This window comes from Streptomyces sp. NPDC107550 (genome assembly GCF_055639095.1).
In genome coordinates, this window is sequence record NZ_JBVKBC010000006.1 from 1 (window position 1) to 112,947 (window position 112,947).

A 112,947-nucleotide genomic window follows, 5' to 3' on the forward strand; every position below is an offset into this window, starting at 1 on the left:
CAAACTGCCCCCAGCTGCAACCGGATTGCTACGACAACCCGGTGGTGAAGGTCTCTCACCTCACTCGATTCCATGGCGCCTCGTGGCGCACCCACCCGCTACGACAAGACCGCCGAGTCATACACCGCCGCCATCACCCTGGCCTCACTCCTCATGTGGACATGACACTTTGACGACAGACCCTAGCCGTGACCCGCGCCCGGGGGGAGGGCAGGCAGTCCAGGTCCAGCCCGCGCGTTTTCGTCCTCGCCTCGCGTCGTGGCTGATCGCGCAGTTCCCCGCGCCCCTGGGTAAGTGGGCCGGCCCGTGCGTTCTCGTCCTCGCCTCGCGTCGTGGCTGAGCGCGCAGTTCCCCGCGCCCCTGGAGAGGCGACTACGTCGCACCCTCCCCCTGGGGGTAGCCGGGAGGGGCGACCTGCGTCGCAGCCCCGGGGGAAGCGGGAGGGGCGACTTCGTCGCCGCTTCCTCCCCTGGGGAGCTGGGGCGAAGCCCCGCTTCCCAAAGGGGAAGCTGCACGAAGTGCATGCTTCAGGGGCGCGGGGAACTGCGCGACCAGCCACCCACCGGCCCGCAGATGACCACGCACAGGTCCGCCCCGACAGGGGCGCGGGGAACTGCGCGAGACGCCCCACCGGCCGAAAGGTGAACGACAACCCCAGGGGGCAACCCCCTTCAGGGGCGCGGGGAACTGCGCAAGACTGCAACGGGCCCGCACCCGAAACCCCAGGCCCACAAAAATCACCCGCCAACCCGCGGAGACGACATGCGCACAATCCTCCTCACCGGCGCCGCCGGCACCCTAGGCACCTACATGCGCGAACTGCTCCCCCCGTACGGCTACGACCTCCGCCTCCTGGACCTGCACCCCGTGCCGAACGCGCCGCAGGCGATCGTCGCGGACCTCTCCGACAAGCAGGCGCTACGCGCGGCCGTCGAGGGCGTCGACGCGGTGCTGCACCTGGCCGGGATCTCCCTGGAGTCGACGTTCGAGAAGATCCTGGCCGCGAACATCGTGGGCCTGCACCACCTGTACGAGGCGGTCCGCGCGGAAGGCGACCGGCGCGGCACCCGGGCCCCCCGAATCGTGTTCGCCTCCTCCAACCACGCCGTCGGCTTCACCCCCCGCCCGCGCCCGGAGGCCGGCGACCCGCTGATCCCGGTCACCACCCCGCACCGCCCGGACACGTTCTACGGGCTGTCGAAGGCGTTCGGCGAGGACCTCGCGCAGTTGTACTGGGACAAGCACGGCGTGGAGACGGTCTCGGTGCGGATCGGCGCGTGCCGCCCGGACCCGACCGACGTCCGCATGATGTCGGTGTGGCTGAGCCCCGAGGACGGCGCCCGCCTCTTCCACGCGGCGCTCGGCGCCGAGGACGTCGGACACACCGTGGTCTACGGCTCGTCCGCCAACACCCGTCTGTGGTGGGACCTTTCGAGCGCCCGCGCCCTCGGCTACGAACCCCGCGACGACTCCGAGGTGTTCGCCGAGAAGCTGCTCGCCGAGCACGGCCCGCTCACCGACGACGCCCCGGCCCACAACCACTTGGGCGGCGAGTTCGTCGACGATCCGCCGATCTGGCCGTACTGACCGACCCGGCCTTTGGCAGTCAGTCCTTGACGCGGTGCAGTTGGACCTCGCGGTTGACGAAGAGGTGCACGAAGCCACAGCGCCAGCAGATGAGGCCGGTGGCGGTCTCGTCGGCCCAGGCCAAGTTGAAGAACTCCCCGCCGGTGCTGTTGAGCTTCACTCCGCGCTCACGGAAGCGGTCGCTCTTGCAGAACTGACAGGTGATCCAGACGTCGCCCAGCGATGCCTTGACGGGCTTGGCCATGATGTACCCCCTTTGGTGGTGCGCTGGGACGATCATGACCGAGCGCGGGCACGCCGGACAAGGCAGTTGAGCAAGGCCAGAGCCTTCCGGCGCACGCACACGCGTACTCGTGCACGCGCAAGCGCACGCGTCAGCGGGCGGGAGCCGCCGGTCCCGCCTGATGGTCCGTGGCGGTCGGCCGCAGGGCTCCGGGGCGGGCGCGGGTGGCTCGCGGCCGCCGCACGGGCAGTACGGGCCGTGCCGCGCGCCCCGCGCTCTCGCCGGAGCGGGCCTGCTCACCCGCGGCTCGCCGCCCGGACGACGACCCGGCACCCTCCGCGCCCTCGGCCTGCTCGGCGGCCTCGGCACGCATCGCGACCGCCCACTGCGCGATCAGCCGCTCGTACTCGCCGCGCTGCTCGTCGGTGAGCCATCCGCCGGAGCGCAGCATGAGGCAGCGGATCTGCTCGTTGAGCTGCTGAGCGGTCCGTCCCGGGCCGGGCGAATATGTGGCGGACATATGGAGGACCGTAGCCGCCCGAGTGAAGGCGGGGCCAGATCATTTCTGGACGCATCCGTTCCGAACCGTGCCCGAGCGCGCTTCCCGGCCCGTCCGCCAAGGCCCGAGCACGGAGGCGGCCCACGCCCCGAAAGGCGCCCACCGAGGCCCCTTTGACACCGATGTCATCCAGCCACGAGGCCGTACGGAAACCCTTCCCAGACCCCCGAGGGCCAGCCGGACGAACCGGACCAGCCGGCCCAGCGGGGCGGAGCCAGACGGGAGGGCCGCTACAGCGCTTGGGCGCCGGGCTTGACCATCCCCCGTACCGTGCGGGACTTCACGAACTCGCCGATCGCCGTCATCTCCCACTCCCCGGAGAACTGCCGGATCAGCTTCGCCATCATCACGCCCGTCTGCGGCTCCGCGTTCGTCAGGTCGAAGCGGACCAGCTCCTCCCCGCTGGCCGCGTCGAGCAGGCGGCAGTACGCCTTGGCGACCTCGGTGAACTTCTGGCCGGTGAACGAGTTCACCGTGAAGATCAGGCCCGTGACCTCCTGCGGGAGCCGGCCGAGGTCCACGACGATGACCTCGTCGTCGCCCGCGCCCTCACCCGTGAGGTTGTCCCCGGAGTGCTTGATCGCGCCGCCGACGATGGACAGCTTGCCGAAGTAGCAGCTGTCGATGTGGTTGCGCTGCGGCCCGTACGCGATGACCGACGCGTCGAGGTCGATGTCCTTGCCCCGGTACGCGGGCTCCCAGCCGAGGCCCATCTTGACCTGGCTCAGCAGCGGCTTGCCGCCCTTGACCAGGGACACCGTCTGGTTCTTCTGGAGGGAGACGCGGCCCTTGTCGAGGTTGATCTTCCCGGCGCCCGGCGCGGGCACGGACGCGGGCGCGGCGGGCGCGGGCTGCTGCGGCGCGGCACCCGGCGGCGGGGGCGGCGCGATCCGCGGGTCGACCGGCGGCGTGGTAGGCGCCGGCATCGCGGCGGGCGGCGCGGGAGCCGCGGCGGGCGCGGGGGCGGGCGTCGGCGCGGGTGCCGGCGGCTCCTCCACGCTGACGCCGAAGTCCGTGGCGATGCCCGCCAGCCCGTTCGCATACCCCTGGCCCACCGCGCGCGCCTTCCACGCGCCGTTCCTCAGGTAGACCTCCATGACCACGAGTGCCGTCTCGGCGCCGAGGCGGGGCGGGGTGAAGGTGGCGAGGGCGGCCCCGCTGTCCGCGTCGCGGATCGTGGCCGTCGGCTCGATGCCCTGGAACGTCTGGCCCGCCGCGTCCGGGCTCGCCGTGACGACGATCTTCTCGATGCCCTGCGGGACGGCGGCCGTGTCGACGGTGATCGCGTCGGGGTTCGTGCCGCCGCCCGACGTGTAGCTGACGCCGGGGCCGGAGGGCTGGTTGTAGAAGATGAAGTCGTCGTCCGAGCGCACCTTGCCGTCGGCGGTGAGCAGCAGGCCCGACACGTCGAGCCGCACCGGGGCCGTGACGTCCACCGTCACGCGCCGCGCCGCGAGCGGGATGTTCGAACCAGGGGTCATAGCTGTCATGCCAGTGGTAACGACCGGCTCCGCTTTGCCGTTCCCTTACCCAAGAAGTTTCTCCCGGCGCTCCCCCGGACGGCCGCCCCCTCCCCCGGACGGCCGCTACCCTGCACCGGTCAACCGCCCCCGGCCGACCGCTCTCGCGCACCCATTCGAACGACAGGCGAACGCCCCGCACGAACGGGGTGCGGGACGGCGCGCGTCACCGAGACCGCCCTTCCGGTTTGCGAGAGTTCCGGGCGTGCACCAGGACAAACACCCCCACTTCGCCGCCCCGCCCGACGACCCGACCACCGCCGAGGGCGTCAGCGACGCCGGTGACCTCGGCTACGCCAAGTCCCTGCGACCCCGTCACATCAGCATGATCGCCATCGGCGGCGCGATCGGCACGGGCCTGTTCCTCGGCGCGGGCGGCAATCTGGCGAAGGCCGGGCCCGCGCTCGCCGTCGCGTACGCCGTCTGCGGCCTGTTCGCCTTCTTCGTCGTACGGGCGCTCGGGGAACTGGTCGTGCACCGCCCGTCTTCGGGCTCTTTCGTCAGCTACGCGCGCGAGTTCCTCGGCGAGCGCGGCGCGTTCGTCGCGGGCTGGATGTACGTCCTGAACTGGTCGAGCGCCGGCATGGCCGACATCACGGCGGTCGCGCTGTACGTGCACTACTGGTCGATGTTCACGTCCGTCCCGCAATGGGTGCTCGCGGCGATCGCCCTGTCGATCGTGCTGACGGTGAACCTGATCTCCGTGAAGGCGTTCGGCGAGATGGAGTTCTGGTTCGCCCTGGTCAAGGTCGCCGCGCTCGTGCTGTTCCTGCTGATCGGCGTCTTCTTCCTGGTCACCGGCCGCCCGGTGGACGGCGCCGAGCCCGGTCTCGGCCTGATCAGCGACCATGGCGGCTTCTTCCCGCTGGGCGTGCTGCCCGTCGTCCTCATCACGCAGACCGTCGTCTTCGCGTACGCGGCCGTGGAGATGGTCGGTGTGACGGCGGGCGAGACGGCCGACCCGGACCGGGTCGTGCCGAGGGCCGTCAACTCCATCATGTGGCGCGTCGCCGTCTTCTACGTCGGCTCGGTCGTGATGTTGACGCTGCTGCTGCCGTGGACCTCGTACTCGGCGACACAGAGCCCGTTCGTGACGGTCCTGTCGAAGATCGGGGTGCCGTCGGCGGGCGGCATCATGAACCTCGTCGTGCTGACCGCGGCCATGTCGTCGCTGAACTCCGGCCTCTACACGACGGGCCGCATCCTGCGCTCCATGGCGATGGCCGGGTCGGCGCCCTCGTTCACCGCGCGGATGAGCCGCAGCCACGTACCGTACGGCGGCATCCTGCTGGTGGCGACCGCCGCGCTGTTCGGGGTCGCGCTCAACGCGTGGCTGCCCGAGGACGCGTTCGCCATCGTCACGAACATCTCCTCGCTCGGCGTGATCTCCACCTGGTGCATGATCATGCTCTGCCACCTGGTGTTCGTACGACGCGCGCGTGAGGGCGTCGTCCACCGGCCCGCGTTCCGGCTGTGGGCCTCGCCGTGGATCGAACTCACCACGATCGGCTTCCTGTTCGGGGTGATCGTGATGATGTGGTTCGACAAGGACGGCGCGGGCCGCAAGACGGTCCTCATGCTCGTCCCCATCGCGCTCTGTCTGACGGGCGGCTGGTACGCGGTACGGCGGCGGGTCCACCGGATCGCCGCGGAGAACGAGGCGCCGCCGGTGGACCCGCTGCTGTGATGCTGCTCAGCGCTGCTTCTGGCGCTTCCAGGGGCCGGTGATGGCGAGCATGATGCCGGGCGTCTGGATGTTGGCGTACAGCGTGCGCCCGTCCGGCGAGAACGTGACACCGGTGAACTCGCTGTACGCGGGCTCCTGTTCGGTGCCCTCGTTCAGCTCGTTGCGGGCGATCGGGTACGTACGGCCCTGCTCGGTCGCGCCGAACAGGTGCTGCACGCCGTCCCCGTCCTCGGCGATGACCAGCCCGCCGTACGGCGAGACGGTGATGTTGTCCGGGCCGTCGAACGCGCCGTCCTCCGCCGGGTCCGGGTTCACCCCGAGCAGCACCTTCAGGGTGAGGGTGCGGCGCTTCGGGTCGTAGAACCAGACCTGCCCGTCGTGCTGCACGGGGCTCTCCGCGCGCGCGTACGAGGCGACGATGTACGCGCCCCCGTCGCCCCACCACATGCCCTCCAGCTTGCGGGCGCGGGTGATCTCGCCGTCCTTGAACTGCTTGCGCACAGAGGTCGTACGGGCGTCACGGTCGGGCACGTCCACCCAGTCGACGCCGTACGTCGTACCGGTCTTCGTGGCGCGCGAGAGGTCGTCGACGAACCGGCCGCCGGAGTCGAAGCACTTGAACGCCTGGAGCGTGCCCGCGTCGTCGGCGAGCGTGCGCAGCCGGCCGCGGCCGTGCTCGAAGCCCTTCGGGGGCGTCCAGCGGTACAGCAGGCCGTTGGGGCCCGAGGCGTCCTCGGTCAGATAGGCGTGGCCGCGCTTGGGGTCGATGACGACGGCCTCGTGCGCGTAGCGGCCGAACGCCTTGACCGGCTTGGGGGCGCGGTTCGCGCGGCGGTCGTGCGGGTCGACCTCGAAGACGTAGCCGTGGTCCTTCGTGAAGCCGTTCTTGCCGGCCTTGTCCTCGGTCTCCTCGCAGGTCAGCCAGGTGCCCCAGGGGGTGGCGCCGCCCGCGCAGTTGGTGGCCGTGCCGGCGATGCCGACCCACTCGGCGACCTCGCCGCCGCGGCGGACCTCGACGACGGTGCAGCCGCCGGCCGCCGCCGGGTCGTAGACGAGGCCCTCGGTGAGCGGCACCGGGTGCGGCCACTTGTCGCGGGCGCCGGCCAGCTCGTGGTTGTTGACGAGGAGCGTGGTGCCGCGCGAGCCCTCGAAGGTGGCGGTGCCGTCGTGGTTGGACGGGGTGAACTCCCCGCTCTCCAGCTTCGTCCTGCCGCTGTACGTGACGATCTTGTACGTGAAGCCTGCGGGCAGGGCGAGGATTCCGTCCGGGTCGGGCAGGAGGGGGCCGTAGCCGAAGCCCGGCTGCTTCCCTCTGCCCTCCCCCTGGGCCTCTTCGTGGGCCTCTTCCTCCGTCGCGGCGAGGGCGCCCGGGGCGGTGGCGAGGGCGCCTACGGAGCCGGCGAGGGCCACGCCTGCGCCTGCGGCGGCGGTGCGGGTGAAGTCCCTGCGGGTGAGCGGCATGTGTCTGTCTCCTGCGGGGTGTCCCTGTCGGGAGGGCGGGGCGGGGGGTGACGCCCACCACACTGCCGCCCCATCTTGAACACCCCCTGAACTCCAGCGGTCCCTTTCCCCCCGACGTCCCCCACGCCCCTAGCCAGGTGGGTGGCTCCGCCCGGTGGACATCCTCGACTTTCGTCGTGGCTGATCGCGCAGTTCCCCGCGCCCCTGGAGGGGCGACTGCGTCGCCGCCTCCCCCCTGGGGAGCTGGGGCGGAGCCCCGCTTCCCTCCGGGGGAAGCTGCACGAAGTGCATGCTTCAGGGGCGCGGGGAACTGCGTGAGAAGCCCCACCCACCCGCAGAAAACAACGCACGGTCGTGCCCCGAAGGGGCGCGGGGAACTGCGCGACCAGCCACCCACCGGGCCGCAGGTGAACCACGACCTACTGCGCACCCCCTGCTGCAAGCAGCCTCCGCCGGAGGACTCCCCAGGGGCGCGGGGAACTGCGCGAGAAGCCCCCACCCACCCGCAGGTGAACGACGACCCCAGGGGACCCGCACCCCAACAACCCCGCGTCAAAAGATCCCGCTAATCGGCGCGAGCCGTCCGCGCTTTGAACGCCGCCTTACGAGCCTCCTTGGCCACCTTCTTGTCAGGGTGCAACCTCCCCATCGCCTCCAGCACATCCGCAGTCGCAGGATGCTCAACCCGCCACGCCGCCGAGAAGAACCCACTGTGCTGCGCCGCGAGCCCCTCCACCAGCGCCTGCAACTCCTCGGAGTTCCCCTCAAGGGAGAGCTGCGCCGCGACCGTGTCGACGGTGAGCCAGAAGACGAGGTCCTCCGAGGGCACCGGCACGTCGGAGGCCCCGTGCTCGGCGAGCCACACCCGCGCAAGACCGCCCAGCTCCGCGTCGTCCAGCACCTCCCGCAACGCCGGCTCCGCCTCCCCGCCCACGAGGGACAGCGCCTGCTGACACCGCAGCCGCCGCAGAGGCGCCCCCATGTCGCTCCCCCGCGCCGCCGCCAGCAACTCCCGCGCCGCCGCCAGCGGTTCCCGGCGCGCGAGCCACCGTTCGATCTCCTCCTGCGCGGCGGCCTGCGGGTACGAGGACGTGCCGTCGAGCAGTTCCGCCGCCCCGCGCTCCGCGAGGTCCCCGACGGCCGGCGCGTCGACCCCGGCGTCCCGCATCCGCGCCCGCACCCCGTACAGCCCGAGCGGGGTGAGCCGTACCATCCCGTACCGCGAGACGTCGGACTCGTCGATGGGCTCGGCGGCCGCGGCCTCCTCGGAGTCGAGGTCGGCCATCAGCGCCTCGTCCACGGGCTGGAACTCCACGAGCCCGACCGGGTCGAGCAGCCGGAACTGGTCGTCCAGCCGCATCATCGCGTCGGAGACCTGCTCCAGGATGTCGTCGGTGGGCTCACCCATGTCGTCCGGCACGATCATCGACGCGGCGAGCGCGGGCAGCGGCACGGGCCCCTCGCCGGCCCCGCCCTCGGCGACGGTCAGCAGGTACAGATTGCCGAGGACGCCCTCCAGGAACTCGGCCTCCGCCTCGGGGTCCCAGTCGAGCTGCGAGAAGTCGATCTCGCCGCCCTCCTCCATCGCGTCGACGAGGTCGTCGAGGTCGGGCACGCTCGCGTCGGCCAGCACCGTGTCGAGCGCCGTGAGCCACAGCCCGAGCACGTCGGCGGGCCCGCCGGAGGCGAGCGTGGCCAGCTCCGCGCCCGCGGTGACGGTGCCCTTCTCCTCGTCGACCACGTCCACCAGGCCGGTGTCGACGGCGACCCGCCACGCCTCGCTCGCGTAGGCGGCGCCGTCCGCGTCGTCCGTGAGCCCCAGTTCGGCTGCGGCGGCGGGCAGTTGCTCCTCGGCCAGCTCGCCCCCGGCGCCGACGCGGGTGTCGGGCCCGGCCCAGCGGGCGAGCTTGACCGCGCGGGACAGGAGGGGCGTGGCGAGGGCGTCCCGCGCCAGCTCCGCTTCGGCGGGCAGCCGTACCGGCGGCAGGGGGGAGCTGTCTGACATCGGCTGGTTCTCCTCAAGGACGTACGGTGCGACCGCTCAGCCTAGACGGATTTGCACCCTTGCCGCCGGGTTCATGTACCGGTCAGCCACCGCTCGCCGTGCGGACATCCGCGAAACCTTGACAACTCCCCCGCGCAGGAAAGAGATTGACGCGCGTAGAAAACGACGAGGGAGTGCGTCACGCGGAGCCACCCGGCCCCGCCGCGCCCGCCCCCGCCGCCACCGTCATCACCGTCGTCGTCACCGTCAGGTCGTCGCCGTACGCGACACCGCCGCACCGCATGTACGTACCGGCCCACGCACCCGCGCGGACCGCACGTACGCCACCGCTCCACCCTCGTCCCGGCGCTCGCCACCCGCACGTCCCCGGAGGGAACCCTTGCCGAGTCAGCCCGCCCCCGCCCGCCGCTCCCCGCGCTCCCGTTCGCGCCTGGCCGCTGTCGCCGTCGCCGGCGCGTGCGGCGCCGCCTGCGCCCTCGTGGCGACCGGCACCGCGCACGCGGCCCCCGTCGCCATCCACGACATCCAGGGCGCCACGCGCATATCCCCGCTCGCCGGCCGGCAGGTCGCCGATGTCACGGGCATCGTCACCGGCGTCCGCACGTACGGCTCGTCGAAGGGGTTCTGGTTCCAGGACCCGACGCCGGACGCCGACCCGGCGACCAGTGAGGGCGTCTTCGTCTTCACGTCCTCCACACCCACGGTGAAGACCGGCGACGCGGTCACCGTCTCCGGCACGGTCACCGAGTACGTGCCCGGCGGCGCCTCCTCCGGCAACCAGTCGCTGACCGAGATCACCAAGCCGAAGGTCACGGTCGTCTCGTCCGGCAACCCGGTGCCCGTCACCACGATCACCGCGAAGTCGGTGCCGTCCGCGTACACGCCCCAGGGCGACCCGGCGGCCGGCGGCTCGATCAACGGCCTGCCGCTCCAGCCCCGCACGTACGCCCTGGACTACTGGGAGTCCCTGGAGGGCCAGAACGTACGGATCGGCCCGTCCCGCGTCGTGACCGCGACCGACACGCACGCCGAACTGTGGGTCACGGTCAAGCCGAACGAGCACTCCACCCAGCGCGGCGGCACCCGCTACGGCTCGTACGACTCCCAGAACGGCGGCCGGCTCCAGATCCAGTCGCTCGGCGCGGTCGCCGACTTCCCGACCGCCGACGTCGGCGACGCGCTGACCGGCACCACCGAGGGCCCGCTCGACTTCAACCAGTACGGCGGCTACACGCTGGTCGCCCGCGACCTCGGCACGCTGGAGCCCTCGGGCCTGGGACGCGAGTACACGCGTAAGCAGAAGTCGGCCGAGCTGGCCGTGGCCACGTACAACGTGGAGAACCTGGACCCGGGCGACACGACGTTCGGCGCGCACGCGGCGGCCATCGTCGACAACCTCCAGTCGCCCGACATCGTGTCCCTGGAGGAGATCCAGGACAACAACGGCGCGAAGGACGACGGCACGGTCGCCGCCGACGCGACGGTGAACAAGCTGATCGACGCGATCGCGACGGCGGGCGGCCCGCGCTACGACTGGCGGTCCATCGACCCGGCCAACGACCAGGACGGCGGCGAGCCCGGCGGCAACATCCGGCAGGTGTTCCTGTTCAACCCCGAGCGCGTCTCCTTCACCGACCGCGCGAGCGGCGACGCCACGACCCCGGTCGGCGTCACCGAGGAGCGCGGGCAGGCGGCGCTCACCGCGTCGCCGGGCCGGATCGACCCGGCGAACACGGCGTGGAAGTCCAGCCGCAAGCCGCTGGCCGGGGAGTTCACCTTCCGCGGCAAGCGCGTCTTCGTCATCGCCAACCACTTCGCGTCCAAGGGCGGCGACCAGCCGCTGACCGCGCAGTTCCAGCCGCCGGTGCGCAGCTCGGAGACCCAGCGGCACGCGCAGGCGACGGCGGTCAACTCCTTCGTGAAGGACCTGCTGAAGGTCCAGAAGGACGCGGACGTCGTCACGCTCGGCGACATCAACGACTTCGAGTTCTCCGGCACCGCGCAGCGCCTGGAGGACGGGGGCGTGCTGTGGTCGGCGATCAAGTCGCTGCCCAAGAGCGAGCGTTACACGTATGACTACCAGGGCAACAGCCAGGTCCTCGACCAGATCCTGATCAGCCCGTCGCTGCGCAAGGGCGCGTTCCAGTACGACAGCGTGCACATCAACAGCGAGTTCCACGACCAGATCAGCGACCACGACCCGCAGGTGCTGCGCGTCCGCCCGTGACGCTCTGTTCCGTACGAGTCTGAGAGTCCCCGGGGCGCGCCAGTCCGTGCACCCCGGGGGCTCGGGCGTCAGGCGGGGGTGTCGCCGGGGCGGCTGCTCTCGGCGGTCGCGCTCTCCTGGTGGCGCGCCGGGGCGGCGGGGTGCGGGGGCTCGGCGAGCAGCAGCGCGTACTGGTCGGCGACGACGGCCTCGGCGACCGTGACCGCGCGCTCCCCCGCGAGGCGCAGTCCGGCCTGCGAGTACGGGGGCGGAGCAGGGTGCTTGCGCCGCCACCAGGCGGCTCCCGCCGCGTAGAGCCCACTCGCGCTCATCACCGCGGGCAGGGCCAGCGCCCACACCACGTCTCGCACCACGAACACCTCACGAACCTGCCTGGACTTTCTGAGCAGTTCATCGGATTCACGACGTGCAACCTGAAGAGGGCATCTCGGCCAAATATCACGGAGAACGTCCGAAATACATACTCATACGCCCGTACGATTCAGCGTTCCTCCGCTCTATCTCGTAGCAGAATTAAGTAGAGCTTCACGGTGGGGCGGCCGACACTGACGGCATGAACGCGAAGCGACCCGCTCCTTTCGGCCGCGCCCTCTGCGCGATGCTCACGCCCTTCACCGATTCCGGCGCCCTCGATCTCGCCGCCGCGCAGAAGCACGCGGACCGCTTGGTGAGCGAGGGCTGCGAGGGGCTCGTCCTGTCCGGCACGACGGGTGAGTCGCCGACCACCACCGACACCGAGAAGGCGGACCTCGTACGGGCCGTGCGCGAGGCCGTCGACGGGCGCGCCGCCCTCGTCGCCGGCGTCGGGACGGCCGACACCCGGCACACGGTCGCCCTCGCGCGCGAAGCGGAACGCGCGGGAGCGGACGGCCTGCTGGCCACTCCCCCGTACTACAGCCGGCCGCCGCAGGACGCGGTGGCGGCGCATCTGCGGGCGCTCGCGGACGCGACGGACCTGCCGGTCATGGTCTACGACATCCCGGCCCGCACCGGCACGCGCGTCGAGCCCGCGACCCTCGTCGCGCTCGCCGAGCACCCCCGGATCGTGGCCGTGAAGGACTGCGCGTACGACCTGCTCGGCACCCAACAGGTCATGGCCGCGACCGACTTGGCGTTCTACACGGGCTGCGACGAGTACGTCCTCGCGCACTACGCGCTCGGCGGCGCGGGCTACGTCTCGACGGTCGCCAACGCCGTCCCGGCCGCCTTCCGCGCGATCCTCGACGCCTACGACCGCGGCGACACGGCAGGCGCCGCCGCCCTCCAGCGCCGCACGATCCCGCTGACGGCGCTCACCATGAACGCGGGCCTGCCCGGCGCCGTCACCCTCAAGTCCCTGCTCACCGCCCTAGGTCTGCCCGGCGGCGGCCCGCTCCGCCCCCCACTCCTGCCCGCACCCCCCGCCACCACCACACCCCTGCTCACGGCATACGAGGCCCTGACCACGGCCCCTTGACGCCCGCCACGGGAAGCGCTCCGCTGAGCGCCGGCCCGGGACACGCGTGAGCGCCCTCCCCCGCCGCCAGAGGCAAGGGAGGGCGCTCGCGGGCTGTCGGTCAGTTGTGGGTGTGGAGGACCTCATTCAGGCCGCCCCAGACCGCGTTGTTCGGGCGGGCCTCGACCGTGCCGGTGACCGAGTTGCGGCGGAAGAGGATGTTCGAGGCGCCGGAGAGGTCGCGGGCCTTGACGATCTCGCCGTCGGGCATGGTGACGCGGGTGCCGGCCGTGACGTACAGGCCCGCCTCGACGACGCACTCGTCGCCCAGCGCGATGCCGACGCCGGCCTCCGCGCCGATCAGGCAGCGCTCGCCGATGGAGATGATGACGTTGCCGCCGCCGGAGAGCGTGCCCATGGTGGAGGCGCCGCCGCCGATGTCCGAGCCGTCGCCGACGACGACGCCCGCGGAGATACGGCCCTCGACCATCGACGTGCCGAGCGTGCCCGCATTGAAGTTGACGAAGCCCTCGTGCATGACCGTGGTGCCCTCGGCGAGGTGCGCGCCGAGGCGGACGCGGTCGGCGTCGGCGATACGCACGCCCTTGGGGGCGACGTAGTCCGTCATGCGCGGGAACTTGTCGATGGACGTCACCTGGAGGTGCAGGCCCTCCGCGCGCGCGTTGAGGCGGACCTTCTCGACGTCGTCCACGGCGACAGGGCCGAGGGAGGTCCAGGCGACGTTGGCGAGGAAGCCGAACATGCCGTCCAGGTTCTGGCCGTGCGGCTTGACCAGGCGGTGCGAGAGCAGGTGCAGGCGCAGGTAGACGTCGTGCGCGTCGAGCGGCTTGTCGTCGAGCGAGGAGATGACCGTGCGCACGGCCACGACCTCGACACCGCGCCGGGCGTCGGGCCCGATCGCCTTCGCGGCGCCCTCGCCGAGCTGCGCGACGGCCTGCTCGGCGGTGAGCCGCTCGGAGCCGGCGGGGCCGGGCTCGTCGACGAGTTCGGGGGCGGGGAACCAGGTGTCGAGGACGGTGCCGTCGGCCGTGACGGTGGCGAGGCCCGCGGCGACGGCGCCGGTGGTGCGCGTAGCAGTCGTGTCGGTCATGGGGGCCAACTTAATCGGCCCGCCCCCGCCGAGGCGAACCGGCGGGGGCGCCGTCTCAATCACCGGTCGCCACCCCCACCCGTACACCCTGATCAGCGCGGAACGTCCCCAGTGCCCCCCCGCCATGACGCCGCACGTCCCCCTACGCACGCGTGGTGCTACGGGATGAGGCGGCTCAGCATTTCGCGGGTGTAGGGCTCGTCGTAGGCGCCGTCCGTCAGCAGGACCTGGAGGGAGATGCCGTCCATGAGGGCGACGAGGGCCCGCGCGGTGACGGGGTCCGTGCGGGCGGCAAGGGCCTCGGCCAGTTCCTGGCACCACTCGGCGGCGACCGGCCGCAACGCCGGCCTGCGCAGCGCCGCGAGATACAGCTCGTACTCCAGTTCCACCCCGACGCGCTCCCCGGCGAGCCACTCCCCGAGCAGCCCCGCGAGTTCGCCCGCGAGGTCGGCGCCGGGGTCCTGGAAGGCGCCGCGCGCGGCGACGACCTTGGCGAACCCCTCGTTGGCCTGGCGCAGCGCGGCGACCATCAGCTCGTCCAGCGTCTTGAAGTGGTACGTGGTCGAACCGAGCGGCACATCGGCCTCGGCGGCGGCGCTGCGGTGGCTGAGGCCCGCGAGGCCCTTGGCGCCGACGACACGGATCGCGGCGTCGATGAGCCGCTGGCGGCGCTCGGGGTCGTACCGGCGTCCCATCAGTGCGCGCCGCCCATGTTGAGCAGGACGACCCCGCCGATGACCAGCACGATCCCGGCGAGCTTGGCGGCGCTCAGGCCCTCGCCGAGGAACAGCGCGCCGATCGCCGCGATGACGGCCGTGCCGGCGCCCGCCCAGATCGCGTACGCGGTGCCCATCTGCACGGTCTTGAGGGTCTGGGCGAGCAGCGCGAACGCCACGACGTAGCCGAGGAGCGTCACGAGGGAGGGGCCGAGGCGGCTGAACCCCTCGCTGTACTTCATGGCGGTGGTGGCGGCCACCTCGGCGGCGATGGCTCCCGCCAGCAGCACATATCCCATGTGTACGAGTGTACCTATCGATGCGTACGCCCGTACACAGCGCGCCGCCCCCGCACAGGCCGTCAGTCGAGGAGCGTCTTCTTCGGGCGCAGGACACAGAACTCGTTGCCCTCGGGGTCCGCGAGGACGACCCAGGTCACGTCGGGGCCCTGGCCCACGTCGACGCGGCGGGCGCCGAGCGCGATGATCCGCTCGACCTCGGCGTCGCGGTCGTCGGGGCTGAGGTCGATGTGCAGCCGGTTCAGGCCGGACTTCTCCTCGGGGACGGGCACGAAGCACAGGCCGGGCAGCGTCTGGGCGTCGCGCCCGATGGTGACCTCCTGCTCGTCCTCGTAGATCACCTGCCAGTCGAGGACCTCGCACCAGAAGGCGGACAGGGCGCGGACATCGCGCGCGTTGACGACGGTCGTGTACCAGGAAGACGGCATGGCACCAGTGTGGGCGCGGGCCCGTCCGCCCGCAGCCCGTTTCCCCGCCCTGGCCAGGGCCAGGGCCAGGGCCACGCGAGACAGCCCGCACCCGCCGGAACGAAACGCCCCGCGCACGCGAAACGCGGAACGCCCCCGCACACACGAATCGCCCCGCGCACGCGGAACGGCCCCGCCCCCTGAAGGGCGAGGCCGTTGACGTACGGCGCGGCGGTGCCGGACGCGGAAAAGCGATGTCAGACGTTGAAGCCGAGCGCGCGCAGCTGCTCGCGGCCCTCGCCCGTGATCTTGTCCGGGCCCCACGGCGGCATCCAGACCCAGTTGATCCGCAGCTCGTTGACGATGCCGTCGGTCGCGGACTTCGCCTGGTCCTCGATGACGTCGGTCAGCGGGCAGGCCGCGGACGTCAGCGTCATGTCGATCGTGGCGATGTTGGCGTCGTCGATGTGGATGCCGTAGATCAGGCCCAGGTTGACGACGTCGATGCCCAGCTCGGGGTCGACGACGTCGTACAGGGCCTCGCGGACCTCCTCCTCGGAGGCAGGCTTCATCTCAACAGCGTTCTCGGTCATGCGGTCTCCGCCTCCTCCGCCCGAGGCGGAGCATCTGATGTATGCAGCGCCTGAGCCGTCGCGTCTTTCCACGCCATCCAGCTCAGCAGCGCGCACTTGACTCGGGCCGGGTACTTGGAGACCCCGGCGAACGCGACGGCGTCCTCCAGCAGGTCCTCCATCGCGTCGTCCGGCTCGATCTGCCCCTTGGACTGCATCAGCTCCAGGAAGGTCTCCTGGATCTTGCGCGCCTGGGACAGCTCCTTGCCCACGAGAAGGTCGTTGAGCACGGAGGCGGAGGCCTGGCTGATGGAACAGCCCTGGCCCTCGTAGCTCACGTCCTCGATCTTCTCGCCGTCGTACTTCACCCGCAGCGTGATCTCGTCACCGCACGTCGGGTTGACGTGGTGCACCTCGGCGTCGCCGTCGCGCAGACCGCGCCCGTGCGGGTGCTTGTAGTGGTCCAGGATGACTTCCTGGTACATCGAATCCAGCTTCATCAGCGTCCCGTCCTGCCCGGCTGCCCGGCTACCCGAAGAAGTTCCGTACGTGCTCCAGGCCCTCGGCCAGCGCGTCGATCTCGCCGGGGGTGGAGTACAGATAGAACGACGCTCGCGTGGTCGCGGGAATTCCGTAGCGCAGGCACACCGGCCGTGCGCAGTGGTGGCCGACGCGTACGGCGATGCCCTGCTCGTCGAGGACCTGGCCCACGTCGTGCGGGTGGATGTCGCCGAGCGTGAAGGAGATCGCCGCGCCCCGGTCCTCGGCCGTCGCCGGGCCGATGATGCGCAGGTCCGGGACTTCCTGGAGCTTCTTCACGGCGTACTCGGTGAGCACCTGCTCGTGCCGGTGGATGTTCTCCATGCCGAGCGCGTTCAGGTAGTCGATCGCCGCGCCGAGGCCGATGGCCTGCGAGATGGGCGGGGTGCCCGCCTCGAACTTGTGCGGCGCCGGGGCGTACGTCGAGGAGTGCATCGACACGGTCTCGATCATCTCGCCGCCGCCGAGGAACGGGGGCAGGTCCTCCAGGAGTTCCTGCCGGCCCCACAGCACGCCGATGCCGGTCGGACCGCACATCTTGTGGCCGGTGAAGGCGACGAAGTCGGCCTGCAGCGCCTGCACGTCCAGCGGCATGTGCGGGGCGGCCTGCGAGGCGTCGATCAGGACCAGGGCGCCGACCTCCTGGGCGCGGCGCACGATGGCCTCGACCGGGTTGTGGGTGCCCAGGATGTTCGACACGAGCACGAAGGAGACGATCTTCGTCTTCTCCGTGATGACCTCGTCGATGTTGCTCAGGTCGAGGCGGCCGTCGTCGGTGAGGCCGAACCACTTCAGCTTCGCGCCGGTGCGCTGCGAGAGCAGCTGCCACGGAACGATGTTGGAGTGGTGCTCCATCTCCGTGATGACGATCTCGGTCTCGTGATCGACCTTGTACGGCTCGTCGGCCCAGCCGAGCATGTTGGCGACGAGGTTGAGCGACTCCGAGGCGTTCTTCGTGAAGATCACCTCGTCGCGGCTCGGCGCGTTGATGAACGCGGCGACCTTGTCGCGCGCGCCCTCGTACAGCGCCGTGGCCTCCTCGGCCAGCACGTGCACGCCGCGGTGGACGTTGGCGTTGTGCTGCTCGTAGTACTCGTTCAGGACGTCGAGGACCTGGCGGGGCGTCTGGGAGGTCGCCGCGTTGTCCAGGTACACGAGCTTCTTGCCGTCATGGAGCACCCGGTCGAGGATCGGGAAGTCCTTGCGGATCGCCTCGGTGTCGAGGAGGCCCGGCAGCTGATGCGTCACGCAGATACGCCACCCTTCACGTACTTGTCGTAGCCCTCGGCCTCCAACTGGTCGGCCAGCTCGGCGCCGCCCGACTCGACGATCTTGCCGCCGGCGAAGACGTGCACGAAGTCGGGCTTGATGTAGCGCAGGATGCGCGTGTAGTGCGTGATCAGCAGCGTGCCGACCTCGCCGCCCTCGCGGACGCGGTTGACGCCCTCGGAGACGATGCGCAGGGCGTCGACGTCGAGGCCGGAGTCGGTCTCGTCGAGGATGGCGACCTTCGGCTTGAGCAGTTCGAGCTGGAGGATCTCGTGGCGCTTCTTCTCACCGCCGGAGAAGCCCTCGTTGACGTTGCGCTCGGCGAAGGAGGGGTCCATGGAGAGCTTCTCCATGGCCTCCTTGACCTCCTTGACCCAGGTGCGCAGCTTGGGGGCCTCGCCGCGCACGGCGGTGGCCGAGGTGCGCAGGAAGTTGGAGACGGAGACACCGGGGACCTCGACCGGGTACTGCATGGCGAGGAAGAGGCCGGCGCGGGCGCGCTCGTCGACGGACATCTCCAGGACGTCCTCGCCGTCGAGGGTGACGGTGCCGCCGGTGATCGTGTACTTGGGGTGACCCGCGAGGGAGTAGGCGAGCGTCGACTTGCCGGAGCCGTTGGGGCCCATGATGGCGTGCGTCTCGCCCTGCTTCACGGTCAGGTCGACACCCTTGAGGATCTCCTTCGTGGCGTTGTCGGCCTCGACGGTGACGTGCAGGTCTCGGATTTCAAGCGTTGCCATGGGTGCCTCAGGACTCCTGGGTGAGGGAGACGAGCACGTCGTCCCCTTCGATCTGTACGGGGTATACGGGGACGGGGCGCGTCGCGGGAAGGCCGGACGGCTTGCCGGTGCGGAGGTCGAACGCGGAGCCGTGGAGCCAGCACTCGATCTGGCAGTCCTCGACCTCGCCCTCGGAGAGGGAGACGTTCGCGTGCGAGCAGATGTCGTTGATCGCGAACACCTCGCCCTCGGTGCGGACGACCGAGACCGGCGTGCCGTCGAGTTCCACCCGCTTCGGGGTGTCCTCCTCCAGCTCGCTCAGGCCGCAGGCGCGTACGAAGGCCATCAGACGGAGGCCTCCAGCTCGGTCTCGATGCGGTCGAGGAGGCGCTCCTCGATGTCCGGCACGCCGATCTGCTGGACCAGCTCGGCGAAGAAGCCGCGGACGACGAGGCGGCGGGCCTCGGTCTGCGGGATGCCGCGGGCCATCAGGTAGAACAGCTGCTCGTCGTCGAAGCGGCCGGTCGCCGAGGCGTGGCCGGCGCCGACGATCTCGCCGGTCTCGATCTCCAGGTTGGGCACGGAGTCGACGCGGGCGCCGTCGGTGAGGACGAGGTTGCGGTTCATCTCGTACGTGTCCGTGCCCTCGGCGGCGGCCTCGATGAGGACGTCGCCGATCCACACGGCGTGCGCGTCGTCGCCCTGGAGCGCGCCCTTGTAGACGACGTTGGACTTGCAGTGCGGGGCGTTGTGGTCGACCAGGAGGCGGTGCTCCTGGTGCTGGCCCGCGTCGGTGAAGTAGAGGCCGAACAGCTCGGCCTCGCCGCCACTGGCCGCGTACCGCACGCGCGGGTGCAGGCGTACGACGTCGCCGCCGAAGGTGACGACGACGGACTTGAAGGAGGCGTCGCGGCCGAGGAGCGCGTCGTGCTGGGCGACGTGGACGGCCTTGTCGTCCCAGTCCTGCACGGACACGACGGTCAGCTTCGCGCCGTCGCCGATCAGGTACTCGACGTTGGCGGCGAGCACGGCGTCACCGGTGTGGTCGATGACGACGACGGCCTCGGCGAAGGCGCCCAGCTCGATGACCTGGTGGCCGAAGCGGGTGCCGCCCTCCCCGTGCACGGAGATGCGGATCGGCTCGGTCAGGACCGTGTCCTTGGGCACCGAGACGACGGACGCCTGCTCGAACGCGGAGAACGCCTGGGCGGCGACACGGTCGACGGGCTTGCCGGCCTTGCCGACGCGCGCGTCGTCGCGGTCCACGGTCTCGACGGTGACGCCGGCGGGGGCGTCCACGTCGACCTTGACGCCGGTGCCGCCGGCGACGGCGGTGCCGTCGTGCAGGCCGCGCAGCCGCTCCAGCGGCGTGAACCGCCACTCCTCCTCGCGGCCGTGCGGGACGGGGAAGTCCTGCACGTCGTAGGAGGGGGGCGCGCTCATCCGGGTGGCGACGGTCGACTCGGCGGCGACCGCGATGGAGCCCGCGGTCGTGGAGCCCGCAGAGAGATTCTGAGCCTCAGCCATGGCTGTCGTAGTGCTCGCTTTCGTTACGTGAGGGGCGTGACGGTCAGGGCGGTCGGTACTAGCCGACCGCGCCTTCCATCTGCAGCTCGATCAGCCGGTTGAGTTCGAGCGCGTACTCCATGGGGAGCTCCTTGGCGATCGGCTCGACGAAGCCGCGCACGATCATCGCCATGGCCTCGTCCTCGGACAGGCCGCGGCTCATGAGGTAGAAGAGCTGGTCCTCGGAGACCTTGGAGACGGTCGCCTCGTGGCCCATGGACACGTCGTCCTCGCGGACGTCCACGTACGGGTACGTGTCGGAGCGCGAGATGGTGTCGACGAGGAGCGCGTCGCACAGCACGTTCGACTTGGAGCCGGGGGCGCCCTCGCCGATCTCGATGAGGCCGCGGTAGGAGGTGCGGCCGCCGCCGCGCGCGACGGACTTCGAGACGATGTTCGACGACGTGTTCGGCGCCATGTGGACCATCTTCGCGCCGGCGTCCTGGTGCTGGCCCTCGCCCGCGAAGGCGATCGACAGCGTCTCGCCCTTGGCGTGCTCGCCCATCAGGTAGACGGCCGGGTACTTCATGGTGACCTTGGAGCCGATGTTGCCGTCGACCCACTCCATGGTCGCGCCCTCGTAGGCCACGGCACGCTTGGTGACGAGGTTGTAGACGTTGTTCGACCAGTTCTGGATCGTCGTGTAGCGGCAGCGGGCGCCCTTCTTCACGATGATCTCGACGACGGCGGAGTGCAGCGAGTCCGACTTGTAGATCGGCGCGGTGCAGCCCTCGACGTAGTGGACGTAGGCGTCCTCGTCGACGATGATCAGCGTCCGCTCGAACTGGCCCATGTTCTCCGTGTTGATACGGAAGTAGGCCTGGAGCGGGATCTCGACGTGCACGCCCTTCGGCACGTAGATGAAGGAGCCGCCGGACCACACGGCCGTGTTCAGCGCGGCGAACTTGTTGTCGCCGGCCGGGATGACCGTGCCGAAGTACTCCTTGAAGAGCTCCGGGTGCTCCTTGAGGGCGGTGTCGGTGTCGAGGAAGATGACGCCCTGCTCCTCCAGGTCCTCGCGGATCTGGTGGTAGACGACCTCGGACTCGTACTGGGCCGCGACACCGGCGACGAGGCGCTGCTTCTCCGCCTCGGGGATGCCGAGCTTGTCGTACGTGTTCTTGATGTCCTCGGGCAGGTCCTCCCAGGACTCCGCCTGCTTCTCCGTGGAGCGCACGAAGTACTTGATGTTGTCGAAGTCGATGCCCGACAGGTCCGAGCCCCAGTTCGGCATGGGCTTCTTGTCGAACAGCTTGAGGCCCTTGAGGCGGAGCTTGGTCATCCACTCCGGCTCGGACTTCTTGGCGGAGATGTCCTTGACGACGTCTTCGTTGATGCCGCGCTTGGCAGAGGCGCCGGCCTCGTCGGAGTCCGCCCAGCCGTATTCGTACTTGCCCAGGCCCTCGAGCTCAGGATGGGCAGTCTCCTCGATGGGGAGAGTCATGCGGGGTTCCTCCCGGCCGTGCTTGCAGATGCGTGTGCGGTGTGGTTCTCGGTGGCGCTCTTGGGTGCGTTCTTGGGAATGAACGTCGTGCAGACGCCGTCGCCGTGGGCGATGGTGGCCAGTCGCTGCACATGGGTGCCGAGCAGTCGGGAGAACATCTCCGTCTCCGCCTCGCAGAGCTGTGGGAACTGCTCCGCCACATGGGCGACCGGACAGTGGTGCTGGCAGAGCTGCTCACCCTGGTGCGGGAGGGGCGCGCTGCGCGCCGTAGCAGCGTACCCGTCGGCGCTGAGCGCCTTGGCGAGTGCCTGGGCGCGCTCCTCGGGGCCTGCGGCCTCGATCGCGGCCCGGTAGGGGGCGGCCTGCGCGGCGATGCGGGCGCGGGCGAACGCGACCAGCGCCTCGTCGCCGCCGGCGTGCTCCTGGATCCAGCGCAGCGCCTCGGCGGCCAGCTTGTCGTAGGACTGGTCGAAGGCGTCCCGGCCGCAGTCGGTCAGCGCGAACACCTTCGCGGGGCGCCCGCGCGTGCGCGCGCCGTAGACGCGCTGCTCGCGGGCGGCCACGACGTCGTCCGCGACGAGCGCGTCGAGGTGGCGGCGGACCGCCGCCTGGGTGAGTCCGAGGCGCGTGGCCAGATCGGCGACCGTGGACGGGCCGTGGTCCAGGATGGATCGTGCGACCCGGTTGCGCGTGGAGCGCTCTCCGGTCGCAAGCTCCTCCTGCGGGGCGCCCGTGGGTGCCTCCTGAGCCTCGCCGACGTTTTTCACAACGCCATTGTTGCGTAATTCCTCAGAGCCTGACAAGCGCGGCGGTGATCACCCCCGGGTGCACTGCGTCACTTAGGCGAACCTAACTCCAAGGGCCGTCTGACCTGCGGGAACGATCTTTGATCGATCAGAAGGGCGGCCGGGAGCGGCCGCGTCGCAGGTCAGCGGGCATACCGGCGCGGAACCGGCTGAGATCCGGCTCAGAGGTCCTCCTCGCGCTCCGGGCGCCCCATGAACCAGTACGAGCCCGCGACCAGCAGTCCGCCCCCGACGATGTTCCCCGGCACGGTGTAGGCCAGATTGCGCAACAGGTCCCCGAGACTCGCCATGTCGTCGAGCATGGCGAGCGAGAACAGCGCCATGTTCGCCACGCAGTGCTCGAAGCCGACGGCCACGAAGACCAGCACCGGGATCCACAGCACGAAGATCTTCGCGCCGTCACCCTTGGCCCGGTAGAACATCCAGATCCCGAGGCAGACCAGCAGATTGCACAGCACCGCCCGCCAGAACAGCTGCCCGCCGTCCAGGGCCTGCTTGCCGTGCACCATCTCGGCGAGCATCGCGCGGGCGGACGGCGTGTCGGTGACGCCGGACGCGTGGACCATGGCGCCGAAGAGATAGGCGCCGGCGAAGTTGCCGACGAGGGAGAGCCCCCAGCTGCCCGCGAGGTCCTTGGCGCCGGTGCGGCCGGTCAGCGCGCCGATCAGCATGACCATGACGTTGCTGGTGAACAGCTGCGCCCCGGCGAACATCACGATCGTCAGCGCGATCGGGAAGACCAGCCCTTCGAGCAGTTTCGTCGCCGCGGACCCGGCCTCGACGAACGGCGAGAGCGCGACCAGCAGCAGCACCTCCCCGATGCCGATGTAGGCGCCCGCGAGCACGGCGGAGACGAAGTAGCGCGGAGTGTGCCGCAGATCGTGCGCCTTGTGGGCCGCCTGCGCCGATGTTGCCTCTACGTTCTCCGCGATGCTGGTCACAGATCGACGCTAGGCCCGTCCGCGGCCCCGCCCGGCCGGAAAAGGTCACCAGTACGCGGGACCTGGCACCCGGCGCCGTGGGACCTGTGGCCCGCTCCTAGACTTGGCGACCATGCGAACCGAGCCCGTCGTCCACCTCACCGGCCTGGTGAAGCGGTACGGAACCAAGACCGCGGTCGACGGTCTCGACCTCACGGCGAACCCCGGCATCACGGCCGTCCTCGGCCCCAACGGCGCCGGCAAGACCACCACGATCGAGACCTGCGAGGGCTACCGCAGGCCGGACGCCGGCACGGTCCGCGTCCTCGGCCTCGACCCCGTACGGCAGGCCGCCGCGCTGCGCCCGCGCGTCGGCGTGATGCTCCAGTCCGGCGGCGTCTACTCCGGCGCCCGCGCCGACGAGATGCTGCGCCACGTCGCCAAGCTGCACGCCCACCCGCTCGACGTGGACGCCCTCATCGAACGGCTCGGTCTCGGCTCGTGCGGCCGCACGAGCTACCGGCGCCTGTCCGGCGGCCAGCAGCAGCGCCTCGCGCTCGCCATGGCCGTCGTCGGCCGCCCCGAGCTGGTCTTCCTGGACGAGCCGACCGCGGGCCTCGACCCGCAGGCCCGCCGCGCCACCTGGGACCTCGTACGGGACCTGCGGGCGGACGGCGTCTCGGTCATCCTGACGACGCACCACATGGACGAGGCCGAGGAACTCTCCGACGACGTGGCCATCGTCGACGCGGGCAAGGTCATCGCCCAGGGCTCCCCCGAGCAGTTGTGCCGCGGCGGCGCCGAGAACACCCTGCGCTTCACCGGCCGCCCCGGGCTCGACGTGGCGTCACTGCTCAAGGCGCTGCCCGCCGACAGCGCCGCCGCCGAACTCAGCCCCGGCTCCTACCGCGTCACCGGGAAGGTCGATCCGCAGCTCCTCGCCACGGTGACCTCCTGGTGCGCCCAGCACGGGGTGATGCCCGACAAGCTCTCCGTCGAGCGGCACACCCTCGAAGACGTCTTCCTCGAACTGACCGGCAAGGAGCTGCGCGGATGAGCGCCGGCACGTACGCACCGAACCCGGGGGCGGCCCCGCTGCCCCGGATGATCGCCGCGCAGGCCGTCCTGGAGACCAAGATGCTGCTGCGCAACGGTGAGCAGTTGCTCCTCACGGTCGTCATCCCGACGCTGCTCCTGGTGCTGTTCTCGTCGGTCGACATCGTCGACACCGGCACCGGCAAGGCCGTCGACTTCCTCGCGCCCGGCATCCTGGCGCTCGCGGTGATGTCCACGGCGTTCACCGGGCAGGCCATCGCCACCGGCTTCGAGCGCCGCTACGGCGTGCTGAAGCGGCTCGCCGCCTCGCCGCTGCCACGCTGGGGCCTGATGACCGCGAAGACCCTGTCGGTGCTGGTCACCGAGGTGCTCCAGGTGATCCTGCTGACGGTCATCGCGTTCGCGCTCGGCTGGTCCCCGCACGGCAACCCGCTCGCCGTGCTGCTCCTGCTCGTCCTCGGCACCGCCGCCTTCTCCGGGCTCGGCCTGCTGATGGCGGGCACCCTGAAGGCGGAGGCGACGCTGGCCGCCGCCAATCTCGTCTTCCTGCTGCTGCTGGTGGGCGGCGGGGTCATCGTGCCGCTCGACAAGTTCCCCGGCGCCGCGCAGTCGGTGCTCGGCCTGCTGCCCATCTCGGCGCTCTCCGACGGGCTGCGGGACGTGCTCCAGCACGGCGCGTCGATGCCCTGGGGCGACCTCGGCGTCCTCACGGTGTGGGCGGTCGTGGGGCTGGCCGCCGCCGGGCGGTTCTTCCGCTGGGAGTGAGGTCGGCGGAGCCGCCTCCGGCGGGGCGTTCGAGGGCGTAACGCTCGTCACAGTCAGCCCCCTTACGTCCCCCTCGTGAAGCGGTGCACAAGCGGAGTCCTACGATGGGCCCGTGCCAAACGTGACCCGCGCCGACGCCGTCCAGGCGGTACGCAACCCGCTCGCCTTCATCGCCGCTCGCTGGACCCCCGCTCAGCGGACCGTCCAGCGCGCGGCCATGTCCGCCGTGATCATGACGGTGATCATCGTCGTCACCGGCGGCGCCGTGCGCCTCACCGGGTCCGGGCTCGGCTGCCCGACCTGGCCCAAGTGCACCGACCAGTCGCTCACCGCCACCAGCGAGATGGGCTTCCACGGCGCCATCGAGTTCGGCAACCGCATGCTCACGTACGTGCTGTGCGCCGCCGTCGGCTGGGCCATCATCGCGGCGCGCTCGCAGAAGCCGTGGCGGCGCACGCTCACCCGGCTCGGCTGGGCGCAGTTCTGGATCGTCATGGGCAACGCGGTGCTCGGCGGCATCGTCGTCCTCGTGGGCCTGAACCCCTACACGGTCGCCGCCCACTTCGTGCTGACGACGGCCCTGCTGACGGTGGCCCTGGTGATGTGGCAGCGCACCCGCGAGGGCGACGGCGAGCCGCGCCCGCTGGTCGGCGCGGCCGTCAAGCAGCTGGTGTGGTTCCTGGTGGCCGCGGCGGCGCTGCTCATCGCGGTCGGCACGGTCGTGACCGGCGCGGGCCCGCACGCGGGCGACTCCAGCAAGGTCGACCGGATGCACCTGGACTGGGAGACCGTCAGCAAGCTGCACGCGGTCCTCGCCTGGGTCGTGGTGACGCTGACGTTCGCCCTGTGGTTCGTCCTCAAGGCCGTCGACGCCCCCAAGGGCCCGCTGCACCGCACCCGCGAGCTGTTCGTGATCCTGCTCGCGCAGGGTGTCATCGGGTACGTGCAGTACTTCCTGGACCTTCCCGAACTCCTCGTCGGCCTGCACATGCTGGGCTCGGCGCTGGTGTGGATCGGCGTCATGCGCGTGCTGTTCGCCTTGCGCGAGCGCCCCGACGCGGCCGTCGCGGTGCCGGGCCCTGCGGCGGAGCCGGTCGCGTCGTCCGCCTGAGCACGCGGGCCTGAGACACGCGGGCCGGCCCGGGCCCGGCGGGCGTGAGCGCTTCGGGCGCCCTCACCCCGGGCACTCGGGGCCGGCGAGCCCGTAGACCCGGCGTGCCGTCCCCTCGGCCATCATCGCGGCGACACGCTGGGCGTCGGACAGGGACCACGCGCCCTCGGCGACCCAGCCGCCGAGCACCCGCCCCAGCGCCTCCCGGAACAGCCGCGCGCCCACGACGTGCAGCTCGGGCAGGCCGTGCGCGCCGGTGGAGAACAGCAGCTTGCCGAAGGGCGCGAGTTCCAGGATCTCGGCGAGGACCGCGGCGGCCCGGGCGCCGGTGCGGGCGAGCGCCGGGCCGAGATCGGCGTACACATGCGGGAACAGGGCCGCGAGATGCGCCGCGTGCCGGTGGTACGGGTAGCCGTGCAGCAGGATCAGGTCGGTGCCGAGGCCCGCGGTGGCCCGCGCGAAGTCGGTGAGCTGGACGGGGTCGGCGCCGGTGGTGCGCAGCGCGGGCTCGCCGAGGCCCGCGTGGAGCTGGAGCGGGCGCCCGGAGGCGACGGCGGCCCACAGCACGTGCCGCAGCAGTACGGGGTCGGTGAGCGGCCCGCCGACCGCGCGCGCCGCCAGCCAGCGGCCCGCCGCGCCGCGCACCTCCCCGGGGCCCGGCGGCTCGGGCGCGAGCGCGAGGCCGTGGCGTACGCCCGCGACGGACGTGAAGGCGACGGCGGTGGAGGCCGCCGCGTGGACGGACTCGGCGAGGTTGGCGAGGAAGGACTCGACGGTCCCCGAGGTGTCGGCGATCTGCTCGGCGAGCGGTTCGAGCCGGACGATCTCGTGCGCCTCGGCGTCCCCGTCGCGGGCCATGTCCTCGGGGCCGGTGAGGTCGCCGGGCAGCCCGGTGTCGACGAGGTACGTGGTGATGCCGCTGCCGCGCAGCAGTCTGCGGGCGGCTTCCAGCGGGCCGAGTTCGCGGCGCCGGGCGAGGTAGCGGGCGGGCGCGCAGTGGGGTTCGAGGCCGAGCAGGGGCGGGCACCAGCGGCGCACGGCGAACCCGGTCTGGGTGTCGAAGAACGTGGTGCCGGGCGCGGGCGGGCCCTCGCCGCGCCCGAGGTGGGCCTCGAAGGTGCCGAGGCCCAGTTCCGCGCGGAGCACCCCGTGGCAGTGCTGGTCCACGAGGGACGGCGTTTCGATCATCCGGGCTTCCCGTCGACGGACCGTGCGTGCGCGGGCGGCCTCGACGGCCCGTCCGCGCTCCTACGGTCCTAACGGGTGAACCGGCGCCGGGTGTCGCGCGGGGGCTCCGCCCGGCACCGGCTCGTACACGTGCCCGAACCCGGGGGTGGAGGTCAGCCGCCGATCTGGATGCCGGCCATGCGCTTCCACTCGTACGGGCCGGTCTCGACCTTGGCCGCGAAGTCGCCGTCGAAGTCCTCGTGGACGGTGATGCCGGCCTTCTCGACGGCCTTCTGCGCGACCTCGTAGGTGGCGGCGACGAGGTCGCCCCAGCCGCCGTCCGCGCCGACGAGCACGATGCGCGTGCCGTGCTCCCCGATGTACGCGAGCTGCCCCTCGGCGCCGCCGTGCGCCTTGGCGAACGTGCCGATCTCCTTGGCCAGCTTGGCCGCCCGGCGCTCGTCCTTCGCCGCCCGTGCGGGCGCCTCAACCGCTTGAGTCTCTGCCATAGGCAGGATGCTACCGGCGAGTAGCCGAACAAGCGACGGGTGGGGTGCGTGGCCTGGGCCACGCACCCCACCCGTCGGGACGTCAGCGCGCGATCAGCGCAGGAAGGGGTCCACCGCGACCGCCACGAACAGCAGCGACACATAGGTGATGGACCAGTGGAACAGCCGCATCTCCTTGAGCTTGGCGCCCGTGACCTCGGCCTTCGCGCGGTTCTGGAGGCCGTGGGCCTCCCACAGCCAGAAGCCGCCCGCGAGCAGCGCGACCACCGTGTAGAACCAGCCGGTGTAGCCGAGCGGCGTCAGCAGCAGCGAGACCGCGACCATCACCCAGCTGTAGATGACGATCTGCTTGGCGACGACCTTGTTGGAGGCGATGACCGGCAGCATCGGCACGCCCACGCGCGCGTAGTCCTCCTTGACCTTCATGGACAGCGGCCAGTAGTGCGGCGGCGTCCAGAAGAACATCACGAGGAAGAGGATGACCGGCGCCCACGACATCGAGTTCGTCACCGAGGACCAGCCGATGAGGACCGGCAGACAGCCCGCGATGCCGCCCCAGACGATGTTCTGCGAGGTGCGGCGCTTGAGGATCATCGTGTAGACGATCACGTAGAACAGCAGCGCGCCCAGCGACAGCCAGGCCGACAGCCAGTTGACCGCGAAGCCGAACAGGAGCGTGGAGATCACGGCGAGCGAGATGCCGAAGACCAGGCACTCGCGGGGGCTCACCATGCCGGTGACCAGGGGGCGCTGCGACGTACGGTCCATGAGGGCGTCGATGTCGCGGTCGTACCACATGTTGAGCGCGTTGGCGCCGCCCGCGGACAGGTAGCCGCCGACGCAGGTGACGAGCACCAGCCACAGGTCGGGTACACCCTGCTGGGCCAGGAACATCACCGGAACGGTGGTGATCAGCAGCAGTTCGATGATCCGCGGCTTGGTCAGCGCCACGAACGCCTTGACGCGGGCCCCGGGCGAGCGCCGGTCCTGGCCGCTGTTCGCCTCCGGCTCCCCCAGCGACCGAACGGCCTGGGTGGGACCCCCACCCGATGGACGGGATTCGACGGCCGTCACGCACACCCCTGACAGAGACTCCAGCGAGCCCCCGGTACGGACTACTTGATGTGAAGTCCCGGTAAAAGCTCGCGCGTACCACGCCACTGTAGACGTTGCCTATACCCAGCCCTTCGCGGGGGTGGGGTCGTGTTGGGAGCGGTGCGGCGAACGACGTGACCAGGGGCGCGCGGGGCCCTCGCACAGGGGTCGCGGATGAGCCGCGAGAACCCCGGATGAGCACCCGGATGAGCGGTCTTCGCATCACCTGTCGAGCCGCCCGGATCCGCGTCAGGAGGCGGATCCGCCAGAGTCCCGGCAGTCTGGAATGACTCGAAAAAATGCACGTCCCAGGACGGGTAGGCTCGACAACGGCCGGTGAGACCGACATCACCGGCATTCGACATGTGGAGAGGAGCCCTGACTCAGGGTGAGCACCAAGCCGACCACCACAGACCTCGAGTGGACCGAAGTGGACCAGCGGGCCGTTGACACCGCACGCGTCCTGGCCGCCGACGCCGTACAGAAGGTCGGCAACGGCCATCCCGGTACGGCGATGAGCCTGGCCCCCGCCGCGTACACCCTCTTCCAGAAGGTGATGCGCCATGACCCGGCCGACGCCGACTGGGTCGGACGGGACCGCTTCGTCCTGTCCGCGGGCCACTCGTCCCTGACCCTCTACATCCAGCTCTACCTGGCCGGCTTCGGCCTGGAGCTGGACGACCTCAAGGCGTTCCGCACCTGGGGCTCGAAGACGCCGGGCCACCCGGAGTACGGGCACACCACGGGCGTCGAGACGACGACGGGCCCGCTCGGGCAGGGCGTCGCCAACGCCGTGGGCATGGCGATGGCCGCCCGCTACGAGCGCGGCCTGTTCGACCCCGACGCCGCCTTGGGCACCTCCCCCTTCGACCACTTCGTGTACGCCATCGCCGGCGACGGCTGCCTCCAGGAGGGCATCTCCGCCGAGGCGTCCTCCCTCGCCGGCCACCAGCAGCTCGGCAACCTGATCCTGCTGTGGGACGACAACCACATCTCGATCGAGGGCGACACCGAGACCGCCGTCTCCGAGGACACGGTCAAGCGGTACGAGGCGTACGGCTGGCACGTGCAGCGCGTCGAGCCCAAGGCCGACGGCGACCTCGACCACGAGGCGATCTACGCGGCCATCCAGGCGGCCAAGAAGGTCACGGACAAGCCGTCCTTCATCGCCATGCGCTCGATCATCGCCTGGCCCGCCCCGAACGCGCAGAACACCGAGGCCGCGCACGGCTCGGCGCTCGGCGACGAGGAGGTCGCGGCCACCAAGCGCGTCCTCGGCTTCGACCCGGAGAAGTCCTTCGACGTCTCCGACGAGGTCATCTCCCACACCCGCGAGGCCCTGGACCGGGGCGCGCAGGCGAAGGCCGAGTGGGAGAAGTCGTTCCAGGAGTGGCGCACCGCCAACCCGGAGCGCGCCGCCGCCTTCGACCGGATCAACGCGGGCGAGCTGCCCGAGGGCTGGGAGGAGAAGCTCCCCGTCTTCGAGACCGGCAAGGGCGTCGCCACGCGCGCCGCGTCCGGGAAGGTGCTCCAGGCGCTCGGCGCGGTCATCCCCGAGCTGTGGGGCGGCTCCGCCGACCTCGCCGGGTCGAACAACACGACGATCGACAAGACGTCGTCGTTCCTGCCGGCGGGCAACCCGCTGCCCGAGGCCGACCCGTACGGGCGAACGATCCACTTCGGCATCCGCGAGCACTCGATGGCCGCCGAGATGAACGGGATCGCGCTGCACGGCCACACCCGTATCTACGGCGGCACGTTCCTCGTCTTCTCCGACTACATGCGCAACGCGGTACGCCTGTCCGCGCTGATGCACCTGCCGGTGACGTACGTGTGGACGCACGACTCGGTCGGTCTCGGCGAGGACGGCCCCACCCACCAGCCGGTCGAGCACCTCGCCTCGCTGCGTGCGATCCCCGGCCTGAACGTCGTGCGCCCGGCCGACGCCAACGAGACGGCCATCGCCTGGCGCGAGATCCTGCGCCGCGGCAAGAAGGAGTACGGCGCCTCCAAGCCGCACGGCCTGGTGCTGACCCGGCAGGGCGTGCCGACGTACGACCCGAACGAGGACACCGTCAAGGGCGGTTACGTGCTCGTCGAGGCGTCCAAGGCGACGCCGGACCTCATCCTGATCGCCACCGGTTCCGAGGTGCAGCTCGCCGTCGAGGCGCGCGAGACGCTGGAGGCGGAGGGTGTCGCCACGCGCGTGGTGTCGATGCCGTCGGTCGAGTGGTTCGAGGAGCAGGACCAGGGGTACCGGGACAGCGTCCTGCCGCCCTCGGTGAAGGCGCGGGTGGCGGTCGAGGCCGGCATCGGGCTCACCTGGCACCGGTTCGTCGGGGACGCGGGCCGGATCGTCTCGCTGGAGCACTTCGGTGCCTCGGCGGACGGCAAGGTCCTCTTCCGCGAGTTCGGTTTCACCGCCGAGAACGTCGTGGCCAAGGCGCGGGAATCCCTCGCCGCCGCCCAGCGCTGACGCCCGTATACGACACGTAGGAGATGCAATTTCCATGACAGACGCACTCAAGCGCCTCTCCGAGGAGGGCGTCGCGATCTGGCTGGACGACCTGTCGCGCAAGCGGATCACGTCCGGCAACCTCGCGGAACTGATCGACCAGCAGCACGTCGTGGGTGTCACCACCAACCCGTCGATCTTCCAGAAGGCGATCTCCCAGGGCGACGGTTACGACCAGCAGCTCTCCGACCTCGCCGCCCGCAAGGTCACCGTCGAAGAGGCCATCCGCATGATCACGACGGCGGACGTCCGGGACGCCGCCGACATCCTGCGCCCGGTCTTCGACGCGACCGGCGGCCAGGACGGGCGGGTGTCGATCGAGGTCGACCCACGGCTCGCCCACGACACCAAGGCGACGGTCGCCGAGGCCAAGCAGCTCGCCTGGCTGGTGGACCGCCCCAACACGCTCATCAAGATCCCGGCGACCGAGGCGGGCCTGCCCGCGATCACCGAGACGATCGCCCGGGGCATCAGCGTCAACGTCACGCTGATCTTCTCCCTGGAGCGCTACCGCGCGGTGATGGACGCCTACCTCGCGGGTCTGGAGAAGGCCAAGGCCGCGGGCCTGGACCTGTCCAAGATCCACTCGGTGGCGTCGTTCTTCGTGTCCCGCGTGGACACCGAGATCGACAAGCGGATCGACGCGCTCGGCACCGAGGACGCCAAGGCCGCCCGCGGCAAGGCCGCCCTGGCCAACGCGCGGCTCGCCTACGAGGCGTACGAGGAGGTCTTCTCCTCCGACCGCTGGGCCGCGCTCGACAAGGCGCAGGCCAACCGCCAGCGCCCGCTGTGGGCCTCGACGGGCGTCAAGGACAAGGCGTACAAGGACACCCTGTACGTCGACGACCTCGTCGCCCCGGGCACGGTGAACACCATGCCGGAGGCCACCCTGGAGGCGACCGCCGACCACGGGCAGATCACCGGCAACACGATCGCGGGCACGTACGACCAGGCCCGCGCGGACCTGGAGGCCGTCGAGAAGCTCGGCATCTCCTACGACGAGGTCGTGCGGCTGCTGGAGGACGAGGGCGTCGAGAAGTTCGAGGCGGCCTGGACCGACCTGCTCAAGTCGACCGAGGCGGAGCTCAAGCGCCTCGCCCCTTCGGAGGGCTGATCCCTTGACCGCACACGGAGCCAATCCGCTCCGTGACCCGGCGGACCGACGGCTCCCGCGTATCGCGGGGCCGTCGGGTCTGGTGATCTTCGGTGTCACGGGCGACCTTTCGCGCAAGAAGCTGATGCCTGCCGTGTACGACCTCGCCAACCGGGGTCTGCTCCCGCCGGGCTTCTCGCTGATCGGGTTCGCCCGGCGCGAGTGGCAGGACGAGGACTTCGCGCAGGAGGTCCACGACGCGGTCAAGCAGCACGCGCGCACGCCGTTTCGTGAGGAGGTCTGGCAACAGCTCATCCAGGGGATGCGCTTCGTCCAGGGCAACTTCGACGACGACGAGGCGTTCGAGCAGCTGAAGGCGACGATCAACGACCTGGACAAGTCGCAGGGCACGGGCGGGAACTTCGCGTTCTACCTCTCCGTACCGCCCAAGTTCTTCCCGCAGGTCGTGCAGCAGCTCAAGAAGCACGGGCTCGCGGACGCGCCGCAGGGGTCCTGGCGGCGCGCGGTCATCGAGAAGCCGTTCGGCCACGATCTGGAGTCGGCCCGCGAGCTGAACGCGATCGTGCACGAGGTCTTCGACCCGGACCAGGTCTTCCGGATCGACCACTACCTCGGCAAGGAGACCGTCCAGAACATCCTGGCGCTCCGCTTCGCCAACCAGATGTTCGAGCCGATCTGGAACCGCTCGTACGTCGACCATGTGCAGATCACCATGGCCGAGGACATCGGCATCGGCGGCCGCGCGGGCTACTACGACGGCATCGGCGCGGCCCGTGACGTCATCCAGAACCACCTGCTCCAGCTCATGGCGCTGACCGCGATGGAGGAGCCCGCCTCCTTCGACGCGGACGCGCTCGTCGCGGAGAAGGCCAAGGTGCTCGGCGCGGTGCGGCTGCCCAAGGAACTGGGCCTGGAGACCGTACGCGGTCAGTACGCGGCCGGGTGGCAGGGCGGCGAGAAGGCCGTCGGCTACCTCCAGGAAGAGGGCATCGACCCCAAGTCGAAGACCGACACGTACGCGGCGATCAAGCTGGAGGTGGACAACCGCCGCTGGGCGGGCGTCCCCTTCTACCTGCGCACCGGCAAGCGGCTCGGCCGCCGCGTCACCGAGATCGCCGTCGTCTTCCAGCGCGCCCCGCACTCCCCCTTCGACCACACGGCGACGGAGGAGCTCGGCCAGAACGCGATCGTGATCCGCGTCCAGCCGGACGAGGGCATCACGGTCCGCTTCGGCTCGAAGGTGCCGGGCACGTCGATGGAGATCCGGGATGTCTCGATGGACTTCGCGTACGGCGAGTCGTTCACCGAGTCGAGCCCGGAGGCGTACGAGCGGCTGATCCTGGACGTTCTGCTGGGTGACGCCAACCTCTTCCCGCGGACGGAGGAGGTCGAGCTGTCCTGGAAGATCCTCGACCCGATCGAGCGCTACTGGGACACGCACGGCTCGCCCGCGCAGTACCCGTCCGGCACGTGGGGGCCCGCCGAGGCGGACAAGATGCTCGCACGAGACGGACGGAGCTGGCGCCGGCCATGAAGATCGACCTCACGGACACCACCTCCAGCAAGATCAACAAGGCGCTGGTGCAGGGCCGCAGGGCCATCGGCACCCCGGCCGTCGGCATGGTGCTCACCCTCGTCATCGTCACCGACGAGGAGAACGCCTACGACGCCCTGAAGGCGGCCAACGAGGCGTCGCGCGAGCACCCCTCGCGCACCCTCGTCGTCATCAAGCGCGTCTCCCGCACCCCGCGCGACCGCACCACCTCGCGGCTCGACGCGGAGGTGCGGGTGGGCGCCGAGGCGGGCACCGGCGAGACCGTCGTGCTCCGCCTGTACGGCGAGGTCGTCAACCACGCCCAGTCGGTCGTCCTGCCGCTGCTGCTGCCGGACGCCCCGACAGTGGTGTGGTGGCCCGTGGACGCCCCGCTGGACCCCGCGCAGGACCCGCTGGGCGCCTTGGCCCAGCGCCGCGTCACGGACACGTACGCGGCCGAGCAGCCGACGCACGAGCTGGAGGCCCGCGCGGCGTCCTACTCCCCCGGCGACACGGACCTCGCGTGGACCCGGATCACGCCGTGGCGCTCGATGCTGGCCGCCGCGCTCGACCAGGTGCCCTGTGACGTCACGGGCGTCGAGGTCGAGGGCGAGGAGTTCAACCCGAGCTGCGAACTGCTGGCGATGTGGCTCGCGGACCGGCTGGACGTCCCCGTGCGGCGCACCCTGTCGGCGGGCCCCGGCCTGACCGGCGTCCGCATGGAGTCGACGTGCGGCGCGATCGTCCTCGACCGCGCCGACGGCACCCTCGCCACGCTCTCCATCGAGGGCCAGCCGGACCGCGCGGTGGCGCTCAAGCGCCGCGAGACGTCCGAGCTGATCGCAGAGGAGCTGCGGCGCCTGGACCCCGACGACACCTACGCGGCCGCGCTGCGCTACGGGGTGGACCGCCTCGGCGAGCCCGTCGCGCAGGGCACCGCGATGCCGGAGTCGGTGGAGCAGGCGGCGTCGGCGGCACCCACGGCGGCGCCCGCGCAGAAAACCGCGGCCAGGAAGGCACCGGCGAAGAAGGCGCCCGCGAAGACCGCGCAGCCCGCGTCGGGCGCCAAGAGCGGGCAGGCGGGGCAGACCGCCAAGGCCGCGAAGAAGGCACCGGCGAAGCGGGCCACCGGCAAGAAGGCCCCGACGAAGTGAGTGCACACAGGTGAGTGCAGACACGTGAGTGCAGACAGGTGAGTGCAGACAAGTGAGCGCAGCACCCCAACTGGTCGTCCACCGGGACAAGGAGCTGATGGCGCAGGCCGCCGCGGCACGGCTGATCACCAAGATCGTCGATGCCCAGGCCGCCCGCGGCACCGCCTCCGTCGTCCTGACCGGCGGCCGCAACGGCAACGGCCTCCTCGCCGCGCTCAGCGCGGCGCCGGCCCGGGACGCGGTCGACTGGGGCCGCCTGGACCTGTGGTGGGGCGACGAGCGGTTCCTTCCGGACGGCGACCCCGAGCGCAACTACACGCAGGCCCGCGAGGCGCTGCTCGACTCGGTGCCGCTCGACCCCGCGCGCGTGCACCCCATGCCCGCCTCGGACGGCCCGTACGAGGCGGACGCGGCGGCCGAGGTGTACGCGGCGGAGCTGGCGGCGGCGGCCGGGCCCGAGGACCACGGCCCGGTGCCGACGTTCGACGTGCTGATGCTGGGCGTCGGCCCGGACACGCATGTCGCCTCGCTCTTCCCGGAGCTTCCGGCGGTGCGCGAGAGCGAGCGGACGGTCGTCGGGGTGCACGGCGCTCCGAAGCCCCCGCCCACCCGCATCACCCTGACGCTGCCGGCGATCCGCTCGGCGCGTGAGGTGTGGCTGCTCGCGGCGGGCGAGGACAAGGCGCGGGCCGCGGCCATCGCCCTGTCGGGCGCGGGCGAGATCCAGGCCCCGGCGGCGGGCGCGTACGGCCGCTCCCGGACGCTGTGGCTGCTCGACACGGCCGCCGCCTCCCAGCTCCCGCCGGAGCTGTACCCCCCGGCCATCGCCTGACCGGCACGCACGCGCGCGTAGGGCCCCGTTTCCGTCCGGGCGGACGGAAACGGGGCCCTACGCGTGCGCGGGCACGCGATAGTCGCTGCCGTCCTTCTCCCGTACGAGGAGGCCGTCGACCACACAGTGGCGGCGCAGGGCGGCGGTGTCGTCGTGGACGGTGCGCAGCGCCTCGTTGACCTCGCGCTCGCTGTAGGTGCGCGCGGTGTCGAAGAGGGTGTCGGTGAGGTGCACGAGCAGGTCGTGGCGGACCGAGGGGCGCACCGGGATCGCGGTGAGCCGGCCGCCCGCGAAGAATCCGGCGAGACGGCGGGGGATGCCGGTGCCGGGCTGTTCGGCGGTGCGGTGGCGGCGGAAGACCTCGGGCCCCGCGCGCAGGGAGCCCTCCTCGGTGCGCTCCACGAGCCCGGTGGAGATCAGCTTGCCCAGGTGTTTGCGGGCGGCCGGGGAGTCGGCCTCGGCGGGTGGGAGGTCGTCGAGGACGATACGGGCGTACAGCCTGAGCCTCTCGGGATCGGAGAGCGCTGACATGAGCGGGTCCACGGGGCCTCCCGGCTGGATGACGGACCGGCAGTCTCGCCCGCCGGGTGGCTCGCGCGCACCCCAATAAGAGATTTGGCCCCGCGGGCGGACCGGTGGCGGCCCGCCCGCGGGCGGGCGTCAACGTCCGCGCAGCTCGCGGTATTTCGCCACGAGTGCCGTGGTCGAGGGGTCGAGGCCGGGGACGTCGGCGCCTTCGGTGAGGGCGGGTTCGACGCGCTTGGCGAGGACCTTGCCGAGTTCGACGCCCCACTGGTCGAAGGAGTCGATGTTCCACACGGCGCCCTGTACGAACACCTTGTGCTCGTAGAGGGCGACGAGCTGGCCGAGGACGGACGGGGTCAGCTCGCGCGCGAGGATCGTCGTCGTCGGGTGGTCGCCCTTGAACGTCTTGTGCGGGACCAGCTCTTCCGGGACGCCCTCGGCGCGGACCTCGTCGGGCGTCTTGCCGAAGGCGAGCGCCTGCGTCTGCGCGAAGAAGTTCGCCATGAGCAGGTCGTGCTGCGGCACGAGTCCGGGCTGGAGGTCGGCGACCGGCTCGGCGAACCCGATGAAGTCGGCGGGGATCAGCTTGGTGCCCTGGTGGATGAGCTGGTAGTAGGCGTGCTGCCCATTGGTCCCTGGGGTGCCCCAGACGACCGGGCCCGTCTGCCAGCGGACCTCTTCGCCGTCGCGCTGTACGTACTTGCCGTTCGACTCCATGTCGAGCTGCTGCAAGTACGCCGTGAACTTCGACAGGTAGTGACTGTAGGGCAGTACGGCGTGCGACTGGGCGTCGTGGAAGTTGCCGTACCAGATGCCGAGGAGGCCCATCAGGAGCGGCACGTTGGCCTCGGCGGGCGCGGTACGGAAGTGCTCGTCCACGAGGTGGAAGCCGTCGAGCATCTCACGGAAGCGCTCGGGCCCGATGGCGATCATCAGGGAGAGGCCGATCGCGGAGTCATACGAATAACGTCCGCCGACCCAGTCCCAGAACTCGAACATGTTGGCCGTGTCGATGCCGAACTCCTCGACCTTCTCGGCATTGGTCGACAGGGCCACGAAGTGCTTGGCGACGGCCTCCTGACCGGCCCTCAGGCCGGTGAGCAGCCAACTGCGCGCGGAGGTGGCGTTGGTGATCGTCTCGATGGTCGTGAAAGTCTTCGAGGCGATGACGAACAGCGTCTCGGCCGGGTCGAGGTCGCGGACGGCCTCGTGCAGATCGGCGCCGTCCACGTTGGAGACGAAGCGGACGGTGAGGTCGCGGTCGGTGAAGGAGCGCAGCACCTCGTAGGCCATCGCGGGGCCGAGGTCGGAACCGCCGATGCCGATGTTGACGACGTTCTTGACGCGCTTGCCGGTGTGGCCGAGCCAGGCCCCGGAGCGCACCTGGTCGGCGAAGCCGGCCATCTTGTCGAGGACGGCGTGCACCTTCGGCACGACGTTCTCGCCGTCCACCTCGATCACCGCGTCACGCGGGGCGCGCAGCGCGGTGTGCAGGACGGCCCGGTCCTCGGTCGTGTTGATCTTCTCGCCGCGGAACATGGCGTCCCGCAGGCCGAACACGTCCCGCGCGGCGGCCAGCTCGCGCAGCAGCCGCAGCGTCTCGCCCGTGATCAGGTGCTTGGAGTAGTCGATGTGGAGGTCGCCGACCTGGAGCGTCATGCCGGTCCCGCGCTCCGGGTCGGCGGCGAACAGCTCCCGCAGCCGCACGTCCCCGAGGGTCTCCCGGTGCTTGGCCAGCGCCTGCCATTCGGGCGTCCGGTCGAGCCGCGCGCGGCCTGCCGTTCCTGCTTCGAACGCGTTCATCTGGGAACTTCAGCTCTCTCTCGTACGAGCGTACGTACCTGTGCCCCGCCGTTGCGTCCAACCTAATTGATCAGCGGCCGGTATGAGAGGTCTGTCCGGTCCGCCCGGGGAAGGGCCGGGCGGCCGGGGCAGGCTGCTTGGGGGCGCACGCCTGCGGGAGGACAGGGCTGCCGCGAGGCGGGCGGCCCGGGCGTCAGTGGCCGCCGCGGTGCAGGCGGCCCGCGTAGTGGTCCTCCAGGCGGGCGTTGCGCTCGAAGCCGCCGGGGAGGTTGGCGGAGACGTAGACGGGCGGCTCGTGGCCCTCGGCGAGCAGCAGCGCGACGGCCTCGGCGACGACCATCTGCACGAGGAGCGCGGAGGTCAGCGTGGAGACGCCGCAGAGCCGGGCGCCGTCCGGCAGCGGCAGGATCGCGTCGCCCGCGGGCGCGCAGTTGTCGAGCACGGCGTCGGCCAGGTCCGCGAGGCGGCTACCGCTCGGGTGCAGGGCGGGGACGGCGCGGGTGTGCTCCAGCGAGGTGAGCGCGACGAGCGGGTGGCCGTTCTCCTTGACGTGCAGGGCCATGTCGACGATGGAGTTGTTGACGCCGGAGTTCGAGATGATCACGAACAGGTCCTGCGGGCGGGGCGCGCTCAGCTCGTACAGGCGCGCGGCGAGGCCGGGGCGGCGCTCCAGGAGCGGGTCGTCGAGCACGGCGGGGTCCTCGCCGCCGCGCAGCACGAGGTCGTGCAGGGCGATCCGGGTGGTGGGCACGAGCCCGCCGGCCCGTCCGGCGATCTCCAGCGCCGTGGCCTGCGAGTGGCCGGTGCCGAAGGCGTGCACGACGCCGTCGGCGGCGACACAGTCCGCGACGAGCCGGGCCGCCGCGGCGACGCCGTCCTTGTTCACGGCGACGGCCCGCTCGACGCGCTCGCGCGCCTCGTCCGCCATCCGCTCGGCACCGATCGTCGTCGCTTCGGCCATGACTCCCCCTGGTGGACGTGATGTGTGGTGACGCGAGCTGTTGACTGATTCCGGTTGGTTCATTCAACTCAACGCCCGATAACCGAAAGAGTGAACCAGTACCCGGGTCCCGTCAAGAGCCCGCCGGGCCCGCGTCCCCGCTCAGCAGCCGGGCCAGCGCCACCGCGCCGCGCGTCCCGTCCGGTACGGCGGTGCCGCGCAGCCCGAGCGGCTCGACGGCGGCGAACAGGCGTGGGGCGAGCGGCCCTTCGGGCCCGACGAGACCGCCGGTGACCATCAGCGGCTCCCCCGGCTCGGGCGCCAACGCGGCGACGCTGCCCGCCAGTTCCCGTGCCGCCTCGTCCAGGAGATCCAGGGCGGCCGGATCGCCGAGCCCCGCCGCCCGCACGGCCAGGGGGCTCAACTCCGCGAGGACCAGCGGCCGCTGCCGGTACGCCCAGGCGGCCACCGCCTGCTTGAGCCGATGCCGGGCCTGCCAGTCGAGCCCCGGGTCCGCCCGGCCGGGCGCCGCGCGCTCCAGCACGAGGGTGACCAGCGGGCCCCACGCGGCGCGGCCGTCCACGGCACGCAGGGCGAGGCGCAGCGCCTGCCGGCCGAGCCAGAAGCCGCTGCCGGTGTCGCCGAGCAGCCAGCCGTCGCCGTCGACCACGCGTGTCGTGCGCCGCGCCGTGACGCGGGCGGCGACGGCGCCGGTCCCGGCGATCAGCACGAGCCCGTCGGCGGGCGCCCCGGGCCCGGCGGCGCAGGCCACTTCGACGTCCCCGTGGACGGCGAGCGCGGCGCCGGACATGCCGAGCCCGGCGAGGGCCTCGACGAGCGGCGCCTCGGCGATGCTGCGGGCCCCGGCACCGGCTCCCCCGCCGCCCTCTCCGCCGTCCTCTCCGGCACCGACTCCCCCGCTGCCCTCTCCGGCACCCCCGCCACCGCCGCCCCCGCCCGCGAAGCCGCCGACGACCGCCGCCACCCGGGCCCGCGCGTCCGGCGGCACCGCGTCCGCGACGGCCCGCGAGAGGTGCCGTACGAGCCGGGTGTGATCGACGCTGAGCGCGTTGCCGGGGCCGCCGTGACCGACGCCGACGAGCCGCCCGTCCGCGTCCTCGCAGCGGGCCCGCACCCGGGTGCCGCCGGCGTCGATGCCGACGACGAGAGGGGCGCGGAAGGGACCGAACGATTCAGTGAGCACGCCGCATGATGATTGATAGATTCACCCCGGGACAACACCCCGGCAGACCCAACAGCCCCCGACCCGCCCCCGGCACCGCCCCGGGCCCGCGCCCCCGACCGGAGGACCCCCATGATCACCGCCCGGATCCGCTCCGAACTGCCCACCCTGAGCGGTTCGTTGCGCAAGGTCGGCGGCTATGTGCTGGCCGACCCCGCGGCCGTCGCCGGGACCTCCGCCGCCGACCTGGGCCGCCGCACCGGCACCTCGCAGGCGACGGTCACCCGGTTCTGCCAGGCCCTCGGCCTCGACTCCTACCAGCGGCTGCTGCTCGAACTCGCCAAGGAGCAGGGCGAGCGGGACGGCGAGCGGGACCTGGGCCCGGAGGGCGAGGAGCGTCCGCTCGGGCCCGACATCGGCCCGGACGACGATCTGGAGCATCTCATCTCGGTCGTCGCCCACGCCGATCTCCAGGCCCTGCGCGACACCCGCGACCGCCTCGACCGTACGGCCCTGGAGTCCGCCGCGCAGGCCCTCGCGCGGGCCCGCCGCATCGACGTGTACGGGGTGGGCGGTTCGGGCGTCCTCGCGCGCGAGACGGAGGCCCGCCTGTTCGGCATCGGCATGCCCGCGCGCGGCTGGACGGAGGTGCACGCGGCGCAGACGTCGGCGGCGCTGCTGACACCCGCGGACGTGGCGGTGGCGCTCTCCCACTCGGGGCGCACCCGTGAGGTGCTGGCGCCGCTGCGGCTCGCGGCGGAGCGGGGCGCGACGACCGTCGCCGTCACGGGCGACCCGCGCTCCCCCGTCGCCCAGGCCGCCGCCGTGCATCTGACGTGGACGGCCGCGGAGACCAGCTTCCGGCGCGGCAGTTTCGGCGCCCGGCACTCGGCACTGCTGATCCTGGACTGCCTCTACGCGCGCGTGGCGCAATTGACGTACGACCGGGCGACCGCCTCGATCGCGCTCACCGCGCAGATCGCCGAGGAGCACGCGGCGCGCCCCCGCCGGCGCGGCTGACACCGGCGGCGCCCCGGAGGGGCGCATCAGGACAGGAGAAGGCCGGGCACCTCGCGGTACCCGGCCTTCCGACAACTCCTGCGTCCCGCACGGCGATCGGCCACGACCGCCCGGGGACACCGATCAGATCTCGCCCCGCAGCTTGGCGAGCGCTTCGGCGAGGATCGCCTCGCCGTCCGCGTCGCTGCGCCGCTCGCGCACGTACGCGAGGTGGGTCTTGTAGGGCTCGGTGCGCGGGGGGTCCGGCGGATTGTCCCGGTCCTGGCCGGCGGGGAAGCCGCAGCGCGGACAGTCCCAGGTCTCCGGCACCTGCGCGTCGGAGGCGAAGCTCGGCTGCGTCTCGTGCCCGTTCGAGCACCAGAAGGAGATGCGCAGGCGTGGCGCGGACTCGCCGCGCTCGGCCTCGCCCATCGGCCCCGCCCCGACCCGACTTCCTCGGATCGCGTTGCCACTTGCCACGGTCGTAACTCCCTGCGTGATGGTGCCGCGAAGCGTGTCGGCGTCTCGCTTCGCCGCGGAGCGCCTCAGTCTACGTAAGGCCCAACGCGCGTCCAGTGATGGGAGTTACCTGCCCTCCCCTAAACGCAAGCCCCATGATAGGCCGCGCTGTTGGGCGCTGACCCGTACATGGGGCTGTACGCGGTGGCTCGGTGGCCTCGGGTCAGTTGTTGACCTTCATGAGCATGGCGAGCACGATGATGCACGCGAACCAGAGCAGACCGATCACGATGGTGATCCGGTCGAGGTTGCGCTCGGCGACCGAGGAGCCGCCGACGGAGGACTGCATGCCGCCACCGAACATGTCGGAGAGGCCGCCACCCTTTCCCTTGTGCATGAGCACCAGGAGCATCAGCAGCAGGCTGAAGACGATCAGGGCGATCGAGAACCCCATAACCACGGCTGAACCAACTTCCTCGGACTTATTCGGACGACGGGGCCGAAGCTCCACATGACAGCTTCGGCCCCGCAAGAGTACGACGTATCGTCGCTAGCGCATACTCACAGGTCGCGCCAGTCGGCGATCACTGCTCGTGGAACCGTACGATCTTGACGAACTCGTCGGTGTCCAGCGACGCGCCGCCCACGAGGGCGCCGTCGATGTCGGGCTTGGCCATGATCTCCGCGACGTTACCGGACTTCACGGAGCCGCCGTACTGGATACGGACCTTGTCGGCCACGTCCTGCGAGTACAGCTCGGCGAGCTTGCCGCGGATCGCCGCGCAGACCTCCTGCGCGTCGTCCGAGCCGCAGACCTTGCCGGTGCCGATGGCCCACACGGGCTCGTAGGCGATGACGACGGTCTCGGCCTGCTCGGCGGGCAGGTCCTTGAGGCCGCCCTCGACCTGGGCGAGCGTGTGGGAGACGTGGTTGCCCGCCTCGCGGACGTCCAGCTCCTCGCCGACGCACAGGATCGGGGTCAGGCCGTGCTTGTAGGCGGCCTTGACCTTGGCGTTGACGACCTCGTCGGTCTCGTTGTGGTACTGCCGCCGCTCGGAGTGGCCGATGGCGACGTAACTGCACTTCAGCTTGGCCAGCATCGCGCCCGAGATCTCGCCCGTGTAGGCGCCGGAGTCGTGCGCCGAGAGGTCCTGGGCGCCGTACTTGATCTTGAGCTTGTCACCGTCGACGAGGGTCTGGACCGAGCGCAGATCGGTGAAGGGCGGCAGGACGGCGACCTCGACGGCCTCGTAGTCCTTGTCCGCCAGGGCGAAGGCGAGCTTCTGGACGTGGGCGATGGCCTCGAGGTGGTTGAGGTTCATCTTCCAGTTGCCCGCCATCAGCGGCGTGCGGGTGGTGCTCATCTAAGGATCAGTCCTCCAGTGCGGCAAGGCCGGGCAGGGTCTTGCCTTCCAGGTATTCGAGGCTCGCGCCACCCCCGGTCGAGATGTGGCCGAACGCGTTCTCGTCGAAGCCGAGGTTACGCACGGCCGCCGCGGAGTCGCCGCCGCCCACCACGGTGAAGCCGTCGCAGTCGAGCAGGGCCCGCGCGACGGCCGCGGTGCCGCCCGCGTAGTCGGGGTGCTCGGCGACGCCGACGGGGCCGTTCCAGAACACCGTCTCGGCGTCCGCGATCTTCTCGGTGAAGAGTTCGCGGGTCTTGGGGCCGATGTCCAGGCCCTCCTTGTCGCCGGGGATCTTGTCCGCGTCCACGGTCTCGAAGTCGGCGGGGGCCTTCGTCTTCAGGTCGGGGAATTCGGCGGAGACCAGCACGTCGACCGGGAGCACCAGCTCCACGCCGTTCTTCTCGGCCCGCTCCATGTACTCGGTGACGGCCGGGAGCTGGTCCTCCTGGAGGAGGGAAATGCCGACCTCGTAGCCCTTGGCCTTGAGGAAGGTGTACGCCATGCCGCCGCCGATGAGGAGGCGGTCGGCCTTGCCGAGGAGCTGGTCGATGACGGCGAGCTTGTCGGAGACCTTGGCGCCGCCGAGGATCACCGTGTACGGACGCTTGACGTCCTCGGTGAGCTTCTTGAGGACGCCGACCTCGGTGGCGATGAGGTAGCCCACGTAGTGGGGCAGCCGGGCGGGCAGGTCGTACACGGAGGCGTGCTTGCGGTGGACGGCGCCGAAGCCGTCGCCGACGTAGACGTCCGCGAGGGCGGCGAGCTGGTCGGCGAACTCGCCGCGCTCGGTGTCGTCCTTGCTGGTCTCGCCCGCGTTGAAGCGCAGGTTCTCGATGACGGCGACCTGGCCGGGCTCCAGGCCGTCGACGGCGTCGTGGGCGGCGGGGCCCACGGTGTCCTGGGCGAACGCGACGGGCGTGCCGAGGAGTTCGGCGAGCCGCTCGGCAGCGGGCAGCAGCGAGAACTGGGGGTCCGGGGCGCCCTTGGGGCGGCCCAGGTGCGAGGCCACGATCACCTTGGCGCCCGCGTCGGCGAGGGCCTTGACGGTGGGCAGGACGGCGCGAATGCGGCCGTCGTCGGTGATCAGGCCGTCGGCCAGCGGCACGTTGAGGTCGGCGCGGACGAACACCCGCTTGTTGTCGACCCCTTCGTTGAGAAGTTCCTCAATCGTCTTCATGACTCGACTCCTAGTGAGGGCTGAGGCTTGAGGCTGACGCGCGAAGGGCCCGGACTGTCGCGCGGCGCCGCGCGGGTCCGGACCCTTCGCTCACATCTGAGTGCCTTGCTGCTCTGAAACCTTAAAGGGCCTCAGAGCTGGTTGCCGACGAAGACCGTCAGGTCCACGAGGCGGTTGGAGTAGCCCCACTCGTTGTCGTACCAGCCGATGACCTTGACCGTCTTGCCCTCGGCCATCGTCAGGAGCGAGTCGAAGGTGCAGGAGGCCGGCGTCGAGACGATGTCCGAGGACACGATCGGGTCGGCCGTGTAGTACAGGCGGTCCTTGAGCGAACCCTCCTGGGAGGCCTTCTCGAACGCGGCGTTGACCTCGTCCTTGGTGACCTCGCGGTCCAGCTCCACGACCAGGTCGGTGACCGAGCCGGTGGGGACCGGGACGCGCATGGCGAGACCGTCGAGCTTGCCCTTGAGCTGCGGGAGCACGAGCGCGGTGGCCTTGGCGGCACCGGTCGTGGTCGGGATGATGTTCTCCGCGGCGGCACGGGCGCGGCGCAGGTCCTTGTGCGGGAAGTCCAGGATGCGCTGGTCGTTCGTGTACGCGTGGACGGTCGTCATCAGACCCTTGACGATGCCGAAGTTCTCGTCGAGGACCTTGGCCATCGGCGCCACGCAGTTGGTGGTGCAGGACGCGTTGGAGATGACGTCGTGCTTCGCCGGGTCGTACTTGTCCTCGTTGACGCCCATCACGATGGTGATGTCCTCGTCCTTGGCCGGAGCCGAGATGAGGACCTTCTTGGCGCCGCCCGCGAGGTGCTTGGCGGCGTCCTCGCGCTTGGTGAAGATGCCGGTGGACTCGACGACGACGTCGACGCCCAGGTCACCCCAGGGGATGTCCGCCGGGTTGCGCTCGGAGAGCACCTTGATGGTGTGGTCGCCGACCGTGATCGTGTCGGCGGTGTGGGACACCGGCTGCTTCAGGGTGCCCAGGATGGTGTCGTACTTGAGCAGGTGGGCGGTGGTCGCGGTGTCACCCAGGTCGTTGACAGCCACGATCTCGATGTCCGCGCCCTGCTCAAGAAGTGCGCGGAAGTAATTGCGACCGATGCGGCCAAAGCCGTTGATGCCTACGCGGATCGTCACGAACCGATCTCCTCGTTGGTACGCCGGTGTTTCGACGCCGGCGAGTTGTATGGGATGTCCCCGACCGCCTCCGACCCTACCTCCCATAAGAGCTTTGGGTGACATCGAACGACTCCACCCTTCGGGAACAACGGCCCGTACTCATCAGTAACGTACGGGCCGTCGCATATTTCGCCGCTATTTCAGAGCGGGGTCCCGCTCATCGGTGCAGTTCGGCCGCTCACAGGTCAGTCGCTCGCAGTTCAGTCGCTAATTGAGCGCAGCGCCTTTCTGATGAGCGCATTTCGATCCGCTGTTGAGGTGACGTGTTCCAGCCCGAATCCGAGGAGCACGGTGTCGGGGGTGGAGACGGCGCCGTACGTCGTGAAGAGGTCCTTGGCCAGCGCCCAGTCCTTGACGGCCGCCGGGCTGCCCGCGGGCGGGCCTGGCACGCGCCACGCCCCGAGCGAGGTCTCGAAGTCCTCACTCTGCGTGGCCTGGCCGCCGATCACCACGGCTGTGTTGTCCACCCGCACGCCCTCGCCGCCGGTGCCCGGGTCACTGACGTAGGCGAGCGACACCTCGACGCTGTGGCCCGCGTAGGCGCTCAGGTCGTACGTGACGGTCTTCCAGGTGTCCGAGGAGCCCGTGAGGCTGTTCCAGGCCCCGGAGGTGCCCGTGGCCTTGCAGGCGGCGCCGTCGGGCGTCAGATAGCGGGTGAGGGCCGGGTGGTCGTCGAGCAGGAAGCCAGCCTCGCACTCGGCGGGCACCTTGGAGGAGGTCAGGCCGTCCCGATCGGGCAGCGTCGTCCAGTCCTCGGCGCCGGTGGTATGCGCCTCCAGGAGCACATGGTCGTAGCCCGGCTCGGTGTCCCACAGCATCTGCATGCGCAGGGACGGCTGCTGGGCGGCGGTGACGCCGGTCAGGTCGATCGTGCGGGTCAGGCGCTTGTAGGCGTCGTCGGTGTGCACGGCCGCCGCCATCCCGGCGCCCTCGTACTGGCCCGCGCCGGCGCTGGTGAACCGCGGCAGGGTGGCGCTGGTGACCTCGTACAGGCCGGCGCCGTCCAGCGGGTTGCCGGGCGCGTCGCCGAGGGCCGTCGAGGTGCCGGCGAGGATGCCGGAGCCGTCGAAGCGGGCCGCGGACGGCGCGACCGTGCGGGAGTAGGCGCCCAGGTAGTACTGGCTGAAGTCGTTGGTCGTCGTGTCGCCGATGTCGACCGAGCCGCCCGCCTTCTCGCCGGCCTCGACGAGCTTGCCGCCCTCGTTCAGGTAGTCGCGCAGCGCGAGCTGGGTGGGCAGGCCGGGGCGGTCGGCGTCGGTGTAGTGGACGACCGAGGAGAAGTGGGCGAGGACGCCGAGCGGGTCCGGCGCGCCCTGCCGGGCCACGTTCCACACGACCGGCTTGCGGCCCGCCGCCTTCAGCGCGTCCGCGTACAGGCCCGTACGGCGGCCCGCCGCGTCGTTTTCCGCGACGACGAGCGTGTCGCCCTTCGGACGCTCGGCCACGGTGTAAGTGAAGCTCTTACTGGCCGTGCGCTTTCCGGATTTCGTCCGTCCGGTGAACCAGACCTTCACCTTGTCGCCCACACGCGCGTGTTCGACGTTCGCCCTATAGGCGTCGAAGTGGAGATTGTCGTCGCCGCCGTAGGTCTCTCCGCCCTTCCAGGCGCGCAATTTGCCCTCGTGCGAGCGACCGCCATTGACGCGGTAGTTCAGCCTCTTGTCGCGCACCGACTTACGGGCGACCACGGAGACCGTCTGATCGCCTCCGCGCGCGTACGAGGCCGGGAACGCGGCCGGGGTGAAGTCGGGCGCGTCCATGCCGACCGACGAGGAGGGCCGGTCGGGGTGCGCGGCCGTCTCGGCGACGGAGAGCGCGAAGGGCACGTTCTTCTCGAACTCGGCCTGGATCAGCTTCTCGTCGTCAGGGAACGTGAACACCGACGCGCAGTCCGAGGCGTTCCACGCGTCGTTCGGGTCCGCGTTCGACGCGGTCTGGCAGGTGCTCATCTCGGGGGTGAACATCGCGGTGCCGTTGACGTTGGCGGCGTGCCCGTCGGCCTCGCCGTTCGTCGTGTACAGCTCCGAGGAGACCTGCGGGTGGTAGCCGGGGATCGCGGACTTCTCCGGGGTGCCCGCGAGCGCCTTGTAGAGCACGTCGTCCGGGGTCGGGGTCGCTACCTGCCAGCCCACGCCGTAGAGCAGGAGTTCGGCGGCGGAGTGGTAGTTGATGGCGTAGTCGAAGCCGACGCGCTTCTCGAACGCGTCCAGGGCCTTCGTCTCCGGCTCCGAGTTCGGGCTCGCGCCCCGGTAGGTCTGGCTGGCCGGTTCGGGCGAGGAGCCCTCGTCGTCGTAGCCCCACTTGTAGGCGAAGTTGCGGTTGAGGTCGACGCCGTCGCCCGAGGTGTACTTGCCGTCGCCGTTGTTGTCGCGCATGTTCTTGCGCCACTGGCGGTTGCCCTTGGGGTTGAACGTCCAGTCGTAGCCGTCGGGGTTGGCGCTCAGGACGAACCACATCTCGGTGGAGTCGACCAGCTTCCTGATCCGCCGGTCCTTGCCGTAGTTGTCCAGGTAGTAGTGCATGAGGCGGCGGGTCATCTCGGGGGTGATCCACTCGCGCGCGTGCTGGTTGGACATGTAGAGCACGGAGGGCTTGGCGCCGTCCTTGACCTTCTTCGCGCCCTTGGTGAGCTTCAGCGCGAGGATGTCCTGCCCCTGGAGCGTCTTGCCGATGGAGACGACCTTGGTGAGGTCCGGGTGCTCCTGCCCGGTGCGCAGGATCTCCTCCTGGAGATTGCCCTTGCCGCTGTACGGGCGGAACACACCGTCGCCGGCGGCCTTCACCCGCGCCTTCGCGGAGGCGGTCAGGCGGTGCTCGGTCAGTGCGACGCCCTTGGCGCGCAGGGTGTCGGCCTGCCGGTCGGTGAGGTAGACCTCGACCTTGGCGGAACCCTTCTTCGGCGCCTGTTCACTCAGTTCCCTGGCGTCCTGTCCGGCCTGGAGCAGCAGCGGGATCTGCTCCTTGGTGACGGTGGCCCGGAACACCTTGACGGCGTTCGCGCCGGGGTCGTCGGGAGCGCTGCCGCTCGCCTGGGCGACCGGCGCGAGCGCGGCCCCTCCCAGCCCCAGGACAAGTGCTCCGACAGCGAGGATCGATCTCGCTCTTCGTCTCATGAGCCCCCCTTGCGGTTGTGTGTCGCGGTTGTGGCGTGATGCCGCAGTGGCGAACAGGCGCCAGACTCATGACCGTTCATGGTCAAGTCAAGAGGACCTCAAGACTCCGCGAGGGGGTTCCGCACGCGGACCGAGCCCCGGGGCGGGACGCGGGGTGCGCCGGAGGCGGCGTAGGGCGGGACGCGGGGCCCCCCGGAGACGGCGTACGGGCGGGGCACGGGGCGCGCCGAAGAAGGCCGTAAGGGCGCTCACAGGGGCGCACAGGGAAGGACCGGCCGGAGTCCGGGCCTGGCACGCGAAAGGCTGGTGGCGGCACCCCTGAGGGACACCGCCACCAGCCTTGATCCTGCGCGTACGGGCGTGCCGTACGGTACGCGGGCGCCCGCGCCGCCCGCTGGACGGCGGCCGCAGCCGGGGGCCCGGCCGGGCCCGCGCGGGCGAGCCGTCAGCCCGCCATGTTGTCCGCGAGGCTGTCCGCCATCTCCTCCGTCAGATCTTCGGTGATGTTGGACTCGGTGCCCGGGATGCCGAGGTCCTGCGCCCGCTTGTCGGCCATGGCGAGCAGGCGCCGGATGCGGCCCGCGACGGCGTCCTTGGTCAGCGGCGGGTCGGCGAGGGCGCCCAGCTCCTCCAGGGACGCCTGCTTGTGGTCCATGCGCAGCCGCCCGGCCGCGGCCAGGTGCTCGGGGACCTCGTCGCCGAGGATCTCCAGGGCGCGCTGCACGCGGGCGCCGGCGGCGACGGCCGCGCGGGCCGACCGGCGCAGGTTCGCGTCGTCGAAGTTCGCCAGGCGGTTCGCCGTGGCCCGCACCTCGCGGCGCATCCGGCGCTCCTCCCAGGCGAGCACCGACTCGTGTGCGCCCATCCGGGTGAGCAGCGCGCCGATCGCGTCGCCGTCGCGGACGACGACCCGGTCCACGCCGCGCACCTCACGGGCCTTCGCGGCGATCGACAGCCGCCTGGCCGCGCCGACCAGCGCGAGCGCGGCCTCCGGGCCGGGGCAGGTGACCTCCAGGGAGCTGGAGCGCCCCGGCTCGGTCAGCGAGCCGTGGGCCAGGAACGCGCCCCGCCAGGCTGCCTCGGCGTCGCAGGTGGCCCCCGAGACCACCTGCGGCGGAAGGCCCCGGATCGGGCGGCCCCGGCCGTCCACCAGTCCCGTCTGCCGTGCGAGCTGGTCGCCGCCCGCGACGACCCGTACGACGAAGCGCGAGCCCCGCCGCAGGCCGCCGGCGGCCATCACGATCAGCTCCGAGCTGTGCCCGAAGATCTCCAGGATGTCGCGCTTGAGGCGCCTCGCGGCCATCGCCGTGTCCAGCTCCGCCTCGATCACGATGCGGCCGCTCACCAGGTGAAGGCCGCCCGCGAACCGCAGAATGGCCGAGACCTCGGCCTTTCTGCAGCAGGTCCGGGTGACGGGGAGCCGGGAGATCTCGTCCTTCACCGCTGCCGTCATCGCCATGGGCCGATCCTTCCATGCATCCGAAAAATACGGTCGTACGCGGCGGCCAACAGCTCCGGATCATGTCGCGGAGTCCCGTCGGGCCTGGCCACCGGCGCCAGCTCGACCGCGGCCCCGAATCGCTCCTTGGCGGAGTCGACGAGTTCGTCGCGGTCGGGCACGGCGGCCTCGTCGGCCAGCACCACGTCCAGGGCGAGTTTAGGGGCGTGTCGTCCCAAAACCTCCAAATGACGCTGCGGGGAGAACCCTTCGGTTTCTCCGGGTTGGGGCGCGAGGTTGAGCGAGAGGACCCGGCGGGCCTTCGTCTCGACGAGCGCGTCCAGCAGTTCCGGCACGAGCAGGTGCGGGATCACCGAGGAGAACCAGGAGCCGGGGCCGAGCACCACCCAGTCCGCGTCGAGCACGGCGGCGACCGCCTCGGGGACGGCCGGCGGGTCGTGCGGCACGAGATGCACGGACTGCACCTCGCCGGGGGTGAGGGCGACCGTGGCCTGCCCGGCGACGGTGTCGATGTCGTCGGGACGGTCCGGGTCGTGCCCCTTGACCAGGGCCTGGAGCTCCAGCGGGACGGCCGACATGGGCAGCACGCGGCCGTGCGCGCCGAGCAGCTTGCCGACCAGGTCGAGGGCCTGGACGTGGTCGCCGAGCTGCTCCCACAGGGCGACGATCAGCAGATTGCCGACCGCGTGCCCGTTCATCTCGCCCGGCGACTGGAAGCGGTGCTGGATGACGCGGGCCCAGGTCTGGCCCCAGTCGTCGTCGCCGCACAGCGCGGCCAGCGCCTTGCGCAGGTCGCCGGGCGGCAGGACGCCCAGCTCGTCGCGCAGGCGCCCGCTGGAGCCGCCGTCGTCGGCGACGGTGACGACGGCCGTCAGGTCGCCGGTGATGCGGCGCAGCGCGGCGAGCGAGGCGGACAGGCCCATGCCGCCGCCCAGGGCGACGACTTTGGGCGTGGCGCCCTTGCGGAGCCGGGGCGGGGTGCTTCTGCGGCCGATCCGGCTGGTGAGCCGCAGGGTACGGCCTGTCATTCGCGGCCCATGTCCCGGTGGACGACGACGGTCTCCACGCCCTGGGCGGCGAGTCGGGCGGCGAGCTTCTCCGAGGTCGCCACGGAACGGTGCTTGCCGCCCGTGCAGCCGACGGCGATGGTCACGTAGCGCTTGCCCTCGCGCCGGTAGCCGGCGGCGATGAGCTGGAGCAGCTCGGTGTAGCGGTCGAGGAACTCCTTGGCGCCGGGCTGCCCGAAGACGTAGTTCGACACCTCTTCGTTGAGGCCGGTGAAGGGGCGCAGCTCGGGGACCCAGTGCGGGTTGGGCAGGAAGCGCATGTCGACGACGAGGTCGGCGTCGACGGGCAGCCCGTACTTGAAGCCGAACGACATGACGGTGGCCCGCAGCTCTGGCTCCTCCTCGCCGGCGAACTGGGCGTCCATCTTGGCGCGCAGCTCGTGCACGTTCAGGCTGGAGGTGTCGATGACGAGGTCGGCGTCGCCGCGCAGCTCGCGCAGGAGTTCGCGCTCGGCGTCGATGCCGTCGACGATGCGCCCGTCGCCCTGGAGGGGGTGCGGGCGGCGCACGGACTCGAAGCGGCGCACGAGGGCCTCGTCGGAGGACTCCAGGAAGACGATGCGCCGTGTGACGTTCTTCGACTCCAGGTCGGCGAGGGACTCGCGCAGGTTGTCGAAGAAGCGGCGCCCGCGCACGTCGACGACGACCGCGATGCGTGCCACGTTGCCCTGGGAGCGGGCGCCCAGCTCGACCATCGTGGGGATGAGGGCCGGGGGCAGGTTGTCGACGACGAACCAGCCGAGGTCCTCCAGGCACTTCGCGGCGGTGGAGCGGCCCGCGCCGGACATGCCGGAGATGATCACCAGCTCGGGGATCGCGGCGTCCGGGACGCCGGCCGGGTCCACGTGGGTGGGTGTGCCGGGGGTCCTGTCCTCGCCGGAGCCGGCCGGGGTGTCGCCGCCGGCCCGCTCGCCCGTGCCGTCTGTGCCGCCTGGGGTACTCATGTCCGCTCCGCGCTCGCTGTTCCGGTCGTGCTCGTTCATGGCTCCTGCCCCCGCTGTTCCTGTGGGGTGCCCGGGTCTGCCGGGTCCCCGCCGGGCGCCGCCGCCGTGGCGGTGGCGTCCTCCTCGTCTTCCATGATCTCTCCGGTGGCCGTGTTGACCGCGGGGGCCGCCGGGGCGGCCTTCGCGAAGGCGACCGCGATCGTCTCGGCCGTCTTGCGGCCTATGCCGGGAACCTCGCAGATCTGGTCGATTGTGGCGGACCGTAGCCGCTTCACCGAACCGAAGTGCTTGATCAGCGCCTGTTTGCGCGCGTCGCCCAGGCCCGGTACGTCGTCCAGGGGACTCGCGCGGAACCGCTTGGCCCGCTTGGTGCGCTGGTAGGTGATGGCGAACCGGTGCGCCTCGTCGCGTACGCGCTGCAAGAGGTACAGGCCCTCGCTGGTGCGCGGCAGGACCACGGGGTCGTCCTCGCCGGGCACCCAGACCTCTTCGAGCCGCTTGGCGAGGCCGCACACGGCGATGTCGTCGATGCCCAGCTCGTCCAGGGCCCGCTTGGCGGCGGCGACCTGCGGCTGCCCGCCGTCCACCACGACGAGCTGCGGCGGGTACGCGAACTTCTTCGGCCGCCCGTCCTCCTCGGTGAGCCGGGACTCCTGCACGGTCTCGTCGTCGTCCAGCTCGGTGTCGGACCACTCCCCCGACTTCTCCTGGGCGGCCAGGTAGCGCTTGAAGCGGCGGGTGATCACCTCGTGCATCGAGCGGACGTCGTCCTGCCCCTCGAAGCCCTTGATCTGGAAGCGGCGGTACTCGCTCTTGCGGGCGAGACCGTCCTCGAAGACGACCATGGACGCCACCACGTCGTCGCCCTGGAGGTGGGAGATGTCGTAGCACTCGATGCGCAGCGGCACGCTGTCCAGGTCGAGGGCCTCGGCGATCTCCTCCAGGGCGCGCGAGCGCGTGGTGAGGTCGGAGGCGCGCTTGGTCTTGTGCAGGACGAGCGCCTGTTGCGCGTTCTTGTGGACCGTCTCCATGAGCGCCTTCTTGTCGCCGCGCTGCGGGATGCGCAGCGACACCTGCGACCCGCGGCGCTCGGCGAGCCACGCCTGGACCGGCCCGACGGGGTCGGGCAGGGCCGGGACGAGCACCTCCTTGGGCACGGCGTCCCCGGACTCCTCGCCGTAGAGCTGCTGGATGGCGTGCTCGACGAGGTCGGCGCTGGTGACCGCCTCGACCTTGTCGGTGACCCATCCGCGCTGGCCGCGCACGCGTCCGCCGCGCACGTGGAAGATCTGGACGGCGGCCTCCAACTCGTCCTCCGCGAGGGCGATCAGGTCGGCGTCGGTGGCGTCGGCGAGGACGACCGCGCTCTTCTCCATGGCCTTGCGCAGCGCCTCGATGTCGTCGCGCAGGCGGGCCGCCCGCTCGTACTCCATCTCCTCGGCCACCTCCCGCATGTCCGTCTCCAGGCGGCGGATGTAGGTGCCGGTGCGGCCCGCCATGAAGTCGCAGAACTCCTCGGCCAGTTCGCGGTGCTCCTCGGGCGTGACGCGGGCGACGCAGGGCGCGGAGCACTTGCCGATGTAGCCGAGCAGGCAGGGGCGGCCGGTGCGCTCGGCGTTCTTGAACACGCCCGCCGAGCAGGTGCGTACGGGGAAGACGCGCAGCAGCAGGTCGACGGTGTCGCGGATGGCCCAGGCGTGCCCGTAGGGGCCGAAGTAGCGCACGCCCTTCTTCTTCTGGCCGCGCATCACCTGCACGCGCGGGAATTCCTCGTTCATCGTGACCGCGAGGTACGGATAGCTTTTGTCGTCGCGGTACTTGACGTTGAACCGGGGGTCGTACTCCTTGATCCAGGAGTACTCCAACTGCAGCGCCTCGACCTCCGTGGAGACCACGGTCCACTCCACGGAGGCGGCCGTGGTGACCATGGTGCGCGTGCGCGGGTGCAGGTTCGCCAGGTCCTGGAAGTAGTTCGCCAGGCGCTGGCGCAGGCTTTTCGCCTTTCCGACGTAGATCACCCGGCGGTGCTCGTCGCGGAACCTGTACACCCCTGGGGAGTCGGGAATCTGTCCCGGCTTGGGGCGGTAGCTGGAGGGGTCGGCCATGTCAGACACCCTACTGGCGGGGTGTGACAGTCCGGGGTGCCCGACCGTGTCCGGCCGGGCACCCCGGGTGTGCGGTACGTGCCGTGCACGCGGTGCGTGCGTGCGGGTGCGTGCGTGCGGTTTCAGCGCCGGGCGGCCCTGCGGGTGCGGCGGCGGGCGCGGGCGGTCAGGCCGAGCGCCACGAGGGCTCCGGCGCCGGCGGCCGTGGACGCGACCGTGAGCGGCGTGCGGGGACCGTCGTCGGCGGGCTGCCCGTATCCGCCGGCCTTGCCCTCGCGCGCGTAGACGGAGCCGGCCTGCTTGTCGCCGTAGGCCCGCTCGACGCGCCGGTGGTAGGCGGCGAGCGTGGTGCCGCCGCGTCCGACCGCGCGGACGGCGTCCGCGTCGAGGGGGAGCACGCGCGCGTGGTCGGCGACGTACCAGGCGTTGATCTGCGGCTCCTGGAAGACCGTGCCGCCGGGGAGCCGCGCGGCTCCGAGTCGGGCGTAGCGGGTCTCGTCGTTCCCGGACGCGATGTTGACCACGTGCCAGGCGCCCCGCTGCTCGACGGTCCACACGGATGCCTTGCGGCCGTCGGCGGCCACGGCCTCGGAGGCGAGGAATCCGACGTCGGCTATCGCGGCGCCCTTCTTGCCCGCGACGAAATCGTGCGACAAGAAGGCGACCGGTACGGCCTGCGCTCCGGATATGCGCGGCCGTACGGCACGCAGGGCGGCCTTGTCCCGGGCGCTGTCGCGCACGTCGGTGCGTGCGGTGCCGCCGGGGCCCGCCGCGCGCCCGTCGTCGCGGGTGAAGAAGCGGGCGAGGGTGGTCAGGGAGCCGGGCGCGCTCGCGGCGTCGTGAGCGGCCACGCGCGCGTGCGAGGTGACCGGGACGGGCGCGGGGCGCGCGCCGGGGGTGGGGGCGGCTCCGGCCTGCGGAGCGGCGAGGCCGAGCAGCAGGGTGGCTCCGGCACCGCTGAGCGCGGCCGTGAGGATCCGTCGTCGCATGGCGCTCACGCTCCGATCCGGTACAGGGAGTGGGTCCAGGAGAACGAGCCGTTGCTGACGTACCAGTCGTGGGACGCCCAGTTGTAGCGGTTGTTGGAGGGCCAGGGATCGCCCCAGTAGACCCAGCTTCCGGAGGTGTCGTAGCCGTACAGGACGTGCATGTGGCCGCCGCCGGAGGACCACTGGATGCGGGTCTCGACGGGCCGGTTCGCGTCGATCTCGCCCTGCACGGTCGGATAGCGCAGCCAGCCGGTCACGTACGAGCCCGGGGAGATGCCCGACCAGGACAGGCCGTCCTGGACGTTGCCGAGGCTGGCCTGGCTGTTGGGGCACTCGCTGCCCTGGGCGCGCCCGAAGGCCGCGTTGCAGAACTGATTCTGCGAGGAGCCCCGGCCGAACCAGGCGGCGATGGTGGCGCCGCTCGCGGCCCAGCACCAGTTCGTCTTGGCCTGCGCCTGCATCGTGATGTTCAGCCGCTTGGCGGGGAGCGCGGCGGGCGTGGCGGGCGCGGGCGCCGTGCCGGCGGCGGGCGTGACGGGCGTGGAGACGGCGGCGGGGGCCGGCGCGGGGTGCGTGGGGGCGGTGGCGGGGGCCGTGGCGTGGGCGGCTGTCAGGGGCAGCGTGAGGGCCGCCGTCGTCACCGCCGCGAGTACGGCGAGGCGGCGGCGCGCCGGGGGTCTCGTGCCTGCTCGGGTGCGGTTCGTGGTGCTGTGCATCGCGGTCCTCCCGCAGTCGGGGTGAGGGGTGAGGAGCGCGTCCGGACGCGTCGTTGAGCATCGAGTCTTGTCGGGGGCAGGTCAACACGCTTCAATGCCGGGTGACTCAGGGCGGTGAACGGCGTCGTACGGATGTGAACGAGCGATGGACGCCACCAGCCGCCCGGCCCTGACCCCCCGGAACGGCCCTGTGAACGTTCACACCCGTGGTCGCACGCCCGGGGCGCGGACCCCAGGAGGCCCGGATGCGGCGCGGTGAACTGCACATGAGGACGGCGGAGGCGCCGGCCACCTTGGACGGGGCGCTGCGCAGCGGGCCCTTCCACCTGGCGCTGCGGGCCGCCATCGCCGCGCGCGGGCTGCCGCTCCACCGCGTCCAGGACCATCTGTCCCGCAGGGGCGTCACCGTGGGCGTGACGAGCCTGAGTTACTGGCAGCAGGGCGCCCGGCGTCCGCAGCGCCCGGAGTCGATGCGGGCGGTGCGGGCCCTGGAGGAGATCCTCGAACTGCCCGAGGAGTCGCTGGTCAGGCTGCTGGGCGCCGCCGAGCCGCCGTCCGCGCCCGGCCGCCCCGCCGCCCGCTCCTACCGCTCGCTCGTCGAGGCGTCCGGCGCCCTGGAGCAGTTGCTCGCCGGGCTCGAATCACCGCTCGACGGCGGCCTGCACACCGTCGGCCACCATGAGCGGGTCCGGATCGGCGGCCACCGGGAACTGCTCGGGCGGGATTCCACCCACATAGTCCGCGCCCACCGCGATGGTGTGGACCGCTATGTGGCCATCCACCATGGCGACCCGGGCTGCTCCCCCGCCGATGTGGAGGTGCACGCCATGGAGAACTGCCGCCTGGGGCGCGTCCGCTGGGACGGCGTGACAGGTGTCCTGGTCGCCGAACTGCTGTTCGACGTGCGGCTGCGGGCCGGGGACACGCATCTGTTCCGGTACGGCTTCGAGGACGGCACGGCGGGCACCTCCAGCGAGTACGTACGGGGGTTCAGCTTCGCGGGCGGGCAGTACGCGCTCCAGGTGCGGTTCGCGGACGAGGCGCTGCCGGTGCGCTGCCACCGGTTCGCCCAGCGCTCGGCGGCGGAACCGCGCGGGGGCCGCGAGGACCTCACCCTCAGCGGCCGGCACCGCTGCGTCCACGTCGTCGAACCGCAGGTCAGAGCGGGGCTGCTGGGTATCGGCTGGGACTGGGAGTGACGCGGGGCCCTGCGAGATCGGGCGGGCGGGGCTGCGGGTCCGGCCGCGCGGGTCTGCGGGGGTGCGGGACTGCGGGCATGCGGGGCTGCGGGGCTCCGGGCGGGTCTGAGGGCGGGCGGGGCTGCGAATCTCCGGGCGGGTCTGGGGCAGGCCCTACTTCTTGGGGCCCGCGATGATCTTGCCGCCCTTGACCTTCACGGACAGCTCCTCCAGCGGCACGGTCGCGGGGGCGTGCAGCACCTTGCCGCTCGTCGCGTCGAACTTGCTGCCGTGGCAGTTGCAGGTCAGCTCGGTGCCCTTGAGCATGCCGATCGGGCAGCCGGCGTGGGTGCAGATCGTGCTGAACGCCTTGTAGGCGCCGTCCTCGCCCCGGCTGACCACGACGTGCTCGTCGCGGTAGAGCTTCGCGCCGCCCTGCGGGATCTCGGCGGCGTCACCGAGATCGACCGGCGCGGTGGGCCCGGTGGCGGGGCCCCCGCCGCTCGCAGAGCAGGCGGTCAGCCCGAGCCCGGCCGTCCCCGCTACGGCCACGCCGCGCAGCGCGGTACGGCGGGAGAAGGGCGACGACGGTATGCCGGGTGCGGACATCGGGGCTCCAGGGGTGGGCGGGCGGCGGGTCGGGCGAGGGGCGGGGTGCCGGTGCGCGGTCGCTGCCGGGGGGCGACAGATCCGACGATACCGACGGGCATCGGACGTTCTTCGCGGGGCCCCTGGGTGAGCCGCGTGCGAGGTGGGGCAGGCGGTGGGCCCGAGTCGGGGTCAGGGTCGCCGGTGTCGCGGGGCGTTCGTACGCTCTAGCCTGCGGGGGTGCCGGTGTCCGCGTGCGGCCCGAGCCCGCCGTGTGTGCGCCGCCGCTCCCTTCGAGAGGAAACCCCGTGATCGTCGTCGCAGGTGAGGCCCTGATCGACCTCATCCCGCAGGGCGGCACCGCTGAAGCGGGCGGCTCCGTGCTGCCCGCGCTGGCGCCCCGGCTCGGCGGCGGCCCGTACAACACGGCGGTGGCGCTGGGCAGGCTCGGCGCGCCCGTCGCGTTCTGCTCGCGGCTGTCGCGGGACACGTTCGGGCAGGCGCTGCTCGACGGGCTGCGCGGGGCGTCGGTGGACGTGGGCGCGGTGCAGCGGGGCGACGAACCGACGACGCTGGCTGTCGCGTCCGTCGGCGCCGACGGCTCCGCGCGCTACTCGTTCTACGTGGAGGGGACCGCCGACCGCCTCTTCGCGCTGCCGTGGTCCCCGCCCGAGGGCACGCGCGCGATGTCGTTCGGTACGTGCTCGCTGGTCCTTGAGCCGGGTGCGAGCGCGTACGAGGAACTGCTGCGCGAGGCCGCCGCGCGGGGGCTGCTCACCGCGCTCGACCCGAACATCCGCGCCGGTCTGATCCCCGACGCCGATGCCTACCGGGCCCGCTTCAAGAGCTGGCTGCCCTCGGTCACCCTGTTGAAGCTCTCCGAGGAGGACGCGGCCTGGCTCGGCGGCTCGCCCGAGGAGTGGTTGTCCCTGGGCCCGGCCGCCTTGGTGGTGACGCGGGGCGGTGACGGGCTGACGGCGTTCACGCGCGGGGGCGGGGAGCACGCGGTGCCGGGTGAGCGGGTGGACGTGGTGGACACGATCGGCGCGGGCGACACCGTGAACGCGGCGCTGCTGCACGGCCTCGACCGGCAGGGCGCCCTCTCCCCCGCCGGTCTGGCGGAGCTGGACGAGCGGGGCTGGACGCGGCTGCTCTCCTTCGCGGCCCGGGCAGCGGCGCTCACCTGCGCCCGGGCGGGGGCGGAACCTCCGTACGCGGCGGAGCTGGGCGCACTCTGACAGCGCCCTTCGCCGGCCCTCTTCCGGCGGAGGCATGTCTCAGCGCGGCGGCGCCGGTCGCCCTCCCGCTGCCCCCTCTCGGGCCCGGCTGCCGGTGGCGGCCGGTCACGTACGACCGCCGCCCCCGACACCCGGATCCAGCGCCGAGAGCACCCGCCCCCGGGCGCCCGGCCTGAGGCGTCAGCCCTTGCGGGCCCGCGTGGCCGCCTTCTTCGCCGGCGCCTTCTTGGCGGTGGCCGACTTCTTCGCCGCCGAAGCCGACTTCGCCGTGGCGGTCTTCTTGGCCGTGGCCGCCTTCTTCGCGGTGGCGGCCTTCTTCGCCGGTGCCTTCTTCGCAGCCGTCTTGCGCGTACGCGCCGCCGGTACGGACGCGTCGCTGACCCGGTCCGCGCCGAGCACGTCCCGCAGGAACTTGCCCGTGTGGCTCGCCGGCTCGGCCGCGACCTCCTCCGGGGTGCCTTCGGCGACGACGAGTCCGCCGCCGTTGCCCCCCTCGGGGCCCATGTCGACGATCCAGTCGGCGGTCTTGATGACGTCGAGGTTGTGCTCGATGACGATCACCGAGTTCCCCTTGTCGACCAGGCCCGAGAGCACCGTGATGAGCTTGCTGATGTCCTCGAAGTGCAGACCGGTCGTCGGCTCGTCCAGCACGTACACCGTGCGGCCCGTCGAACGCTTCTGCAGCTCGCTGGCGAGCTTGACGCGCTGCGCCTCACCGCCGGACAGGGTCGGCGCGGACTGGCCGAGCCGCACGTACCCGAGGCCCACGTCGTTCAGCGTGCGCAGATGGCGGGCGATGCCCGGGACCGCCTCGAAGAAGTCGAGCGCCTCCTCGATCGGCATGTCCAGGACCTCGGCGATGGACTTGCCCTTGTAGTGGACCTCCAGCGTCTCCCGGTTGTACCGGGCGCCGTGGCAGACCTCGCACGGCACGTAGACGTCCGGCAGGAAGTTCATCTCGATCTTGATCGTGCCGTCGCCCGAGCAGTTCTCACAGCGGCCGCCCTTGACGTTGAAGGAGAAGCGGCCGGGCAGATAGCCCCGCACCTTCGCCTCGGTGGTCTCGGCGAACAGCTTGCGCACGTGGTCGAAGACACCGGTGTACGTCGCCGGGTTCGACCGGGGCGTGCGGCCGATGGGCGACTGGTCGACGTGCACGACCTTGTCGACGAGGTCGTCGCCCTCCACGCGCGTGTGGCGGCCGGGAACGGAACGCGCCCCGTTCAGCTCGCGCGCCAGATGCGTGTACAGGATGTCGTTGACCAGGGTCGACTTGCCGGAACCCGAGACGCCGGTGACGGCCGTGAGGACGCCCAGCGGGAACGACACGTCGATGTCGCGGAGGTTGTTCTCCTTCGCGCCGTGCACCGTCAGCCGGCGGGTCGGGTCCACCGGGCGCCGGACGTCCGGGACGGCGATGGCCTTCTTGCCGGACAGGTACTGGCCGGTCATCGACTCGGCGTTGGACAGCAGCTCCTTCAACGGGCCGCTGTGCACGACCTTGCCGCCGTGCTCGCCCGCGCCGGGGCCGATGTCCACGACCCAGTCGGCGACCTTGATGGTGTCCTCGTCGTGCTCCACGACGATCAGCGTGTTGCCCATGTCGCGCAAGCGGACCAGCGTCTCGATGAGCCGGTGGTTGTCACGCTGGTGCAGGCCGATGGACGGCTCGTCGAGCACGTACAGGACGCCGACGAGGCCGGAGCCGATCTGCGTGGCGAGCCGGATGCGCTGCGCCTCGCCGCCGGAGAGCGTGCCGGCCGCGCGGTTGAGCGACAGGTAGTCGAGGCCGACGTCGACGAGGAAGCGGAGACGCTCGTTGACCTCCTTCAGGACGCGCTCGGCGATCTTCTTGTCGCGCGCGTTGAGCGTGAGGCGGCCGAGGAAGTCGGCGCAGTCGCTGATCGACATGGCGGAGACCTCCGCGATGGACTTGTCCATCACGGTGACGGCCAGGACGATCGGCTTGAGGCGGGTGCCGTCACAGGTCGGGCAGGGCACCTCGCGCATATAGCCCTCGAAGCGCTCGCGGCTCGCGTCGGACTCGGCCTCGCTGTGGCGCCGCTTCACGAACGGGACGGCGCCCTCGAAGGGGGTCGTGTAGACGCGCTCGCGGCCGTACCGGTTGCGGTAGCGGACCTCGATCTGGGTCTTGTGGCCGTACAGCAGGGCCTTCTTCGCGCGCTGCGGCAGCCCCGCGAAGGGAATGTCCGTACGGAAGCCGAGGGCGTCGGCGAGGGCGCCGATGAGGCGGCCGAAGTAGTCCTTGGTGTGGCCGTGCGACCACGGGTGGATGGCGCCCTCGTCGAGCGACTTGTCCTCGTCGGGGACGATCAGCTCCGGGTCGACCTCCATGCGCGTACCGATGCCGGTGCAGTCGGGGCAGGCGCCGAAGGGCGAGTTGAACGAGAAGGAGCGCGGCTCCAGCTCCTCGAAGGACAGGTCGTCGTGCGGGCAGTACAGGTGCTCGGAGTACATGCGCTCGCGCTCGGGGTCGTCCTCGGGGAGGTCCACGAAGTCGAGCACGACCATGCCGCCGGACAGGCCGAGCGCGGTCTCGACGGAGTCGGTGAGGCGGCGCTTGGCGGAGTCCTTCACCGTGAGGCGGTCGACGACCACCTCGATGGTGTGCTTCTCCTGCTTCTTCAGGGTCGGCGGCTCGGAGAGCTGGATCGTCGCGCCGTCCACCCGCGCGCGGGAGTAGCCCTTGGTCTGGAGGTCGCCGAACAGGTCGACGAACTCGCCCTTGCGCTCGCGCACCAGCGGCGAGAGCACCTGGAAGCGGCTTCCCTCGGGCAGTTCGAGGACCTTGTCGACGATGGCCTGCGGCGACTGGCGCGCGATGGGCCGGCCGCACTGGGGGCAGTGCGGCTTGCCGATGCGCGCGAACAGCAGGCGCAGGTAGTCGTAGACCTCGGTGATGGTGCCGACCGTCGAGCGCGGGTTGCGCGAGGTCGACTTCTGGTCGATGGAGACGGCCGGCGACAGGCCCTCGATGAAGTCGACGTCCGGCTTGTCCATCTGGCCGAGGAACTGGCGGGCGTACGAGGACAGCGATTCGACGTAGCGCCGCTGTCCCTCGGCGAAGATCGTGTCGAAGGCGAGCGAGGACTTGCCGGAGCCGGACAGACCGGTGAAGACGATGAGGGAGTCGCGCGGAAGGTCGAGCGAGACATTCCGGAGATTGTGCTCGCGCGCGCCACGGACGATGAGACGGTCGGCCACGCCGGTCCGCACCTTTCTTGAGAGAAGTGACAGGGGCGGGGCCCCCGTCTCCGGAGCTTTCGGGCCCCGGATCGATGCCTACGGGGGCCGTCTTTCGAAGAGTAGGGGGAGCCACTGACAACGCCGGTCGGATTCCCTGGGCGGTAACAAACCCCGACTCCCAAGAATGCCTGACGCCACCTTCGAGCTTATAGCACGCACATTCGATTACCGCGCGCCGTCGGCCACCTTCACCCGAACGTGTGGCGCCGCTATCGTCAGCGGCATGAATGATCATGTACGCGACCTGCGGTCTGTACGCGAAGCCACCGACCGGCTGCTCAGCGCGGTGGCCACCCTGGACAACGCCGCCGTGACGGAGTCGTCACGGCTTCCGGGCTGGAGCCGGGGCCACGTCCTCGCGCACCTGGCGCGCAACGCCGACGCTCTGGTCAACGTCCTGGAGGGCCGGCCCATGTACGCGAGCGCCGAGGCCCGGGACGCGGACATCGCCCGCGACGCCCCCCGCGGCCTGCGCGAACAGGCCGAGGACGTGCGGGCGAGCGCCGAGCGGTTCCAGCGCGCGGCAGAGGCGGACGCGGACTGGTCGCGCACCGTCGAGCTGCGCAACGGCATCAGGGACACGGCTGCCAATCTGCCCTTCCGCCGCTGGATCGAGGTGGACCTGCACCACGTGGACCTCGGCATCGGCTACGAGCTGGAGGACCTGTCGGCCGAGTTCACCCAGCGCGAGATCGAGTTCCTCGCGCGGCGCTTCACCGACCACCCGGACCTGCCGCCGGTGCTGATCAAGCAGGACGACGGCCGCACGATCTCCACCGGGGCGGTCCTGACGCCCTCCGTGGCGGAGATCGAGGCGGGCGCGGTGCCCGCGCTCGGCGTCGTCGTCCGGGGCCGCCAGGCGGACCTGCTGGGCTGGCTCTCGGGCCGCCGCGACGGCTCGGCCCTCACCGCCGACGGGGGCGACCTGCCCACCCTGCCCCCGCTATAGGCTGGCGCCATGACGTACAGCGGAGCGGTGAAGGTCGGCGGCCCGGCGGACGTGCACGAGCTGGAGGATCTGATGATCTCCAAGGTCGCGGTCGGTCCGATGGACAACAACGCCTATCTGTTGCGGTGTCGCGCGACCGACCAGCAGTTGCTGATCGACGCGGCCAGCGAACCGGACACCCTGCTCCGCCTCATCGGTGACGACGGCATCGCCGCCGTCGTCACCACCCACCGCCACGGCGACCACTGGCAGGCGCTCGCCGAGGTCGTCGAGGCGACCGGCGCGCGCACGTACGCGGGGGTCGACGACGCCGGAGGCATCCCCGTCCCCACCGACGTGCCCGTGGCCGACGGCGACACGATCGTCTTCGGCCGCATCACGCTCACCGCGCGCCAGCTCGTCGGGCACACGCCGGGCTCCATCGCGCTGGTCTACGACGACCCGCACGGCCACCCGCACGTGTTCACCGGTGACTGCCTCTTCCCGGGCGGTGTGGGCAACACGTGGAAGGACCCGCAGGCGTTCGCACGGCTCATGGACGACGTCGAGACGAAGATCTTCGACGCGCTGCCGGACGAGACGTGGGTCTACCCGGGCCACGGCAACGACACGTCGCTGGGTGCCGAGCGCCCGCACCTCGCGGAGTGGCGCGCGCGAGGCTGGTGACCGCCCCGGCGGCCCACCGCCACCGAGGCCAGTGCCTTCTCCGGGCGCCGGGCCCGGCGATGCGGGTGCCTCCTCCGGGCGCCGGGTCCCCGAGGCCGGTGCCCCTCAGAGCGCCGCGTCGCCATCGAAACGGTTCACAAGAGCGCAACACGCGCTCCCACTATGCGGACAGTTGGCGCTCTGACCTCGACACACGGGGTCGGGCGCTGTCAGTCTCCCGCCATGCATCTCGCCAATCGGGCCGCGCGCCTGACCGTCTGCTCCGCCGTCGTTCTCGTCGCCGCCGCGGCCTGTGCCCCGAAGCCGGAGGCCGCCGCCGACAAGCCCGCCACGGCCGCCTCCTGCGCCAAGGGCAAGCTGCCCACCCTGACCGCCGGGAAGCTCACCGTCGGCACCGACAAGCCCGCCTACGCGCCCTGGTTCCAGGACGACGACCCGGCGAGCGGCAAGGGCTTCGAGTCGGCGGTCGCGTACGCCGTGGCGAAGCGGCTCGGGTACGACAAGGGCCAAGTGGCCTGGCAGACCGTGCCGTTCAACAGCTCCTACGCGCCCGGGGCGAAGAAGTTCGACTTCGACATCAATCAGGTGTCGATCAGCGACGAGCGCAAGAAGGCCGTGGCGTTCTCCTCCGGCTACTACGACGTGCGGCAGGCCGTCGTCGCGCTGAAGTCCTCCAAGGCCGCGAAGGCGACCTCCGTGGCCGATCTGAAGAACGTCAAGCTGGGCGCCCAAGTGGGCACGACGAGCCTCGACTTCATCAACGACCTCGTGAAGCCGTCACAGAAGCCGGCGGTCTACCAGAAGAACGACTTCGCCAAGTCGGCCCTCAAGAACGGCCAGGTGGACGCCATCGTCGTGGACCTGCCCACCGCCTTCTACATCACGGGCGCCGAGGTGACGGACGCGAAGGTCGTCGGCCAGTTCGCGCACACGGGCGGCACTCCCGAGCAGTTCGGGCTCGTGCTCGACAAGGAGAGCCGGCTGACCTCGTGCGTGAGCGGCGCCGTGGACGCCCTGCGCAAGGACGGCACGCTCGCCTCCCTGGAGAAGCGCTGGCTGTCCGACGCGGTCGACGCGCCGGTGCTCAAGTGACCGTCATGAAGCAGGACATAGCCGTCGCCGACGCCTACACGCCCTCCGCGCGGCGCCGGGAACGCGAGCGCTACAAGAGGACGAGGGCGCGCCGCGCGACCGCCGTGGCGGCGCTCAGCACCCTGGTGACGGGCGCCGTCCTGTACGTCGTCGTGACCGGCTCCCCGGGCTGGGAGCGCACCAAGGAGACGTTCTTCAGCGCCCACTACGCGCGCGTGGCGCTGCCGCAGGTCCTCGACGGGCTGTGGCTGAACCTGCGGCTGCTGCTGGTGTGCGGCGTCTGCGTCCTGGTCCTCGGCATGCTGCTCGCCCTGGCCCGCACCCTGCGCGGGCCCGTGTTCTTCCCGCTGCGCGCGCTGGCCACGGCGTACACGGACTTCTTCCGGGGCCTGCCGCTCATCATCTGCCTGCTGATGGTCATCTTCGGTGTGCCCGCGCTGCGGCTCCAGGGCGTGACGACGGACCCGGTGCTGCTCGGCGGGGCCGCGCTCGTGCTGACGTACTCGGCGTACGTGGCCGAGGTGTTCCGCGCGGGCATCGAGTCCGTGCACCCCTCGCAGCGCGCGGCGGCCCGCTCCCTGGGGCTCAACAGCCGGCAGACCCTGCGCCATGTCGTACTGCCGCAGGCCGTACGGCGAGTCGTGCCGCCCCTGTTGAACGACCTCGTGTCGCTCCAGAAGGACACCGGTCTCGTCTCCATCGGCGGCGCGGTGGACGCCGTGTACGCGGCGCAGATCATCGCCGGCAAGGACTTCAACTACACGCCGTACGTGGTCGCGGGCCTGGTGTTCGTCGCGCTGACGATCCCGATGACCCGCTTCACGGACTGGGTGACGTCCCGGATGGACCGTCGCCGGGCGCAAGGAGGGCTCGTATGACCGACCCGGTGCTGCGGATGGAGGCGGTCCGCAAGACGTTCGGGGAGACCGTGGTGCTGCGGGACGTGGACCTGGAGGTCGCCCCGCACACGGTGACCGCGCTGATCGGCGCCTCCGGCTCGGGCAAGTCGACCCTGCTGCGCTGTGCGAATCTGCTGGAGGAGATCGACGACGGGGCGATCTGGCTGGACGGCGAGGAGATCACGGACCCGCGCGCCGACGCGGACGCCGTGCGGCGGCGGATCGGCGTGGTCTTCCAGGCGTACAACCTCTTCCCGCACATGACCGTGCTGGAGAACGTGACGCTCGCCCCGCGCCGGGTGCACGGCGCGTCCCGCAAGGAGGCCGAGGAGCGGGCCAGGGAGCTGCTGGAGCGCCTGGGACTGGGCGCGAAGGCGCGGGAGTACCCGGACCGGCTCAGCGGCGGCCAGCAGCAGCGTGCGGCGATCGTGCGGGCGCTCGCGGTCCGGCCCCGACTGCTGCTGCTCGACGAGATCACGGCGGCCCTCGACCCGGAACTGGTCGGCGAGGTCCTGGACGTCGTACGGGACCTCAAGGGCGAGGGGATGACCATGGTGCTGGCCACGCACGAGATGAGCTTCGCGCGCGAGGTCGCCGATCAGGTCTGCTTCCTGGAGGGCGGCGTGGTGCTGGAACGCGGCACGCCGAAGGAGGTGTTCGGCGCGCCCCGGCAGGAGCGGACGCGGCAGTTCCTGCGCCGGATCGTGGAGGCGGGCCGCCTCTAGGTGACGGGCCGCCTCTAGGTGACGGGCCGCCTCTAGGTGAGAGGCGGCGATTCTTCGACTCCAGGTGAGGTGTGGCGCCGTCTCGCGGGTCACGCGTCCGTCGTGCCGGGCGCCGCGAGCGCGGCTACGCGCTCCACGCCGAACGCGTAGCCCTGCACCCCGCACCCGGCGATCACGCCGTCGGCGCGCAGCGACACGTACGAGTGATGCCGGAACTGTTCGCGCTGGTGGATGTTGGAGATGTGGACCTCGACGACGGGCAGCCCGTCGCAGGTGTTGAGCGCGTCGAGGATCGCCACGGAGGTGTGCGAGTACGCGGCGGGGTTGATGACGATCCCGACGTGGTGCTCGCGGGCCTCGTGGATCCAGTCGACGAGTTCGCCCTCGTGGTTGGACTGGCGGAAGTCCACGGTGGCCCCGTGGCGGGCGGCGGCCTTCGCGCACAGCGCCTCGACGTCGGCCAGGGTGTCGTGCCCGTAGATCTCCGGCTGGCGCTTGCCGAGCAGGTTCAGGTTCGGGCCGTTGAGCACCATGATCGGGGCGCTGGCGAGGGTGTGCGGCACGGGGACCTCCGGGGGTGGGGCGTTGGGCTCCCTGAGGGTCTATCACGCGGCCGGGGCGCGGCGGCGGGCCGTGTCGGGGCGTGGGATCACGGGGTGACGGCGAGTTCCACGTAGGCGGCGAGGATCACCAGGTGCACGCCTCCCTGGAGAGGTGTCGCGCGGCCGGGCACCACGGTCAGGGTGCTGACGATCATGGTGAGGGCGAGCAGCACCATGTGTGTCGCGCCGAGGCCGAGGACGAGCGGTCCTGTCAGCCAGAACGAGGCGAGCGCGACGGCCGGGACGGTCAGTCCGATGCTGGCCATGGCGGAGCCGAGCGCGAGGTTGAGGCTGGTCTGGACGCGGTCGCGGCGGGCGGCGCGCAGCGCGGCGATGGTCTCGGGCAGCAGCACGAGCAGGGCGATGATCACGCCGACGACGGCATGCGGCATGCCGGCGGACTCGACGCCGTGTTCGATCGTCTTGGAGACGCCCTTGGCGAGTCCGACGACGGAGACCAGGGCGAGGAGCAGCAGGCCGAGGCTGATCAGGGCGGCGCGGCTCGTCGGGACGTCGGCGTGGTCGTCGGCGTCGATGACATCGCCGTGCTTGGTGATCGGCAGGAAGTAGTCGCGGTGCCGCACGGTCTGGGTCGCCACGAAGATCCCGTACAGGACGAGGGCGGCGACGGCCGAGAAGACGAGCTGCGAGGTGGAGAACTCGGGGCCCGGCTTGCTGGTGGTGAAGGTCGGCAGGACCAGGCAGAGGGTGGCGAGCGTGGCGACGGTGGCGAGGGCGCCGCCGGTCCCCTCGGACTGGAAGACGGCGACGCGGTGGCGGAACGCGGCGGAGAGCAGACTGATGCCCACGATGCCGTTACAGGTGATCATGACGGCGGCGAACACCGTGTCGCGGGCCAGCGTGGCGCTCTTGTCGCCGCCGTCGGCCATCAGGGTGACGATGAGCGCCACTTCGATGACGGTGACGGCGACCGCGAGGACCAGCGAGCCGAACGGTTCGCCGACGCGGTGGGCGACGACCTCGGCGTGATGGACGGCCGCGAGGACCGCTCCCGCGAGGACGACGGAGACCACCGCGACCACGGCACCCGGCAGATCGCGCCCCCAGGTGAACCCGAGCAGCACGATCGCCAGCACCGGGACGACGACGTACCACCGTGTGGCGAGGGCCCGGACTCTGGTGATCATGACTCGATGGTGCCTGGGGCGCGGCGCGTACGCGACTCCGGCGCGCCCGCGCGGGAGGCGGGGTCGTAGGGGCGGGGCGCGGGGGTGCGGGTGGGGCCGGCCATGGCTCGGTCAGGCCCCGACGCTGTCCTTGCGGGCCGCTTCGGCGGCGTCCCGCTCGGCCTGCTTCTTCGAGGCGATGAGGCTCGTGATCGTCGTGATGATCAGGACGCCGCAGATGACGGCCAGCGAGACCGGGATGGAGATCTCGGGGACGTGCACGCCGGACTCGTGCAGCGCGTGCAGGACGAGCTTGACGCCGATGAAGCCCAGGATCACCGACAGGCCGTAGCTGAGGTGGACCAGCTTTCTGAGCAGGCCGCCGATGAGGAAGTAGAGCTGGCGCAGGCCCATCAGGGCGAACGCGTTGGCCGTGAAGACGATGTACGGGTCCTGCGTCAGACCGAAGATCGCGGGGATGGAGTCCATGGCGAACAGCACGTCGGTCATGCCGATGGCGAGCATGACGACCAGCAGGGGCGTCATGATCTTCTTGCCGTGCTGCTGGATGAACAGCCGCGTGCCGTAGTACCGGTCCGCGACGCCGAACTTCTTTTCGATCGACTTGAGGAGGCGGTTCTCCTCGAACTCCTCTTCCTCCTCGTCCGCGCGGGCCTCCTTGATGAGCTTCCACGCGGTGTAGATGAGGAAGGCGCCGAAGAGGTAGAAGACCCAGGAGAAGCTGGCGATGATCGCCGCGCCGGCCGCGATGAAGACGGCCCGCAGCACCAGCGCGATGAGCACACCGAACAGCAGCACGCGCTGCTGGAGGTGGGACGGCACCGAGAACTTCGCCATGATCAGGATGAACACGAAGAGGTTGTCGACGCTGAGGGACTTCTCGGTGATGAAGCCGGCGAAGAACTCGCCGCCCGCTCTCCCGCCGCCCCAGATCATCACTCCGACCCCGAAGAGGGCCGCGAGGACGATCCAGACGACCGTCCAGATCCCCGCTTCCTTGATCGATACGTCGTGGGGCTTGCGCCCGATGAAGAAGTCGACCGCGATCAGGGCGCTCAGACCGAGAACGGTCAGCACCCACACAGTCATCGATACGTCCACTGCGCCTCCGGCGTCGTACGGCTACTGATCAGCGTCGTCGCTGCCGGAGGTCTCCTCCACCCGGGCGCGTGCCGCACCGAGGGCCGACGCCCCGGGATCGCCGGCCGCCTGGCCGGTCGTCCGTATTGACGGGAACGCCGCGCAATGGGAGTACTCCCCTCCGCGTAAAGGAGAGTACCCGAAAGACCCATGAAAGGTAAAGGGTTAAGTAAAGAAGTCCCCAAGGGTGCAGGTCATAGGCCCCTTTCGCGGCGGGCGCGGGCCACTTCCGCGAGGGCGCGGGCCAGCACCTCGCTGCCGTACGGGACCTCCGGAGGCTCGTACGTCCAGGCGTGGCCCACCCAGGGGTCGGCGAGATGGTCGTCGGGCACCGGCGTCAGCCGCAGCAGGGACCGCCACAGCGGGTCGAGCAGAGGCCCGTACTCGGCGGCGTCCTCCCGATCCGCGACCAGCATCAGATGGACGCCCACGCGCGGTCCCTCGTCCGCGAGGTAGCGCAGCCGGGTCACGGCGCGGTCGTCGAAGCCGTGCGGGAAGTCGTGCACGATCAGCAGGTGCTCCGCCACGTCCAGGTCGGGCGGCAGCGCGTCCGTCGCCCCCGCGCGTACCGCCATCTGCACCAGGTCGACGCGCTCGGTCAGCCGGGTGAGCGTCCGCTCCACACCGGCCGCGCCCCTGGCCACCGGTGACGCGAGCACCCCGGCGTCGACGAGCGGCGCGAGCGCGCCCGCCGCGCTCCCCGCCGGATCCACGACATGGACGCTGAACTCGCCCGCCGGGTACGCCGCGAGCAGCCGCACCGCGTGCTCCACTGCGGTCCGCGCGGCACGCGCGCGCAGGTCGTCGGCGCTCAGCAGCGCGCCGCCCGTGTCCGCGCCCGCGTCGATCCACAGGCCGCGCTCCAGCGGCAGCCGAACGAGCAGCGGGACGCGCAGGCCCACCGTGTCGCTCTCGGGCAGCCGCAGCTCGCCGAGGCGGACGGCCATGGGGATCTCCATGGGGCTGCGGTAGGCGTGCCAGCACGGGTTGTCCCAGCCCGCGTACGGGGCCGGGAGCGCGGGCTCGACGACCTCCGCCTCCGCGACGAGCTGGGCGAGGTCCCGCTCCAGCACCTCACGCGCACGGCCGACCAGGGCGCTGTGCTTGGCGCGGGCGGCCTCCCGCGCCGCGTCGCCCTGGCCGCCGATGCGGCTGCGCGGATCGGAGAGGACCTGGTCCAGCTCCTGGTCCCTGCGCGCGTCGGCGAAGTCCACGGCACTGCGGTACGCGGCCGCCGTGCGCGCCAGATCCTCGAACATGCCCCAGATCTGGTTGTACAGCCGCTCCTCCATGGACCACCCGGTCGCGTCCCCGGCGACCGGCACGGGCGGCTGCCCCGGCGGCTCGGCGGGGTGTGCGGCGGGCGGTGCCGGAGACGGGGGCGCCGTCTTGCGGCGGGGGTGCGTGTAGTCGATGGGGCCGGCGGAGTCGGGGTCGCCGGAGGACGCCGATCCGGCGGCGGCGGGGTCGCCGGAAGCCATCGATCCGGCGTCGGCGGGGGCGCCGGAAGCCGTCGGTCCAGCGGAGTGGGAGGCTCCGGAGCCCGCCGGTCCAGCAGAGTCAGGAGCACCGGACGCCACCGATCCAGCGGAGTCAGGGGCCCCGGAGACCGCCGAAGCCGCCCCGGCCTGCGTCACGGCATCGGCGTGGCCGGCCGCCGCCCCGGCTCTCACCTGCGCGTCGCCCGCCGCACGCGGTGCCGGGGCGACGGAACGCGCCAGCCCGCGGGCGACGGCCTCGTGGACCGCCCGGGCCAGGGCGGGCGCGCCGGTGAGCCCCTGGTCGGCGAAGAGGGCGGCGAGTCCGTCCGCGTACCCCTGCCCGACGGCACGGACCTTCCAGCCGGCCCCTCTGCGATACAGCTCCAGCGCGACGACGGCCGACTCCGCGTCGAGGTCGGTGATCGTGTAGCTCGCCACCTCCGTGCCGTCGAGGCCGGTGACCGCAACGAACGGTGCCGCCACCGCGCCGAACCGGGTCGCCCCGCCGCTGCCCGCGGGCAGCGCGAGCAGCACGCTCACCTGGTGCACGTCGCCCGGCAAGGCGTCCAGGTCGACGGCGAGGCGATGGTCGGCCGCCGCCTGGCGCGGGACGTCGAGTCCGGGCAGTGCGGGCGCGCCCGGGTGGGCGACGCGCTCGGCCCCGGACACGGTGCCCCGGTCGTCGGCGAGCGTGGCGCCCGCGACGACCGGATGGCCGGCCGACACCCGGATCTCCAGACGGGTCTCGGTGAGGGGGTGGTTCTGCCCCCTCACCAGTTCGGCCGCCATCGCGTGCCGCTACAGGGTGGGGAGGATCGCGGGCATCAGGTCCTGGAACGTACGGCCGTTGGCCGCGGCGCCCAGGGCCGTCATCTGCCAGCCGGAGCCGGCGCGGTGGACCTTGGCCATGATCTGCGCGGTGTACTGGCCGCCGCCGTCCAGCGTGTAGCGCGCGAGCTCCTGGCCGGTCGTCTCGTCGACGAGCCTGCAGAACGCGTTCTGCACTTCCTGGAAGGTCTGGCCCGTGAAGGAGTTGACCGTGAAGACGATCTGGTCGATGTGGACCGGGACGCGCTGGAGGTCGACGAGGATCGCCTCGTCGTCGCCGCCCTGGCCGACGCCGCCGACCAGGTTGTCCCCGGTGTGCCGCACGGAGCCGTCGTCGCTGACGAGGTGCCGGAAGAAGACCACGTCGACCGGCTGCTTGTCGGCGAAGAGGACCGCCGACGCGTCCAGATCGATCTCGCGGGTCCGCGTCCCGAACAGGCCGCGTCGCGGGGCCGCCTGCCAGCCGAGGCCCATCCGCACGGCGGTGAGGGTGCCCCCGCCCTGCTTCTCCAGGCTGATGGCCTGGCCCTTGGTCAAGTCGATGCCCACGCCCTTGTCCCCTCTCGAACCGTCCCCTGTTGCCGCGCGTGCGCGCGGTTGGTCCAAACCCTAGAGGGGGGCACTGACAACGCCGCCAGAGCGGGCGGGGTTTTGTGGCGGTCTTGCAACACACCGCGCTCCCCCACCCGCGCAGGTCAAGCGATACCGGCCTCCTTCATCTGACGCAGCTCCTTCTTCATCTCGGAGACCTCGTCGCGCAGCCGGGCCGCGATCTCGAACTGGAGATCGGCGGCGGCCGCGCGCATCCGCTCGGTCATCTCCTCGATCTGCTCCGCCAGCTCGGCCGCGGGCCGGTCGGTGGGCACGGTGTCGGCGGCCTTGCCGCGCTTCTTCTTGGCCCCGGTGTCCGCCTTGCCGAGCGCCGGCACGGGCGCCTTCGCGCTCTTCCCGTCCTTGCCGCCCTTGCGGTAGCCGGTGCCGAGCAGCGCCTCGGTGTCGACGTCCTCGCGCGCGATGGAGGCGACGATGTCGTTGATCTTCTTGCGCAGCGGCTGCGGGTCGATGCCGTGCGCCTCGTTGTACGCGACCTGCTTCTCGCGGCGGCGGTTGGTCTCGTCGATAGCCTTCTCCATCGCCGGAGTGATCTTGTCCGCGTACATATGGACCTGGCCCGACACGTTACGCGCGGCACGGCCGATGGTCTGGATCAGCGAGGTGCCGGAGCGCAGGAAGCCCTCCTTGTCGGCGTCGAGGATCGCCACCAGGGAGACCTCGGGCAGGTCGAGGCCCTCGCGCAGCAGGTTGATGCCGACCAGGACGTCGTACTCGCCGGCGCGCAGTTCGCGCAGCAGCTCGACGCGGCGCAGGGTGTCGACGTCGCTGTGTAGATAGCGGACCTGGATGCCCATCTCCAGGAAGTAGTCCGTGAGGTCCTCGGCCATCTTCTTGGTGAGCGTCGTGACGAGGACACGCTCGTCCTTCTCGACGCGGGTGCGGATCTCGTGCACCAGGTCGTCGATCTGCCCTTCGGTGGGCTTGACGACGACCTCGGGGTCGACGAGGCCGGTGGGGCGGATGATCTGCTCGACGTGGCCGTCGGAGCGGGCCAGCTCGTAGGCGCCGGGTGTCGCGGACAGGTAGACGGTCTGTCCGACGCGCTCCTGGAACTCCTCCCACTTCAGCGGGCGGTTGTCGAGCGCCGAGGGCAGCCGGAAGCCGTGGTCGACGAGGGTGCGCTTGCGGGAGGCATCGCCCTCGTACATGGCGCCGATCTGCGGCACGGTGACGTGCGACTCGTCGATGACGAGGAGGAAGTCGTCGGGGAAGTAGTCCAGCAGCGTGTTCGGCGGGGAGCCGGGCTCGCGGCCGTCGAAGTGCATCGAGTAGTTCTCCACGCCGGAGCAGGAGCCGATCTGGCGCAGCATCTCGATGTCGTACGTGGTGCGCATGCGCAGCCGCTGGGCCTCCAGCAGCTTGCCCTGCTTCTCCAGCTCGGCCAGGCGCTCGACCAGTTCCTTCTCGATGTCGTTGACCGCGCGCTCCAGGCGCTCGGGGCCGGCCACGTAGTGCGAGGCGGGGAAGATGTACAGGGACTCGTCGTCGCTGATGACCTCGCCGGTGAGCGGGTGCAGCGTGGAGAGTGCCTCGATCTCGTCGCCGAACATCTCGATGCGGACGGCGAGCTCCTCGTAGACCGGGAAGATCTCGATGGTGTCGCCGCGCACCCGGAAGGTGCCGCGCTGGAACGCCAGGTCGTTGCGCGTGTACTGGATGTCCACGAAGCGGCGCAGCAGCTCGTCCCGGTCGATCTCGGCGCCGACCTTCAGCGGGACCATGCGGTCCACGTACTCCTGCGGGGTGCCGAGGCCGTAGATGCAGGAGACGGAGGCGACCACGACGACGTCGCGGCGGGTCAGCAGCGAGTTCGTCGCGGAGTGGCGCAGGCGCTCCACTTCCTCGTTGATCGAGGAGTCCTTCTCGATGTACGTGTCCGACTGCGGGACGTACGCCTCGGGCTGGTAGTAGTCGTAGTACGAGACGAAGTACTCCACCGCGTTGTTCGGCAGCAGCTCGCGGAACTCGTTGGCGAGCTGGGCCGCCAGCGTCTTGTTCGGCGCCATCACGAGCGTGGGGCGCTGGAGCTTCTCGATCATCCACGCGGTGGTGGCGGACTTGCCGGTGCCGGTCGCGCCGAGCAGGACGACGTCCTTCTCGCCCGCGGTGATGCGCTTCTCCAGCTCGGCGATGGCCGCCGGCTGGTCACCGCTGGGCTGGTACGGGCTGACGACCTCGAAAGGCGCCACCGTGCGTTCGATCTGGGATACGGGCCGCATGTTCTCCACCGTACGACCACCCACTGACAACCGGGGTCGAACCGCGGCGGCGCCCGGGCCTCGGGCCCCTCTCACCAGCCCTGAGGGGCCCGTGAGGGTTCGCGGCGGGGGCCGCGGGGCGGGGCGGCGACGATGCGGCGGGCGGGGGTGCCGGGGCGCTGCTCGGCGGCCTCGCGGGCGTCGCGCCAGTCGGGGCGGCCCATGACCATCATCGGGTCGAACAGGACGACGACACCGGCCAGGAGCAGGAAGCAGAGCGGGCCGATGAGCATCGGGGCGAGGATGCTGGCGGCGGAATCGCCACCGGGGCTGCCGGACGTGACGCTATGGAGGTGCACGCTGACGCCCGCCATGCCCATGTAGTGCATGCCGGAGACGGCGAGCCCCATGACGAGGCTCGCGCCGAGGCTCCAGACGATGCCGCGGATCTGGACGGCGGCCCACAGGGCGGCGGTGGCGGCGGCCATGGCGATCACCACGGAGGCCGCGACGGTGAAGGTGTTGTACTGGAGCGTCCCGTGCAGGCGCATTCCGGCCATGCCCAGGTAGTGCATCGTGGCGACGCCGAGCCCGGTGATCGTGCCGCCGGTGAACAGGGCGGGGCCCGTCGCGCCCTTGTAGCCGACGATGAAGACGCCGATGCCGACCATGACGATGGCGACGCCGAGGCTGGCGAACGTGATCGGCTTGTCGTAGTGGATCGGCACACCCTTCACGGTGAAGCCCATCATGGCGATGAAGTGCATCGTCCAGATGCCGGAGCCGATCGCGGCGGAGCCGAGCGCGAGCCAGCCGGCCCGCCAGGTGTTGGCCACCAGGAGGGATCTCGTGGTGCACCGCAGGCCGAGCGCGCCGCCGAGGCAGGCCATGAAGTACGCCACCACGGGAGTGACGAGTCCGTAACTGAAGCCGTCGACCGTGCCCTGCATGTGTCGCAGCCCTTCCGCCCTGTCGTGCCTGAGATGGTCTACCCGGCTTCCCTTCGCAGGCGCCGGGGCGGCCTCGGATGAGCCTGATTAAAGCTCACACGGGAACGCCCGAACGATTTTCCGGCAAAGCCTCCCCGCTTCCTGCACGGGGGCGGTCGCAGTTGGATAACGCAGTTCAACCTCTGACCATCCTTCGCCTGTTTTCCGTTGGCACCTGACTGTCAGTCTCGTGCCGACGGTGATCCACCGACGCATGAGGAGCAGATGTGTCCGCACGTGCAGCAGCCGCACTCGCCACGGTGACCGGTTCGGTCGTCATCGGCGTCCTGGTCCTGCCCACGGCCGCGCAGGCCGCCTCCCCCGACGACCATCAGGTGGTGGTCGCGCACCGCGGCGCCTCCGCGTACGCCCCCGAGAACACGCTCGACTCCATCGACAAGGCGCACGACCTCGGCATCACCTGGGTCGAGAACGACGTGCAGCGCACCAAGGACGGCAAGCTCGTCGTCATCCACGACACGACCCTTGCGCGCACCACGAACGTGGAGGAGGTCTATCCGGGCCGCGCTCCCTGGAACGTGAAGGACTTCACGGCCGCGGAGATCGCCAAGCTCGACGCGGGCAGTTGGAAGGACCCCGCGTACGCGGGCGCGCGCGTGCCGACCCTCGACGCGTACCTGAGGCGGGTCGACCACAACCACCAGAAGCTCCTGCTGGAGATCAAGTCGCCGGAGCTGTACCCGGGCATCGAGGACCAGATCCTCGCCCGGCTCGGCAAGGACGGCTGGCTGAACAAGGGGCACGTCAAGAACCGTCTGGTCGTGCAGAGCTTCAGCGCGGACAGCGTGCGCGCGGTCCACGAGCGGCGCCCGGACATCAAGACCGGCTTCCTCGGCACGCCGAAGGTCGCCGAGCTGCCCGGCTACGCGACCTTCGTGGACCAGATCAACCCCTCGCACACGACGATCTCCGCCGGGTACGTGGCGGCCGTGCACGCCTTCAAGGGGCCGCACGGCAAGCCGCTGGAGGTGTTCACCTGGACGGTGAACGACGCCGACACGGCCCGCCGCGTGGCCGGCTTCGGCGTGGACGGCATCATCACGAACGCGCCGGACGTGGTGCGCGCGGCCGTCCGGGACTGAGGGTCCGGCGCCCTCGTCAGGGGGCGTTGTCAGTGCCCGCCCGTACGGTGGTCGGCATGAACGCCACTGGGCAGAACGAGGACGGCCGGCGGGTGGTCTGGGCCGTCGTGGACAGCGCCATCGGGCCGCTGTTGCTCGCCGCGACGGACGAGGGCCTCGCGCAGGTCGTCTTCCACGCGACCGACGCCGTGCGGGACAGGACGCTGGAGCGGCTCGGTTCCCGGTTCGGGGCCGAGCCGCTGCACGCGCCGGACGCCCCGCTGCTCGCCGAGGCGGCGGGGCAGTTGCGGGAGTACTTCGCGGGCCGCCGTCAGGTCTTCGACCTGCCGCTTGACTGGTCGCTGATCGGCGGGTTCAACCGACAGGTGCTGCGCGAGCTGGCGCGCGGCGTGCCCTACGGCGCGGTCGTCGGGTACGGGGACCTGGCGCGCCGGGTGGGGCAGCCGGGGGCGGCGCAGGCGGTCGGGACGGCTATGGGGGCGAACCCGCTGCCGGTCGTGGTGCCCTGTCACCGGGTCGTGGAGCGGGACGGCGGCATCGGGGGGTTCGGGGGCGGTCTGGAGACCAAGCGCGCGTTGTTGGCGCTGGAGGGGGTGTTGCCCGAGCCGTTGTTCTGAGAGGGTCCCGGAGGTTCGGGACAGGTGATCAGGGGGGCGTCGGTGGGTGTGGGCGGGGTGCGGTCGCAGCGCGCGGAGGACGCGTCGGAGGACGCGCGCGTGGGCGGCGCGGTGCAGCGGCGTACGCAGCGGGTGCTGGTGGCCTCCCAGATACTCGGCGGGCTCGGCACCGCCACGGGTATCGCGCTGGCGACGGTGCTCGCCAAGAAGGTGAGCGGCGACGAGGCGCTGTCGGGGCTGGCGTCCACGGCGAGCGTGGCCGGTACGGCGGTGCTGTCGATGCCGCTGGCCTCGCTGATGAACGCGCGGGGGCGGCGGGCCGGTCTGGTCCTCGCCTACCTGATCGGCGCGGTCGGCGCGGTGGTCACCGTGGTCGGTGCCGCGCTGGGGAGTTTCCCGCTGATGCTGACGGGCCTCGTGGGCTTCGGCGCGGCCTCCACGGCGAACCTCCAGGCGCGGTACGCGGCGGCGGATCTGGCCGAGCCGGACCGGCGGGCGAGCGCCATCTCCACGGTCGTGTGGGCGACGACGATCGGCGCGGTCCTCGGGCCCAACATCGCGGCGCCCGCGGGCCGCAGCGTCACCGGGCTCGGGATACCGCCGGAGGCGGGGCCGTTCGTGTGGGCGGCCGGGGTGTTCCTGGTCGCGGCGGCGGTCGTGCACGTCCTGCTGCGGCCCGACCCGCTGCTGACGGCGCGGGCGCTGGCGCCGGCGGAGGAGCAGAGCGCGCTGGCGCGCTCGCTGAGGGCGGGTCTCGCGGCGGTGTGGGCGTCCCCGCGCGCGAGGCTGGCGCTCGCGACCGTCGCGGTGTCGCACACGACGATGGTGTCGGTGATGTCGATGACGCCGGTCGACCTCGAACACCACGGCGCGGGCATCGAGTTGATCGGACTGGTGATCAGCGGGCACATCGCCGGCATGTACGCCTTCTCGCCGGTGATGGGCAAGCTGGCGGATCGTTTCGGCCGGTTGTCGGTGATCGGGCTCTCGATGGCCCTGCTGGCGTGCGCGGCGCTGCTCGCCGGGACCGCCGGCGGCCACCACGCGCAGAGCGCGGCAGGGCTGTTCGTGCTGGGGCTGGGCTGGTCGGCTGGGCTTGTCGCGGGCTCCGCGCTGCTCACCGACTCCGTGCCGCAGGCGGCGCGGGCGGCCGCGCAGGGCCTGTCGGACACGACGACGAGCGTGGCCGCGGGGCTCGGCGGGGGCGGCGCGGGCCTGGTCATGGCGACGGCGAGCTACGGCTGGCTCAACCTGGCGGTGGCGTGTCTGCTCCTCCCGCTGGCCGCGCTCACGCTGTTCACGCGGCGCGGCCGGCCCGCGTAGGAGACGGCGCGGCCAGGCCGCGTAGGAGACGGCGTGGCCGGGCCGCGTCGGTGAGGGCCCGTGGTCAGCTCAGGGTGATGTGGTACGCCTTGCGCAGCGTCTCGTGGACGGTCCACGTCGTGCGGTCGCCCTCGCGGAGCACGGCCGCGCTGCCAGGGGCCAGTTCCAGCGTGTCGCCGCCCTCGACCTCGACGGTGGCGCGCCCGCTGACGACCACGAACAGTTCGTTGGCCTCCGTGTCGGTGACCACGCCGGGGGTGATCTGCCACAGCCCGCGAAGCTGCTTGCCGTCGGCGGACTCCCAGAGCACCTTGCCGGTGACGACGGGCTGCCCGGAGACGATCTGGTCGGCGTCGAGCGGCTCCGGTTCGAGGACCGCGTCGGGGACGCTCACGGCGAAGGAGGCGGAGGTCTCGGTGGCCGGCTGCTCGGTGGCGGGCGGCTCGTCCGCGCCGTCGGCCGGGGTGGTCACAGCGGTGGCCGGTTCGTTCGTGGTCATGAGCGGTCACCCTAGTTGACCTGCGCCTCTTCCCTCACTGGACGGCTCGTCCCGTCTACGCCCCGCCGACTGGACGGCCCGTCGAGGGGACAGCCGCTCCCCGGGTGCGTAAAGCCCTTTGTCGACAGGAGCGCGCGGGCGTGCGGGTCCCCTGCGTCTCGGGCCACTCCCGCGGAGGCGGCTCGCGGGTTTGAGAGGGGCGCCCGTCCGCCAGGGATGTCGGTGAGGACAGGCCGACGGGCGGGAGGCGTGCGCATGGTGGTCGTGGCGGACGAGGTACGGGACGCGCTGGAGGCGGGGCGTCCGGTGGTGGCGCTGGAGTCGACGATCATCGCGCACGGGCTGCCGCGCCCCCGGAACCTGGCGGTGGCGCGGGAGTTGGAGCAGGCCGTCCGCCAGGAGGGCGCGGTCCCCGCGACGATCGCGGTGCTCGACGGGCAGCCGCGTGTCGGCCTGGACGACGGCCAGTTGGCTCGTGTCGCCCACGAGGACGGCATGCGCAAGCTCAGCCGACGGGACCTGCCGCTCGCGGTGGCGACCGGCGCGAGCGGCGCCACGACCGTCTCGGCCACCGCCCTGCTCGCCGCGCGCGCGGGTGTACGGGTCTTCGCCACGGGCGGGCTCGGCGGGGTGCACCGGGGCTGGACGCAGACGCAGGACGAGTCGGCGGACCTGGGGCTGCTGGCGCGGACCCGGATCACGGTGGTCTGCGCGGGCGTGAAGTCGATCCTGGACGTCCCGGCGACGCTCCAGCGCCTGGAGACGCTCGGCGTGTCCGTGGCGGGTTACGGGACCGACCGCTTCCCGGGCTTCTACCTCGCCGACTCCGGGGAGCCCGTGGACTGGACCCTGCGCTCCCCGGGCGAGGTCGCCGCCGTGATGCGGGCGCAGGACGCGCTCGGCGGCGGGGACGCGGCCCTCGTCGTCGCCAACCCCGTCCCCGAGTCCGAGCAGCTCGATCCGGCGCTCCACGCGCGCGTGCTGGAGAACGGGCTGCGCGCCTGCGACCTGGAGGGCGTCACGGGCCAGGCCGTCACCCCGTTCCTCCTCGCCTACCTGGCCCGGCACACCGAAGGCGCCTCCCTGTAGGCCAATCTGGCGGCGGTGCGCGGCAACGTACGCCTGGCGGGACGGATCGCGTCGGCCTGGGCCGGGGCGTGAAGGCGTCGGACGGCGCGGCGCTCCTGGTGGTCGGCGATGTCGTCACGGACGTCGTCGCCCGGCACCGCGGCCCCCTGGCGTCCGGCACGGACACGGCGGCGGCCATCCGCACGGTGCCGGGCGGCGCGGGCGCCAACGTCGCCTGCTGGGCGGCCCGCGCGGGCTGCCGCGTGACGCTGCTCGGGCGGGTCGGCGCGGAGTCGGCGCACTGGCACGAGGAGGCGCTGGTCCGCGCGGGCGTGCGGCCGCGTCTGGTGGTGGACGGGGAGGCGGCGACCGCCTCGGTGATCAGCCTGGTGGACGCGGGGAACGGCGGCGAGCGGACGTTTCTGACGGACAGCGGGGCGTCCTCGCGCCTCGGCCCCGAGGACTGGTCGCCGGCGGTCCTCGACGGCGCGGGCTGGCTGCATCTGTCGGGCTACCTGTTCTTCTCCGCGCCGGGCCGGGCGCTCGTGGCGGCGGCTTCGCGTGACGCACGCGCGCGTGGTGTGCCGGTGAGTGTCGATCCGGCGTCGGCGGGCTTCCTGCGGAAACTCGGCGCGGAACGTTTCCTCGCGCTCGCGGCCGGGGCCGACGTCCTGCTCCCGAGCGTCGACGAGGCGGTGTTGCTCGGCGGGGCGGGCGGACCGGAGGCGGCGGGCGCGGAGTTGAGCCGGCGCTTCCCGGTGGTCATCGTCAAGGCGGGCCGGGCCGGGGCGTGCCTGGCGCGCGAAGGCGCGGTACGGGAACGCGCGCGCGGGGTGCGGGATGTCGCCGTACGGGACTCCACGGGCGCCGGGGACGCGTTCACGGGGGCGCTGATCGCGGCGCGGCTGCGGGGCGCGGGCTGGCGGGGCGCCCTGGAGGCGGGGTGCCGGGCGGGGGCGACGGCGGTCGGGGTGATCGGCGGGCGACCCCCAAAGCCATGACCGGGGCGCCCACACCCTCCCCGCGCTCCCCGCTCGCCCCCGCGCCCGGGGCGCCTCCCGAGGGGCGCCCTGCGAGGTCGGCCGTACGAGATGGCCACGCCACGCGGAGTCGGCGCGCGCTACGCCTTGCGGCCCCATGCCGAGATGAGCGGGGCGGTGGCGAGGTCCATGGACCCTTCGGCCACGTTGGCGAGGTGACGGTCGATGTCGGCGTCGGTGGCGAGCCCCGCTTCGACCAATGTCGTACGGATCTGCCGCACGGTGGCGAGTTCGAGGGCGGTGCAGGCCGGTGAGGCGACGGGGAAGTACGCGTCGGACTCGACCTGGCGCAGCCCCGCCTCGCGCAGCAGCCGGGGCAGTTTGCGGCCGTAGGACAGATCGGCGCCGCGCTCGGCGAGCAGCGCGCGGAAGCCATGGCGCAGCCGGTTGGCCAACTGCTGCTCGGGGCCGTACTCGTCGGGGCAGAGCAAGGGTTGCAGGGCCGGGTCGGCGTCTTCGAGCAGGAGCCTGCCGCCGGGACGCAGGGCGCCGATCATCGACCTCAACGCCCGTTCCCGGTCGGGGACATGGACGAGGACGAGGCGGGCGTGGACCAGGTCGAAGGTCTCGGCGGGCGGTTCGTCGGCGCCGATGTCGTGCCGGCGGACCTCGACGGGGGTGCGCGGGGCGCCGGACTGCCAGGAGGTATCGATGTCGGTGGCGAGGACGCGGCCGGTCGGCCCCACCTTGCGGGCCAGCCAGGAGACCACGGAGGTGCCGCCCGCGCCGACCTCCCAGCAGCGCCAGCCGGAGCCGATGCCGAACCGTTCGAGGTGCCGGAAGGTCGTGGGGTCGAACAGGGTTGCGAGGGCGTCGAACCGTTCACCCGCCTCGGCCTGCCGGTTGTCGAGGAGGTACGAGTGTCCGCCGGAGTCCGTCATGGTCCGATCATCCCAGCAGTGCGGCCGAATGCCGGGTACGGCACGGCTCGTACGGCTGATGGCGGTTCCTCCCCGAGCACCCACGGAGACGCGAATGCCCCCGCACACCCGGAACGGAATGTTCCGTTCCCACAGGCTCTGACCGATGTCGGTGGCGGCTGGCAGACTGGCTCGCCAAGTGGCCTTCACGCAACCGGGCATCCGGCCCGGGAGCGAGGCGAGGCATGGGACGGAGCACGTACGCGATCCGGCGCGAGGAGCAGAGCATGGCGATGGCGGGGAACCTGCGGAGGGTCGGCAGCCTGCGCCCGGTGGGCGGACTGCGGAAGGTCGCACGGCTGGCGCGGCGGCGGCCCCGGGTGGACCTGAGCCACCCGGCGCGCTCCCCGCTCGGCTCGGCCGTCGTGAACTGCGTGACCTACCGGCGCGGCAGGCGCGAGCGGGGCGGCGAGGACCTGCGGGAAGCGGTGCGGGCGGTGCGCAAGGCGGGCGACGACGGATTCGTCTGGCTGGGGCTGCACGAGCCGTCCGAGGCGGAGATCGCGGACATCGCCGAGCTGTTCGAGCTGCACCCGCTGGCCGTCGAGGACGCGGTGCACGCGCATCAGCGGCCCAAGGTCGAGCGGTACGGGGACACGCTGTTCGCGGTCCTAAAGACAGTCTGCTACGTGGAGCACGCGGAGCTGACGGCGACCAGCGAGGTCGTCGACACCGGCGAGATCATGGTGTTCGTCGGGCACGACTTCGTCGTCACCGTGCGGCACGGCCGGCACGGGTCGCTGGGGCCGGTGCGCGAGGGCCTTGAGGCGGACCCGGACCAGCTCGCCAAGGGGCCGGCGGCGGTGCTGCACGCCATCGCGGACAGTGTCGTCGACGACTATCTGACCGTGATCGACGAGGTGCAGGCCGACATCGACGAGGTCGAGACGGAGGTGTTCGGGCGCCAGGGCGAGCGCGCCGACGCGGGCCGCATCTACCAGCTCAAGCGCGAACTGCTGGAGCTGAAGCGGGCGGTGACCCCGCTGGCCCGCCCGATACAGGAGCTGTCCGGGCGGCCCTTTCCGGTGGTCCCGCCCGAGATACAGGCGTACTTCCGGGACGTGTCGGACCACTTGCTGCGCGCGGCCGAACAGATAGCGGGCTTCGACGAGTTGCTCAACTCGATCCTCCAGGCCCATCTCGCCCAGGTGACCGTCGCGCAGAACGAGGACATGCGCAAGATCACCGCGTGGGCGGCGATCGTCGCCGTTCCGACGATGGGCTGCGGGATCTACGGCATGAACTTCGACCACATGCCGGAGCTGCACTGGCGGTACGGATATCCGCTGATGCTGGGGGTCATAGCCGCGATCTGTGTGGCCGTGTACCGGGGGTTCAAGCGCAACGGCTGGCTGTGAGCCGCGCCCGGCGCCCGCTCACTCCTTGGCGTAGACGCTCTCGACCCACGCGGCGATCTGGTCGTCGCTGAGGTGGACGGCGAGGTCGGCCTCGCTGATCATGCCGACGAGCTTCTTGTCCTTGATGACGGGCAGCCGGCGGATCTGGTGGTCCTGCATCTCGTGCAGGACGGCGGCGATGTCGGCGTCCGCGTCGATCCAGCGGGGGGTGCCCTTGGCCAGTTCGCTCGCGGTGACCTTGGCCGGGTCGTGGCCCATGGCGACGCAGTCCACGACGATGTCGCGGTCGGTGATGATGCCGGAGAGGCGCTCGTTCTCGTCGCTGACCGGCAGCGCGCCGACGTTGTGCTCGCGCATGAGCTGGGCGGCGCGGTCGAGGGTCTCGTGGCCGGGTATCCAGCGCGCACCCGGATGCATGATGTCCGCGGCGGTGGTCATGTCGTACCTCCCGTGACGGGGATGGGGGTCGGCCCGCGCACTGCGGCACGACGCGGGACGTCGTGACCTGCGCGACCGCCCTCAGTCTCGCCGGGGGCCCGGCACCACGCACGTCGGAGCGGGCCGGGCGGGTACGGGTCGGAGCGGGCCGGGCGGGTACGGGTGGGCGCGGGCCGGCCGGGTCGGTGCGGACCGGGCGGTGCGGGCTCAGCCGTTCCAGGCGGGGTGGCGGGGGTCGTCCGCGCGTACGACGACATCCGCCGTGGCGGCCGGGTCGGTCTCGGTGTCGTAGCGGGCGAAGGCCGGCAGGGTCCAGCGGTCGGCCTCGGGCGTACGCCGCCGCAGGGCCCCCGCGGAGAGGCCGACGTGAACGGTGAGGTCGAAGGGGAACCAGTGCTGAAGGAGAAGAGGACCATGCAGCAACAGGACTCCGCCGGGCGGCAGTTCGGTGTACGGGCTGCGCGTGGCACGGTCCGTGGCGGGGTCCCACAGGTCGGGCAGCACCCGGCCGGTGCCGTCCGGTTCGAGCGGGCCGAACACCTCGCGCCACAGCGCGCCCGTGTCGAACCAGCCGCTGTAGTACGACTCCACGTCCTCCCTTCCGAACTCGTAGCGCAGGGAGGCCGGGCGCAGGAAGCCCTCGGCGGCGACCACGAGCGAGGGGCGTCCGCGCACGCGCAGGGCCTCGCCGACGCGGGCGGCGAGGTCGCCCGGGCGGGCCGCGGGGGCACCGTCGAAGGCGACCTTGGGCCAGGGGCCGCCGTCGGCCGGCTTCAGGTCGAGCAGCCGCTCGGCGAGCCGGTCGCCGAGCCGTTCCCAGGTGATCGCTTCGAGTCGCACACGTCCCATGATGCAGGGCGGGGCGGGCGCGGCGGAGGGGCGTTGCGGGGGCCACCCTGCGGGCATGAAGCGGGTATGAGCAGCGGAGTCGTGGCGGGGCGCGGGCCCGTCGTGTTCCAGCCGGTCAAGAGCAGACGCTGTGCCGTCTGCCGGTCGGGGCCGCTGGCCCTGCTGGTGCTGGCGGAGGGCCGGCCGCGCTGCCTGGTCTGCGCGGACCTCGCGCTTCTGGTGTATCTGCCGCGCGGGGACACGGCGTTGACGCGGCGGGCGCGGGAGGAGAGCGCGCTGTCGGCGGTGGTGGTCCGCTTCCATCGGCGGCGCGGCCGGTACGAGCGCCAAGGCGTCCTCGTGGAGGAGGCGGCGCTGGCGCGGGCGGAGCGGCGGTGCCTGGCGGACGCGGACGCGCGGGCGCGGCGCAGGGTGCGGGACGCGCGGCGGCGGGCGGCGGCCGACGAGCGGTTCGTGGCGGAGTTCGCGGCGGAGATACGGCGGCTGTTCCCGGGCTGCCCCGAGGAGCGGGCGGCGGCCGTCGCGGCGCACGCGGCCCTGCGCGGCAGCGGCCGCGTCGGGCGCAGCGCGGCGGGGCGGGCGCTGGCGCCGGGTGCGGTGGAGGCGGCGGTGCGGGCGGCGGTGCGGCATGTCGACACCGCGTACGACCAGATGTTGATGGAGGGCGTCGGATGGAAGGAGGCGCGGGCGCTGGTGGCGGGGCCGGTGGCGCGGGTGCTGGAGGGCTGGCGGGCGGCGGGGGTCGACGGCGGAGGCTGATGCCGGGGGCCGATGTGAGGCATGATCCCGGGCGGGGCGAGAGATCCGAGGGGGGCGGGATGGTCGAGGGACCGTATTTTGCGCTGGTGGTGCTGGGCGCGCTGTGGTGCGGGGTGTCCGCGGGGGTGTTCGTGGCGTTCTCCACGTTCGTGATGCGCGGGCTCGGGGCGTTGCCGGCCGCGCGCGGGATCGCCGCGATGAACGCGATCAACGTGGCGGCCGTGTCGGCCCCCTTCATGGTCGTCTTCATGGGGGCGGCGGCGCTGTGCGCGGTGATCGCCGTCGTGACGTTCGTGCTGTGGCCCGAGGGGGCGACGGTGGAGCTGCTGGCGGGGGCGGCGTTGTATCTGGCGGGTTCGTTCGGGGTGACGGTCGCGGCGAACGTGCCGCGCAACGAGGCGCTGGCGGGCCTCGCGGGCGCGGAGGAGGCGGAGTCCAGCGCCGCGTACTGGCAGGTCTACCTGCGCGAGTGGGTGTGGTGGAACCACATACGGGCCGCGGCGGCGGCCGTCTCCTCGGGGCTGTTCGTGCTGGCGCTGACCTGAGCGGGGCGACGGACTGACCGCCGGTAGGGTGCGCTGTCGTGGCGGAGTCATGGGTCGATGCCGCGGAGCGACTCGGGGTCGATCTGCATCTGGAGCTGGCGGGTTCGGGCAGTAGGCGGGGGGCGCTCGCGCGGGCGTTGCGGGAGGCGGTGCGGTCGGGACGGCTCGCCGCCGGTATGCGACTGCCGCCGTACCGGGCGCTGGCGGCGGATCTCGGCGTGGCCCGCAACACGGTGGCCGACGCCTACGCCGAACTCGTCGCCGAGGGCTGGCTCACGGCGCGCCAGGGCTCGGGCACGCGGGTCGCGGACCGGGCCGGGGCGCCGGGCGCGGCGGAGCGGGAGCCCGCGCGGGTCCCGGAGCGTTCCGGCGGACCGGCGCACGATCTGCGGCAGGGCGCGCCGGACGCGTCGGCGTTCCCGAGGGAGGCGTGGGCGCGGGCGTACCGGCGGGCGTTGGCGCAGGCGCCGACGGCGGCGTTCGGGCCCGGTGATCCGCAGGGCAGGATCGAACTGCGGACGGCGCTCGCGGAGTACCTGGCGCGGGCGCGCGGGGTGCGGACGGAACCGGGCCGGATCGTGATCTGCTCGGGGTTCGCGCACGCGCTGCGGCTGCTGTACGGGGAGGGGGTGCTGCGCGGGCCGCTGGCGGTGGAGGAGTACGGCTTGCCGTTCCATCGGGCGCTGGTGGAGCGGGCCGGGGTGCGGACCGTGCCGGTGGCGGTGGATCAGGGCGGGGCGCGGGTCGCGGAGTTGGCGGGGTTCCGGGGGCGGGGGGTGTTGTTGACGCCGGCGCATCAGTTCCCGACCGGTGGGCCGCTGCATGCGGAGCGGCGGGCGGCGGCGGTGGACTGGGCGCGGGTGCGGGACGGTTTCGTGCTGGAGGACGACTACGACGGGGAGTTCCGTTACGACCGTAAGCCGGTCGGCGCCGTGCAGGGGCTCGATCCGGAGCGGGTCGTATACGTGGGGTCGGTGAGCAAGAGCCTCTCCCCCGCGCTGCGGCTGGGGTGGATGGTGCTGCCGCGTGAGCTGGTGGGCGAGGTCGTCGCGGCGAAGGGCGAACGGGAGGCGTGGGCGGGGGTGTTGGAGCAGCTCGCGCTCGCGGAGTTCGTGGCGTCAGGGGCGTACGACCGGCATGTGCGGCGGATGCGGCAGCGGTACCGGGGGCGGCGGGACCGGCTGGTGGCGGTGCTGGCGCGGCGGGCGCCGCGGGTGGAGGTGACGGGGATCGCTGCGGGGCTGCACGCGGTGTTGCGGCTGCCGGCCGGCACGGAAGCGGCGGCGCTGGAGGCGGCAGGCCGGCACGGAGTGGCCCTGGACGGCCTCGCGTACTTCCGGCACCCGCGGGCGACCGGCACGCAGGCCCCGGCGGACGGCCTGGTCGTGGGTTACGCGGCAGCGGCGGACCGAGCATACGAAGCGGCCCTCACAGCCCTGTGCGAAGCACTGCTCCCACCCCTACAAGCCACCTGACCCGCCCGCCCCTCAGGGCCGCGAGGAGACCAGCCCCCTGAGGGGCGCGAGGAACTGCGCGACCAGCCACGACGAACCCGAACCACCCCACCAACCCCAAGCCACCCGGCCAAAAACCCGCCCCCACCCCACCAACCCCCTCAGGGGCGCGGGGAACTGCGCGACCAGCCACGACGAACCGGGACCACCACACCAAACCCAAGCCACCCCACCCGGCAAAAAGCCCCGGCACCCCCGACAACACCCCGCCCGGAACCCCCGTAGAAAACCGCCCAGGCCCCAAAACACCCGCCCGACAAAAGAACCCGCCCCGGACGGAGGACAAGGTCAGGACAGGAGAAAGTCCGCGGCGCCAGACTTCGCGCCCTCGATGAACGCGGTGATCTCACCCGGCGTGTAGATGAGCGCGGGCCCGTCCGGGTCCGAGGACTGACGGACGGCGACCCGCCCATCGGCCAGCTTCATGGCTTCGAGGCAGTTGCCCCCGTTGCCGCCGCTCCACGGCTTGTGCCAGCCTTCGCTGCCGAGTTCGCGCGCGGGCATGCCGTTGTAGATCGGCTCCCCGTCGACGCCTCGTATTCGGTCCTTGATCGAGTCCATTCACAGCTCCTTGCGGAGATCGCGGAGGATCTCCTTTGTGCGTTGTGCCGTCGCGGCGTGCGCCGCCATGCGGTCCATGACTTCGAGGTGCGTGGCCACCTCGGGGCGCGCGTCGAGGTAGACGGCACCGGTCAGGTACTCGCTGTAGACCATGTCCGGCAGTTCTGACATGGCAAATCGGAACAGGACGAAGGGTCCGTAGGTGCCCGGGTGCGGCCCGGCGGCGAACTCGGCGATCTGGAGCGTGACGTTCGGCAGCTCCATTGCCTCAAGCAACCGGTCGATCTGGGCGCGCATCACGTCCGCGTCGCCGACCGGGCGGCGCAGGGCGGTCTCGTCCATGACCATCCACACGCGCGGCGCGCCCTCGCGGGTCAGGAGGTTCTGGCGCTGCATGCGCAGGGCGACGTGCCGTTCGACGACGTCGGGGTCGTCGGCGAGGGCCCGCCCTATCGCGCCGGAGAGCAGCACCCCGCGCGCGTAGTCCTCGGTCTGCAGGAGCCCCGGCACGAAGTGCGGGTCGTAGGACCGGATGAGGGAGGCGGCGCCCTCCAGGCTCACGTACATCGAGAACCAGTTGGGGAGGATGTCGTGGTACCGCTGCCACCAGCCCGGCTTGTTCGCCTCTTCGGCGAGCTGCACGAAGGACTCGGCCTCGTCGTCGGCGACGCCGTAGGACTTCAGGAGGAGCTGGAGGTAGGGGATCTTGAGCGCGACCTCGGCCGTCTCCATGCGTCGGACGGTCGCGGCGGTCACGCGGAGTACTTTCGCCGCGTCCTCGCGCTTGAGCCCGGCGCCCTCGCGGAGGTCCTGGAGGCGGCGGCCGAGCACGACCTGGCCGACCGTCGGCGCGGACCGCGGTTCGCTCACGCCCCTGACCTCCCGTAAAGACGACCCGTAGTCCGAGTGTTCGAATCCAGCCGCGGAATGGCGCCGGAGACCGAGGTCACCGGCTGTTTCCCGCGGTTCGCCCCCGTTGGGCGCCGCGCGACGAGCTGCTGCGAGCAGTGTGCCATGCCCACTCCAGGAGGAACACTGCACTCTGCACTTTTCAGAGTGGCTCTTGCCAAGTGTTCACGACGGGGCGATAGTGGCAAGCGTGACTCCGTCCGCGCCCTTAGGAACAGAAGCCGGCGAAGCTACGCTCGGTGACCGTCCGGGCACCCCGCTCGGGGCCCCGGTCCGCCGCAGCAGCTTCGAACTGGCTCCCCACCCGGGCTCCGCCGCTCAGGCCCGGCGAATGACGCGTGCCCACCTGAGCCGGTGGGGCGCGTGCGAGGACACCTGCGACGCGGCGGCACTCGTCGTGTCCGAGCTGGTCACGAACGCGATCGTGCACACGGCCAGCAGACGCATACTGTGCGAGCTGCACGACCTGCGCGACGCCGCCGGTGAGCGCGTCCGTATAGCGGTACGCGACGAAGGCTGCCTGCCGGGCGAGCCCCGCGCCGAGGGCCGGACCACGCCCGAGGAGGAGCACGGCAGGGGGCTCCTCCTCGTCGCGGCCGTCTCCTCCGCGTGGGGCGCCCAGGAGACCGAACCCGGACTGCTCGTCTGGGCCGAACTGCCGAGGGTCGCGGGGTCCGCCCCCGGCCCGGGGCCCGTGCCGGACGTCTCCGATGGAGCCGGATGGGCCTGGTGAACGTCCGCCCCGACCAGGCGGACGAGAACGACGAACGTGCTGCGCGGGGACAGCGGGAAACGGATGTGCGTGGTGACGACGCGGACGATGCAGCTCGACACTCTGGTGGGGCTCGCCCGGCGGCGCAGCGCCGCCCGCCGGTCCCCGCACCCTCCCGCGCCCATACGCCTGGCCTTGCCCGAGGGCATGACCGCGCCGCTGGGCTGCGACGCGGTACGGGTGCCTGAGGCGTTCGCCCGGGCGATGACCCGGCGGCTGCCGCAGATGGGGTGCGTCTACGCGGACGGCACGCACTGGTGGTGGCTGGTGCCGGCCGACTCCGACGTCGCGCTGGAGTGGCCGGAGCCGGCGCGGTACGCGGCGGGGGCGCTCGTGCTGGACGCGGCGCGCACCCCGGACCTCATCCACTGCCCCGAGGGCGCGGTGCCGTACACGCCGCCGATCCCGCTGTATCTGGCGCTGTGCCGGGTCACGGGCACCATCCCGGCCTGGTCCCGCTCGGTCAACACGCCCTGACGCGCCCGCGGCGCTCCCTGACGGCCCCCTCGCCACCGCGCCTGCGCGAAGGCGCCGCCCCCACCTTCCCGTACGCCCCAACCTTCCCGTACGCCCCACGCGCCCCGAGTCCGCGCGCGGGCCGTGTCCCGGGGCGGGCGTTCGTGGGATAACTCGGGGGACGACTCCCTTGCCGGACAAGGGAGTTCGGGGGACGGGGGTCCGATGGGGAGAGCCAAGGCGCGGTCGGCGGAGCCGGAGACGTCCGCGTCCGAACACCTGCTGTTCGGCGGACCGCTGCGGTACGAGAACGGCTGGTCGGCGCATGAGGACGCGTTCCTCCAACTGAACTTCCGGGCGATGCTGTCCCGGCTCCCGGCGCTGCTCGCCTCCAGTCTGCGCCTCGCGCGGGACGCCGACCGCCGCGCCGCAGCCCTCGTCCTCGCGGCCGAGTCGGGGCGCGGCATCGCGCAGGCGGTGAACCTGCTCGCCGTCAATAGCGTGCTGGCCCGTCTGGTCGGCGGCGGCCCGATCGCGGACCGGCTGCGCGGCGCGGCGCCCGCCCTGATCGCCGTGGCCTGCGTCCTGTTCGTCGCCGCCCTGCTGCGCGCGGCGTCGACGTACGCGACGGGACGGCTGGAGCCCAAGGTCGAACGGCTCGCCACGGAGCGGTATCTGGAGCGGGCGGCGGCGGTGGAGCTGGCGGCGATCGAGGACGACGCGTTCCACAAGCTGCTGGACACCGCGCAGTACGGGGCCTCGTCCGCCCGCCGGATGATCGCCACCTCGACCCGCGTCGTGAACGCGCTGATCTCCCTCGTCGCCGCCGCCGGCGTGCTGACCGTGCTGCATCCGCTGTTGCTGCCGCTGCTCGTGACGATGACCGTGCCGAGCGCGTGGAGCGCGCTGACGATCGCGCGCCGCCGCTACCGCTCGTTCCATGTATGGGTGCAGCACGCGCGCGCGGGGCGGCTCATCAGCAGCCTGCTCATCGACACGGTGGCCGCGCCCGAGATCCGCGTGCACGGCGTCGGACCGTTCCTGCTGCGGCACTTCCGGGCCATGTCGGAGACGCAGGAGGCCGAGCAGGCGCGGCTGGCCCGGCTCGCCGCGCGCACCGGCCTGGTCGCGGCAGCCTGGACGGGCCTCGCCACGGCGGCGACGTACACCACGCTCGGCCTGCTGCTGCTCACCGGCGCGATGGCCCTGTCGGTGGCGGGCACGGCCGTGATAGCGATCCGTACGGGCTCGCAGTCGCTCGACTCGCTCGTCCTCGAAGTCAACTCGCTGCACGAGGACGCCCTGTTCGTGGGCGATCTGGAGCGGCTGCACGTGGAGGCGGCGCGGCGCGCGATCCCCGCGGGCGGTGTCGCGCTGCCGCCCGAGCCGCGCGAGATCCGGTTCGAGAACGTGTCGTTCGCCTACCCGGGCAGCTCCGCCCGCCCCGCGCTCGACGATCTGACGCTGACGGTGCCGACGGGCCGGATCGTGGCGCTCGTCGGCGAGAACGGCTCGGGCAAGACAACGCTGGTGAAGCTGCTCGCCGGGCTGTACGCGCCCCAGAGCGGGCGCGTCCTGTGGGATGACGTGGACGCGGCGGACGTCGACCGGGCGCTGCTGGCCGAGCGGGTCGCCATGGTCGCCCAGGACTTCAAGCGCTGGCCCTTCACCGCCCGCGTCAACGTCGGCATCGGCCGCTCCACCGACGAGCCCACCGAGGAACGGGTCGGCGCGGCGGTGGGCCTCGCGGGCGCCGAGCAGGTCGTACGGGAACTGCCGCACGGCCTCGACACGTTACTGGCCCGCGCGTTCAGCGGGGGCCACGAGCTGTCGGGCGGGCAGTGGCAGCGGCTCGGGATCGCGCGGGCCGCGTTCCGCAAGGGCAGCGTCCTGATCGTGGACGAGCCGACGGCGGCGCTCGACGCCCGCGCCGAGCTGGAGGTCTTCGAGCGGATCAGGTCGCTGGCGGGCTCCGGGCAGACCGTCGTACTGATCACGCACCGGCTCGCCTCGGTGCGGCACGCGGATCTCGTGCACGTCCTGGAGCGGGGGCGGCTCGTGGAGTCGGGGCCGCCCGACGAGCTGCTCGCCGCCGGGGGCGTGTACGCGGAGCTGTACGCGTTGCAGGCCGAGCAGTTCAGCCGACAGGTTCCGCGGCGGGACCCCGTTCCCCGCCCCGTTGCCCGCCCCGTTCCACCACCAGGAACGCGTCCGACGCCAGGTCCATGACCACTTCGGCCCGTCGGCCCTCCTCGCGGCACGCGTGCGCGAACTCCTCGGCGGGCCACGAGCCGCGCGGGCCGCCCGCCGGGAAGCGCCGCAACACCTCCCGTACAGCCAGCCCCGGTTGCCTCGTACGCCCCTCCGGCGCCATGGGTGTCACGCCCCTGCGGTACTTGCTGTTCTTCTCGCTCTTGTCGTTCATCGTCGTCTGTCCCTGTCCCCCGTGTCGGCGCCGCCGCAGTGCGGTGGCGGTGTTCAGGGAAGAGAACGCCTGCGGGGCGGTCGAGGAAGCGGGCGTGACGACAATGACACCGGTTCGGGACCTCTCCGGGACGGCCGTAGGTGTTCGTCGCGGTATCAGTCGAGATATTCGTCGTGGTAGCGGACGCCCGCGCTGCCGGCCGGCGCGCCGAGCGCCGAGGCGCGGCCCGCGGGCAGCTCCCACTCCTCCCGGCGGCCGAGTGCGGTCAGGTCGAGCAGGTTCGTCGTGAAGCCGATGTTGTCGAGGCCGCGGTCGAACGCCGAGTACGTGTGGAAGACCCGCTCGCCGTCGCGCAAGAAGCAACTGAGCCCGGGGCGTTCGCGCAGCGAGCCGTCATCGCCATCGACGAGGGTCGCGCCGAAGTCCTGGTTGAAGGCGCTGAGACCGGAGGAGTACCAGGGCAGCGTCCAGCCCATCCGTGCCTTGAACGGCAGGATCTTGGTGAACGGCGCGCGCGAGACCGCGGCGAACGCCGTGCCACGCGCGCGTAGATGCGCGAGATGGCCGATCTGGTCGAGGAAGCCGGAGCAGGAGCGGCAGCCCGCGTCCCACTCGGGGTCGAACATGAAGTGGTAGACGACGAGCTGGTCGCGCCCCTCGAACAGGTCGAGCAGTTCCGCCTTGCCGTCCGGTCCCTCGAACACGTACAGCTTGTCGATCTCGACCATGGGCAGTTCGCGCCGCCGCGTGTTCAACGCGTCGCGCGCGCGGGTCGCGGCTTTCTCCAGGGCCAGCAACTCCTCACGGGCCGCGAGCCATTCCTCGCGCGTGACCACCTTCGGCAGCCCCATGGTTCCTCCTCGGATCGGCGCTTCGAAGGGTGGACCGCGAAGGGGCGCGGAACTCATCGCCCGCGGGGAAAGAATCTTGGCCGGTCTTCGCTTCGGTCCCGATGTCCGCTCAGGACGCCCTGTTGTCCGCTGAGCCGTACGCCCTCACAATGCTCATGCCAAACACGCACGGCCTCCTGTCGCACGCGCCGCCCCGGCCGTGCGACGGCCCGGTCATGCGGCGATGCGGCAACCCGCTACTCCGTGCACCACTCCCACCACGGAAGAGGACCCCCCACATGAAGAAGACCCTGGCCGCCGCGTGTTTCGGTGGCACGTTGTTCCTGGGCGCTGCGGTGGCCCCGGCCTCCGCGCTCGACCAGCACACCGCGCCGCAGCCGACCCTGAAGGCCGTCAGCTTCGCCGGGACGGTGGCGCTCAGCAACTGTTCCGGCTCGGTCGTCCGCGTCCCCTCCTCGCAGCCGACCGACCCGGCGCTCGTCATGTCCAACGGCCACTGCCTGGAGTCCGGCTTCCCCGGCCCCGGGCAGGTCATCGTCGACCAGCCGTCCTCGCGCACGTTCAGCCTGCTCAACTCGGCGGGCAGCAAGGTCGCCACGCTCCGCGCGAGCAAGGTGGCGTACGGGACGATGACGGACACGGACGTCTCGCTCTACCAGCTCACCAGCACGTACCAGCAGATAGAGAGCTCCTACGGGATCAAGGCGCTGGAGCTGTCGGCGGCCCGGCCCGCGCAGGGCACGGCGATCAGTGTCGTGTCGGGCTACTGGAAGAAGATCTACAACTGCTCGATCGACGGGTTCGCGTACCGGCTCAAGGAAGGGTCCTGGACCTGGAAGGACTCGGTCCGCTACACCTCGGCGTGCAACACCATCGGCGGCACGTCCGGCTCGCCGGTCCTCGACCGCACCTCGGGCAAGGTCGTCGCGGTGAACAACACCGGTAACGAGGACGGCGCCCGCTGCACGGACAACAACCCGTGCGAGGTGGACGAGAACGGCAACGTGACGGTCCGCCAGGGCATCAACTACGCGCAGCAGACGTACGGCATCGTGCCGTGCGTGGGCGCCGGCAACAAGATCAACCTGTCCGCCCCGGGCTGCGCGCTGCCCAAGCCGTAAGGCCGGGGCCCTGGCCCGGGCCCGGGCCAGGTCCGCAGGGCCGCTCAGCGCGGGAGTTCCGCGAGCAGCACGCCGATCCGTTCGGCGTGCTGCTGTGGCACTCGGCCGGTGTCGTCGACGTGGACGGCGCACGCGGTCGTCGCGTCCACGAGCCGCTCCAGGGCGAGCGCGGTCTCCCGCGCGCCGTCCGACTGCCGGGCGAGCAGCGGCAGTTCGGCGGCCGCGAGATCGGCGGCGGCGCGCGCCTGGGCGAGCGTGCGGTACGCCTCGCGCCGCAGCAGCCACCGGTCGAGCCGGTCCCCCACCGCGCGCGGGGCGACGGACGCGCCGGCCTCCGGTTCGCGCAGCACATGCCGTACGTACGCGTGGGCGGCCTCCCGCGCTTCGTCGAGCCGCGTCCGGACGCCGCCGGCGCGGTGGGCGCGGGGGCCGGGCAGATGACCGGCGACGAGGACGAGGGCGCAGGCGGCGAGGGTGTCGGTGATGCGGCTCCAGGAGGCGGGCGGTTCGCCGCCGACCAGCACCAGGCTCAGCACGAGCACCGTGATGACGGCGGTCTGCGCGGCGAAGTGCCGCGTGGCGACGGGGATCAGCGCCCCGCACAGCACGACCAGCGCCAGCGGCCCGAGCGGGCTCGGCAGGACGGCGGCCAGGGCCGCGAAGAGGGCGGCGCCCACGACCGTGCCGGCGGCGCGGCACAACGCGCGCGAGACGAGCGGCCCGAGGTCGGGCTTGACGAGGAAGACGGCGGTGGCGGGCAGCCAGTACCAGTGCACCGGGTGCAGCAGCTGGGCGAGCGCGGCCCCGGCGCCGAAGGACAGCCCGACGCGGGTCCCGTACTCGCGCCCCGCCGACCCGGTGGCCCGCCGCAGCGCGCGCAGCACGCGGACGCGCCGGTCGTCGGGGGGCGCCGCCGGATGGCCTGCCTCGCGCGCGTAGGGGGCCCGTTCGCGCGCGTCCGGGGACGGCTCGCACCGGTCCGCGGCCGGCTTGCTCCCGTACGGGGTCTGCTCGCGCCCGTCCTCGGACCGCTGAGGCCCGTACGGGAACCGCCGACGCCTGTACGCGGACTGCTCGCGCCCGTCCTCGGACCGCTGACGCCCGTACGGGAACCGCTGCCGCCCGTACGGGGATTGCGGTGCGGAGTCCGGCAGGTCACGCCCTCCCGGGCCGCCCCCGTCGAACGCCTCCGCCGCCCGCAGCAGCGCCTCGTCCAGCGCCCGCAGCCCCGCGTCGTCCCGGCTCGGCGCGGGGAGCGTGCCGCAAGGGGTGCCCGCGCGGACGGCGGCGGCGAGGCGCCGGGGGCCTGTGCGGGCCCGTTCGGGCACGGGCCTGCCGGTCCAGGCGAGGGCGGTCGCGGCTTCGGCGAGCGGCAGCGCGGCGAGATAGCGGGCGCGCAGCAGCCGGGGCGCGGGCCCGTCGCCGCCGAGGGGGCGCAGGGCGTCCTGGGCGTGGTCGAGGGCGCTGGTCAGGGCGGCGCGGCGGGCGGGCGCGGCGGGGCTGCCGGCGGCGTCGAGGAGCGCGGCGACGGCGTCGTACACGGCGGCGACCGCGGCGCGTTCCCCGTCGTACAGGTAGCCGAGGCCCTGGGCGCGGGCGGTGCGGACGGCCGGGGACGGCAGCGTCAGGCGCAGCACGATCAGCCAGCCGGCGCCGCACGCGAACAGCGCGGCCCGCTGCCAGGGCGGTTCCGGCAGGGGCATCCCGGCGCCGACGGCGGTGGTGACGAGCAGTTGCGTACCGACGGTCGAGGCGACGGGCCCGATCGCGCTGACCGCGCCGCCCACCGCGCCGAGTGCGGCGAAAGAGGCGACGACGACGCCACCGGCGACCAGCCGCCCGGCCCCGCCGCCGGTGAGCATGGCGAGGACGCTGCCGAGGAACATGCCGCACGCCCCGGCGAGCGCGGGCCCGCCGAGCCGCGTCAGGGCCCGTCGCCGGGTGCCGGGGCGGTCGTTGACGCCGGCGAGCATGGCGCCGAGCGCGAGGAGCACTCCGGCGGACGGGCGTCCGGCGAGCAGCGCGAGGCCGAGCAGGGGCCCGGCGGCGAGAGCGCCCCGCACGGCGGCGGCCCAGGGGACGGGCGCGCGCTGGGTGCGCAGGGCGTGGCCGAGCCAGGGCGGCAGGGCGGAGGGACGGACGCGGGGCAGGGCGGAGAGGCGGACGCGGGGGCGGGCCATGGGGCTGCGCGGACTCCTGTCGTACGGGCACGGAGGTCTGCGGCGGCGCTGCCGGACGACTCGAACCGGCGTGAACCGGTCACTCCACCGTAAAGCCCGTTCGTGGAGCCGGGGAAACGAGCGGGTTTCCCCGATGTGACACTTGACCGTGCCGAACACTCCTTCCTCCGCGCCCTCCGACGCCCCGGAGCGCGACCGCCCGCACGACCACGGCGGCTGGCCCGACCTCCCCGGCGACACGGCCCTGTCCCTCCCGGTCCCGGAGGCGGACGCGTGCCCGGGGCTGGTCCGCACGCCGACCCGCGCCCATGTGACGCTGCTCTACCCGTTCCTGCCGATGTCGCGGCTCACGCCCGAGGTGGACGCCGAACTGCGCGCGCTCTTCGCGGCGACCCCCGCGTTCACCCTCCACTTCCGCGAACTGCGCCGCTGGCCCGGCGTCCTCTACCTCCCCCCGGAGCCGGACGCCCCGCTCCGCGCCCTGCTGGCGTCCCTGCGCGCCCGCTGGCCGCAGGCGGTCCCCTACCGCGGCGTCTTCGGCCCCGACGGCCTGGACCCGCACCTCACGCTGGCGAGCGGCGGCGCGACGGACGACCTCCCCGACACCGCCTTCACCCCCCACCTCCCCCTCAGCACCCGCATCACATCGATCCGCCTGATCACGACCCCGGGCGGCGCAGGAACAGGCTGGCAGGACGCCCACACCTACCCCCTGAAACCCTGACCCCACCCGGCCGGCACCGCGCCGTGCCCCCGTCGGGGAAGATGTGGGCATGACGACGGTGGAACCGCTGGGGGCGGTGCGGGAGCGGGTGCTGGCCTCGCTGCGGCAGGACATCATCGGGGGGCGGCTGCGGCCGGGCGCGCGGCTGGTGGAGCGGGAGCTGGCGGAGCGGTTCGGGGTGTCCCGGGTGCCGGTGCGGGAGGCGATCAGGGCGCTGCTCATCGAGGGGTTCGTGACGTTCGAGACGCCGCGCAGGGCCGTCGTACGGACGTTGACCCGGACGGACGTGACGGAACTCTTCGAGCTGCGTGAGGCGTTGGAGGTGTACGCGATCGGGCTCGCCGCCGCCCGCGCGACCCGGGACGACCTGGCTCATCTCGCCGTGCTGCTGGAGCTGGCGACCCGGGCGACGCGCGAGGACGACGCCGAGACGATCACGGACGTCAACAGCCGCTTCCACGACCGCCTGATCGAGATGGCGGGCAATGGACTGATCACGGAGGTGATGCGGCCGGTGGAGGGCCGGCTGCGCTGGCTGACCCGGCGCAACGAGGAGTGGCCGCAGCAGCTCGCCGAGCACCGGGACCTGTACGACGCGATCGCCTCCCGCGACCCGGAGCGGGCGCGGGCCGTGGCGCTGGCGCACGTGCGCACCAACTACCGCTCGACCGTCCGGCATCTCTTCGAGGACGTTCCAGCGGAGTGATCCGGCCTGATCCGAAGGATCCGAAGGGCCCGAAGGACCCGAAGGACCCGAAGGACCCGAAGGACCCGAATCGGACGGCTCTACTCCTCCGCGCCGGCGTTCCGCATCCGCCCGTACGCGTAGACGCAGCCCGCGAGGGCCAGGTCGGACAGGAGCATGAAGCCGATGGAGTAGGAGTTCTTGGCGCTGTAGATCGCGCCCATGACCAGCGGCGGGACGAAGCCGCCGAGGCCGCCCATCGCGCCGACGATGCCGGTGACGGAGCCGACCTGCGGCTGCGGGGTGACCTGCGAGACGAGCGCGAAGACGCTGCCGCTCGCGGTGCCGAGCCCGGCCGCCATGAGCAGCAGGCAGATCGTGCCCATCGGGTTCATCGCCGGGTCGAACGCCTGGACGATGGCGAAGAGGGCGACGACGACGAGCGCCCACGCGGTGACGGTCGCCGGGTGGATCCGGTCCGAGAGCCAACCGCCGATGGGCCGGAAGACGACGGTGACCAGCGCGAACCCGGCCGCCTTCGTGCCCGCGTCGGTGGGGTCGAGGTCGTACCACGTCTTCAGATACGTAGGCAGGTACACGCCGAACGCGACGATGCCGCCGAAGCCGATCGCGTACAGCGCCGACAGTTCCCAGGTGACCCGCAGCCGGCCGGCCTGGCCGAGCCGGGTGACGAGGGACGAGGTGGGGACGGGCCGGTCGGGGCGGTCGGAGATCAGCGCGGCGGCGAGCAGCGCGTACGCGGCGAGCGCGATGGCGACGACGACGAACGGCAGGTTCTCGCCGTGTTTGGCGATGCGGGGCGTGAAGTAGCCGGAGAGGGCGACGCCGCCCATGCCCATGCCGAAGACGCCGAGCGCGAAGCCGCGCCGCGCGGGCGGGAACCAGGAGTTCACGAGCGGGATGCCGATGGCGAACGTGGTGCCGCCGAGCCCGAGCAGGAAGCCGACGCCGATCATCGCGAGGAAGTTGTGCCGGGCCGGGATGATCAGCAGCACGGGCACGATGGTCAGCGCGGAGACCAGCGGGAACATCAGTTTCGCGCCGTATTTGTCGGTGAGCGCGCCGACCGGGACGCGGCCCAGCGAGCCGACGATGACGGGGACTGCCACGAGGAAGGACTGCTCGAACGAGCTGAGGGAGAGGTCGTCGCCGAAGTTGCTGCCGAGCGGCGCGATCAGGTCCCAGGCCCAGAAGGTGAGCGCGAAGCCGATGGTGGCCACCGCGAGGTTGCGGTAGGCCGCGGCGGGCGGCCGGTCGTCGGCCCGCACCGGCGTCGGGGCTTGCGTCGAGGGCGTCGTCACGCTTTCACGCTAGGAAGCGGGGGCCGGGTGCTCCATTTCTGCTAGCCCGTTGGAGGCCTCTCCCGGGCGGCCCGTCGGGGCCCTCCCCGGATCAGTCGCCGGGCGCCGGCGGCTCGGGCAGGACGGGCAGGCCCGCCTCCAGGGCCGCCGCCCGCAGCACGTCCCGCAGCATCAGGGGCGTGAGCCGCCCGGTGAAGGTGTTGCGCTGGCTGACGTGGTAGCAGCCGTACAGGCCGAGCCCGTCGAGGTCGACGCGGGTGCCGTGGCCGAACGCGGGGCGCGGGCGCGGCACCTCCCAGCCGGCCTGCGCGAACGACGGCAGCGCCGCCTGCCAGCCGAAACCGCCGAGCACGACGACCGTGCGCAGGGTCGGCCGCAGCAGTTCCAGCTCGCGGACCAGCCAGGGGCGGCAGGTGTCGCGCTCGCCGGGCGTCGGCTTGTTCTCGGGCGGCGCGCAGTGCACGGGCGAGGTGATGCGCACGCCGTGCAGCGTCAGGCCGTCGTCGGCGCCCTCCGCGTAGGGGCGGCTGGCGAGGCCCACGTCGTACAGCGCCCGGTACAGCACCTCGCCGGAGCGGTCGCCGGTGAACATGCGGCCCGTACGGTTGCCGCCGTGCGCGGCGGGCGCGAGGCCGATGAGGACCATGGACGCGTCGGGCGGTCCGAAGCCGGGCACGGGCCGCCCCCAGTACGTCTCGTCGGCGAAGGCCGCGCGCTTGGTGCGCGCGACCTCCTCCCGCCAGGCGACGAGCCGTGGGCAGGCCCGGCAGTGCGTGATCCGCTCGTCGAGCGCGTCGAGGCCGTCCATCCCCCCACCGTAAGGCCGCGCGCGGGCGCTACGTGAAGGCCGCCCCCAGCGCGACGAACACGCAGATCAGCAGGAACAGCAGGGCGAGCAGCGGCCAGACGAACCGCAGATAGCGGTCGTAGCCGACCTTGGCGAGGGCGACGCCGCCGATGGTGACGGCCGTCGTCGGCACCCACAGGTTCATCCAGCCGCTGGCCGCCTGCCAGGCCGTGACGACGACCGCGCGCGAGACCCCGGCGAAGTCGGCGAGCGGCGCGAGGATCGGCATGGCGAGCGTGGCGTGCCCGGAGGTGGAGGGGATGAGGAAGGCGAGCGGCAGGTTCACGACGAAGACGATGACGGCGAAGATCCCGGACGAGGTGCCCTTCACGACGCCCTCGATGGCGTGCAGCACGGTGTCGGTGATCTTGGAGTTGTTCATGATCACGGTGACGCCGCGCGCGAGCAGGATGACGAGGGCGGGCGAGACGAAGTCGGCGGCCCCCTGCACGATCGTCGAGCTGAGTTTCTGCTCCCCCATCCGCCCCACGAGCCCCACGAGCACCGCCGCGCACAGGAACAGCGCGGCGAGCTGCGGGAACGACCAGCCGAGCTCCCAGCCGTACGGGGTCGCGTCCGCGTCACCGGTCAGCGCGCTCGCCCACGGCACCACCGAGAAGATCATGAAGGCGAAGACCAGGGCGGTGACGACGAGGACGGCCTTGTGCAGCGGGCTCAGCGCGGGCACCTCGGCGGCGTCGGCGGACGCCTTGTCGCGGTCCCGGTCGCCGGGCAGGAATCCGGACAGCGAGCGGTCGGGGTTCTTGCGTACGCGCCGCGCGTACCGGATGACGTAGCCGACGGTGACGCCGGTCAGGACGACCCACATGACGAACCGGAGCGCGATGCCGTCGCCGAGGGAGATGTCGGCGGCGGAGGACGCGACGCCGGTGGCGAACGGGTTGACGGTCGAGCACAGCACGCCGACGCCCGCGCCGAGGATGATCGCGCCGACCGCCGTCATCCGGTCGTAGCCGAGCGCGAGCATGAGCGGCACGATCAGCCCGTAGAAGCCGAGCGTCTCCTCCGCGAAGCCCTCGACCGTGCCGAGCACCGAGAAGACGACCATGACGCCCGCGATGAGCAGCGCCCCGCGCTCGCGCAGCCGGTGCGCGAGCCGCCCGATGCCCCGGTCGAGGGCGCCGGTGGCGAAGACGACGGTGATGAACGCGCCGATGGCCAGCACGAACAGGAAGACGCCCGCACTGCCGTACAGATCACCGGAGTTGTCGGGCCCGACCAGGGACGTCTTCGGGTCCTGGATGCCGTACAGGCCGTTGACCGGCGACAGGAACAGGTCGTTGAGCCGGTCCACGAAGGACTGCCCGGAGCCGACGCGGTGGTAGGTGCCCTGGACGGGCGCCCCGGAGTCATCGCGCGCGTACTGCCCCGGCGGCACGAGGAACGCGAGGATCCACACCGCGAGGGTGACCACGGCGAGCACGGTCAGCGCGCTCGGGAACGCGAACTTCTTCTTGGGGGGCTGCTGTGCGCCCCCGACGGCCGGCTCGGCGGGCTCCGCGGGCCCGGCGGGGCTGCTCATCGGCGCCCGCCCTGGAAGTCGGCGGCGTACTCGCGCACGAAGGCGCACATGGCGACGACGGTGGCGCGCAGTTCGGAGAAGAGGACGCGCTCGTTCGGGGCGTGCAGATTGCACAGGTTGTCCTGCGCGCCGAAGAGCAGGACCTCGGCGCCGGGCGCGGCCTGCGCGAGCCCGTTGACCAGCGGGATCGAGCCGCCGGTGGCGACGTACGAGGCGTCGGTGCCCCACGCTTCGCGCAGCGCGGTGCGGGCGGCGCGGTAGGCGGGGCCCTCGGTCGCGGCCTCGTAGCCGGGGCCGGTGTCGCCGGGCGTGACGGCGAGCGGCACGCCGAACGGGCGCAGCGCGGTCAGGTGCCGCACCAGCCGGTCCTGGGCCTCGTGCGGGTCCTGGAGCGGGTGGAAGCGCAGGTTGAGCTTGGCGCGGGCGTACGGGACGACCGCGGAGGCGGCGCCCTCGACGGGCGGCGCGTCCAGGCCGACGACGGTGATCGCGGGGCCGCTCCACAGGCGCTCGCCGAGGGAGCCGCTGCCGAGGAGCGGCATGCCGGGAAGGACGCCCGCGAGGTCGCGGAACTCGTCCTCGGTGTAGCTCGCGCCGGTCCACGTCTCGCGCCGCAGCCCTTCGACGGCCACGTCGCCGTGCACGTCGTGCAGGGTGCCGAGGGCCTTGAGCAGCACGAGCAGCGCGTCGGGGGCGGCGCCGCCGAACTCGCCGCTGTGCCGCGGCTCCTGGAGCGTGCGCGCCTCGACGATCACCTCGGCGGCGCCGCGCAGCCCGGTGGTGAGGGTGGGGGTGCCGGGGCGCAGGTTGCCGAGGTCGGCGATGACCATGGCGTCGCAGGCGAACCGCTCGGGGTCGGTGGGCGGGTAGGCGTCGAAGGGACTGCCGTACTCCTCCTGTCCCTCGAAGACGATCTTCACGCCGACCGGCGGGCGCCCGCCGAACGCGCGCAGCATGCCGAGATGCGCGATGACGTTGGACTTGTCGTCCGCGATGCCGCGCGCCCTGAGACCGCCCTCGACCGGGGTCGGCTCGAAGGGCGGCGACAGCCACAGGCTCTCGTCACCGGGCGGCTGCACGTCGTAGTGCGAGTAGAGCAGCACGGTCGGCGCGTCGGGGGTGGGCGGCGGGATCTCGCCGAAGATCACGGGCGCGGTGTCGGGCAGGTCGATGCGCTCGATGTGCTCGACGCCCGCGTCCCGCAGCAGCCCGACCAGCAGGTCGTAGGCCTCCCGCACGGGCTCGGGCGGGAAGCCGGGGAACGCGATCGACGGGATCGCGGCGAGGCGTTCCAGGTCGGCGCGGAGCCCGTCCATCAGGGTGTCCACGTGCGTGTGCAGATCGGCGTGCGCTCCGACGGGGCGGTTGTCGTGCGTGCCCTCGTGGCGGTCGTCGTCCGGGTCCATCGCGGCCATGGCGTACGTGCCCCTCGCTCTCGAATCCATGCGGTTTGCCCGGATTATCCGTGGCCGGGAGGGGTCCGGTGCCGAGGGCTCGCCGTGCGGACGGGCAGCCGTCCCCGAACCCGCATTAAGGTCGGGGGCATGGCAGCGGAGAGTGCGGGTCCCTCGGGGACGCCGGGCGCGGGCGGCGGCGGGAGCGTGCGCGTCGACAGTTGGATCTGGTCGGTGCGGCTCGTCAAGACGCGGGCGGCGGGCGCCGCGGCCTGCAAGGGCGGCCACGTCAAGGTCAACGGCGTGAGCGTGAAGCCCTCGCACGCGCTGCGCGTCGGCGACGAGGTCCGCGTCCTGCAACCCGGCAACCGGGAGCGGCTCGTGGAGGTCAAGCGGCTGATCCGCAAGCGGGTCGGGGCGCCGGTCGCCGTCGAGTGCTACGTCGACAACTCGCCGCCGCCTCCGCCGCGCGCGGTCGTGGCCCCGGTCGGGGTACGGGACCGCGGCGCGGGCCGCCCGACGAAGCGGGACCGCCGCGAACTGGAGCGCCTGCGCGGCATCTTCGGCCAGGGGCCGACCGGGGCGGGGCATGTGCCGGGGTCCGGCGACGGGGACGACGAGGACTGACGGTACGGGTTGACGGCTCGGGCTGACGGCTCGGCGCGGTCCGGTACGAGGGGCTGCGCAGGCCGGTACGAGGGGGCTGAGCAGGCCGGGGGCATGCCTCTGACGCGAAGCCCCGCCTCCGGGCCTCACGTCAGTGGCGTACGGCGACCGGCGTCGCGGTCACCCGGGGCCGCTCATCTCGCCGCCCGCTCGCGCCGCGTGACCAGCGCGAGGAGTTGCCGGTTGCGCCCCCGGTGGGACCGGGCCAGCACGGCGAGCGGCACGATGAGGATCAGGGGCGTCGCCGCGTTCTCCCCGTGGAAGACCGTGATCTGCGTGACGCACGCGCCGACCATCAGGGCGCTCAGCGCGATCGGCGTGACGCCGGAGAGCACGGGCACCACGAGCCCGATCGCCCCGGCGAGTTCGAGCGCGCCGATGATGTACATGCCCGGCGCGCCCCAGCCGATGGTGTCGAAGGCGTCGGCAGCGGCGGCGAGCCCGAGCAGCTTGGGCAGGGCGCTGGCGATGGCGAAGAACAGCGCGAGGACGATGGCGGTCGTCCGCAGCGCGATCCGGGCCCGGCGCGAACGGGCGGGCTCGACGCCGGCCGTGACCGTGCCGGGCGCGCCGGAGTCGGGCGTGACGGCGGCGGAAGCGGAAGCGGCGGCGCTGGTGGCGGGGGCGTGGTGCGTCATGGCGGTCTCCTGAGCGGTGAGGGCGACCCGTTGGTCACTGTCACCTAGGAAGACCGCCGGCCCGCCCCTAACTCATCGCCGCCCCAAGGTTTTTCTCCCTCGTCTCCGTCAAGCCGCCCGGCCCCCCGTTGAGCCACCGTCCCCGACCGGCTCCGGGGACACCTTGCGGATGATGAACGAGCCGTCAGCGGCGCGGACTTCACGCGGCAGGTTCTCGTGGGCCCGCGCTCGCATCTCAAGGCTCATACGGAAGGAACGTACGGCCGCCCCGCCCCGTTCCCGCCCCCGCATCCCCGCCCACGCTCCTCCGCGCGCCCACGCTCACGCCACGCCTCACAGCGGGAACCAGCCATACCCCATGTGCCAGTGTCCGCCCGCGTCCAGATGCCCGAGGACGGCCCGCTGAAGGCTCGTGCGGCGCGGCAGCAGCGCGCGCGGGTTCTGCGTACCGCCGAAGACGAACGCGATCGGCGTGTCGTCCGTCGCCTTCTCCTCGACGTGCCAGATACGGAACCGTTCCTGGAACCGCACGATGTTGGAGGTCTTGGGCAGGTACCGGCCCAACTGCGGGTCGAGGAGCCAGGATTCGCAGACCGCCACGCGCGCGGGCTCCTCGGGGAAGTGGCGGGCGAAGAACTCCCGGGCGCGCGCCAGCGAGTCGTCGCACGCCTCGGGCGTCATCGGCCCCCGGAAGTCGGGGATGTGCACGCCGAGCGCCGGGGCGCCGGGCCCGTCCGCGGCGCCCTCCCGCCGCAGGTGCTCACCGGCGAGCCGCCCGAGCCGCACCCGTTCGAACTGGAGCCGCCCGAGCTGGAACAGCTCGCCCCGGAAATGCCGGGTGAGCCACCACGGCACGAGCAGCCCCGTCGTACCGGAGCGCCTGCGATGGACGGCCAGATTGCGGCCGAGGTCGGCGAGCGTGTGCCGCGAGACGTCGTCGGGGACGCCCCGCGCGCGGTGCAGGGCGCGGGTGTGCGGCAGCGCCGCGACGAACACGAACAGGGCGAGGCAGCGGCCGAGCGCCCCCGCCTGCGCCGGGATGTCCGGCAGCCCGGCGCCCTCCCCCGGTTCGCCCGCCCGCCACAGCAGACCGCTGACCGCCCGCTCGATCAGCGCGGTCAGCCGCGGCTCGGCCGTCAGCCGCGCGTGCAGCGTGAGCAGCGTGGCGATGTCCTCGTGCGGGACAGCGAGGTCGAGCAGCACGTCCGGCAGGTCGAACGCGCCGGGCAGCGCGGCCGGCAGCCGGGGTATCGCGGGGTCGTCGAGGGCCGCGAGCCAGCGCGCGCACGCCGGGTCGCTCTCCAGTACGTGCCACAGTCGCGGGCCGTCCGGCAGGTCGTCGCCCGCCTCATGCCCCTGCCCGTCCCGCGCGGTCTGTCCGGTGCCGGTGTCGCGCACGCTCGGCCCGTCCTCTCTGTCGCCCGTGGTGGCACCCTGGAAGGGAAGCCGCTTGGTCCTGAGTCGCCGTGAGTCGCCGTAAGGGGATGGTGACCATGCATCTGGTCCGTACCGGTGATGAACCGGTCACCGCCCGTAGCCCGCTGCGGCTGCGCCTGGGCCTCGCCCTGTTCGGTCTGGCCTGGACGACGTTCGGCACGCTGGCGTTCCTGGTCGTCGGGCGGCCGGGGTGGGCGCTGGCCTGTGGGGTGCTGTGGCTGATCACGACAGTGGACATCTTCGTGATCACGCGCCATATGCGCCAGGGGCCCCATTACCAGCCGGGCCGCGACGTGCCGCCCTACCACCGGCCCCGCTCCCCCTGACCGGCCCGGCTCCCCGACCGGCGGGCCACCCGGCTCAGTCGTCGAAGCGTGCGGCCGCCAGATACTCGGGCTGCGGATCGAGGGCGGCGGCCAGCCGGAAGTGCCGGCGGGCCTGCTGCGGGCGGGACCAGCGCTCGTACGTCCTGGCCAGCGCGAAGTGCGCGAACGCGTTGTCCGGTTCGCGCTCCAGGACGATGGAGAACTCCAGCTCGGCGGCGCGCAGTTGGGCGGCGGCGAAGAAGGCGCGGGCGCGCAGCAGCCGGGCCGCCGTGTTCTCCGGGTGGGCGGCGATCACGTCGTCCAGCAGCTTCACCGCGCCGCGCGGATCGCGTGCGGCGAGCAACTGCTCGGCCGCTCGGTAGTCGATGACGTGCGTCTCCGGGGTGGCGTCGGGCACGACGGACTCCCTTCTGGTGTCGTCGGCGTCAACAGCGTGAGCCGTGCCGCCTATTCCTGCCCGCGGCCCGCCCGGCGGACACTCAGCTCAGGGACACCGCGAGCACCATGCCGGTCAGGACGAGGACCGCGCCGGCGAGCATGAAGGTGCGGTCCACTCCGGGCCGCTGCGCGCCGAGCACCACGGTCTCACGCGGGTCCTCGACGTCGTACGCGATACGGACCACCGCGCCCGCCGTCAGGGGCCGGTCCCGGCCGGGCGGGACGGGTGAGACGACCTCGACGACCCGTCCGTCCGCCGTCTCGAACTGGAGCAGCGGCCGGTCGGTGCCCGGCTGCGGCGGTTTGACCAGGGCGTCCACGACATTGCCCGAGGCGCGCAGGCGCCGGGTGCGCTGGAGCCCGTACGCGCCCGCGATCAGCGCCACCAGACCGCCGATGGCGGTGCACGCGGCGAGGACGATCACCGTGCCGCGGCGCGCGCCCGGCGCGACAGCTCGGCCCAGACGGCGTCGACCTGGCGGATCAGTTCGTCCAGCGGTACGTCGTTGTCGATGACGATGTCGGCGATCTCGCGGCGCTGTTCGCGGGTGGCCTGGGCGGCCATGCGGGCGCGGGCGTCGGCCTCGCTCATGCCGCGCAGCCGGGTCAGCCGGTCGAGCTGGGTCTCGGGGGCGGTGTCCACGACGACGACCAGGTCGTACAGGGGCGCGAGGCCGTTCTCGGTGAGCAGGGGCACGTCGTGGACGACGACCGCGTCGGGCCCGGCCTGCGCCGCCAGTTCCTGGGAGCGGGCGCCGACCAGCGGGTGGACGATCGCGTTCAGCGCGGCGAGGCGGTCGGGGTCGGCGAAGACGAGGGAGCCGAGCTTCGGCCGGTCCAGGGTGCCGTCGGCGGCGAGCACCTCGGGCCCGAACTCCTCGACGACGGCGGCGAGTCCGGGCGTGCCCGGTTCGACGGCCTCGCGGGCGATGCGGTCGGCGTCGACGAGGACGGCGCCGCGCTCCATGAGGAGCCGGGACACCTCGCTCTTGCCCGCCCCGATCCCGCCGGTCAAGCCCACTGACAACAAGGCCCGCGCCTCCCACTCGCCTCGACATGCCGACACCCGCGCGGAGCGGCTCTGCGCCCCGCACGGGTGATCCGCAGCCTAGCGCTTCCCCTTCGGGTCACGCCGGGCCCGGGCACTACGCACCGCCGCCTGCCCGATCCGGCCCGATCCGAAGGAAGCTCGCTAGTCGCCTTCGCGTTCCGCGAGGAACCTCTCGAACTCCTGGCCGATCTCGTCGGCGGACGGGATGTCCACCGGCTCCGCCAGCATGTTCCCCCGGGATTCGGCGCCCGCGGCGGCGTCGTACTGGTGCTCAAGTCCCTGGACCAGCGAGACCAGTTCCTCGTCGCCCTCCTGGATCTGGCGGTCGATCTCCGTCTGCGTGCGGTGCGCCTCGGTGCGCAGGCCGTGCGCGATGGTCGGCAGGACGAGCCCGGTGGCGGCGGTGATCGCCTCCAGGACGGTCAGCGCGGCGTCCGGGTACGGGGAGCGCGCGATGTAGTGCGGGACGTGGGCGGCGACGCCGAGGACGTCGAAGCCGGACTCGATCAGGCGGTACTCGACGAGGGCCTCGGCGCTGCCGGGGACCTGCGCCTCCTCGAAGGGGCTGCGGTGTCCGGGGACGAGGTCCGTGCGGTTGCCGTGAGGCGTGAGGCCGACGGGCCGGGTGTGCGGGACCCCGATGGGGATGCCGTGGAAGTTGACCGTGAGGCGGACGCCGAGCCGCTCGATGATCTGGCGGACGGCGGCGGCGAACGTCTCCCACTCCACGTCCGGTTCGGGGCCGGACAGCAGGAGGAAGGGCGCGCCGGTGGCGTCCTGGACGAGCCGTACCTCGATCGCCGGGACCTCGTACTCGGTGAAGCGGTCGCGGGCGAAGGTGAGCAGCGGGCGGCGGGCCCGGTAGTCCACCAGGCGGTCGTGGTCGAACCGGGCCACGAGCTGGTGGGGCTGCGCGTCGAGCAGCTTCTCGACGATCTGGTCGCCGGTCTCGCCCGCGTCGATGTAGCCGTCGAAGTGATAGAGCATGACAAGGCCGGCGGACTCCTGGGCGAGTGCCATGTCCACCACGGCCAGGCCCTTCGGCTCCCATGTGTACAAATCCTGCGGATCAAGCACAGTGACCGCTCCTCCTCGTGTTCACCGTGAAGAACAAGCCCCGGCCCCCTGATCATTCCCCCGTCCCGCATTTTCACGGCAGTTCGGCCCTGTCCGGCTTTCGCGCGCGCATACGGCAGCGGGCCCGCACCCCCCGGAAGGGGTGCGGGCCCGCTGTCAGTCAGCTACTGGCGCAGAGCGGTTCAGCTCTGGCCGCCCGCCAGCTTCTCACGGAGCGCGGCGAGCGCCTCGTCGGAAGCGAGCGCGCCCGAGTTGTCGTCCGACTCCGAGGAGTAGGAACCGCCGCCGGTCGTGACCGGAGCGGCACCAGCGGTGCTGGCACCCTCGGCCTCGGCCTGGGCGTCGGCCTCGCGGGACTTGATGACCTGGGCCTGGTGCTGCTCGAAGCGCTGCTGCGCCTCGGCGTACTGGGTCTCCCAGGCCTCGCGCTGGGTCTCGTAGCCCTCGAGCCAGTCGTTGGTCTCGGGGTCGAAGCCCTCGGGGTAGATGTAGTTGCCCTGGTCGTCGTAGGACGCGGCCATGCCGTACAGGGTCGGGTCGAACTCGACGGCCGACGGGTCGGCGCCGAACGCCTCGTTGGCCTGCTTCAGCGAGAGGCTGATGCGACGGCGCTCGAGGTCGATGTCGATGACCTTGACGAAGATCTCGTCGTTGACCTGGACGACCTGCTCCGGGATCTCCACGTGGCGCTCGGCCAGCTCGGAGATGTGGACCAGACCCTCGATGCCCTCGTCCACGCGGACGAACGCACCGAACGGAACCAGCTTCGTGACCTTACCCGGGACGACCTGGCCGATCTGGTGGGTACGGGCGAACTGCTGCCACGGGTCCTCCTGCGTCGCCTTCAGCGACAGGGAGACACGCTCGCGGTCCATGTCCACGTCGAGGACCTCGACGGTGACTTCCTGGCCGACCTCGACAACCTCGGACGGGTGGTCGATGTGCTTCCAGGACAACTCGGAGACGTGCACCAGGCCATCGACGCCACCCAGGTCCACGAAGGCACCGAAGTTGACGATGGAGGACACGACGCCGGAGCGGACCTGACCCTTCTGGAGGGTCGTGAGGAACGTCTGGCGCACCTCGGACTGGGTCTGCTCCAGCCAGGCACGGCGGGACAGGACCACGTTGTTGCGGTTCTTGTCCAGCTCGATGATCTTCGCCTCGAGCTCCTTGCCCACGTAGGGCTGGAGGTCGCGGACGCGGCGCATCTCGACCAGGGAGGCCGGAAGGAAGCCGCGGAGGCCGATGTCGAGGATGAGACCACCCTTGACGACCTCGATGACGGTACCGGTGACGATGCCGTCCTCTTCCTTGATCTTCTCGATGGTGCCCCAGGCACGCTCGTACTGGGCGCGCTTCTTCGAGAGGATCAGGCGGCCTTCCTTGTCCTCCTTCTGAAGGACCAGGGCCTCGATCTCGTCGCCGACCGCCACGACCTCGTTCGGGTCGACGTCGTGCTTGATCGAGAGCTCACGGCTCGGGATGACACCTTCGGTCTTGTAACCGATGTCGAGCAGGACCTCGTCCCGGTCGACCTTCACGATGACGCCGTCGACGATGTCGCCGTCGTTGAAGTACTTGATCGTCTCGTCGATCGCGGCGAGGAAGGCTTCCTCGTTACCGATGTCGTTGACCGCAACCTGCGGGGTGGTGGCGGTGGTCTCGGTGCTGCTCGTCATGTGGGAAAGGGCTCCGGTACGGACATTGAAGTCGTAGGTACTGCTACGCCATGAGCCCGTTTCGCACACTGCAAGAAGCCGGACAGCCTTGGAAGCGCCCGAGTCCGGAGAACCGGGGGCGCCTCGCAACCGAGGGGACATACATACAGATGCGAGCGCAGCCTGCTATGTCTGAGGTACGCAGGCCCGCAGCGCAACTTGTAGCATACGGGGGCAGCCGGACAGGGTCAATGCGCGAAGGCGCACACCCGGGGCAGACCACCGCATACCCGGCACAATTCGTGTCGCACGAGGTGGCCAGGGCCGCTCGGCCCGCTCCTCCAGCCCCTTCCGCGGCGGCTTCCGGCACACGGAACCGCGCACGGGTCCGCGAGCCGGAACCGCCCCGGGGTGTCCCGGGGTGTCCGAAGGTGTCCGCACATTAATACGAGGGAGCCGATCATCCAAGGGTCCGGACCAATCCAGCAGAACGAGCCGTGGGCGCAGGGCGCGGAGGCCGCCGGGAGCCCGGGAGGCGTGGACGAGGAGTCCACCGCCACCCGCCGTGACGCGGACACCACCGAGAGCGCGCGGGCCAACCGCGGCTGGTGGGACAGGAACGCGGACGAGTACCAGAACGAGCACGGCACCTTCCTCGGTGACGACCGCTTCGTCTGGGGCCCCGAGGGGCTCGACGAGGTGGAGGCGGAACTGCTCGGCCCCGCCGAGGACCTCGCGGGCAAGGACGTCCTGGAGATCGGCGCCGGCGCGGCCCAGTGCTCGCGCTGGCTGGCCCGGCAGGGCGCGCGCCCGGTCGCCCTCGATCTCTCGCACCGCCAGCTCCAGCACGCGCTGCGCATCGACGGCGGCAAGGTGCCGCTGGTGGAGGCCGACGCGGGGGCGCTCCCCTTCAAGGACGGCTCCTTCGACCTGGTGTGCTCGGCGTACGGCGCGATGCCGTTCGTCGCGGACCCGGTGCGGGTGCTGCGGGACGTGCGCAGGGTGCTGCGGCCGGGCGGCCGGTTCGTCTTCTCCGTGACGCACCCGATCCGCTGGGCGTTCCCCGACGAGCCGGGGCCCGAGGGGCTGAGCGTCGCCGCGTCGTACTTCGACCGCACTCCTTATGTCGAGCAGGACGACGAGGGGCGTGCCGTCTACGTGGAGCATCACCGCACGGTCGGCGACCGGGTGCGGGACGTGGTGGCGGGCGGCTTCCGGCTCGTGGACCTCGTGGAGCCCGAGTGGCCCGCGTGGAACACCCAGGAGTGGGGCGGCTGGTCCCCGCTGCGCGGCAATCTGATCCCCGGCACGGCGATCTTCGTCTGTGAGCGGGACGACCGGGGCTGACCTGCCCGGCGGGGCGTTGCGGGAGACTGGGCGGGTGATTCACGAAGACGTGCTCGCCGCCCTGCCCGTACGGTCCGCGGTGCCCGCGCTGCGGCGGGCGCTGGACGACAAGGGCGTGGCGGTGCTCGTCGCGCCGCCCGGCACCGGCAAGACGACCCTGGTGCCGCTGGTGCTCGCCGGGCTCCTCGGCGCGCAGGCGCCGCCGCGCCGGGTGATCGTCGCGGAGCCGCGCCGGATCGCGGCGCGGGCGGCGGCCCGGCGCATGGCGTGGCTCCTGGGCGAGCGGGTCGGGGAGCGCGTCGGCTTCACCGTGCGCGGGGAGCGCGCGGTGGGCCCGGAGACGGTCGTGGAGGTCGTCACGACGGGCGTCCTGCTGCAACGGCTCCAGCGGGACCAGGAGTTGGCGGGCGTGGACGCGGTCCTCCTCGACGAGGTCCATGAACGGCATCTGGACGCGGACACCGTCGCCGCGTTCCTGTGTGACGTACGGGCCGCGCTCCGCCCCGACCTCGAACTGGTCGCCGCCTCCGCGACGACCGACGCAGAGGGCTGGGCCGCGCTGCTCGGCGGCGCGCCCGTGATCGAGGCCGAGGGCGTCTCGTACCCGGTGGAGACCGTGTGGGCGCCGCCGCCGCGCCCGGTGCGTCCGCCGCACGGCATGCGCGTGGACCCGGCGCTGCTGACGCATGTGGCGTCGGTGGTGCGGCGGGCGCTGGCCGAGCGGGACGGGGACGTGCTGTGCTTTTTGCCCGGGGTCGGCGAGATCGCCCGGGTCGCGGGGCAGTTGGGGGACCTCGGCGCGGACGTGGAGATCCTCCAGGTGCACGGGCGGGCGCCGGCGGCCGTGCAGGACGCGGTGCTCACGCCGGGCGCGCGGCGCCGGGTGGTT

At 72.0% G+C, this 112,947-nt stretch carries 105 protein-coding genes and 1 pseudogene (1 of these 106 only partly in view); 39 read left to right on the forward strand and 67 right to left on the reverse strand.

Going from position 1 to position 112,947, the window contains the following annotated elements; all coding sequences use genetic code 11:
- The first annotated feature begins 762 nt into the window (after positions 1-762).
- Positions 763-1,587 carry an NAD-dependent epimerase/dehydratase family protein gene (locus ACZ7LY_RS10685; protein WP_471624173.1) on the forward strand — a complete coding sequence of 275 codons (825 nt, stop codon included), beginning with the start codon at positions 763-765 and terminating at the stop codon, positions 1,585-1,587.
- 19 nt (positions 1,588-1,606) lie between these two features.
- Here ACZ7LY_RS10685 and ACZ7LY_RS10690 read toward each other — a convergent pair whose 3' ends face one another.
- The 3 genes from ACZ7LY_RS10690 to ACZ7LY_RS10700 form a co-directional block, all read right to left on the reverse strand.
- Complete coding sequence (locus ACZ7LY_RS10690; protein ID WP_471624174.1) at positions 1,607-1,831, reverse strand: hypothetical protein; 225 nt, start codon at positions 1,829-1,831, stop codon at positions 1,607-1,609.
- 130 nt (positions 1,832-1,961) lie between these two features.
- Positions 1,962-2,330, reverse strand: coding sequence for a hypothetical protein (locus ACZ7LY_RS10695; RefSeq protein ID WP_471624175.1), 369 nt, complete (start codon positions 2,328-2,330; stop codon positions 1,962-1,964).
- A gap of 269 nt (positions 2,331-2,599) precedes the next feature.
- The gene (locus tag ACZ7LY_RS10700; protein WP_471624176.1) at positions 2,600-3,850 is read right to left on the reverse strand and encodes a TerD family protein; all 1,251 of its coding nucleotides are present in this window, start codon (positions 3,848-3,850) and stop codon (positions 2,600-2,602) included.
- A gap of 244 nt (positions 3,851-4,094) precedes the next feature.
- Between ACZ7LY_RS10700 and ACZ7LY_RS10705 the strand changes: the two genes are divergently transcribed.
- Complete coding sequence (locus tag ACZ7LY_RS10705; protein ID WP_471624177.1) at positions 4,095-5,576, forward strand: amino acid permease; 1,482 nt, start codon at positions 4,095-4,097, stop codon at positions 5,574-5,576.
- Positions 5,577-5,582: 6 nt separating this feature from the next.
- Here ACZ7LY_RS10705 and ACZ7LY_RS10710 read toward each other — a convergent pair whose 3' ends face one another.
- Together ACZ7LY_RS10710 and ACZ7LY_RS10715 are read right to left on the reverse strand one after the other, a co-directional pair.
- The gene (locus ACZ7LY_RS10710) at positions 5,583-7,037 is read right to left on the reverse strand and encodes an alkaline phosphatase PhoX (protein WP_471624178.1); all 1,455 of its coding nucleotides are present in this window, start codon (positions 7,035-7,037) and stop codon (positions 5,583-5,585) included.
- A gap of 565 nt (positions 7,038-7,602) precedes the next feature.
- Positions 7,603-9,042 carry a hypothetical protein gene (locus ACZ7LY_RS10715; RefSeq protein WP_471624179.1) on the reverse strand — a complete coding sequence of 480 codons (1,440 nt, stop codon included), beginning with the start codon at positions 9,040-9,042 and terminating at the stop codon, positions 7,603-7,605.
- A gap of 379 nt (positions 9,043-9,421) precedes the next feature.
- On the opposite strand from ACZ7LY_RS10715, the gene ACZ7LY_RS10720 reads away from it, so the two are divergent.
- Positions 9,422-11,269, forward strand: a complete 1,848-nt coding sequence (locus tag ACZ7LY_RS10720; RefSeq protein ID WP_471624180.1) for an endonuclease/exonuclease/phosphatase family protein — start codon at positions 9,422-9,424, stop codon at positions 11,267-11,269.
- A 68-nt stretch (positions 11,270-11,337) separates the two neighbouring features.
- On the opposite strand, the gene ACZ7LY_RS10725 is transcribed toward ACZ7LY_RS10720, so the two are convergent.
- Positions 11,338-11,628 carry a hypothetical protein gene (locus ACZ7LY_RS10725; protein WP_471624181.1) on the reverse strand — a complete coding sequence of 97 codons (291 nt, stop codon included), beginning with the start codon at positions 11,626-11,628 and terminating at the stop codon, positions 11,338-11,340.
- Between the two features lie 194 nt (positions 11,629-11,822).
- On the opposite strand from ACZ7LY_RS10725, the gene dapA reads away from it, so the two are divergent.
- Entirely contained in the window at positions 11,823-12,725 is a 903-nt protein-coding gene (gene dapA / locus ACZ7LY_RS10730; RefSeq protein WP_471624182.1) for a 4-hydroxy-tetrahydrodipicolinate synthase, read from the forward strand.
- A 100-nt stretch (positions 12,726-12,825) separates the two neighbouring features.
- Here the strand turns inward: dapA and dapD are convergent, their stop codons facing one another.
- The 13 genes from dapD to ACZ7LY_RS10795 all read right to left on the reverse strand — a co-directional run bounded on the left by dapD (position 12,826) and on the right by ACZ7LY_RS10795 (position 23,094).
- Positions 12,826-13,815 carry a 2,3,4,5-tetrahydropyridine-2,6-dicarboxylate N-succinyltransferase gene (dapD, locus tag ACZ7LY_RS10735; RefSeq protein WP_471624183.1) on the reverse strand — a complete coding sequence of 330 codons (990 nt, stop codon included), beginning with the start codon at positions 13,813-13,815 and terminating at the stop codon, positions 12,826-12,828.
- A 158-nt stretch (positions 13,816-13,973) separates the two neighbouring features.
- Positions 13,974-14,510, reverse strand: coding sequence for a TetR/AcrR family transcriptional regulator (locus ACZ7LY_RS10740; RefSeq protein ID WP_471624184.1), 537 nt, complete (start codon positions 14,508-14,510; stop codon positions 13,974-13,976).
- Positions 14,510-14,830: a DMT family transporter gene (locus ACZ7LY_RS10745; protein WP_471624185.1), complete on the reverse strand. Its 321-nt coding sequence runs from the start codon at positions 14,828-14,830 to the stop codon at positions 14,510-14,512. Before ACZ7LY_RS10745 ends, ACZ7LY_RS10740 begins: the two co-directional genes overlap by 1 nt.
- Positions 14,831-14,892: 62 nt before the next feature.
- On the reverse strand, positions 14,893-15,258 hold the full coding sequence (locus ACZ7LY_RS10750; RefSeq protein WP_471624186.1) for a VOC family protein: 366 nt from the start codon (positions 15,256-15,258) through the stop codon (positions 14,893-14,895).
- Positions 15,259-15,494: 236 nt separating this feature from the next.
- On the reverse strand, positions 15,495-15,830 hold the full coding sequence (locus tag ACZ7LY_RS10755) for a metal-sulfur cluster assembly factor (protein ID WP_471624187.1): 336 nt from the start codon (positions 15,828-15,830) through the stop codon (positions 15,495-15,497).
- Positions 15,827-16,309: a Fe-S cluster assembly sulfur transfer protein SufU gene (gene sufU / locus ACZ7LY_RS10760; protein ID WP_471624188.1), complete on the reverse strand. Its 483-nt coding sequence runs from the start codon at positions 16,307-16,309 to the stop codon at positions 15,827-15,829. Before sufU ends, ACZ7LY_RS10755 begins: the two co-directional genes overlap by 4 nt.
- Positions 16,310-16,337: 28 nt before the next feature.
- Positions 16,338-17,597, reverse strand: a complete 1,260-nt coding sequence (locus ACZ7LY_RS10765; protein WP_471624189.1) for a cysteine desulfurase — start codon at positions 17,595-17,597, stop codon at positions 16,338-16,340.
- Complete coding sequence (sufC, locus tag ACZ7LY_RS10770; protein WP_471624190.1) at positions 17,594-18,358, reverse strand: Fe-S cluster assembly ATPase SufC; 765 nt, start codon at positions 18,356-18,358, stop codon at positions 17,594-17,596. The genes ACZ7LY_RS10765 and sufC overlap by 4 nt, the downstream gene beginning before the upstream one ends.
- Positions 18,359-18,365: 7 nt before the next feature.
- Positions 18,366-18,683: a bifunctional 3-phenylpropionate/cinnamic acid dioxygenase ferredoxin subunit gene (locus ACZ7LY_RS10775; protein ID WP_471624191.1), complete on the reverse strand. Its 318-nt coding sequence runs from the start codon at positions 18,681-18,683 to the stop codon at positions 18,366-18,368.
- On the reverse strand, positions 18,683-19,864 hold the full coding sequence (sufD, locus tag ACZ7LY_RS10780) for a Fe-S cluster assembly protein SufD (RefSeq protein WP_471624192.1): 1,182 nt from the start codon (positions 19,862-19,864) through the stop codon (positions 18,683-18,685). The genes ACZ7LY_RS10775 and sufD overlap by 1 nt, the downstream gene beginning before the upstream one ends.
- A gap of 58 nt (positions 19,865-19,922) precedes the next feature.
- Positions 19,923-21,347, reverse strand: a complete 1,425-nt coding sequence (gene sufB / locus ACZ7LY_RS10785; protein ID WP_471624193.1) for a Fe-S cluster assembly protein SufB — start codon at positions 21,345-21,347, stop codon at positions 19,923-19,925.
- A complete protein-coding gene (locus ACZ7LY_RS10790; RefSeq protein ID WP_471624194.1) occupies positions 21,344-22,114 on the reverse strand; it encodes a helix-turn-helix transcriptional regulator in 771 nt (256 codons plus the stop codon). The genes sufB and ACZ7LY_RS10790 overlap by 4 nt, the downstream gene beginning before the upstream one ends.
- Positions 22,115-22,314: 200 nt before the next feature.
- Positions 22,315-23,094, reverse strand: a complete 780-nt coding sequence (locus ACZ7LY_RS10795; protein ID WP_471624195.1) for a formate/nitrite transporter family protein — start codon at positions 23,092-23,094, stop codon at positions 22,315-22,317.
- A gap of 112 nt (positions 23,095-23,206) precedes the next feature.
- On the opposite strand from ACZ7LY_RS10795, the gene ACZ7LY_RS10800 reads away from it, so the two are divergent.
- The 3 genes from ACZ7LY_RS10800 (at position 23,207) to ACZ7LY_RS10810 (ending at position 26,005) form a co-directional block, all read left to right on the forward strand.
- Positions 23,207-24,130, forward strand: coding sequence for an ABC transporter ATP-binding protein (locus ACZ7LY_RS10800; protein WP_471624196.1), 924 nt, complete (start codon positions 23,207-23,209; stop codon positions 24,128-24,130).
- On the forward strand, positions 24,127-24,894 hold the full coding sequence (locus ACZ7LY_RS10805) for an ABC transporter permease (RefSeq protein ID WP_471624197.1): 768 nt from the start codon (positions 24,127-24,129) through the stop codon (positions 24,892-24,894). Before ACZ7LY_RS10800 ends, ACZ7LY_RS10805 begins: the two co-directional genes overlap by 4 nt.
- 112 nt (positions 24,895-25,006) lie before the next feature.
- Complete coding sequence (locus ACZ7LY_RS10810) at positions 25,007-26,005, forward strand: COX15/CtaA family protein (RefSeq protein ID WP_471624198.1); 999 nt, start codon at positions 25,007-25,009, stop codon at positions 26,003-26,005.
- A gap of 63 nt (positions 26,006-26,068) precedes the next feature.
- On the opposite strand, the gene ACZ7LY_RS10815 is transcribed toward ACZ7LY_RS10810, so the two are convergent.
- The 3 genes from ACZ7LY_RS10815 to ACZ7LY_RS10825 form a co-directional block, all read right to left on the reverse strand.
- Complete coding sequence (locus tag ACZ7LY_RS10815) at positions 26,069-27,193, reverse strand: amidohydrolase family protein (RefSeq protein ID WP_471624199.1); 1,125 nt, start codon at positions 27,191-27,193, stop codon at positions 26,069-26,071.
- Positions 27,194-27,345: 152 nt separating this feature from the next.
- Entirely contained in the window at positions 27,346-27,681 is a 336-nt protein-coding gene (locus ACZ7LY_RS10820) for a hypothetical protein (protein ID WP_471624200.1), read from the reverse strand.
- Positions 27,682-27,774: 93 nt separating this feature from the next.
- Positions 27,775-28,761 (reverse strand): heme o synthase, encoded by a 987-nt coding sequence (locus tag ACZ7LY_RS10825; protein WP_471624201.1) that lies wholly within the window; start codon positions 28,759-28,761, stop codon positions 27,775-27,777.
- A 403-nt stretch (positions 28,762-29,164) separates the two neighbouring features.
- Between ACZ7LY_RS10825 and tkt the strand changes: the two genes are divergently transcribed.
- The 5 genes from tkt to pgl are packed head-to-tail and all read left to right on the forward strand — an operon-like array spanning position 29,165 to position 35,925.
- A complete protein-coding gene (tkt, locus tag ACZ7LY_RS10830; protein WP_471624202.1) occupies positions 29,165-31,252 on the forward strand; it encodes a transketolase in 2,088 nt (695 codons plus the stop codon).
- Between the two features lie 34 nt (positions 31,253-31,286).
- Positions 31,287-32,405: a transaldolase gene (gene tal, locus ACZ7LY_RS10835; RefSeq protein WP_471624203.1), complete on the forward strand. Its 1,119-nt coding sequence runs from the start codon at positions 31,287-31,289 to the stop codon at positions 32,403-32,405.
- Between the two features lie 4 nt (positions 32,406-32,409).
- Complete coding sequence (zwf, locus tag ACZ7LY_RS10840) at positions 32,410-33,939, forward strand: glucose-6-phosphate dehydrogenase (protein WP_471624204.1); 1,530 nt, start codon at positions 32,410-32,412, stop codon at positions 33,937-33,939.
- On the forward strand, positions 33,936-35,093 hold the full coding sequence (gene opcA, locus ACZ7LY_RS10845; protein ID WP_471624205.1) for a glucose-6-phosphate dehydrogenase assembly protein OpcA: 1,158 nt from the start codon (positions 33,936-33,938) through the stop codon (positions 35,091-35,093). Before zwf ends, opcA begins: the two co-directional genes overlap by 4 nt.
- 52 nt (positions 35,094-35,145) lie before the next feature.
- The gene (gene pgl, locus ACZ7LY_RS10850; RefSeq protein WP_471624206.1) at positions 35,146-35,925 is read left to right on the forward strand and encodes a 6-phosphogluconolactonase; all 780 of its coding nucleotides are present in this window, start codon (positions 35,146-35,148) and stop codon (positions 35,923-35,925) included.
- A gap of 57 nt (positions 35,926-35,982) precedes the next feature.
- Here pgl and ACZ7LY_RS10855 read toward each other — a convergent pair whose 3' ends face one another.
- The 4 genes from ACZ7LY_RS10855 to ACZ7LY_RS10870 all read right to left on the reverse strand — a co-directional run bounded on the left by ACZ7LY_RS10855 (position 35,983) and on the right by ACZ7LY_RS10870 (position 40,397).
- On the reverse strand, positions 35,983-36,456 hold the full coding sequence (locus ACZ7LY_RS10855; protein WP_471624207.1) for a DUF2087 domain-containing protein: 474 nt from the start codon (positions 36,454-36,456) through the stop codon (positions 35,983-35,985).
- 129 nt (positions 36,457-36,585) lie between these two features.
- Positions 36,586-38,253, reverse strand: a complete 1,668-nt coding sequence (pgi, locus tag ACZ7LY_RS10860; protein WP_471624208.1) for a glucose-6-phosphate isomerase — start codon at positions 38,251-38,253, stop codon at positions 36,586-36,588.
- Between the two features lie 193 nt (positions 38,254-38,446).
- Positions 38,447-39,181, reverse strand: a complete 735-nt coding sequence (locus ACZ7LY_RS10865) for a sugar isomerase domain-containing protein (protein WP_471624442.1) — start codon at positions 39,179-39,181, stop codon at positions 38,447-38,449.
- A 145-nt stretch (positions 39,182-39,326) separates the two neighbouring features.
- Positions 39,327-40,397, reverse strand: coding sequence for an N-acetylglucosamine kinase (locus tag ACZ7LY_RS10870; RefSeq protein WP_471624209.1), 1,071 nt, complete (start codon positions 40,395-40,397; stop codon positions 39,327-39,329).
- 111 nt (positions 40,398-40,508) lie between these two features.
- Between ACZ7LY_RS10870 and ACZ7LY_RS10875 the strand changes: the two genes are divergently transcribed.
- A complete protein-coding gene (locus ACZ7LY_RS10875) occupies positions 40,509-41,396 on the forward strand; it encodes a MurR/RpiR family transcriptional regulator (protein ID WP_471624210.1) in 888 nt (295 codons plus the stop codon).
- 123 nt (positions 41,397-41,519) lie between these two features.
- Here ACZ7LY_RS10875 and ACZ7LY_RS10880 read toward each other — a convergent pair whose 3' ends face one another.
- The 12 genes from ACZ7LY_RS10880 to ACZ7LY_RS10935 all read right to left on the reverse strand — a co-directional run bounded on the left by ACZ7LY_RS10880 (position 41,520) and on the right by ACZ7LY_RS10935 (position 55,991).
- Positions 41,520-41,855: an RNA polymerase-binding protein RbpA gene (locus ACZ7LY_RS10880; RefSeq protein WP_003976875.1), complete on the reverse strand. Its 336-nt coding sequence runs from the start codon at positions 41,853-41,855 to the stop codon at positions 41,520-41,522.
- Positions 41,856-42,057: 202 nt separating this feature from the next.
- The gene (secG, locus tag ACZ7LY_RS10885) at positions 42,058-42,288 is read right to left on the reverse strand and encodes a preprotein translocase subunit SecG (RefSeq protein ID WP_471624211.1); all 231 of its coding nucleotides are present in this window, start codon (positions 42,286-42,288) and stop codon (positions 42,058-42,060) included.
- A gap of 130 nt (positions 42,289-42,418) precedes the next feature.
- Positions 42,419-43,198, reverse strand: a complete 780-nt coding sequence (tpiA, locus tag ACZ7LY_RS10890; RefSeq protein WP_471624212.1) for a triose-phosphate isomerase — start codon at positions 43,196-43,198, stop codon at positions 42,419-42,421.
- Between the two features lie 7 nt (positions 43,199-43,205).
- On the reverse strand, positions 43,206-44,417 hold the full coding sequence (locus ACZ7LY_RS10895; RefSeq protein ID WP_471624213.1) for a phosphoglycerate kinase: 1,212 nt from the start codon (positions 44,415-44,417) through the stop codon (positions 43,206-43,208).
- Positions 44,418-44,548: 131 nt separating this feature from the next.
- Positions 44,549-45,556, reverse strand: a complete 1,008-nt coding sequence (gene gap, locus ACZ7LY_RS10900; protein ID WP_471624214.1) for a type I glyceraldehyde-3-phosphate dehydrogenase — start codon at positions 45,554-45,556, stop codon at positions 44,549-44,551.
- Between the two features lie 242 nt (positions 45,557-45,798).
- Positions 45,799-48,711, reverse strand: coding sequence for a M14 family metallopeptidase (locus tag ACZ7LY_RS10905; RefSeq protein ID WP_471624215.1), 2,913 nt, complete (start codon positions 48,709-48,711; stop codon positions 45,799-45,801).
- A 445-nt stretch (positions 48,712-49,156) separates the two neighbouring features.
- Entirely contained in the window at positions 49,157-50,170 is a 1,014-nt protein-coding gene (whiA, locus tag ACZ7LY_RS10910) for a DNA-binding protein WhiA (protein WP_471624216.1), read from the reverse strand.
- Positions 50,161-51,198, reverse strand: coding sequence for a gluconeogenesis factor YvcK family protein (locus ACZ7LY_RS10915; protein WP_471624217.1), 1,038 nt, complete (start codon positions 51,196-51,198; stop codon positions 50,161-50,163). Before ACZ7LY_RS10915 ends, whiA begins: the two co-directional genes overlap by 10 nt.
- A complete protein-coding gene (gene rapZ, locus ACZ7LY_RS10920) occupies positions 51,195-52,220 on the reverse strand; it encodes an RNase adapter RapZ (RefSeq protein ID WP_471624218.1) in 1,026 nt (341 codons plus the stop codon). Before rapZ ends, ACZ7LY_RS10915 begins: the two co-directional genes overlap by 4 nt.
- Positions 52,217-54,286 carry an excinuclease ABC subunit UvrC gene (gene uvrC, locus ACZ7LY_RS10925; protein ID WP_471624219.1) on the reverse strand — a complete coding sequence of 690 codons (2,070 nt, stop codon included), beginning with the start codon at positions 54,284-54,286 and terminating at the stop codon, positions 52,217-52,219. The genes rapZ and uvrC overlap by 4 nt, the downstream gene beginning before the upstream one ends.
- Positions 54,287-54,408: 122 nt before the next feature.
- A complete protein-coding gene (locus tag ACZ7LY_RS10930) occupies positions 54,409-55,275 on the reverse strand; it encodes a hypothetical protein (RefSeq protein WP_471624220.1) in 867 nt (288 codons plus the stop codon).
- 5 nt (positions 55,276-55,280) lie between these two features.
- Entirely contained in the window at positions 55,281-55,991 is a 711-nt protein-coding gene (locus ACZ7LY_RS10935) for a papain-like cysteine protease family protein (protein WP_471624221.1), read from the reverse strand.
- Between the two features lie 245 nt (positions 55,992-56,236).
- Between ACZ7LY_RS10935 and ACZ7LY_RS10940 the strand changes: the two genes are divergently transcribed.
- The gene (locus ACZ7LY_RS10940; protein ID WP_471624222.1) at positions 56,237-57,190 is read left to right on the forward strand and encodes a hypothetical protein; all 954 of its coding nucleotides are present in this window, start codon (positions 56,237-56,239) and stop codon (positions 57,188-57,190) included.
- A 153-nt stretch (positions 57,191-57,343) separates the two neighbouring features.
- On the opposite strand, the gene ACZ7LY_RS10945 is transcribed toward ACZ7LY_RS10940, so the two are convergent.
- Positions 57,344-57,778, reverse strand: coding sequence for a Rieske (2Fe-2S) protein (locus ACZ7LY_RS10945; RefSeq protein WP_471624223.1), 435 nt, complete (start codon positions 57,776-57,778; stop codon positions 57,344-57,346).
- A gap of 287 nt (positions 57,779-58,065) precedes the next feature.
- On the opposite strand from ACZ7LY_RS10945, the gene ACZ7LY_RS10950 reads away from it, so the two are divergent.
- A complete protein-coding gene (locus ACZ7LY_RS10950) occupies positions 58,066-58,995 on the forward strand; it encodes a carbohydrate kinase family protein (protein WP_471624224.1) in 930 nt (309 codons plus the stop codon).
- Positions 58,996-59,175: 180 nt separating this feature from the next.
- Here the strand turns inward: ACZ7LY_RS10950 and uvrA are convergent, their stop codons facing one another.
- Entirely contained in the window at positions 59,176-62,220 is a 3,045-nt protein-coding gene (uvrA, locus tag ACZ7LY_RS10955) for an excinuclease ABC subunit UvrA (RefSeq protein ID WP_471624225.1), read from the reverse strand.
- 265 nt (positions 62,221-62,485) lie between these two features.
- Between uvrA and ACZ7LY_RS10960 the strand changes: the two genes are divergently transcribed.
- The 5 genes from ACZ7LY_RS10960 (at position 62,486) to ACZ7LY_RS10980 (ending at position 66,593) form a co-directional block, all read left to right on the forward strand.
- On the forward strand, positions 62,486-63,211 hold the full coding sequence (locus ACZ7LY_RS10960) for a maleylpyruvate isomerase family mycothiol-dependent enzyme (protein WP_471624226.1): 726 nt from the start codon (positions 62,486-62,488) through the stop codon (positions 63,209-63,211).
- Positions 63,212-63,220: 9 nt separating this feature from the next.
- A complete protein-coding gene (locus ACZ7LY_RS10965; RefSeq protein ID WP_471624227.1) occupies positions 63,221-63,877 on the forward strand; it encodes an MBL fold metallo-hydrolase in 657 nt (218 codons plus the stop codon).
- A 222-nt stretch (positions 63,878-64,099) separates the two neighbouring features.
- Positions 64,100-64,969, forward strand: a complete 870-nt coding sequence (locus ACZ7LY_RS10970; RefSeq protein ID WP_471624228.1) for an ABC transporter substrate-binding protein — start codon at positions 64,100-64,102, stop codon at positions 64,967-64,969.
- 5 nt (positions 64,970-64,974) lie between these two features.
- Positions 64,975-65,847, forward strand: a complete 873-nt coding sequence (locus ACZ7LY_RS10975) for an amino acid ABC transporter permease (RefSeq protein ID WP_471624229.1) — start codon at positions 64,975-64,977, stop codon at positions 65,845-65,847.
- A complete protein-coding gene (locus ACZ7LY_RS10980) occupies positions 65,844-66,593 on the forward strand; it encodes an amino acid ABC transporter ATP-binding protein (protein WP_471624230.1) in 750 nt (249 codons plus the stop codon). Before ACZ7LY_RS10975 ends, ACZ7LY_RS10980 begins: the two co-directional genes overlap by 4 nt.
- An 89-nt stretch (positions 66,594-66,682) precedes the next feature.
- Here ACZ7LY_RS10980 and aroQ read toward each other — a convergent pair whose 3' ends face one another.
- The 7 genes from aroQ to ACZ7LY_RS11015 all read right to left on the reverse strand — a co-directional run bounded on the left by aroQ (position 66,683) and on the right by ACZ7LY_RS11015 (position 75,555).
- Complete coding sequence (aroQ, locus tag ACZ7LY_RS10985; protein WP_471624231.1) at positions 66,683-67,156, reverse strand: type II 3-dehydroquinate dehydratase; 474 nt, start codon at positions 67,154-67,156, stop codon at positions 66,683-66,685.
- An 86-nt stretch (positions 67,157-67,242) separates the two neighbouring features.
- Positions 67,243-68,343 carry a calcium:cation antiporter gene (locus tag ACZ7LY_RS10990; RefSeq protein ID WP_471624232.1) on the reverse strand — a complete coding sequence of 367 codons (1,101 nt, stop codon included), beginning with the start codon at positions 68,341-68,343 and terminating at the stop codon, positions 67,243-67,245.
- A gap of 111 nt (positions 68,344-68,454) precedes the next feature.
- Positions 68,455-69,444: a TerC/Alx family metal homeostasis membrane protein gene (locus tag ACZ7LY_RS10995; RefSeq protein ID WP_471624233.1), complete on the reverse strand. Its 990-nt coding sequence runs from the start codon at positions 69,442-69,444 to the stop codon at positions 68,455-68,457.
- Between the two features lie 233 nt (positions 69,445-69,677).
- The gene (locus ACZ7LY_RS11000; RefSeq protein ID WP_471624234.1) at positions 69,678-71,753 is read right to left on the reverse strand and encodes a TerD family protein; all 2,076 of its coding nucleotides are present in this window, start codon (positions 71,751-71,753) and stop codon (positions 69,678-69,680) included.
- Between the two features lie 9 nt (positions 71,754-71,762).
- Entirely contained in the window at positions 71,763-72,341 is a 579-nt protein-coding gene (locus ACZ7LY_RS11005; RefSeq protein ID WP_471624235.1) for a TerD family protein, read from the reverse strand.
- Between the two features lie 146 nt (positions 72,342-72,487).
- Positions 72,488-74,626, reverse strand: coding sequence for an excinuclease ABC subunit UvrB (uvrB, locus tag ACZ7LY_RS11010; protein ID WP_471624236.1), 2,139 nt, complete (start codon positions 74,624-74,626; stop codon positions 72,488-72,490).
- Between the two features lie 71 nt (positions 74,627-74,697).
- Positions 74,698-75,555: an MHYT domain-containing protein gene (locus ACZ7LY_RS11015; protein WP_471624237.1), complete on the reverse strand. Its 858-nt coding sequence runs from the start codon at positions 75,553-75,555 to the stop codon at positions 74,698-74,700.
- A 266-nt stretch (positions 75,556-75,821) separates the two neighbouring features.
- Between ACZ7LY_RS11015 and ACZ7LY_RS11020 the strand changes: the two genes are divergently transcribed.
- From ACZ7LY_RS11020 to ACZ7LY_RS11030, 3 genes are all read left to right on the forward strand, one after another.
- A complete protein-coding gene (locus ACZ7LY_RS11020; RefSeq protein WP_471624238.1) occupies positions 75,822-76,697 on the forward strand; it encodes a glycerophosphodiester phosphodiesterase in 876 nt (291 codons plus the stop codon).
- Between the two features lie 56 nt (positions 76,698-76,753).
- On the forward strand, positions 76,754-77,314 hold the full coding sequence (locus ACZ7LY_RS11025; RefSeq protein WP_471624239.1) for a methylated-DNA--[protein]-cysteine S-methyltransferase: 561 nt from the start codon (positions 76,754-76,756) through the stop codon (positions 77,312-77,314).
- Positions 77,315-77,413: 99 nt separating this feature from the next.
- Positions 77,414-78,637, forward strand: a complete 1,224-nt coding sequence (locus ACZ7LY_RS11030; RefSeq protein WP_471624443.1) for an MFS transporter — start codon at positions 77,414-77,416, stop codon at positions 78,635-78,637.
- Positions 78,638-78,701: 64 nt separating this feature from the next.
- Here the strand turns inward: ACZ7LY_RS11030 and ACZ7LY_RS11035 are convergent, their stop codons facing one another.
- The gene (locus ACZ7LY_RS11035; protein ID WP_471624240.1) at positions 78,702-79,136 is read right to left on the reverse strand and encodes a cupin domain-containing protein; all 435 of its coding nucleotides are present in this window, start codon (positions 79,134-79,136) and stop codon (positions 78,702-78,704) included.
- A 255-nt stretch (positions 79,137-79,391) separates the two neighbouring features.
- Between ACZ7LY_RS11035 and ACZ7LY_RS11040 the strand changes: the two are divergent.
- Positions 79,392-80,297, forward strand: a pseudogene (locus ACZ7LY_RS11040) (pseudouridine-5'-phosphate glycosidase).
- Entirely contained in the window at positions 80,282-81,205 is a 924-nt protein-coding gene (locus ACZ7LY_RS11045) for a carbohydrate kinase family protein (protein ID WP_471624444.1), read from the forward strand. Before ACZ7LY_RS11040 ends, ACZ7LY_RS11045 begins: the two are co-directional and overlap by 16 nt.
- Positions 81,206-81,324: 119 nt before the next feature.
- On the opposite strand, the gene ACZ7LY_RS11050 is transcribed toward ACZ7LY_RS11045, so the two are convergent.
- A complete protein-coding gene (locus tag ACZ7LY_RS11050; protein WP_471624241.1) occupies positions 81,325-82,125 on the reverse strand; it encodes a methyltransferase domain-containing protein in 801 nt (266 codons plus the stop codon).
- 266 nt (positions 82,126-82,391) lie between these two features.
- On the opposite strand from ACZ7LY_RS11050, the gene ACZ7LY_RS11055 reads away from it, so the two are divergent.
- Complete coding sequence (locus ACZ7LY_RS11055) at positions 82,392-83,522, forward strand: magnesium and cobalt transport protein CorA (protein WP_471624445.1); 1,131 nt, start codon at positions 82,392-82,394, stop codon at positions 83,520-83,522.
- Between the two features lie 18 nt (positions 83,523-83,540).
- On the opposite strand, the gene ACZ7LY_RS11060 is transcribed toward ACZ7LY_RS11055, so the two are convergent.
- Together ACZ7LY_RS11060 and ACZ7LY_RS11065 are read right to left on the reverse strand one after the other, a co-directional pair.
- Positions 83,541-83,960: a CBS domain-containing protein gene (locus ACZ7LY_RS11060; protein ID WP_471624242.1), complete on the reverse strand. Its 420-nt coding sequence runs from the start codon at positions 83,958-83,960 to the stop codon at positions 83,541-83,543.
- Between the two features lie 207 nt (positions 83,961-84,167).
- Positions 84,168-84,809, reverse strand: coding sequence for a nucleoside/nucleotide kinase family protein (locus tag ACZ7LY_RS11065; RefSeq protein WP_471624243.1), 642 nt, complete (start codon positions 84,807-84,809; stop codon positions 84,168-84,170).
- Between the two features lie 66 nt (positions 84,810-84,875).
- On the opposite strand from ACZ7LY_RS11065, the gene ACZ7LY_RS11070 reads away from it, so the two are divergent.
- Genes ACZ7LY_RS11070 through pdxR form a run of 3 tightly spaced genes read left to right on the forward strand, consistent with a single transcriptional unit; the run spans position 84,876 to position 87,588 of the window.
- Positions 84,876-85,568, forward strand: a complete 693-nt coding sequence (locus ACZ7LY_RS11070; protein WP_471624244.1) for a DUF2293 domain-containing protein — start codon at positions 84,876-84,878, stop codon at positions 85,566-85,568.
- A 59-nt stretch (positions 85,569-85,627) separates the two neighbouring features.
- Positions 85,628-86,113, forward strand: coding sequence for an anthrone oxygenase family protein (locus tag ACZ7LY_RS11075; RefSeq protein WP_471624245.1), 486 nt, complete (start codon positions 85,628-85,630; stop codon positions 86,111-86,113).
- Positions 86,114-86,151: 38 nt separating this feature from the next.
- Positions 86,152-87,588 carry a MocR-like pyridoxine biosynthesis transcription factor PdxR gene (gene pdxR / locus ACZ7LY_RS11080; protein ID WP_471624246.1) on the forward strand — a complete coding sequence of 479 codons (1,437 nt, stop codon included), beginning with the start codon at positions 86,152-86,154 and terminating at the stop codon, positions 87,586-87,588.
- 327 nt (positions 87,589-87,915) lie between these two features.
- Here the strand turns inward: pdxR and ACZ7LY_RS11085 are convergent, their stop codons facing one another.
- Both ACZ7LY_RS11085 and ACZ7LY_RS11090 read right to left on the reverse strand, forming a co-directional pair.
- Entirely contained in the window at positions 87,916-88,188 is a 273-nt protein-coding gene (locus ACZ7LY_RS11085) for a DUF397 domain-containing protein (protein ID WP_255978745.1), read from the reverse strand.
- Complete coding sequence (locus ACZ7LY_RS11090; RefSeq protein ID WP_471624247.1) at positions 88,189-89,058, reverse strand: helix-turn-helix domain-containing protein; 870 nt, start codon at positions 89,056-89,058, stop codon at positions 88,189-88,191. It lies immediately after the preceding gene.
- Between the two features lie 370 nt (positions 89,059-89,428).
- Between ACZ7LY_RS11090 and ACZ7LY_RS11095 the strand changes: the two genes are divergently transcribed.
- From ACZ7LY_RS11095 to ACZ7LY_RS11105, 3 genes are all read left to right on the forward strand, one after another.
- Entirely contained in the window at positions 89,429-89,830 is a 402-nt protein-coding gene (locus tag ACZ7LY_RS11095) for an ATP-binding protein (protein WP_471624248.1), read from the forward strand.
- An 87-nt stretch (positions 89,831-89,917) separates the two neighbouring features.
- Positions 89,918-90,346, forward strand: a complete 429-nt coding sequence (locus tag ACZ7LY_RS11100; protein WP_471624249.1) for a hypothetical protein — start codon at positions 89,918-89,920, stop codon at positions 90,344-90,346.
- A 204-nt stretch (positions 90,347-90,550) separates the two neighbouring features.
- Positions 90,551-92,554: an ABC transporter ATP-binding protein gene (locus ACZ7LY_RS11105; RefSeq protein WP_471624250.1), complete on the forward strand. Its 2,004-nt coding sequence runs from the start codon at positions 90,551-90,553 to the stop codon at positions 92,552-92,554.
- On the opposite strand, the gene ACZ7LY_RS11110 is transcribed toward ACZ7LY_RS11105, so the two are convergent.
- Positions 92,463-92,651, reverse strand: a complete 189-nt coding sequence (locus ACZ7LY_RS11110; protein ID WP_471624446.1) for a hypothetical protein — start codon at positions 92,649-92,651, stop codon at positions 92,463-92,465. The two genes, ACZ7LY_RS11105 and ACZ7LY_RS11110, sit on opposite strands and share 92 nt — an antisense overlap.
- A 254-nt stretch (positions 92,652-92,905) precedes the next feature.
- On the reverse strand, positions 92,906-93,601 hold the full coding sequence (locus ACZ7LY_RS11115) for a DUF899 domain-containing protein (RefSeq protein ID WP_471624251.1): 696 nt from the start codon (positions 93,599-93,601) through the stop codon (positions 92,906-92,908).
- A 278-nt stretch (positions 93,602-93,879) separates the two neighbouring features.
- Here ACZ7LY_RS11115 and ACZ7LY_RS11120 point away from each other — a divergent pair, with 278 nt between their 5' ends.
- Positions 93,880-94,722, forward strand: a complete 843-nt coding sequence (locus tag ACZ7LY_RS11120; protein WP_471624252.1) for a S1 family peptidase — start codon at positions 93,880-93,882, stop codon at positions 94,720-94,722.
- 44 nt (positions 94,723-94,766) lie between these two features.
- On the opposite strand, the gene ACZ7LY_RS11125 is transcribed toward ACZ7LY_RS11120, so the two are convergent.
- Positions 94,767-96,902: an FUSC family protein gene (locus ACZ7LY_RS11125; RefSeq protein ID WP_471624253.1), complete on the reverse strand. Its 2,136-nt coding sequence runs from the start codon at positions 96,900-96,902 to the stop codon at positions 94,767-94,769.
- Positions 96,903-97,050: 148 nt separating this feature from the next.
- Here ACZ7LY_RS11125 and ACZ7LY_RS11130 point away from each other — a divergent pair, with 148 nt between their 5' ends.
- Positions 97,051-97,626 (forward strand): 2'-5' RNA ligase family protein, encoded by a 576-nt coding sequence (locus ACZ7LY_RS11130; RefSeq protein WP_471624254.1) that lies wholly within the window; start codon positions 97,051-97,053, stop codon positions 97,624-97,626.
- Between the two features lie 49 nt (positions 97,627-97,675).
- Complete coding sequence (locus ACZ7LY_RS11135) at positions 97,676-98,332, forward strand: GntR family transcriptional regulator (RefSeq protein WP_471624255.1); 657 nt, start codon at positions 97,676-97,678, stop codon at positions 98,330-98,332.
- 80 nt (positions 98,333-98,412) lie between these two features.
- On the opposite strand, the gene ACZ7LY_RS11140 is transcribed toward ACZ7LY_RS11135, so the two are convergent.
- From ACZ7LY_RS11140 to ACZ7LY_RS11155, 4 genes are all read right to left on the reverse strand, one after another.
- The gene (locus ACZ7LY_RS11140) at positions 98,413-99,633 is read right to left on the reverse strand and encodes an MFS transporter (RefSeq protein WP_471624256.1); all 1,221 of its coding nucleotides are present in this window, start codon (positions 99,631-99,633) and stop codon (positions 98,413-98,415) included.
- Between the two features lie 91 nt (positions 99,634-99,724).
- The gene (locus ACZ7LY_RS11145; protein WP_471624257.1) at positions 99,725-100,441 is read right to left on the reverse strand and encodes a uracil-DNA glycosylase; all 717 of its coding nucleotides are present in this window, start codon (positions 100,439-100,441) and stop codon (positions 99,725-99,727) included.
- Between the two features lie 28 nt (positions 100,442-100,469).
- Positions 100,470-102,023 (reverse strand): YfcC family protein, encoded by a 1,554-nt coding sequence (locus ACZ7LY_RS11150; protein WP_471624258.1) that lies wholly within the window; start codon positions 102,021-102,023, stop codon positions 100,470-100,472.
- On the reverse strand, positions 102,020-103,339 hold the full coding sequence (locus tag ACZ7LY_RS11155) for a M20/M25/M40 family metallo-hydrolase (RefSeq protein WP_471624447.1): 1,320 nt from the start codon (positions 103,337-103,339) through the stop codon (positions 102,020-102,022). Before ACZ7LY_RS11155 ends, ACZ7LY_RS11150 begins: the two co-directional genes overlap by 4 nt.
- A 213-nt stretch (positions 103,340-103,552) precedes the next feature.
- On the opposite strand from ACZ7LY_RS11155, the gene ACZ7LY_RS11160 reads away from it, so the two are divergent.
- Positions 103,553-104,044: an RNA-binding S4 domain-containing protein gene (locus ACZ7LY_RS11160; RefSeq protein ID WP_471624448.1), complete on the forward strand. Its 492-nt coding sequence runs from the start codon at positions 103,553-103,555 to the stop codon at positions 104,042-104,044.
- A gap of 173 nt (positions 104,045-104,217) precedes the next feature.
- Here ACZ7LY_RS11160 and ACZ7LY_RS11165 read toward each other — a convergent pair whose 3' ends face one another.
- Positions 104,218-104,721, reverse strand: coding sequence for a DoxX family protein (locus ACZ7LY_RS11165; RefSeq protein WP_471624259.1), 504 nt, complete (start codon positions 104,719-104,721; stop codon positions 104,218-104,220).
- Positions 104,722-105,054: 333 nt separating this feature from the next.
- Complete coding sequence (locus tag ACZ7LY_RS11170; protein WP_471624449.1) at positions 105,055-105,972, reverse strand: acyltransferase domain-containing protein; 918 nt, start codon at positions 105,970-105,972, stop codon at positions 105,055-105,057.
- Positions 105,973-106,214: 242 nt separating this feature from the next.
- Between ACZ7LY_RS11170 and ACZ7LY_RS11175 the strand changes: the two genes are divergently transcribed.
- A complete protein-coding gene (locus ACZ7LY_RS11175) occupies positions 106,215-106,484 on the forward strand; it encodes a DUF6343 family protein (protein WP_471624260.1) in 270 nt (89 codons plus the stop codon).
- Positions 106,485-106,518: 34 nt separating this feature from the next.
- Here ACZ7LY_RS11175 and ACZ7LY_RS11180 read toward each other — a convergent pair whose 3' ends face one another.
- From ACZ7LY_RS11180 to rpsA, 5 genes are all read right to left on the reverse strand, one after another.
- Entirely contained in the window at positions 106,519-106,881 is a 363-nt protein-coding gene (locus ACZ7LY_RS11180) for a tetratricopeptide repeat protein (protein WP_356493405.1), read from the reverse strand.
- Between the two features lie 82 nt (positions 106,882-106,963).
- Positions 106,964-107,347 carry a hypothetical protein gene (locus ACZ7LY_RS11185; RefSeq protein WP_471624261.1) on the reverse strand — a complete coding sequence of 128 codons (384 nt, stop codon included), beginning with the start codon at positions 107,345-107,347 and terminating at the stop codon, positions 106,964-106,966.
- Positions 107,344-107,952 carry a dephospho-CoA kinase gene (gene coaE, locus ACZ7LY_RS11190; RefSeq protein WP_471624262.1) on the reverse strand — a complete coding sequence of 203 codons (609 nt, stop codon included), beginning with the start codon at positions 107,950-107,952 and terminating at the stop codon, positions 107,344-107,346. Before coaE ends, ACZ7LY_RS11185 begins: the two co-directional genes overlap by 4 nt.
- Before the next feature lie 162 nt (positions 107,953-108,114).
- On the reverse strand, positions 108,115-109,050 hold the full coding sequence (locus ACZ7LY_RS11195) for a PAC2 family protein (protein ID WP_471624263.1): 936 nt from the start codon (positions 109,048-109,050) through the stop codon (positions 108,115-108,117).
- A 182-nt stretch (positions 109,051-109,232) separates the two neighbouring features.
- Entirely contained in the window at positions 109,233-110,732 is a 1,500-nt protein-coding gene (rpsA, locus tag ACZ7LY_RS11200; RefSeq protein WP_471624264.1) for a 30S ribosomal protein S1, read from the reverse strand.
- A gap of 420 nt (positions 110,733-111,152) precedes the next feature.
- On the opposite strand from rpsA, the gene ACZ7LY_RS11205 reads away from it, so the two are divergent.
- Positions 111,153-112,058: a class I SAM-dependent methyltransferase gene (locus ACZ7LY_RS11205; protein WP_471624450.1), complete on the forward strand. Its 906-nt coding sequence runs from the start codon at positions 111,153-111,155 to the stop codon at positions 112,056-112,058.
- Between the two features lie 34 nt (positions 112,059-112,092).
- Positions 112,093-112,947 carry the 5' end (the start) of an ATP-dependent helicase HrpB gene (gene hrpB / locus ACZ7LY_RS11210; protein ID WP_471624265.1) on the forward strand. Its footprint extends 1,674 nt past the window's final position, so the window shows 855 of its 2,529 coding nt (coding positions 1-855); the start codon lies at positions 112,093-112,095; the stop codon falls past the right edge of the window.

Coding starts and splice junctions, on each gene's coding strand:
- ACZ7LY_RS10685 (WP_471624173.1), top strand. CDS start 763: ATGCGCACAATCCTCCTCACCGGCGCCGCCGGCACCCTAGGCACCTAC.
- ACZ7LY_RS10690 (WP_471624174.1), bottom strand. CDS start 1,831: ATGGCCAAGCCCGTCAAGGCATCGCTGGGCGACGTCTGGATCACCTGT.
- ACZ7LY_RS10695 (WP_471624175.1), bottom strand. CDS start 2,330: ATGTCCGCCACATATTCGCCCGGCCCGGGACGGACCGCTCAGCAGCTC.
- ACZ7LY_RS10700 (WP_471624176.1), bottom strand. CDS start 3,850: ATGACCCCTGGTTCGAACATCCCGCTCGCGGCGCGGCGCGTGACGGTG.
- ACZ7LY_RS10710 (WP_471624178.1), bottom strand. CDS start 7,037: ATGCCGCTCACCCGCAGGGACTTCACCCGCACCGCCGCCGCAGGCGCA.
- ACZ7LY_RS10715 (WP_471624179.1), bottom strand. CDS start 9,042: ATGTCAGACAGCTCCCCCCTGCCGCCGGTACGGCTGCCCGCCGAAGCG.
- dapA (WP_471624182.1), top strand. CDS start 11,823: ATGAACGCGAAGCGACCCGCTCCTTTCGGCCGCGCCCTCTGCGCGATG.
- dapD (WP_471624183.1), bottom strand. CDS start 13,815: ATGACCGACACGACTGCTACGCGCACCACCGGCGCCGTCGCCGCGGGC.
- ACZ7LY_RS10740 (WP_471624184.1), bottom strand. CDS start 14,510: ATGGGACGCCGGTACGACCCCGAGCGCCGCCAGCGGCTCATCGACGCC.
- ACZ7LY_RS10745 (WP_471624185.1), bottom strand. CDS start 14,830: ATGGGATATGTGCTGCTGGCGGGAGCCATCGCCGCCGAGGTGGCCGCC.
- ACZ7LY_RS10750 (WP_471624186.1), bottom strand. CDS start 15,258: ATGCCGTCTTCCTGGTACACGACCGTCGTCAACGCGCGCGATGTCCGC.
- ACZ7LY_RS10755 (WP_471624187.1), bottom strand. CDS start 15,830: ATGACCGAGAACGCTGTTGAGATGAAGCCTGCCTCCGAGGAGGAGGTC.
- sufU (WP_471624188.1), bottom strand. CDS start 16,309: ATGAAGCTGGATTCGATGTACCAGGAAGTCATCCTGGACCACTACAAG.
- sufC (WP_471624190.1), bottom strand. CDS start 18,358: ATGGCAACGCTTGAAATCCGAGACCTGCACGTCACCGTCGAGGCCGAC.
- ACZ7LY_RS10775 (WP_471624191.1), bottom strand. CDS start 18,683: ATGGCCTTCGTACGCGCCTGCGGCCTGAGCGAGCTGGAGGAGGACACC.
- sufD (WP_471624192.1), bottom strand. CDS start 19,864: ATGGCTGAGGCTCAGAATCTCTCTGCGGGCTCCACGACCGCGGGCTCC.
- sufB (WP_471624193.1), bottom strand. CDS start 21,347: ATGACTCTCCCCATCGAGGAGACTGCCCATCCTGAGCTCGAGGGCCTG.
- ACZ7LY_RS10800 (WP_471624196.1), top strand. CDS start 23,207: ATGCGAACCGAGCCCGTCGTCCACCTCACCGGCCTGGTGAAGCGGTAC.
- ACZ7LY_RS10805 (WP_471624197.1), top strand. CDS start 24,127: ATGAGCGCCGGCACGTACGCACCGAACCCGGGGGCGGCCCCGCTGCCC.
- ACZ7LY_RS10815 (WP_471624199.1), bottom strand. CDS start 27,193: ATGATCGAAACGCCGTCCCTCGTGGACCAGCACTGCCACGGGGTGCTC.
- ACZ7LY_RS10820 (WP_471624200.1), bottom strand. CDS start 27,681: ATGGCAGAGACTCAAGCGGTTGAGGCGCCCGCACGGGCGGCGAAGGAC.
- tal (WP_471624203.1), top strand. CDS start 31,287: ATGACAGACGCACTCAAGCGCCTCTCCGAGGAGGGCGTCGCGATCTGG.
- opcA (WP_471624205.1), top strand. CDS start 33,936: ATGAAGATCGACCTCACGGACACCACCTCCAGCAAGATCAACAAGGCG.
- ACZ7LY_RS10855 (WP_471624207.1), bottom strand. CDS start 36,456: ATGTCAGCGCTCTCCGATCCCGAGAGGCTCAGGCTGTACGCCCGTATC.
- pgi (WP_471624208.1), bottom strand. CDS start 38,253: ATGAACGCGTTCGAAGCAGGAACGGCAGGCCGCGCGCGGCTCGACCGG.
- ACZ7LY_RS10865 (WP_471624442.1), bottom strand. CDS start 39,181: ATGGCGGACGAGGCGCGCGAGCGCGTCGAGCGGGCCGTCGCCGTGAAC.
- ACZ7LY_RS10875 (WP_471624210.1), top strand. CDS start 40,509: ATGATCACCGCCCGGATCCGCTCCGAACTGCCCACCCTGAGCGGTTCG.
- secG (WP_471624211.1), bottom strand. CDS start 42,288: ATGGGGTTCTCGATCGCCCTGATCGTCTTCAGCCTGCTGCTGATGCTC.
- tpiA (WP_471624212.1), bottom strand. CDS start 43,198: ATGAGCACCACCCGCACGCCGCTGATGGCGGGCAACTGGAAGATGAAC.
- ACZ7LY_RS10895 (WP_471624213.1), bottom strand. CDS start 44,417: ATGAAGACGATTGAGGAACTTCTCAACGAAGGGGTCGACAACAAGCGG.
- ACZ7LY_RS10905 (WP_471624215.1), bottom strand. CDS start 48,711: ATGAGACGAAGAGCGAGATCGATCCTCGCTGTCGGAGCACTTGTCCTG.
- whiA (WP_471624216.1), bottom strand. CDS start 50,170: ATGGCGATGACGGCAGCGGTGAAGGACGAGATCTCCCGGCTCCCCGTC.
- ACZ7LY_RS10915 (WP_471624217.1), bottom strand. CDS start 51,198: ATGACAGGCCGTACCCTGCGGCTCACCAGCCGGATCGGCCGCAGAAGC.
- rapZ (WP_471624218.1), bottom strand. CDS start 52,220: ATGAACGAGCACGACCGGAACAGCGAGCGCGGAGCGGACATGAGTACC.
- uvrC (WP_471624219.1), bottom strand. CDS start 54,286: ATGGCCGACCCCTCCAGCTACCGCCCCAAGCCGGGACAGATTCCCGAC.
- ACZ7LY_RS10930 (WP_471624220.1), bottom strand. CDS start 55,275: ATGCGACGACGGATCCTCACGGCCGCGCTCAGCGGTGCCGGAGCCACC.
- ACZ7LY_RS10935 (WP_471624221.1), bottom strand. CDS start 55,991: ATGCACAGCACCACGAACCGCACCCGAGCAGGCACGAGACCCCCGGCG.
- ACZ7LY_RS10940 (WP_471624222.1), top strand. CDS start 56,237: ATGCGGCGCGGTGAACTGCACATGAGGACGGCGGAGGCGCCGGCCACC.
- ACZ7LY_RS10945 (WP_471624223.1), bottom strand. CDS start 57,778: ATGTCCGCACCCGGCATACCGTCGTCGCCCTTCTCCCGCCGTACCGCG.
- ACZ7LY_RS10960 (WP_471624226.1), top strand. CDS start 62,486: ATGAATGATCATGTACGCGACCTGCGGTCTGTACGCGAAGCCACCGAC.
- ACZ7LY_RS10965 (WP_471624227.1), top strand. CDS start 63,221: ATGACGTACAGCGGAGCGGTGAAGGTCGGCGGCCCGGCGGACGTGCAC.
- ACZ7LY_RS10970 (WP_471624228.1), top strand. CDS start 64,100: ATGCATCTCGCCAATCGGGCCGCGCGCCTGACCGTCTGCTCCGCCGTC.
- ACZ7LY_RS10975 (WP_471624229.1), top strand. CDS start 64,975: ATGAAGCAGGACATAGCCGTCGCCGACGCCTACACGCCCTCCGCGCGG.
- ACZ7LY_RS10980 (WP_471624230.1), top strand. CDS start 65,844: ATGACCGACCCGGTGCTGCGGATGGAGGCGGTCCGCAAGACGTTCGGG.
- ACZ7LY_RS10990 (WP_471624232.1), bottom strand. CDS start 68,343: ATGATCACCAGAGTCCGGGCCCTCGCCACACGGTGGTACGTCGTCGTC.
- ACZ7LY_RS11000 (WP_471624234.1), bottom strand. CDS start 71,753: ATGGCGGCCGAACTGGTGAGGGGGCAGAACCACCCCCTCACCGAGACC.
- uvrB (WP_471624236.1), bottom strand. CDS start 74,626: ATGCGGCCCGTATCCCAGATCGAACGCACGGTGGCGCCTTTCGAGGTC.
- ACZ7LY_RS11015 (WP_471624237.1), bottom strand. CDS start 75,555: ATGCAGGGCACGGTCGACGGCTTCAGTTACGGACTCGTCACTCCCGTG.
- ACZ7LY_RS11025 (WP_471624239.1), top strand. CDS start 76,754: ATGAACGCCACTGGGCAGAACGAGGACGGCCGGCGGGTGGTCTGGGCC.
- ACZ7LY_RS11035 (WP_471624240.1), bottom strand. CDS start 79,136: ATGACCACGAACGAACCGGCCACCGCTGTGACCACCCCGGCCGACGGC.
- ACZ7LY_RS11050 (WP_471624241.1), bottom strand. CDS start 82,125: ATGACGGACTCCGGCGGACACTCGTACCTCCTCGACAACCGGCAGGCC.
- ACZ7LY_RS11055 (WP_471624445.1), top strand. CDS start 82,392: ATGGCGATGGCGGGGAACCTGCGGAGGGTCGGCAGCCTGCGCCCGGTG.
- ACZ7LY_RS11060 (WP_471624242.1), bottom strand. CDS start 83,960: ATGACCACCGCCGCGGACATCATGCATCCGGGTGCGCGCTGGATACCC.
- ACZ7LY_RS11065 (WP_471624243.1), bottom strand. CDS start 84,809: ATGGGACGTGTGCGACTCGAAGCGATCACCTGGGAACGGCTCGGCGAC.
- ACZ7LY_RS11070 (WP_471624244.1), top strand. CDS start 84,876: ATGAGCAGCGGAGTCGTGGCGGGGCGCGGGCCCGTCGTGTTCCAGCCG.
- ACZ7LY_RS11075 (WP_471624245.1), top strand. CDS start 85,628: ATGGTCGAGGGACCGTATTTTGCGCTGGTGGTGCTGGGCGCGCTGTGG.
- ACZ7LY_RS11085 (WP_255978745.1), bottom strand. CDS start 88,188: ATGGACTCGATCAAGGACCGAATACGAGGCGTCGACGGGGAGCCGATC.
- ACZ7LY_RS11095 (WP_471624248.1), top strand. CDS start 89,429: ATGACGCGTGCCCACCTGAGCCGGTGGGGCGCGTGCGAGGACACCTGC.
- ACZ7LY_RS11100 (WP_471624249.1), top strand. CDS start 89,918: ATGCAGCTCGACACTCTGGTGGGGCTCGCCCGGCGGCGCAGCGCCGCC.
- ACZ7LY_RS11105 (WP_471624250.1), top strand. CDS start 90,551: ATGGGGAGAGCCAAGGCGCGGTCGGCGGAGCCGGAGACGTCCGCGTCC.
- ACZ7LY_RS11115 (WP_471624251.1), bottom strand. CDS start 93,601: ATGGGGCTGCCGAAGGTGGTCACGCGCGAGGAATGGCTCGCGGCCCGT.
- ACZ7LY_RS11120 (WP_471624252.1), top strand. CDS start 93,880: ATGAAGAAGACCCTGGCCGCCGCGTGTTTCGGTGGCACGTTGTTCCTG.
- ACZ7LY_RS11125 (WP_471624253.1), bottom strand. CDS start 96,902: ATGGCCCGCCCCCGCGTCCGCCTCTCCGCCCTGCCCCGCGTCCGTCCC.
- ACZ7LY_RS11135 (WP_471624255.1), top strand. CDS start 97,676: ATGACGACGGTGGAACCGCTGGGGGCGGTGCGGGAGCGGGTGCTGGCC.
- ACZ7LY_RS11145 (WP_471624257.1), bottom strand. CDS start 100,441: ATGGACGGCCTCGACGCGCTCGACGAGCGGATCACGCACTGCCGGGCC.
- ACZ7LY_RS11150 (WP_471624258.1), bottom strand. CDS start 102,023: ATGAGCAGCCCCGCCGGGCCCGCGGAGCCCGCCGAGCCGGCCGTCGGG.
- ACZ7LY_RS11155 (WP_471624447.1), bottom strand. CDS start 103,339: ATGGACGGGCTCCGCGCCGACCTGGAACGCCTCGCCGCGATCCCGTCG.
- ACZ7LY_RS11165 (WP_471624259.1), bottom strand. CDS start 104,721: ATGACGCACCACGCCCCCGCCACCAGCGCCGCCGCTTCCGCTTCCGCC.
- ACZ7LY_RS11175 (WP_471624260.1), top strand. CDS start 106,215: ATGCATCTGGTCCGTACCGGTGATGAACCGGTCACCGCCCGTAGCCCG.
- rpsA (WP_471624264.1), bottom strand. CDS start 110,732: ATGACGAGCAGCACCGAGACCACCGCCACCACCCCGCAGGTTGCGGTC.